The organism is Geovibrio sp. ADMFC3, assembly GCF_054687035.1.
The window spans coordinates 1,437,517-1,550,398 of record NZ_BAAFZG010000002.1; the positions used below are offsets into that span (position 1 = coordinate 1,437,517).

The following is a 112,882-nucleotide window of genomic DNA, read 5'->3' on the forward strand; positions in this document are numbered from 1 at the left end:
TTCACCATCGGGGATAATTATGTCGTCCTCACGGATTATCCCTGCTATTATGAACTCCTCTTTGAGAGTTCCCTTTATCTCCTTCAGTTTTTTGCCGAGGAGGAAATGTTCATCATCTATATATATGTCACGAAGCTGTATTTCACTGTCATCAAAGCTGAAAATATCGCTTGTGGCTCCGTGTTGGATATTATTTACAATAGCTTTCGCTGCTTCGATTTCCGGATTAACTATGTAGTCAACACCGTAGCCGCCGTTGAAAATACGTGTTCCCACATATTTAAGGCTTTTCACACGGGCAATTTTGAGCGGTACATCAAATTCGCTGGCAACAACAAAACAGCTTATCATGTTTACTTCATCGGAATCGGTGGCGGATATAAAGGCGGTTGCTTTCGCTATCCCTGCCTCTTTCAGCACTTCGATATTGGTTGCATCGTCATTGATAACCATGCAGTCAAGGTGATTCGAGGCATGCTTCGCACGCTCATTATCACGCTCGATAACCACTACATCCTTGTTTTCAAGAATAAGCTGTTCGGCGATGTGGAATCCCACCTCGCCCGCTCCGGCTATAAATATTTTCATGAACCAAGCCTACTGAACAAGCATAGCCTCTGCTATTTTCATATACTGGGTACGCTCAAACCCCATGTGTTCTCCGGCGTTTTTCTTTGAAGCAAGTCCACGTATATCGCTTAAGGAAGCTTTTTTACGGAGGTCAAGCCACTGGTCAACCTCTTCAAGAATAGTTGAGATACGTCCGAATCCGTTTTTATATACCTCTGAAACCATCTGAACCGCTGACGTTCCGGCAAGTATATGCTGAAGCACGGAAGAGGAGGAATGGACACCTGTTGAGGAGCTTACGTTTATCCCAAGCTGCGAAGTGATCACAGACACCCAGCGCAGAACATTATATGTCTCGTTTTCTGTGCTGTAGTAATGAACAGGTTTGAGTTTGAGAGTGTTGGTATCTATCGCCATCTGGTAGTATCTGTTAAAAAGCGTCAGGCTGTCCGCCCCTGCTTCCTTTAATTTTGCCGCCATGTATGGAATTGATGTGAAGTTTGGTCCGATCTTGACCGCAACAGGGATTTTTACTTCTGCCTTCACAGCCTTAACAGTGTCTATATATCTCTGCTCAACCTCTCTGGGGTCGTCTGTCACGCTGAAGGGAACATAAGCTATATTCAGCTCAACCGCATCCGCTCCGGCATGCTCAATATCTTTTGCAAAGCCTGCCCACCATTTGCCGCCCATGCAGTTTATACTGGCTATCACGGGGATATTAAGGGCGTTTTTGGTTTTTTCGATATTTTCCACATAGCCCTTTGTTCCGTAGACCATAAGCGCATCTTTCATTATATATTCATAGGCTTCGGGGTGGAAGTTATCAGAATAACCGCCGTCAGTCTGCCTTAGTTCTTCTTCAAAAAGTGATTTGAGAATAACAGCCCCCGCCCCTTCGCTTTCAGCTGCTTTCATATTCTCAATAGTTTTGGACATGGTGGAGCTTCCGAGAATTATCGGGCTTTTCAGCTTGAGCCCCATGTAGTTCACGCTTAAATCAGCCATAGTTCCTTCCTTAATGAGTTTTTACGATTATTTTCATTATAAGGTTTATTCTTCTGTAAATCCAGAATTATAGGGTTTAGCCGGAAAAACTGCCTCAGCAGGGCACACCGGCTTTTACATTAATCTTTTTTAATGACTTCTCTGGGTTTGGATGTTCCATCAGACGGAGCGACTATGCCCTTCTGCTCCATTATCTCAACAATGCGGGCGGCACGGTTGTACCCGATGCGCAGATAACGCTGAACCATTGATATTGAGGCGAAGCCCTTCTGCCTGACAAGCTCAAGAGCTTCAAAATATTTATCATCAATCTCCGACTCATCAATCTCAGTAATATCCGATTCCTCATCCTTAACCAGCTCCATATTGTATTCCGGCTCGCCGAGGGTTTTAAGGTGTTCGGTTATTCTGCCCACCTCATCGTCACTGACAAAACATCCGTGTACACGGACAGTCTCGCTGGTTCCGGGCGGAATGAACAGGCTGTCCCCCCTGCCGAGGAGAAGTTCTGCGCCGTTTGAATCTATAATGGTTCGGGAGTCTATCTTAGAGGAAACCTTAAACGAAAGCCTCGCAGGCATATTTGCCTTGATTATGCCCGTTATTACGTTTACAGAGGGTCTCTGGGTAGCCAGAATAAGGTGTATTCCCACCGCACGGGCCATCTGTGCGATACGGATTATAGACTGCTCTACATCTTTTCCCGCAACCATCATCAAGTCGGCAAACTCATCTACAACAACAATGAGATAAGGCATTTTTGCATGCCCGTCAGTATCCGATTTCTGGTTATACGAATCGATATTTCTGACCTTTGATTCGGCAAGTAGGCTGTATCTGGATTCCATTTCCTGAACAACATTCTTCAACACTGTTGCCGCCTTGCGCACATCCACAACCACAGGAGCAGCAAGGTGGGGTATGCCTTCATATATGCTCAGTTCCACCATTTTAGGGTCAATCATCACAAACTTCACCATATCAGGCGAAGACTTATAAAGGACAGAACAGATCATTGCATTCACAGAAACAGATTTTCCGCTTCCTGTTGTTCCCGCTATGAGCAGGTGAGGCATCTTTGTCAGGTCTGATATGTACGGCTTGCCTGAGGCATCCTTTCCCATTGCAAAGGTAAGGGGAGACTGACTTTCTGCAAATCTTACAGAAGTGAGAAGCTCACTCAGCACAACAGATTCCCTGTTTTCATTGGGCAGTTCGATCCCCACCACAGACTTACCGGGGATGGGAGCGATGATCCTGACACTCAGGGCACTCATGGCAAGAGCCAAATCATCGGACAGGTTCGCAATTTTATTGATCTTTATACCCGGAGCCGGTTCAAACTCAAAAAGAGTAACCACAGGACCGGGACGTATTTCACGCACCTTACCGAGAACACCGAAGTCTTTCAGCTTCTGTTCAAGGATTGAAGCTTTCTGCTTCAGCTCCTCGTCAGACTCGCCCCTGACCTTACCGGAGGGTTTATCCAGCAGATTCAGCGGAACATCATACTTAACACTTGTCTGCTCCACTGTTTCCTTCGGTTTTATATCTATTCCGTTTTCTTTAGGTTTTTCAAATGTTTCCGCAGGTACTTCTTCAATCTCCTCCGGTGCTTCCTCCATGAAGAGTTCATCACCAAGGGGCTTTGTCACGGGAACATAATCATCATCCGGTTCTTCGTAGGTTATGCTTTCTGCTGCGGGTGCGGGTTCTTCGATTTCGGTTTCTGTTTCCACATTGCGTCCGGCATTGAGGAACATACCCTTAAACCCTCGGCCTTTTATGTCCGCTCCGCCTCTGATATTCAGAAGCGCATGCTTAATATCGCTCAGTGTCACGGCAAAAAACACCATGAACACTATAACAAGCAGGAATGATACGATTATTACCCCGCCCGCCTTGCCCAGCAGAGACGCAAGTATATCCGAAGATGCTTTACCGGAGATTCCCCCTGTGTACTGGGACTCAAAAAAGAAGTCCTGCCCGCCAAAGAAACCTGACATCACAGAGAGAAGGAAAACAAAAACCATCATTGCCATGAATGAATAAACTGCGCTGAATCTTCCTGTTTCCCTGCCGCTTCTCAGCAGATACAGCCTGTAAACCACGCCGGAGAAAAATACAGGGATGCACAACGCCGCCCAGCCGAAAAAGGTTCCGGCAAGATCGGCAACATATGCCCCTGTCTTGCCGAAAAGGTTATTTACCCTTAACTCATAGTCACTGAAAATTATATGAGAGAATGAGGGATCTGCCGAAGAATAGGAGTATATTGACAGTGTCAGAAAAATAAGCGTTATAACGCTTAGCAAAAAGATTATATCAAGGGGCAGGCTCTTCCTGTTTTCTACATCCATATTATAGCTGTTATCCCCAGCACAAGGCAGTAAAGAGCAAACACCTTAAGGTTGGCTCTCTTTATAAAATATACCATAAAGCTTATGGCGAAAAGACCGCTGAGAAAAGCAGCAAACATCCCAATTCCATATGCGGGAAGCTGCGCAACAGGCAGAGTTTCCAGATGGCGCACCTGTAAAAGTGCCGCACCGAAAATAGCGGGAACAGACATGAGGAAGGTGAACTCCGCCATTTCCTCTCTTTTTATTCCGAGAAAAAGCCCCACGGCAACAGTGGAACCGGAGCGGGAAATACCGGGAATAACAGCAATTCCCTGCATTATGCCAATGAAGAATGATCTCGGCAGTGTCACTTCGCCTGTTGACTTCATTTTATCCGACAGCACAAGCAGCACAGATGTGAAAATAAGAAAATATCCTACAAATGAAGGAGTTGCGAAAAGATGTTCCACAGAGTTCTCAAGAGAGAGACCGATAACCGCAGTGGGTATGCTGGCTATTACTATTCCCCAGAGAAAGTTTTTGTTCTGATAGTAAACTATCCTGTACTGCTGGAAAAATATTCCGAAAAAAGCAAGCATCAGGTTTTTCACCCTCTCCCTGAAGAAAAGGAGAACAGCGAAAAGAGTTGCAAGATGCAGTAATGTATCAAAAAGAAGCCCCGGCTGGGAAAACCCAGACATAAGAGACTGGGCAAGCACAAGATGCCCCGAACTGCTTACCGGCAGAAACTCAGTGAGCCCCTGAATCAGCCCAAGCAGAACAGCCATACCCGTTGTCATTTATACCTCCACGACAGCAGCCGCCACAGCGGGTCTCCTGTCCATACTTTTCCTGAAAAAACGCCTGACGAGTTTTTCAATAAAATCTTCCAAAAGGGTGTAATCCCCGTTCGCCTCTTCTATAAGGCTTGCCATGCTGTCGTTCAGATATTTTCTGAGTTCAAAGGTTGTCCGGTCATCAATCCTGAAACCCTTGACCCTTATCACAGGGGGCATTTCCAAAGCTTCGTACAAAGGGCTGTAAAGAACAGTAACAGCCACAGCACCGTCACGGCAGAGGCTTTTACGGTCTTTAAGCAGTTCTTCGTCTATTACGGTTCTGCCCCGCTGGTCAATATATACAGTCCCGTGGGGTATATCGTCAACGGCAACAAGTTTGCCGCCTTCAAAAACCGCTCTCATACCGTCTTTGACGGGGAGAATATTATCCCGCTGAAAAATGCCTGTCTTCATTGCGGTTTTAGTCATGTGGGCAAGGTGCATCTCCTCGCCGTGTACAGGTATGAGGTATGAGGGCTTGGTAAGGTTCATCATTTTTGTCAGCTCCCCTCTGGAAGCATGACCGGATACATGTATTTTCCGTGCGGCAGTGTCTATCACTTCGCCGCCGTTTTCGTATATCAGGTTTATAAGCCTGTTTAAGTTCTTTTCATTACCGGGGATAACCCTTGAGGAGATGATGAATGTATCTCCGGGTTCGACCTTCAGATCCTTGCGTTCTCTGGATGCTATGCGGTAAAGGGTACTCTGGGTTTCGCCCTGACATCCGGTAATTATGTAAACTACCTTATTTTCAGGCATTTTTTTGCCGGTGGAAAGCTGAACTATGCTTCTTGCAGGTATGTCCAGATAGCCGATTTTCTTTGCTATATCAACATTGCGCTCGATGGACGCCCCTTCTATCACCACCTTTCTCCCAAGCTCATCCGCCGCTTCGATAACCTGCCGAAGCCTGTCGAGGTTTGAGGAGAATGTGGTGAAAAACACACGTCCGGCAGAGCTTCTCATGATGTCTTTGAGTTCAGCCTTTATTGATGATTCAGAGTTGGTGAACCCCTCATTCTGGGAATTAGTGGAATCAAGCATCAGGCATGTCAGCCCGCCTTCTGCAAGCTTGGCGAAATCATCCTCATTAAAAGGTTCGCCGGAGACGGGGGTGTAGTCTATTTTAAAGTCGGAGCAGTGCAGAGCGGAGAATGGACCATGCTTGAGGTATATGCCGAAAGTATCGCCTATGGAATGGGTTACGGGAAGGAATGTGGCTGAAAAATCACCTATTTTGACAGTTTCCCTCGCCTCAACAGGGATAAGATTAACCCGTTCCTTCTTTGAGCCGAGCTTAGCGGCGAGTATCCCCAGCGAAAGCTTGCCACCGTATACGGGGACATTAAACTCGCTAAAAAAATAAGGAAGAGCGCCTATGTGATCCTCATGTCCGTGGGACACCAGAACAGCTTTCAGCTTATGCTCTATCTCCCTGATGTATGTAAAATCGGGAATTATGTAGTCCACTCCCGGGTAGGTGTAGTCCGCAAACATTACGCCGCAGTCTATTATTACCGCAGTGTCTTCGGTTTCGTAGACATACATATTCATGCCGATTTCGCCGACTCCGCCGAGTACAGCAACTGATGCCCTCATCTTTCTCCTTATTTCTCAATATATCGGATATTTTAAGGTAAACGTAAATAAATGAAAAGGCAAGGATTAGGAAATGATTCAAATTGATCTGCTTCGTTTGAGTTCTTTGCTTTGCAGAATATTTTAATACAGATGTTATTAGCCTCAAGATGGCAGTGGCAGCGCTTTCTTCTCTGGTAAATTACCACGTCAAGGTATTCTAAGATCTTGATAATCTTCACTTAAACACCTCATAATAATGAAATTATAATATTTTCTAACGAGCAAATACAGATTTATTGTTCATTATTACAGGATGCAGGTACTGGATTTTTGGCAGTTTTGAACGAGATTCAATTCAGAGCGAAAATGGTCTGAATTATTTCTGGTAATTTAAATCCTAAAGATAATTCAATGCAAATTAGTAACATTATGTTATCATTTAATAAGTTAATATAGTTACTGCTTTGTGGGGATTTTTATGAAAAAGTTAATGTTGTGTATATTATTTGCGACCCTAATTTTAGGATGTTCTACAAAATATCAACCACATGGATTGAGCGGTGGTTATTCTGATACAAGACTAGCCAGCAACATTTTCAATGTATCATTTGCTGGCAATGGCTATACGTCAAGAGAACGATCGTCAGATTTTGCCCTCCTTAGAGCAGCAGAGTTAACGATGGAGAATGGTTTTGCCTATTTCTTGATTCTTGACACTGAGAACTATACGAACACATACACAACTGGCAAAACATACCAAACGGCAGGTACATATAACAGTTATTCTTTTAATGCAACGACTAGGCAAACAGGAGGGGTAACTTTTAACAAACCTAGAAGTAAATTTCAAATCATATGCTTTAAGGAAAAACCAAATGCAAATGGGATTGCATATGAAGCACAATATGTGGCTAGTTCTATAAGATCTAAATATAACATAAACTAACTACTTGGGCTTGAGAAACACTATAATAAAACAATTTAGCCGAATTATGTTAAAACTATGGAGCTTGTATAGCTTTAATCATATCTGCAAGTGCTATATTACTATATGTCATAATGCTTGCTAACTATATTGATGTTACAATAATTTTGAGGTCGCTATGGGAAAGATCAAGGATCCAATCAATTTTTCAACAGCATTTAATTTAAATAAAAAGGCAATTACTAAAATAGGAGTTGTCGATGTGATTCTAAATGCTGACACAAACTTGTTTATTGATCCTCTCTTATTAGAAAAATCTAAACACACAGAAATGTCGGATGTTGCATACAATAGCTACAGAAAACGCTTTGAAATAATAATTAAACTTCTTTCAAAATCTAAGAAGATAGGTGATACGGCTTGGCGTAATGCATTAAATCAATTTCAATTCCATGAGGTGTCGTGGACATGTTTGGGATATGGTGGTTCTGTTCGGGGCTCAGGATTCGGAACAGAATTAATTACAAGTACTTTATCAACAGCTAAAGATATTGTTGAACTTGGTGTTGAAGATGTTGACCTTTTTATGGCACTAGCTTTATTTGAGGAAGGTATTGGCCCAGATCGTATTAGCGATATGACTACTAATATAATCTTAAACGATTTATGTACTTTTAATATGCGTATAATTAAACAGCTAAATCTTCCTACTGAAGAGTTTGAGATTGATGGAAAAGTCATAGAACTTTTAAGCAATCCATGCTCTAAGAATAAAGAACCGCTACTGCTAGTTCCTAGTGATATTGTCAGAGACCTGCCTATCGCAACGGATTGGAGCGATGTTATTGATGCTGCTAGCAGAAACAAAGCCTTACGGGACAGAGTTAATAGTAATATCAGTGGTATATGGGCTTCACTGACCAAAAAAGACAAAAAAAGACTTAAGGTTGAAGCTCTTGCTAGTAAGGAAGCATTTGAGTCAGTTTTATCTATTCTTAAAACAGCAGAAAAAGTCTCTTATGATGTAAACACAGATTACAATGGTGAAGTTTTCTGGGGTAGCTTGGCTGAAAGAGTAGCAAAAGAATTCCCCAAAGATTTTTCTAAATACCAAAACCGAAAACTTGATATTAATGAGGTTAATGCCTTAGTTGGCGAAATTATTAATGAATTTAAATTTCTAGTTGAAAATCGAGATCTGTGGCGGGAACTATGGGATGAGGCATTACAAAAACATAAAAAAGAAAAGGCTGCACAAAGACTATTTTTTGCAGTAGCACACAGTTATTGTAAGAGTAATAATCTTGATATAACACCTGAGGCAGATACAGGTAATGGTCCTGTTGATTTTAAAGTTTCTAATGGTTATTCAGAAAAGGTATTAGTTGAAATCAAGTTATCAACAAATAACCTAGATCATGGATACGAAAGGCAACTTAAAATTTATCGTGATGCTGAACAAACTATTTTTGCGTATTACTTAGTAGTTGAGGTCAGTAGTTATTCGGCAAGAAAAAAAAGGCTATTATCAACTAGATCAAAACAAATTGAAATTGGGCAAAATGCATCAGAGATTGTTTTTGTTAATGCAAAGCCAAGGAAATCAGCTTCTAAGAGAGAAACAACAAGCATGAAAATAAACCTCTAATAATACACTGCTTTTAACCGTTTCTAACCACAAAATCTCAATCAAAAATGTACCACGAGTGTACCACAAAAAAAAGACCAGTGCTGAAACACTAGTCTTCGTGTAAGTTATTGGTACCATTATAAAAATGGTGCCCAGGGACGGAATCGAACCATCGACACGGGGATTTTCAGTCCCTGCAATGTATATCCGACCAAAAATGATTCTTCATCAATACACCACGAGTCAAAAAAAGACCTGTGCCGAATTCCACAATACACCTAAAGATGCTCCCAGCCTTTGTGGGAAATATCCTCGCTGTCCAGACAAACACCTGCACCCTTTTTTACCTCGCCTATGCGGTAAACAGGGCGTTTGAGATCACGGTGGATAAGCTCTTCCATCTCTTTTGAGCGGCTTTCGGGAACAGTGAAAAGCAGGGCGTATTCCTCACCGGAGCTGACAGCGTCAGAAAGTCCGTATTCAGGAATAAGCCTTGAGTCAAGCTCCATGCGGACTCTGCTGGCTTCGGCTATGTGCGAAGCATCCCGCCCCAGTCCGTCGCTTATATCAATGCAGGAGTTTACCCCGAAGGAACCGAGATATGCCCCCAGCTCCGTTTCTGCCTTGTAAAGATAATGGTCGAACACCTTTTCTCCGGCAAGTTCTCTGGCAAGCATAGCCGCCGCACCGCCCACAGGGCGGGAGAGGTATATATCATCCCCCTCCTGCGCTCCGCTGCGCACAAGCACATGGTCGGAGGGAGAGCCGATTATGGTGAGGGATGCGAAGAAGTGTGAGGCGGAGGATGTGGTGTCCCCGCCTATCAGCTTTATATCATAATAAGAACATGCGTAGCGCACGGCTTCGGTAAGCCTCGCTTTATCCACATAAGACGGCAGCGCAACGCCCAGAAGTGCCTTTTCCGCCCTGCCTCCCATAGCGGCAATATCGCTCACATTTGCGGTAAAAAGCCTGAATATTATATTCTGCAAAGGGGCATCCTTTGTAAAATGAACCCCTTCTGCGATTATATCCTTGGCGATAAGAAGCCCGTCCGCAAGCACAGCGTCATCACCTATTCCGTGCAGGCCGTCATTCGGGCTAAGCTCTTTAAGGCTTTCGATAAAGGCAAATTCCTTCAAAGCTCCTCCGCAAGCTCACGCATGAGTTTGGCATCGCAGTAAGGATCACCGGAAGCGCACAGAGCAGATGAAACAGCCACTCCGGAGAGCCCCAGACCTTTCAGGTTCTTCATATTGGAAGCTTTGATTCCGCCTATGGCGATGGCGGGAAGCGGGCTTCTCTCGGTAATAAGCCTTATCCCCTCCGTGCCGATTACCGGACGAAGATCCTTTTTAGTATCAGTATGAAACGCCGGACCCACGCCGATGTATGACGCTCCGCCGTTCACAGCGGTTTCCAGATCCTCAAGGCTGTTGCAGGAATATCCGTAGACCATTTCAGCCCAAGTATCCACAGCAGAGGCAAGGGGTATATCCTTTATCCCAAGATGCACAGCCTCTGCACCGAGGGTGAGCGCCGCATCTATACGGTCATTCACCACAAAGAGTATATCCTTTCCTTCGATCAGCTCCATTATCCGATGCCCTGTGATGATGGAACGACGGATGTCCAGACCCTTGTTGCGGAGCTGGATTGCCGTCACCCCGCCTTCAACAGCTGCCAGAATAAATTCATCAAGCGGCATCTGAAGCATATCTTCCTCAAAAACGAGGTAAAGTCTTAAATAGTCGGAAGTTTTTTGTCTATCTTCACTGCGCATAATTTCCCGCACATGGAGCAGGAATCAACATCCCTGTTCCTTTCAAATTTTTCTCTCGCCTTAGCCGGGTCTATAGCAAGGGCAAACATCCCTTCCCAGTTAAGTTCTTTTCTGTACTTACTCATAAGTATATTACGTTCCATCGCTCCGGGGTAGCCTTTTGCGATGTCTGCTATGTGTCCGGCTATGCGGGAGGCTATAACTCCTTCCCGCACATCGTTTTCATCGGGCAGACAAAGGTGTTCCGCAGGGGTTACATAACAAAGGAAATCAGCACCTGCCGCACCGGCGATTGCTCCGCCTATGGCTGCTGTTATATGGTCGTAACCGGGTGCAATATCAGTGGGGAGCGGTCCGAGAATGTAGAAAGGCGCACCGTCGCAAAGAGTTTTCTGCAATGTCATGTTAGCCTCGATCTGGTTCAGCGGCACATGACCGGGACCCTCGATTATAACCTGAACATCACGCTCTTTGGCTCTTTTGGCGAGTTCGCCGAGGATAATCAGCTCGTCTATCTGCGCACGGTCGGAAGCGTCAACTATAGCCCCCGGACGGAAGCCGTCACCGAGGCTGAGAGTTACGTCATATTTATAAGCTATGCTTAAAAGGTCTTCATAATATTCGTAAAGAGGGTTTTCTTTACCGTTTCTGCGTATCCAGTTAGCAGTGATAGAACCGCCCCTGCTCACTATGCCGCATACTCTTTCGGTTTTGTCCATTCTGGCTACGGATTCCTTCGTAACGCCGCAATGAACTGTTATATAGTCTATTCCCTGTTCGCACTGTTTTTCTATACTGCGGAGGAGAACTTCGGGATCCATCATCTCCGTTGTTTTATCCGCCATGGCAAGCTCTGCCGCCACAGCATAAAGCGGAACAGCACCCACCATAACTGGTGAAGCGGCAAGAATCGCTTTGCGTACCGCCTCAAGGTCGCCTCCGGTGGAGAGATCCATAACGCTGTCCGTGCCGGCGTCAAGGGCGGCTTTGAGCTTATCCAGCTCGCAGTCTATGAACGGACGGTCGCCGGATGTGCCGATATTGGCGTTGACTTTTGTGCGAAGTCCACGCCCGATTCCCATAACCTTTTCATAGTCACGGTTTTTATTTTTAGGAATAACTGCTTTGCCGTCCGCTATGAGACCCATGAGCTTTTCTGCGTCCATGAATTCGTCAGCGGCTACTTTTTTCATTTCCGGTGTGATAATCCCTTTACGGGCTGCTTCGAGCTGTGTCATGAATTTATACCTGCCTTTAAGTGAACTATTGATTATATTCCGCAGGAACAGGCTGGGTGAAAAAGGCTTGGAATAGACTAAAGAAGAAAAACCGTTTCCCTACGCCGGCATTATCCGGATCAGGTTACGGGGACTCTCTCAGCCTGCCCTTTCATCGGCAAGCACCCCCACGGATGTGGTTATAATTTACACTGTGATTAACATGAATGCAAGGATAAGTGAATGGTTTATTACAACCGGAGGAAATCAGTAGTTCATAATGAGAAGCTCGCTGATTGAGCCTCGTTTGTCGGCACTGCTGTTTATATTGCGTGAAGCTCTGACTTTGCGTATGCGGAAGCCGTCATAGAGTTCTTCAAAAAAACTGTCAGAAGGATCGGCATTTTTTGGGTCTGAGTTACTGAGCATTTGTGCCGTACCCTTTGCGGATAACTTACGAAAGCAGGAGGCAAGGCGTGCCTGTTCACTGTCATCAAATCCGCCTGCTGCGTATGTTGTGAAGCAGGCTGTTCTGTTAAGGGGTCTGTATGGCGGGTCATAGTACACGAAATCACCATTTGATGCGTTTTCCAGAACATCACTGAAATCAGCACAGGTAATTTCCGCTTCCGTTTCGTTCAAGGCACGGCAGACAGCGTATATGTTCTCAGGTTCAATTATTGTGGGTGACTTATATTTGCCGGCAGGTACATTAAACTCGCCCTTGCTGTTAACCCTGAAGAGTCCGTTAAAGCAGGTTTTGTTCAAAAAAACCGTTGCCGCAGCACGGGTTACAGGGTTCGTCCATGCACCTTTGTTATACTGCCTGCGTTTGTTGTAATAATATTCCGCACGCTCAACATCGCTCAAGGCAAGATATTCATCCGACAACGCAAGACACTGCTCTATAAAAACATCCGGTGTGTTTTTGATTACTGAATAAAGACCGGCAAGATCCGAATTAAGGTCATTGAGGAACGCTTTTTTTATGAGCCCCTTTGCGGCAAGATGAAGGAACACAGCTCCGCCGCCGATAAATGGCTCGAAATAAACCATTCTTCTTTTTGGGAAAAATGGTTCAAATTGAGGGATAAGCCTGCTTTTGCCGCCTGCCCATTTTAAAAACGGACGGGGGCGAAACGCATCCTCCCTGATTTGTATCGCCTGTCTGACACTCAATGAAATCTCCGTAAAAAGCGTTGTCAACCAAGTATATCGGTCAGCTCCGAAATATCATTAAGCACGAATTTAACATTTTTGTTCATACACTCTGTTTCATTCCCGAAACCGTATGAAGCCCATGCCGCATCCATGCCGCAATTAAGGGCAAAACCTGTATCCTGCACAGCGTCGCCTATCATTAAACAATCAGACGCATCCACACCGAAACCGGGTACAATTATATCTGTAAAAGCCTGCGGGTGGGGTTTCTGAAACTGACCGCCCTTTTCTCCGGCAACAAGGTCAAAAAAAGGCATTAAGCCTGTAACTTCAACAGACTTATGAACCACTTCATGATTTTTATTGCTGATAACGGCTGTCTTATAGCCTCTGCCACGGAGCGCCTCAACAGTTGAGAGAGCTGAAGGAAAAAGTTTCGTCATCTCCATCCCTTCACGCTTGTAGTATTTTCTGTAAATATCGGTTACTGTCTGCGCCGTTTCATCATCCAGCCCGCCCAGACCGGCTATCATCCTGTTCAGAGGGATGCCGATAGCCTCCCGTACGGATTTTTCAGGCGGTGGCGTAAGCCCGTACTCCTCGAAAGCTGCTTTCATACAGAACTGTATGGCAGGCTCAGTCGCCGCCAGAGTGCCGTCAAAGTCGAATATCAGCAGTTTATATTTATATCTATTCATAAGTTTCTTATCTCAAATATTTCAAACTCGCCTGTGGGTTTTTCCTCAACCACAGTCATGTCCGTAACCTCGGAAAACGGGGAACCGGCACGGGCTTTTTTCAGCACTTCGTTTAGCTGCGCCTCCGTACCTTCTGCTATGATCTCCACGCTTCCGTCAGAAAGGTTGCGCACATAGCCGCCCACACCAAGAGGAACAACCCCGCTGTGGAGAAACGCCCTGTAGCCGACCCCCTGCACACGCCCTTTAACATGTATTGCAAGCCTTTTCATTACTCAATCTCTATCCACATCTCACCGATTTCATTACGGCTGTTTCCGGCAATAACAGGATACGCCCTGCCCATACCGTCACGGGAGTATTTCAGCATAAAATAGTCTGTCATGCGGATTTTATATCCTCTGTCATCACCGTTGTTAATTGCTCCGGGCGGCACATAGCCTTTAACATTCACAGGGACATCAGGTGAGCCGAAATCACCGCCGAGAGCTTCTATAAACTCGATAGTATCGGTTTTTTTCAATTTAACTATTCCGCCCGACCGGACACGCACCTCATCGCCGTTTATCTTCATAACAAAAACAACATTGGTCTTTGACGGAACAAGGTCTTCCTTTACAACAGGCTTAACCGGCTGTTTTACAGCGACTGCGGGTTTAACAGGCTTCGGAGCGTTCTTATACGCAAGCTTGATCTCCCCCATCTTCTGATTGTCCTTACGGAAAACAATTCTTGATTCGCCTTTGACCTCAATCTGCTTTCCGCAGTCATTGAGATCACCCATTCCGAGGATATCGCATGATATTCCCCTGTCATAGTTGGCGTCCACATTTGTTATTTCGATCAAGTCTCCCTTATCGGCATACAGAGTCTGCCCGTTTTCCACAGTCACCACTTCATCATTTACCCTGATAACAGCATAGTTAAGACGGGGCTCTTTCAGAAAAATACGGGGATGTTCGGGAACTATATCATAATATTTCATAAATTCGTTCACGACGTAATTATGATGAAGAACTTTCAGCTCAACAGAAGGCAGGTTTTTTGATGATTCCACACCGAATGACGGGAGACAGAAATGCTTAAGTGCGTAGAATGTTGCTGTTTTACGCATGTCGGTGAACTTCGTCAGAGGATCTTCCGTTTGGGTGTTGAAGTAGTGCATAAAATACTTTTCATCGTTTATCATTTTATTAACTGCTTCAAGAACCTGTTTCGCCGGAGTTTTAAGATCAAGCATACGTCCGTCTTCGCAGGAGAATATATCCGCATCGGTAATGATCGACTGACCAAACCTGCGCGGGTTGCGCCACTGGTCTATATATTTCGGGTTATGATAGCCCCATCCGTCATGAAGATTGAGAAAAACATCGGACTCTTCCATTAGCCTGATAATAACTTCCACAACCTTATCCATCTCCATTACACCTAAATCTTTGGTGAAACGGCGGTTCATATCGGCTTCAGTTTCCCTGTCAAAAAGTATTACTGATTTGAAATTAGCTCTGGGTACAACAATAAGATTTCCTTTTTCAAGGCGCATTTCCGCATAGAGATCAGCAGAGAGAAAACCTCCCGGTTCGTCCCCCTGAATTCCGCCTATGATCAGCATTGTCTTGCCGTCCTGCCTGCCGTATATCCTGTACACGTCAAGCTCATACTCAGTGCCTTTGAAATACACATCATTACGAGTATATGGGCGTGTCTGGGCAAAAGATACAGCAGCGGTAATCAGCAGAATAAAAATTATAAGAGTTTTTTTCATCTGGCGCTCCAGAGTTCGCTTCTGATCCTGTAATCCCCGGGACATCCCTCAAGCTCAAGGGTTTTGACACCCTTATCACTGTAGGAATCTCCGCTGAAGTGCTGAATGAAGCTCACTCTGACCCTTTTAGGGGAAATCTGCGAAATCTTAATATTATCTATACCGATTTTTATGGTTGAGTATTTGTCGAATTTTTCTTCCTTATCCGTCTTCCAGCTTTCATAATTGAATCCTGCTGATGAAAAGGATGAGGAATAAGCCGCCATATATTTTTCAGTGTCCATGCTTTCCCACGCTTTCTTCCAGTTTTCAAGAAACACCGCCACACGCTCACGCACAAGAGGCTCCGGAGACTCGGAGAAAAACTCTTCTGCTATGATTTTCAGTTCATCAATCTCTCTTTTGAGGTAAAGTCTCTTGTTTCCGTAGGCGAGTATATTGTCGGCGCAGTAGAGTTGGTCAAAGTCATAAACAAATTCGTCGTTGTTTTCCTTAAATGAACGAACTGACGATATCTCAATTTTCCTTTCGGGATAAAGCTTCATCAGTGTTTTCTTCTTGCCCAGATACTGTGCATAATTTTCACCGGAACCGCTTCTGAACTGAATGTGGTAGTGCGATGCAAAATTTTCAAAATCAAGCCCGCTCCATGAAGCCACAAGGCTGTCCAGCTTCTCTTTCAGAAAAGCTTTCTCCACTTCGTAGTTCTGGCGCTGCTCAAAGCTCACTCCGTTTGTGATTACAACGGGAATACCTTTTTTAAGGTATTTTTTGTAGTCATCAAGAACATCGTTTTCAAGAGCAACGCACCCTCTCGTGGACTGTTCTTTTCTGTCCACCCTTTTGCCGTGCAGCCATATTCCGCTGCCGGTTTTGCCGCTCATCCGGTCAAAAAAGTTGGGATAATTCAGAGGGAATGCCCCCGTTCCGTAGTCATCCGCCACACTGCCGTATGCTCTCCGCAGTTGTTCAGGAGACAGGTAGCCCGTTATATAGTAAACGCCTTCAGGGGTTTTCATATCGCCGGAGACTTTTTTATCGCCCCCGCCGCCGCCGACAAGAACGCTTGTTTTCGCAATTATTTCAGGAGTGTCGTTCTTCATCTCCACTATGTAGAGTGTGCTTGTGTTTTTATCCACAACAACTGCTGTAAAAGACTCGCTTTTATAAGAGAATACATTGCCTGAAAGCTGTTGTGCCTTAACGCCCGATGCGGTAAAAAAAACCGCCAATAAGATAAAAAGTGCTGAAAGTTTAAAACTCAATGTTTTTGCCATACAAAAAATACCTGTCCAGCTTGTTTTTAAATCTGCCCTCAACGGTTTTCACCGTTCCCACGGGGATTTCGCCATAGTAAAGAACCGGAGTATGATAGTCGGACGTCTTATCCGTGTCAAACCCTTTTAAATAGCGCAATGCCCCGTCAAGTCCTGTCTGTGCCCTGTAGTCCGGTTTAAGTTCCGCACCGAGTTCCCATGCACTCTGGGCACTCAGTTCCCCCGCACGCTTCCAGAGAAGAATGCCGCTTTTGCCAAGCCTTGGTCTTGCTTCAAGAACGCAGCCTGTTTCTATATATGCAATATTTGACCCGTGTGAAACCGAAAGATTCGGCGGTAATTCATAAAACAGCGAGTCAAGCTGTTTGTCTCTTTTAATCTTTAAACTACAACCCTCCGCATCGTCCCCTTTCTTTCTTAAAGCGGCTATAAAAAAACCGTCATAAGGCAGTTTATGGGGCATCACACGGAGGACTTTCTCATCAAAAGCTGTATCCCCGCTCATGCCGAAGGTGTTTTCACCTTCAGAAATATCCAGAAGCTCTGCTTCCGGATGTTCATCCAGAAAGGCGTGTATCACACCTTCGTTCTCCTCAACGGAGAATGTGCATGTGGAATAAACAAGAGCGCCCCCCTTCTTCAGACACTTAAAGGCTGATTCAAGTATCTCTCTCTGGAGTTTTGCCATACGCTCCACAAGTGCCGGCTCCCACGATGCGTTCACGGTTTCATTGCGGAATATTTTATTCTCATTGCTGCATGGTGCATCCAGAAGTATACCGTCAAAGGTTTCCTCCAGATGTCTGTCAAGCACACGTCCGTCAAATGATACGGTCTTAGCGCTCCAGCAGCCGTATTTCTCTAAATTAAACTCAAGGGATTTAAGCCGTTTTGATGACGGTTCATTGGCAACAACCACACCGCTGTTTTTAAGCATATCACACAATGCTACGGTTTTACCCCCCGGAGCAGCAGAAACATCCATAACAGCGGGATTTTCAGGAAGAAATCTGCATAGTACATCCGGCGGAAAAACTGATGAGGGGTTCTGGATATAAAAACCGCCCGTCTGGAAAGAAACAGTGGAAGTAAGCTTTTCCGCTCCGCTGAGAACCTTATAAACAGCGGGAAAACGTGCATCATTCTCAAGAACTATGCCGTGTTCGGCGATTTCCGGCAGGTAGTTTATATTACGTTTGGTATTTATGCGTATATGTTTAGACGGCAGACGTTCAAGGGATGCAAAAAATGCATCCGAATCCGCACCTAAGACATTGCTGAAACGCTCAATAAATACCCGGTTTTTTTCCATCCGGAAAGTAAAGCCTGAAAAAGATCAGCAGTCAATAAAAATCGAAAAAATAGATTATGAAGAGAAAAAGAAGGGGAACTTCAACGAAATTCCCCTCAAACCATTGACTATTTGTAGTATTCGGCTATTGCCTCAGCAACTGTGTTTATGTCTTCCTGCGTTTTATAAGCGCACATGGGAAGGCTCATTATATGAGCAGCAACTTTCTCTGAAACAGGGAGAGCACCTTTCTTCACGCCGAGACCGCTGAAAACTTCCTGCATGTGAAGGGGTATCGGGTAGTGAACCGCAGTGGGTATGCCTTTCGCGTTAAGATGAGTGGCAAGGGCATCCCTGTCCTCAACCATTATGGAATACTGAGCCCATACGGAGCGGTTGAAATCTGTAACTGCCGGAGTTTTAACACCTTTTATTTTGGAAAGCTTTTCGGTGTACATAGATGCAACCTTGTCACGGCCATCGATCTCTTTGTTTACAAAAAGATCAAACTTGCCGAGGAGAACAGCCGCCTGAACACTGTCCAGCCTGCCGTTGATACCCACTATTTTGTGGCAGTATCTCTCATTCTGACCATGGTTTCTGATCCATCCCATTTTTTCTGCGAGCTTATCGCAGTTGGTGAAAACCATACCGCCGTCGCCGTAGCAGCCGAGAGGCTTTGAAGGAAAGAATGATGTGGCGCCAATATCTCCGAATGCGCAGGCTCTTTTGCCTCTCTGCATTGCACCGAAGCTCTGTGCTGCATCTTCCATGAGGAAAAGGTCAAGACCGCTGTCTTTGATAACCTTTTCTATGGCTTCGTAGTCAGGCATCTGTCCGTAGAGATCAACAGCGATAACGCCCCTGATTTTTGATTTATCAACGGGAGGGTTTGTAAGCATTTCCCCAAGCTTTGCAGGGTCAATGTTGTAGGTTGTTTCTTCTATATCAACAAAAAGAGGTGTTGCGCCGAGGAGAGCTATCATCTCTGCTGTTGCTATAAAGGTAAAAGGCGTGGTGATAACATAGTCACCGGGCTTAACATCATAAGCCATAAGCCCCATGAGAAGAGCATCTGTGCCTGAAGAAACAGCCAGAGCGTGTTTAACTCCGCAAAATTCTGCGCATTTTTTTTCAAGCTCCGTTATTTCGGGTCCGAAAATGTATCTTCCATGCTCAAATACCGCAAGAACACGGCGGTCGATATCTTCTTTTACTAATGAATACTGGCTTTTAAGATTGCAAAAATCCATCTGGAAATCCTCGCAGGTTTATTATTCGTCCTTGTATCTGACAAAATTGACGCAACTAAGTTTACGCCTATTTTTATTTTTCGCAAGGGTATTCAGGAACAGCCCTGCCTGAGCGCATCAGGGACAATATTTATCTATCAATATATTGTTGACATTTAATCAGTGGTAATTACTATTGAAATACATTCAGATTTCAGGCGGTAAAAGAGCATGTTCTCAAAAAATCTTATCATAGACGGAAGAACCTTCAGAAGCAGACTTATGGTCGGCACAGGCAAATTCGCCGGCAGTGACGTTATGGCTGCGGCGGCTGAAGCAAGCGGAGCGGAGATTGTTACTGTTGCTCTGCGCAGAGTGGACGTAAACAATCCGCAGGACGATATTCTCAACCACATAGATACATCAAAGTACCTTCTCCTCCCCAATACATCCGGCGCCAGAGACGCAGAAGAAGCGGTGAGACTGGCAAGAATAGCCCGTGCGGCAGGGTGTGAGCCTTGGATCAAGCTTGAGGTTACACCCGATCCGTACTACCTTCTCCCCGACCCTATTGAAACATTCAAGGCGGCGGAAATACTCGTGAAGGAAGGGTTCAAGGTTCTGCCTTACATTAATGCGGATCCTGTTCTCTGCAAACGCCTTGAGGAGATAGGTACCGTAACCGTAATGCCCCTCGGCGCACCCATCGGCAGCAACAAGGGAATAAAAACCGTGGATAATTTACGCATAATAATAGAGCAGGCACATGTGCCCGTTGTTGTGGACGCTGGAATAGGCGCACCAAGCCACGCCGCACTTGCAATTGAAATGGGTGCGGATGCTGTTCTTGTGAACACGGCAATAGCCACAGCGGGCGACCCAGTGAAGATGGCTCTGGCATTTAAACTCGCTGTTGATGCGGCAGTTACGGCAAGGGACGCCGGTATGCCCTCACAAAAAGAAAAAGCGGAAGCATCAAGCCCGCTCACAGGTTTTTTAAGAGATTAAGATGACATTCACACAAATACTTAAAGAATACGACTGGAACGAGGTAAAAAGCTTCATCCACTCAAGAACGGCGGAAGATGTTGCTGCCGTACTTAGCAAAGACACCGTAACCGAAACTGATTTCGCCGTCCTCCTCTCCCCTGCGGCAGAAAAATTCCTTGAGCCCATGGCGAAAGAGGCAAGCCGCATAACATTGCAGAGATTCGGCAAAACCATAAAAATCTACGGTCCGATATACACTTCCAACGAATGCACGAACTCCTGTGTTTACTGCGGGTTCAACAGGCATAACGAAATTCCCAGAGTGACCCTGACTGATGAGGAAGTGGTTGCGGAAGCAAAAACCATTGCAGACATGGGTATTCAGCACCTTCTTCTGGTTACAGGTGAATCACCAAAGGTTGTAAGCGTTTCCGACCTCGCCAGAACATGCGATCTCCTGCGGGATATGTTCAGCTCACTTTCCATAGAAGTTTTCCCCATGAGTACGGAAGAATATTCCATACTCCGCAATTCCGGCGCAGACGGACTTACGATATATCAGGAAACATACAACAGAGAAACCTATGCAAAAGTACACCCGGCAGGCAGAAAGCGTGATTTTGAATGGCGTCTTGAAACGCCGGACAGAGGAGCAGAAGCCGGATACCGCACAGTGGGCATAGGGGCTCTCATGGGGCTGGAAGACTTCCGCACCGAAGAATTCTTTGTCGGACTCCACGCCCGTTACCTCATGAAACATTACTGGAAAACCCATGTGACAGTATCTTTCCCCCGCATACGCTTTGCAGCGGGAAATTTTACCCCTTACGAGCTTATAAAAGACAAAAACCTTGTTCAGTCCATGCTTGCTCTGCGCCTTTTTCTCCATGATGCGGGGCTGGTTATCTCCACCCGTGAACCGGCGGAGATGAGAGAGCATCTTCTGCCCCTTGGCGTAACCCAGATGAGCGCAGGTTCCAAAACCGAACCCGGCGGATACAATAAAGAACATGACGGCAAACAATTTAAAGTTGAGGACGACAGAAGTGTGGCAGAATTCTGTGCCATGCTCCGCTCCAAAGGCTACGACCCTGTTATGAAAGACTGGGATAAAAACTTCCTCGTGAGGTCATAATATGTATATGGTTCACCTTCAAAACAAGCACATCGGCGATGTTTTCCCGGTATTTGACGATAAAGGTACGCTTGTGGAAGTGTGCCTCATACGTCCGGAGGAATATGATGTTCAGCCTATGAAGAAAGAGCATGAGAAAATATGTGCTTATCTGGAATCATACCCTGCGGGTGAATGCCCCCTTAAATTCGATGAGCTTGTTTTTGAAGGCAGAAGCGAATTTCATAAATCTGTTTACAGAAACCTGTTCAATATCCCGAAGGGTGAGGTTCTTACGTACGGAAAACTTGCGGAAATAAGCGGGAGCAAAAATGCCGCAAGAGCCGTGGGAACAGCTATGGCGACAAATCCATATCCGCTTATTGTTCCATGTCACAGAGTTGTGAGAGCAAACGGGCTGGGAAATTATTCAAGCGGAGTTCATAAAAAAGAAAAACTTCTCGCCGAAGAGGGAGCTAACTGGAAATAACTATATTTTTTTGGTAAAATTACCAAAAAACGGCGGTGTTCCTATGAATAAAGCTGTGGACATCATCGGCAGCGCACGAAGCTGCCTCTTCCTGACCAGCGCCGGAATGAGCGCTGAATCCGGCATCCCCACTTTCAGAGATAAGGAAGGCTACTGGCGGAATTTTCCGGCATACAAAAACCTAAAGCTCGAGGCAGTGGATCTTGCAAATCCCCGAAGCTTCAAAACACGACCATCCCACGCATGGGCATTCTATGAATGGCGCAGACGAAACGCCAAAGAAAATAAACCCCACGAAGGCTACACCGCCATCAACTCACTCATAGATAATCATTTTGAAAACTCATTCATTCACACAACCAACACAGACGGCTACCACATGACCTCCGGCACATCCGCCGACCATGTTTATGAGATCCACGGGAGCATATGGCGCCTTCAGTGCATGGCGGGGCTTGGATGCAGCTACACATACGAAGAGAATGAAGACGTGCCTCTGTGCGGGCTGGACTATGATATGATGACAGCGTCAAACCTGCCTATGTGTCCGAAATGCGGCGGGCTTCTGCGCCCTCATGTGCTTATGTTCGGCGACTTTGACTATGTTGAGCATGCTTACCAGTATAATAATTTCCGTGATTTTCTTGAACGTGCAGGGATTCCCGATGTCGCCATATTGATCGGCTCAAGCGGCAGTGTTCCTACCAATGACTACCTTGCCGTCCGCCTTCAGGCATCCGGCTGTAAAATTATTACTATCAACCCTGATGAATCGTCATTAAGAGTCTGTAAGCCGGATGTTTACATACAGTCCGGCGCGAGAGCAGCCATGACGGAAATTGTCCGGGAACTGAGAATCAAAATATGATCAAAGGTGTATAAAATTGAAAACAAGTGCGGATATTTTAAAGAAAAATCCCAGATTTGCTGATTTTTCCGCAGCAGAGATGGAAGAGTTTTTAAACTATTTCACAAAAGAAGACTATCAGCCCTGTGAACTCATACTCAAAGAGGGAGATGCGGGCAACAGCTTCTGCATAATTGCTGAGGGCGAAGTCGGTATATCAAAAGATGTAAATGAGCAGACGTCCATCTTCCTGAACAACCTCAAAGCAGGAGACTTTTTTGGTGAAATGGCAATCCTCACGGGCTATCCACGCTCGGCAAACGCCAAAGCATACACGGCAGTGACATTATTCTCCATAACAGGAGAAAAGCTTTCTGAAATGAAGAATGCTCATCCGGCTCTTTTTGGTAAGTTCGTGTGGATAATGGCAAAAACCGTCTCAGAGAGAATGTATAAGCTCGAAGAGCGTCTTTCCGGAATACTCAATGCCTCTCTTTCGGAAAATTTCCTTTAAAAAATTACCGATAAAGATAAAATTACGTTGACTAGGACGTGAAAATAGTTTAATAAATCAGTCCCGATGTAAGGCGGTGTAGCTCAGGTGGTTAGAGCATGCGGCTCATATCCGCAGTGTCCGGGGTTCAAGTCCCTGCACCGCCATTAACGATAAGGCTTCTTTGAGAGATCAGGGAAGCCTTTTTTATTTTCTATTTATACTCTCAAATAATCTTTATTTCCTCATAGAATAATTCTGGCAAGATTATCCTTAAAGTGCCATAATTATCTTATACAATTTTTGTCCGGGGATTTATAATGTACACAAAAAAAAACGAACGCCGCAAGCATAAACGCTACAGCGGAGTACCCCTTAAACTTTATTTAAAAAAAGACGGAGAATACAAACAGGTGGAGCTTGTTGATATAAGTATCGGCGGGTTTCTTTCAAATACAGCAATATCTTTTGAAATCTACGATGACTACGAAGCAAAGGTTCAGTTCCCCAACCACGGGGTTAAAGACGTTGTACATGCACATGCTGTTGTGTGGCGCACTGAGGCAAATAAGGAAGAAATCAGCGCTAAAAAACGCTTTGTTGCCTTTCAGTTTACCAAAATTTCCGATGTGGACAAACACCTTATAAATGAATTCCTCAATGAATATGAGGAGAATGTTCCCTACAAATAATAACTAAGGGCGGATCTCTCCGCCCCTGTTCTTTTAAAACTCAGGTCTGTTTATTCTGAAATCATCCCTCTGAACGCCTCTGGGATATTTGTATTTTGCCTTGCCGAAAAGCAGCGCATACGGCGCTTCATGGTCAGCAGGAATTCCAAGCACATCCTTTATCTCCGGCATGAATTCAAACATAAACGCCAGAAAGCCCAGCCAGACAGTTCCTACTTTAAGACTGTACGCATAAAGGTCAAAATAACTAAGCGCAATAAAACAGTCCGCTTCCGGAGTTCCCTCGCCTTTTGGCGCAGAGGCAACAATGAGATGCGGCGCACCCCTGAAGATAATATCCCTGCCTGACTTATATCTTCTGAGAAGGGCGGCATAAAACCTGAACCTTTCCGGCAGAGTCCCTTCCTCTATTCTTTTTTCAAGAAGCCCGTAAGCCTTCGCCACAAATTTCTCCATGTCTTCACGGTTATCAATTATGGTAAAAGTCAAAGCACGCATGTTCTCTCCTGTCGGGCAGTTTGCCGTAACACAGAGGAGAGAGCGGATCGTTTCAAACTCCACATCGTTCTTTTTAAAATGCCTTATGGATCTTCTGTTGCGGATAAGCACTTCGACCTGCTTTGCTGTGGGCATATCAGAAGCAGGCATACTTTCGTCAGGGTTTTTACCCAGAATTGAGAGTGCCGCATCAGGACAGATAGCTAAACAATGCTGACATTTAAGACAGAGCTTTTCTTTTTCTTCCGTGATGAAAGGAAAGCCTTCTGAATCTTTTTCTATAATACTAACCGGACAGTCCTCCATGCAGAGTGAACATCGGCGGCATTTTTTACGGTCTATTGAAAATTCAAGCATAAATCACCTCATCGTCATAATATTGGCACGTTTCTTGTTTGTATCTCCATGACGGAGGACAGGATGAAGAAAATATTTCCCCTGCTGATCGCAATCGCTTTATTTACGGGATGCTCATCTAAAGTTGCAAACCCGGGCAAAGTTGCCTCAAGCATTGACGATACACTCACAGAGGTTGTGGAACTCACAGCGCGCCTTAATTCGGGTGTTCTTTTTGTTCTGATCAGCCTTGAAGCAAACTCGAACATCTCTTCCCTCGTGTTCGACAAAACAAAAGAAAAAGTCGTCACATTTTACGCTAAAACGCATGAGACACTCCCGATCGGAAAGACATATTACATTCTCCCCGCAAGAATCACAAGGGAAGGAAAAACATACTACGATGAAGAAACCGGCAGGATGATGCGGAACTATTTTCAGCTCTCAAGGCTGGGTAAGGTAACTGATAAAATTCAGCAGGCTGACTATATAATAGTTTCCCGCATGAAGGAAAGCATAGAAAGAAGCTACGATAGAAACTCAAGCACTGTTGTTTTAAGCATAATGACCAAGAGTGATATACCTGTTTTCTCAAGCGTAATAGCCCTTGAGAGCAAGGCTGACCCTAACTTCTGGTATTATCCCACAAAAAACGCCATCCCCTCCAGCACCCTTTCCATGAAAGCTATGGGGCAGATTTTTGCTGTGGCTCTCCCTAAGGCGTACGGCATACCTGTCACCCGCATGGAAAAATTTGAGAAACGTATGGAAGAACGGGCAAAAGCAAAAAAAGAAGCTAAGGCAACTGATATCGAACAACAGGAAATACGTGAGCTTGAGGAAAAAAGAGACGCCATAAAAAAAGAGGAACAATGGCAGAGGGAATTTGATGAATACCTCAAAAGCCTTGATAATGAAACAACATCCTCAGAGGAGGAATAACATATGCTGAACGGACTTTATGTCGCCACCAGCGGACTGATGATGCAGAACAGGCGGGTGGAGAACATAGCCAACAACTTAGCCAACGTCAACACCACAGGGTTCAAGAAGGATGTACCGGTTTTCACCGAGTATTTCCCCACTGAAAAAGAGTTCCCGCAGAATTTTATCCGCACCACGGATTATAACAAGGCGATGAATTCCACAGTGAAATTATCTGAAGTAAAGACAGATTTTTCCATCGGCTACCTGCATGAAACAGGCAATAAGCTGGACTTTGCCCTCACAGATCCTGATACTTTTTTTGTGGTGGATACCCCTTTCGGTATCCGTTACACCCGTGACGGAAGCTTCACAGTGAACGAAAACAATGAGCTTGTGACCGCAGAGGGTTACCCTGTGCTTTCAAATATTGACGATGACAATCCGCAGCCTATCATCCTCCCTGACAACTACACAGTAACAGAAACCGGTGTGATTCTGGTAGACGGTGAAGCACAGGATCAGCTTGGCATAGCTTACGTTGAAGATACTGATAACCTTCAGAAAGTGGGTCATAATCTTTATGCGGCAGTGGACACAATACCCCAGCAGGCAGAAAACCCCGGTGTTACCGCAGGCTATGTTGAAGGGAGTAACGTAAACTCCGTCCTTGAAATGGTGCGAATGATAGATGCAATGCGCGGATTTGAAACTTATCAGAAAGTAATACAAAGCATAGACTCTATAAACGGAACAGTGATCAACACCGTGGGCAAATCGGTGTAAGGAGCATATAACATGATGCGGACTCTCTGGACAGCCGCCACAGGCATGACGGCGCAGCAGACAAATGTGGATACCATTGCAAACAACCTTTCCAACGTCAACAACGTGGGTTTCAGAAAATCCAGAGTTCTGTTTGACGACCTGATGTATCAGGAGGTCAGACGTGCCGGCGCAATAACTGCCGCAGGGCTGGAACATCCCACTGGTATTGAAATAGGTTTAGGCACAAAAGTCACTGCTATACAAAAAATACACTCCTCGGGCTCATTCCAATACACCGGAAATAATTATGACGTTGCGATAGAAGGCGACGGTTATTTTCAGATTGCCCTTCCCGATGGAAACATAGCATATACCCGTGCGGGAGCCTTTCAGGTTGACGGCAACGGAAACCTCACGACCCCGAACGGATACCTTATTGAACCGGCCATAGTTATTCCGGAAGATGCAACAGAAATCTCCTTCGCAGAAGACGGCACAGTCAGTGTTGTTCTGCCGGGGGATGAAGAACCAACAGAAATAGGCGCCATAGAACTTGCTCGTTTCATCAACCCGTCAGGGCTTCATGCAATGGGCAAAAACCTCTACACAGTAACAGGTGCCAGCGGTGATCCGCAGGTGGGTGTTCCCGGAGAGGAAGGCTTCGGTGTTCTTGCACAGAACATTCTTGAGATGAGCAACGTGAACCTTGTTGAGGAAATGGTTGCGATGATCACAGGGCAAAGAGCATATGAAATCAACTCAAAAGCGGTGCAGACCGGAGATGATATGCTCCAGATAGTAAACAACCTTAAACGCTAATAAACGGAGTATGATATGAAAGCCATGAAAACTGCTCTTTTTTCACTGTTCTTCCTGATAATAACTGCGGCATCTTTTTCCGCTTATGCGGCAAATGTCATTACTATCGAAAATGAATGTGTGACAGTTGAGGATGTCTTCCCCGGAATAGGCATAAAGGATCAGGTTTTCTGCGGGCTTGACTATGGTGAAACAAGAAAGCTCAGTGTACAGCTTGCCACTCATATCATCAATAAATACAACATCAAAGCCGCCCCCGGAGAAGCATACTTCAACCGCAGGGGCAAAAAGATACAGATGAGCGAGATCGAAGCGAAAATATATGACAGACTCTCGCAGATATACCCCAACGCCGAGATTCAGATAGAAAAAATACGTATCCAGAGTGATATCTACACCGATGACAGCGGCAGATTCTCAATCGATATATCAAACCCCAGAATAGGCGGTATGTACGGCAGACTTAACAACGGCTTCAAAGAGGTGGGCTTTACTGTTTATGTGAAAGGGTTTATTGAAGTTTTTGTCACCACAGACAGAATCCGGAAAGGAGACCTGATCGCAAATAATATCAAGGTTGAAAAAGTTGACCTTTCAAGGCTCAGAGGCGAACCCATCACAAATCCTGAAGGGCTCATTGCGGTCAGAGGTCTTGGCGCAGGGGTTCCCCTCACAAGTGAATATGTTTCCGAACAGCCGGATCTTCCCGAAGGAGCAGCAGTAAGGCTTGTGTACAACGGCAGCGGACTGCACCTTGAAGCACGGGGAATACTGCAGGAAAATGCCTTCTCCGGCAGCATAATAAAGGTTAAAAATGCGGACTCCGGCAAAATTGTCACTGCAAAGTATCAGGGTGGCAGAACGGCTGTGGTCAACTTCTGACACGCAGCCGTCTTCTGACAAAGATCCTTCTGCTCATGCGGTTCAGCTAGGAAATATATTCCTCCGTAAGCATATCAATTAAACCAAACATCTGTCAGTAAAGAAAATCACACATTTGGCACGTTTCTTTCTAATACATTATTGAATCCTGATTCGAGGTGTTTCATGAAGAAGTTTGCGAGAAAATTTTTCACGGCAGGAATTGTTTTAACTGCCCTTGTCATATTCAGCGGCTGTGCCAAGCAGTACGACTTTGAACCGGAAGCGTACGCACCAAGCTATAAAGACGATCTGGAACGCTACGGAATGCAGCAAAGGGAAAAAGTACCCACTGCATCTCTCTGGGCAGATTCCGGTGTAAGAGGAACACTGTTTCTGGATTATAAAGCACGCCAGATCGGCGATCTCATTGTTGTCAACATAGTTGAATCATCCTCCGCAAGCAACTCAAACTCCACCCAGACAAGCAAAGCAGGCAGTAACAACTCATCAGTCACAGCAGCTCTGGGTCTTCCGCTCAATTTCGGTATGAACAATTTCCTCGGAACAGGAAATGAATTCAACCCCGCAATCGGAACAACAACATCTGAATCATTTGCAGGCAACGGCAGCAAAAGTAAATCAGACACAGTCAGTGCAACCATCGCCGCAAGAGTTATAGAAGTTCTCCCCAGCGGAAACCTTGTTATCGAAGGCAACCGTGAAATCATAGTGGATCAGGAAAAACAGATAATTAAACTCACCGGAATAATAAGACAGAAAGATATAAGTGCAGAAAACACTGTTCCCTCCACTGCCATAGCAGATGCCAGAATTTCTTACAGCGGCAAGGGAATTCTTTCCGACTCAAATAAAAAAGGCTGGCTGGGCAATGTCCTTAGCTGGGTATGGCCGTTCTAGGAGCTGATATAATGAAAAAAACTGCAGTATTCCTGCTCCTGTTTCTTATAAGCATTCAGGCTTCCGCTAATGTCAAAATACGTGACCTTGTTAATGTTAAAGGAATCAGAGATAACCAGCTTATAGGTTACGGCCTTGTTGTCGGACTCAACGGAACGGGTGACAAAACCGGAACGGAGTTCACCATACAGTCTCTTGTAAACATGCTTGAAAGAATGGGCATCACAGTCAATAAAGACGATGTTAAAGTGAAAAACGTTGCCGCCGTAATGGTTACGGCAAAGCTTCCCGCATTTGCCAAGAACGGCAGTAAAACAGATGTTGTAGTCTCCTCCATCGGCGATGCAAAAAGCCTTGAAGGTGGCACACTGCTTATGACTCCGCTCTCTGCGGCAAACGGGCAGACCTACGCCGTTGCGCAGGGTCCTATTTCTGTCGGCGGAATGAATGTGTCCTCCGGCGGTGCGGGCGCAGTCAAAAACCACCCGACAGTGGGGATGATACCCAACGGCGGGCTTGTTGAGCGAGAAATTGACTTTCAGATGAACACTAACTATTTTGAAATAGCCTTCAACACATACAATATGACAAATGTAGTCAGATCAAAAGACGCCATTAACGCCTATATAGGCTCTGACGTTGCATCCATCACTTCACCCACAAGCATCAAGGTTGATATACCGGATGTTTTCCGCACCAATTTTTATGACTTCATGGATTCAGTTCTGAGTGTACCTGTTGAGCCTGCGGGCAAAGCAAAAGTTGTGGTTGATGAACGCACCGGAACAATTGTGATGGGTGCTGATGTCCGGCTGAGTACCGTGGCTGTATCGCACGGAAACCTTACCATAACCATAAGCAGCACGGTGGATACGGAGCGCAACCTCTTCAACCCCTTTGAGGAAACAAGGACAGAGACAACAAATATTCAGGTTCAGGAAGAACCCAACAAGCTGATGGTTGTGCCCGAAGGCATAAGCATAAGCGACCTTGTAAAGGCCCTGAACTCCATAGGCGTTACCCCCAGAGATCTCATATCTGTTCTTCAGGCAATAAACTCTGCCGGTGCGCTGCACGGCGAACTTGAGGTGATGTAATGTCTGCACCCAGTGTAAGAGAAGCTCAGAGCTTTGACGGCTTCACCACAAAAAATCAGGAAAAAAGACTGAAAGAAGCATGTCAGGACTTTGAAGCGATGTTCTATGACATGATCTACAAATGTATGAGAAAAGCCACAACAGACGGCGGACTGATAAAGAAAAATGCCGGAGAGAAATTCTTCACAGAGATGCTCGATACGGAGATGTCAAAAAAAGCTGCAGCCGAAGCTGAAAACGGCATAGGAGACATGCTTTTTAACCAGATGAAGAAATATCTTCCCGGATCAGATCAGGGAAACAATTACCACGGGGAAAAGAAAACAGATCTCAAAAATCCCTATAACGCAGTAAACACGCTGATCGACAACAAAAAAAGTAATGGCATAAACGTTGCTATTTAATATTTGCGAACGAGAACGCGCGAAAGGCAAGTTTCAGTGGAAACAAAAGGCAAATACTGCTAAAGTTGGGATGTAATCTGCCGATATATAAGTCATCGGAGGAGCATTAAGATGAGGATTGAAGACAAGATCAGCCTTACGCTGAAAAAAACTGAACAGTCAGAACAGGCAAAAGCTAAGAAGAGTGAATCTTCCACAGCGAAAAAGTCTGCAGGAACCGACAGTGTCTCCTTATCCTCCGGTGCTAAAGAAGCGGTTTCCATATCCAAAAAGCTTAAAGCAGCTTCAGACATACGCATTGACCTTGTAAACGAAATCCGCAGCAAAATCGAAAACGGAACCTATGAGGTTTCCGGAAAGCAGGTTGCGGAAAAAGTTGTCAATGCTGCTATAGACGACATTTTCTAAAAAGCCCTTTCACACGCGTCTCGAACCTTCGCATATGGAGGCAAGAGATGGACAGATTCAGAAACCTTCTTGATATAATGAAATCTCAGTGCGAGCTTTACTCTGAGCTTGCGTCCGTTATGGCACTGGAAAAAGAAGCAGTGGCAAGATGGAACGTTGACGATACGCTGGAGCTTACCAAGCGCAAGGATACCCTTGTGTACAAAGAAAAGCTCCTTGAGGAAGCAAGACGCACAATTATCAAAAAAATCAGCATGGATGAAGGCAGAGATGAAATATCTCTGTTAGAAATAATAGACCTCATGGACGAGGATAATCTTAGGCAGGAATTCAATCAGGTCAAAGCAGACCTGAAACTGGTGATGCACAGGCTTAATGACGAGAACCTCGCCCTCAAAATTCTTTACAGAACAAACATAAGCCTCGTAAACGATTTCTTCGACAAACTGGGCATCACAGCCGGCAGCACATACGGAGCGCAGGCAAAGACCAGAGGCGTGAACTCCCTGCTTGACAAAAGAGGATAGGAGGGCGTCATGTCCAATATTTTCGGCATATTCAACAGCGGTATTTCAGGGCTTATGGCATCACAGGCCGGTATTGACGTCACCGGTCACAACATCGCAAATGTCAATACCAACGGCTACTCAAGACAGGTTGTGAGCCTTACGACCCAGACACCTAATATCTCCGGAGCGCAGGTCTACGGACGTGGTGTTCAAGTCACTTCCATCTCAAGGGTCTACGATGAGATATTAGCTGAAAGTATACGCAATAATCAGTCTCAGTTAAGCTACTATTCGTCTGTTCAGACTACTCTCTCAAAAGTAACGGTCTATTTTAACGAGCTTGAAAAGGGTTCCGGTCTGGGCGAATCACTCCGTGACTATTTCGCAGCATGGGAAGACCTTGCCAAAACATCAACAGATCAGGCTGCAGAAGCCATGGCGCACAGAGTCTCTCTGGTGGAAGTGACTAATACTCTGACCCAGAAGATACAGAGCAACTATAATCAGCTTGAAAAATTCAGGGAAGAAGCTGACTACAACCTAGGCACCTATGTAACTGAAATAAACCAGCTCACAGAATCTCTGGCAAAAATTAACGGTGAAATAGCAAAGGTTGAGGCACTCGGCAACACTGCAAACGATTACAGAGACCAGAGAGATCAGATACTATCAAGGCTTTCCGAACTTGCTAATGTGACTGTAAACGAAAAGTCCAACGGTCAGGTAACTGTCTACCTCGGCGGAAGCGCACTTGTAGATGACAAAGTGAATTACAAGCTCTTTGCCGAAAACAGCGAGAATGAAGATGGGTATTATAATATAACATGGGGCACAGCCAACGACACTAAAGGTCAGACCGACCTTACCCAGTACATCACCGGCGGTGCAATGGGAGCGGAACTTGCTGCCAGAGACGAAATACTCACAGGTTATATGTCCCAGCTTGATGAACTCGCCGTCACCCTCATAAACGAGACAAACCGGATACACTCCCTCGGTCAGGGTACAAGCAGGTTTACCCAAATAACATCAAATAACGGAGTGCCGAATACATCTTTTGTGTTCGCTGAGACTGCAGGAGCATTCCCGACTGCTGAAATTACGAAAGGAACACTTAGAGTAACAGTTTATGATTCCGAAGACAATGTCGCCGGAACCTATGACATAGATATTGACCCCAGTAAGGACAACCTTAACAGTATCATACAGAAAATATCCGCCGCTGACGGCGATATGGCAGGCGGCAAGCTTCAGGCAAACGTATCCCTGGACAACACAATAAAGATATCCACAGAAGCCGGCTATACCTTTGCCTTTACGGAAGATACCTCAAACTTCCTCGTTGCCGCCGGGCTTAACTCATTTTTCTCAGGAACCGGAGCAGGCGATATACAGCTTTCAACTCAGATACAGGAAAACAACCTTTATATTGCAACAGGCAAAAGCGATGCTGACGGTGACAACACCGTGGCAAGAGACATAGCAGGTTTGAAATATGAAAAAGTTTTTGAGAATCAAGGCATAACCATAGACGGCTTTTACAGCTATTTCGTAACAGGCATAGCTGCCGAAAAGCAGCAGGTGGATACATTTGTAACCACGGTAAAATATTCCTTAAGCGAACTTGAACTGAAAATGGAAGAAATACAGGGTGTTTCAATGGATGAGGAACTCACCAACCTCATGAGATTTCAACGTTCATACGAAGCCAGCGCAAGATTCATAACCACTGTTGACAGCATGATCGATAAGCTGATTAACGGTACAGGGCTTGTGGGCAGATAAGGTGAAGATATGAGAGTTACACAAAATTATATGACAATGAGATATCTTACGGGTATCCAGAACAACCTTAACTCGGTATCAAACAGCCTCTCCGCAGTGACAAAAGGACGTAACCTTCTCACTCCGGAGCAGGACCCGGTGAGCTATATCTCCGCTCTCACCATTCAGACTATGCTTGACGAATCAGCGCAGTTCAAAAGAAATGCGGAAAGTGCGCAAACATGGCTTAAAAATGCGGATAACGAGCTTCAGTCCGCTTCAGATCTTATAAGCAAGGCGCTGAATGAATACGCCATATACGGCATGAACGACAGCCAGAGTGCTGAAAGCCGTAAGGCTCTCGCCGGAGATGTTAAAGGAATTATCGAAGGTCTTCTTAACTCCGGCAACGCATACTACAACGGACGTTACCTTTTCGCCGGTTTTGAAACACAGACAAAGCCATTTCAGACTCAGGAAAGGCAGGTCAGCTCTGTAACATCCAGCATATCTGGCGCTGATGCCATGGTTCAGAAACAGTATAACGACATGCCTGAACTCACCGAAGGCTCTTACACTGCGAAAGTTACTGTAACCAATGGAATAGCAACAGTTCAGCTTTTTGACAAAAACAACAACAAAATCCTCATAGACACCAACGGTACTGATGAAACAGCGGCAAAAGGCAACAATACTTCATATACCCTTACAACTGCCTACACCAAGGGTATGGTAATTAATACAGGTACAGGAGCAGGGATCAAGCTTCCCGATACAGACATGGAAGGGCGAAGCCTCACCACCAGTTTCTACTACAAACCCGGAGATAACGTAAGTTACTACGGAGATGACGGTATAATCACAACAAAAATAGGCTACAGTCAGGATGTGGATATAAACCTTTCGGGGCAGGAAATATTCATGGCTACCTATAAAACACTCCGTGGAACTGTAACCAATAAGACAAACGGTCTCTACGCAACATCCACCACTTATTTTTCCGCCCTTGACGCAGCCAACGCCGCTCTGGCTGACGGTATAACCGTAAACGGTACAGACCACAACGGCTACAAAATAGGTATAGCTAAACTTACGGCACCTTCAGCAGTCACCCTTGACATGTCAACGGCTACCGAATCGGAAAGAACAGTAACCCTGAAATACGCCGACGAAGAATTTAAAATCACTCTGGATCAGAAAGGATACAGCGATATAGACGATGTGATCTTTGAGCTTAACAGAAAGCTTGAAAATGAAGGTCTTGCTGATGAAATTCAGGCTGTAAACGACGGCGACAGAGTTATGTTCATCACCAACAGAAGCGGAGATCATGTTCAGCTTGACCTCAAAGGGACAGTGAACAATAAGCTTGGTTTCCCTGATCCCACTCCTTCGTCAACAACAGACTTTACATATTCAGCAACAGGTAAGGATACTGTATTTGAGATAGGCTACAGCGGCTTTGACCAGCCGGTTGTAATAGAATATAAAAATGAAAGCCTTTCAGGCGGAAACGACAACAGAGCAAATTTCCCTGTGGGCACAAATACATTTTATGTAAACGGCACAGCCATGAGTTTTACGGTTAACGCCGGAGACACAGCGGAAGACATACAGAACACAATAAACCAAACCCTCAAGGACAGCGGCTTTGCCTTTACCGTAACAGCAGAGGTGGAATCAACTCCCACTGCGGACATGTATGATCTCACTCTCAAACTGCATAATGTAAATTACGGCGATGACACTTTCCTTTCATCCAAAGTTACAACGGCAGACGGAGTGAACAACTACCTGACATCTACACCCAGAAACTCCGACTACCCCACCGCAACAGAAAAAAGACTCGGTGATTTCCTTACATTTGTTGAAGACCTTTATGATAACGCAGTTGACGCTTCACTGGTTGACGGCAAACTGGTTGTTCAGGATATCAGAAGCGGAAACAGCAAACTTACTTTCAATATAAATGAAGAGAATACAGGCATAGGCTACTCCATGATTGAGCAGTCAGTTAAAGTCAGCGGCAAATACACAGGAACAAAGGACGATAAATGGTCATTCAATGTGGTAATGCAGGCAGCAGACCCCAGCGATCCGTCAGATTATGACAAAATTGTAGTCAGCGTCCGTGACTCCGCAGGGAACAGAATATCCACGCAGACTTTAAGGCAGGACGCCTACTACGGACAGGAGATTGAGATAACCAAAGGGGTAAAAATTTCCCTCGGTCAGGTTACAAACTCCACCAGCTTCACTCTTGATCTTAACGCCTCTTCAAATGTCAGTTTCGGCGACATTAACGTAATAGAGGAAGGCAAGAATGTGGATACTTTCCGCTCTCTTACCAACCTTTACAACGCCCTCAATCTCAATATACCCGAACAGGGCATAGGAGCGCCCAGCGCATGGAGCGACACGTCTCTGAACTCAACCGCCACGCCTTATTTTGACGGTACATTCAGAGGTAATTACAACGATCTCTTCAATTTTGAAATACTTACCACCAATAACTTAAGTGAAATGTACATTCAGTCTGAGCTTAAGAGTGTCACCTCTGAGGTAAAATACACCGCAAACAGCGATATCGACTTCGATATAGTTGTCAGAGACGGCAATAACATTTTCACCAGAAACTTTTTTATAGATCGTGACAATATCTTTTCTTCCGTAGAGAACCCCACTACAGGAGCAGAACCTGCAAGGTTAAACTTTACCGAAGGTTCAAACCTCACATTCTATTATCAGGACGGCGGAGTATGGACTGAAAGCTCCATAAGTGTTCCTGCGGGAACTTACGCCAGTGTGGGGGATATTGTCACTGCAATCAACTCTGATCCCACACTCCCTGCCGGTATCACAGCAAACGCCAATCCTGACGGAACAATAGGATTCAGCGCAGGCGGTACTGTGAGCAGCCTTTATGTCTCAGGGGATAAGAACGGAGCTTTAGGGTTTGAATCTTTCGATCCAGATAGCCTTATAATTGACTCAATCAATGATATGATCTCCACCGACCCTGAACTTGCAGGACTTGGGGTTCGTGCGTACAACAATAATGGAAAGCTTGAAATATTCTCCGGTTCCGGAACTCAGGAAATAAGCATGAATGCTAACAATGAAGGTACAAGAATGACCTTCTTTCAGGCAAACAGCCCCACAAAAGGTCAGAGTGCTGCTCCGCTTTCCTTCTCCTCAAACAAGGTGCTTGATCTCACATACTATGACACCGCAACAGATACATGGACCACAACACAGGTTACCTTCCCTCCGGATCCCACAGGCACATATGCTGATCCCGCTGCCCTTACGGCAGCAGCAGTCGGTTTGCCGGCAGGCGTAACAGTCACGGCTGACAGCAGCGGAAGCCTTGTATTTAACGCATCAGGTACACTCACACATCTCTCAGTTTCAGGTAATACGGCTCTCAGTGCAGATCCGAATGAGACAACTTCCGTGCTTGGCTTTTATCAGACTGCTTCCGAGAACAGTGTAACTGCGGCCAATCAGCCTGCACTCCTTCTCAAGGATAAATCCACCGGAGAAAGAACAATAAGCTTCATGTACAATGACGGAACAGCCAAAAGAGCCTCAATAACAATTGAAGCTAAAGATTATGAATCCGTGGACGAATTAATGAATGAGGTAAACTCTAAACTCACGGATGCCGGGCTGGGAGGAATAATAAATGCGGAAATAGTTGACGGAGGAAATCTTTCTTTCGTTTATGATGACACCGCATTAAGCAGTTTCCATGTTTCCGGCGATTACACAGGCACACTCGGTTTCCAGAAAGCAGGTACCGAGGCTCAGATAAAAGTTACAGGAACTGACGGAGAACTGATAGCCATGTACACCGTAGACACCGCCAATGAAACATACCATGTGGCTGACGGCGTTTACGGAGGTTTTGATGCAGGCTACCTTTACTCCACAGATTCATTCACCACTGCCGTTGGTTCAGGTATAGAGTACGAGCTGCCCGTTCTCGAACAGGCTGAAACACAGATAGTCAACTCTCTTACAACCGTAGGCACCAGAGAGAACAGAGTGGAAACCTCCATCAACTATTACACAGTGATGAGTACCACTAATGAAAGTATCAAGGCGGAATACCTTGGGGCATCTGCAACAGATCAGAGTGCGGCTATCACTTCGTACCAGCTTGCTTTGCAGGCTTACCAGAGTGCGCTTCAGGCGACAGCGAAGATTATGAATCTCTCGCTTCTTAACTTTCTTTCGTAGGTAAGGAGTAAAAAGCAATGAAATCAAACCTTGCAGAAAACACAGAGGTTTCAATGGAAAAAATAAAAATGTCCTCAACCAAACTGGGTCCGATTGAATATACGGAGAATGATATAATCACTCTGTCTGCTCCGCTGCTCGGGTTTCCCGAACTCAGCGACTTTCTCCTGATCTCAGGTGATAAATCATTCCCGTTTATTTGGTTTCAGGCAACACAAGACCCTGATGTATGCTTCATACTCATTGAGCCGAAGATCTTTCATCCGAATTATGACCCGAAAATCAATAAACGTGAGCTTAAGATTCTTGGCATAGAAAAAGAAGAGGATCTTAAGCTTGCCGCAATTGTGGTTGTTCCCGAAGATCCGAAAAATGCGACAGTAAATCTGCGTGCGCCTATTCTTTTAAATCCGGAGAAAAAACTGGCGAAACAGGTTATACTTGAAGATGACAGGTGGATGATAAAAGCTCCGCTTTTTGCCGCCAAGGATAAGTGATGCTTGTACTCTCCAGAAAGACAAATGAAAGTATAATTATTGGTGAGAATATCGAGATCCGCATAGTGGAGGTGGCGGGCAAGAGCGTTAAGCTCGGAATTGATGCCCCCAGAGATGTAAGTGTCCACCGCAAGGAGATTTTTGAGGCTATAAAGGATGAAAATATTCAGGCAGCCACAAAGGAAAACCTTGTATCTCTTGTGGATTTCTTTAAGAACCAGGGAACCTGATTTATATTGTAAAAAGCTGCATAACGCAGTTTTTTACATGTGTTCCCGCACCAGACGCAACCCCATATGCGGGGTTGCTGCACGCAGGGTGCCTTTTCTATCTTTCCTTATCAGCCTCTACAGCGTCAATTCTTCTGTTAAGCTCGGAAATTTTTGAACCAAGCCCCAGCATGTATCCGCCGAGAAGTAACCATATGATAGAGTATGCTCCAACTATATACCAGAAATCCTGCATATTAATCTCCTTTTAAATCTTTGTCTGTCAGCCTCTTCCGGCGATGTAATCGCCTATGCTGATCCGTTTGCGTATGCGTTTTTTAACAGTCTCTCTCTTGCTCATGGAAAGTCTGTCTATGAAAAGAACTCCGTTAAGGTGGTCTATCTCGTGCTGAAGAGCCCTTGCGAGAAATCCTTCAGCCTGAATTATTTCCTCACTTCCGTCCTCTTTCAGATACTTTATCACAGCCTTTGAGGGTCTTGCCACCACTTCATATTCGCCGGGAACACTTAAGCATCCTTCTTCATTGACGTCCGGCTCGCCGGAAAGTTCCAGAATTTCCGGATTGATTATCCTAAGCAGAGAATCAGGATTTTCACCCGCACTTATATCAACAATTATAACCCGTTTGTTAACGCCCACCTGAGGTGCGGCAAGACCGACCCCCTTGGCACTGCGCATGGTGTCAACCATATCGTCAAGAAGCTTTCTCACCGAATCGTCAACCACCTTTACAGGCTCGTTTTTCTTTCTCAACACTTCATCGGGAAAGGTTTTTATATCAAGAATCACTGTTTTCGTCTCCTATGTAAAGGATAAAATAATAGATTTACTCCGAATTTTCAACGCCCTATGAAATCATCATATGAATATTTTCCGAAATAAGCACGCATAGCCTTCTCAGCACTGCTTCTGAGGGTCTCGTCCTTGATCACGCGGCACATGTTTCTCACTGTGCGCTCTTCTTTTTCTGTGATTGTTCTGGGCTGGAAGGGCGGTCTGATTTTCTTTTTTGCCGCCTGCCTGTAAACAAAGCGGACATCATCTACCTTAAGCCCTTTATCAGCAAGGTTTTCCATTATCTCATCCTTCATATGGACAAGTTCACTCAGCCACATGTTATCGCCCACACCGACAATAAGACATGTGCCGTCAATCTTTATCGGCATAGCAACACCCGCCACAGTGTCACCCACTGCGTGATGCCACGTACGGGCAAGGGAAGAAAACTCTCTCGCCTCGCCTGTGATTTTACTGTTCAGAATCTCCGAGATCTTCTTCATTCGCTTTTTCCGTTTCGGCGAGAACTTTCTCCGCTGCGTTCAGGAGGTCTTTTACGCCGTCCTTGGTGAGTGAGCATATCTTAAAAAAAGGTTTCCCTTCTTTCTGTATAAATTCCTCAAACTCTGCAAGATTTTCAGGCACAGCCGCATCGGTTTTTGTTGCGGCAACAAGCTCAGCCTTTTCCGAAACGTCTGTTCCGTATTTCTCAAGCTCGTTTCTGATCATTTTATAGCGTTCTATCATGCTGCTGTCGTAATCCGAAGAGTCCACAAAGTGAACCAGAACCCTTGTTCTTTCTATATGGCGGAGAAAGCGTGTTCCAAGTCCTATCCCTTCGTGAGCCCCTTCCACAAGCCCCGGCATATCAGCCAGAACAAAAGCATCCCCAAGCTCGCCCCTGACAACCCCAAGGTGAGGGACAAGGGTGGTAAACGGATAATCCGCAACCTTTGGTTTTGCAGCAGAAACTGCGGATATAAATGTAGATTTGCCGGCGTTGGGCATACCTATAATGCCCACATCTGCTATGAGCTTAAGCTCAAGGCGAAGACGCTTTTTCTCTCCGGGAACTCCGTTTGTAAACTCTCTGGGCGCACGGTGAGTGGAGGAAACAAATGAGGCATTGCCCCTTCCGCCCCTGCCGCCGGCCGCAACCACAACCTGCTCGCCATTTTTTGTAATATCTGCAACAAGCTCTTCGGTTTCTACATCATAGACCATTGTCCCCACAGGAACTTTAAGAAGGATATCTTCCCCCCGTCTTCCCTGAAGGTCGCTTCCTTTGCCGTGAATACCACGCTTGCCTTTATAAATCGCATTGTAGGTGAGATCCAGCAGAGTCGTCTTGGAGTCATCCCCTTCAAGGATAACACTCCCGCCGTTTCCGCCGTTTCCGCCGTTGGGACCGCCTCTGGGCACATATGCCTCACGGCGGAAGCTGCAGCATCCGTTGCCGCCCGTTCCGCCTTCAACATCTATAATAAGTGAATCGACAAATTTCATTTAAAATACCACATCCATGTCTTTATCAGCGACCAGTTCAAAGGTCACTTCATACTTTACCGTTCCGCCTGCGGCGATTTCGGTTATTATTTCAAGCTTTCCGTCCTTTGAGGGGGAAAGTTTCTTTCCGTTCACTGCCGCATTTTCTATGCTTATTCTGTCATCCGCAGCCACGGGCACACGGTCGGTTATGCTGAGTTTTTTTGAAACTCCGGAAAGGTTTGACACCTCAATGGTGTAACCTCTTTTCATTCTCTTCTTGGTGCCGAAAAAGCCGTCTGACTCCCTTGTGAGGGGCAGATCACTTCTTTTAACAGATATATCCTTGTCTGTACCTGCTGCAAGGCGTATTTTGCCGTTTTCAACAGTTGAGTAAACATTGTCAAAGTTTTCCCTGTCTTTGATTACACGCCATTTATTGCCGTAAACCTCAGACTTGGGGGTAAAAACTGTCTCCCTGTAAACAACCGGACTTCTGAAAGGGTACACGGCAAGCCTGCTTTCAGTATCCACATCTGCGGAGTCAAGGACAAATCGTGTCTCCTGCCCGCTTGAGGCGAGCTTGAAGTTTGTTACCCTGAACTGCGAAGGCGCTTCTCTCGTAACTTCCGAAGCGTCAAAATCCGCAGCCTCGGTCATGAGCGGAGCGGCGTTGGTCTTCATAGTTCTGGAAAGAACTACAGGCTCAAACGGACGAACATACCATGAATCAAACTGTGGAATATTTATCGGTGCATTCAGATATGACGGCAGAAGATAGGCGTTTGACGCATCAATATCCACCCCGCTTCTGTTCACAGCCTTCAGTACCAGTTCGGTTTTAGCTGAATTGCCGTTAATGCGAAGAACATTTTCATAGTCTGCGGTTATTTTATCAAGCACCAGCCTTAAGTCAGCGCAGGATGAATCCGCACGCACTGCATATCTTCCGTCAGTTCCTTTCGCAAAGAGAGCCTTGAGAATCTCAATACCTTCATTTGCTTTTTTCATATCGGCTTCGGCTTTGGAAATCTCTTCAAAAAGTCCTGTTACATATTTGCGGATCTTGCCGTCAGCAAGCTTATCGTAAGAAACCTCACCCAGACTGCCGAGCATGAACTCAGCAACCTGCTTTCTCTTTTCGGCCGATTCGTAAGCTGATTCGTTCTTTGTGATCTCACCATCTATTGCGCCCAGCCACGTTCCCTTAACGGGTGCATTTGAGGGAGCGGTCAGTATCTCACTTTCGCCGCAGTAAGCCTTCAACGTTTCGGAATAACCAAGTACGCCGCCAGTGCTGCCAGTGCGGTATTCTGCTTTATCTCTATAAAGATAAAAATCCGATGCGAATGCTCCGGCACACATCAGGAAAACAAGAGTTGCTATTACAGGTTTCATATCAGCTTTCTCCTTAGAACGTATTATACAAATACTAATATTGCTGACAGAGTTTCTCAAGGAAAGTGCAAAACAAAAAAGCCCGCAGCGCATTATGTGCGGCGGGCTTTTGCGAAATTAGCCTGATTTTTTTTTAAAGCTTTGTGTTAAGCAGAAGCTTCAGCGGCGACTACGGACACATGTTTGCCCATGCTGCCTCTGTCTTTAAATTCAACATATCCGTCAACAAGAGCGAAAAGAGTGTAGTCTCTGCCCATGCCCATGTTAGTGCCGGGTTTGAACTGAGTGCCTCTCTGACGAACGATGATGCTTCCTGCGGTCACGAACTGACCAGCGTATCTTTTAACACCGAGACGCTTACTGTTACTGTCTCTGCCGTTACGGGTAGAACCGCCTGCCTTTTTATGAGCCATTATGCGCCTCCTTAACCGACTTTGATGTCGTTGATTTTAAGAGTTGTGTAATGAGTACGGTGACCAATGCGTTTTTTGTAGTCTTTTCTGCGTTTACGTTTGAAAACGAGAATTTTGTCGCCTTTCTCATGTCTAACTACTGTAGCCTGAACTTTTGCGCCGTCCACAACGGGTGCGCCTACAAGGAGCTTATCGCCGGATACTACGAGAACATCCGTAAGCTCTACTGCGCTGTCAACATCGGCTTCAAGCCTGTCAACCTTAATAACGTCACCGGGCTTAACAGTGTACTGTCTCCCGCCCTGCTTGATTACCGCGAACATATCTATACCTCACGAAAACATAATTACAAATTGATCCAAAAGGAACGAAATCATATACGCAATATAAAGAGCAGTCAACAGAAAAGATCAAAAAATATTACGCAGCGGAAAAAGAGGAGAGCCGCCGTCTTCATGATGAAATGTTAATAATATATATAAGGACGGTTTTGTCTTGACTAAATAATGATAATAAAATACCTCTTAACCTTCAAGGTGAACTTTTGATCATCCGCACAGATCATTTAAAGGTGCGGACAGTGAAAAAACGCCCGCAGAATAGTAGTTGACAAAGGGCATATGCCCCACTATAATTTCGGGCTCTACCGATATAAGCAATTGGAGGACAACCATGGCACAGATGCTGACAATGAAAAAGCCCAGCAATCTGAAAAGAAAGCGCAAGCACGGCTTCAGGGCTCGTATGAAAACAAAGGGCGGACGTCTCGTTATCAACAGAAGACGCGCTAAAGGACGTAAACGTCTGGCAGTTTAATCTTCGGCCCCCAGGTTTATGAACCAACGGCTGAAAACTTCCGAACGGCTCAAGAAAAAGTCTGACTACTTGAAAGTTCTTAGAGGGAAAAGATGTGCCGGAAGACTCATAACAGTCTACTGGCGCATATGTGATTGTGAAGAAAGCAGATTCGGCTTTATTACGGGAAAAAAGGTCAGCAAAAGAGCTGTTGACCGAAACAGGCTGAGGCGGTACTTCAAAGAGTTCTGCCGGAGAAACAAAGCCCTTTTTCCCGCAGGAACAGATTTCGTTTTCAGAGCTATGCCCGGAGCGGGCAAAGCCTCATATGATGAGATATATAATGAAGCACACAGGCTTATGGAAAAAATTGCATCCGAAATACCTGCTGATAGGACCGATTAGGTTTTATCAGCTGTTTATTTCCCCCATGCTGGGACCCAGATGCAGGTTTTACCCCACCTGCTCCGAATATGCAATTGAAGCAATACAAAAGAAAGGTATTTTCAAAGGCTTTTTTCTTGCCGTCTGGAGAATTCTAAGATGCAACCCCCTATCAGCCGGAGGTTATGATCCTGTAAAATAGGACACACTCGGAGGACATTCTCACAATGGACAAGAAAACCCTGCTTGCAGTCGCGCTCAGCGCGCTTGTACTCATAGGCTTTCAGGCATTTTTTGCACCGAAGGCTCCCGTGGCGGACAATGCCACAACAGCAACAGAAACAGCGGCAGCAACTCCGTCCGCAGACGAGACGGCTGACACACAGACATCCGCCCCTCTTGTTCTCGGTGAAACGGCTCCCGTTTCAGCAGACAAGCTTAAAACCATCTCCACAGCGGATCTCACGCTTACTTTCAATGAAATCAGCGGCAATATCCTGAAAGCAGAAATCCAGCAGTACAACGAAAAACCGATTCACATCGGCTTCGGTGACGGCAAACAGGACTATATGACAGCCGGAACAGGCACTTCCGCAGCTTTTTCATCCAAGGAAATCAAAAAAGGCGATACGACATCCCTCGTATTCACCTCAACGCAGAATGACCTTGTAATAACAAAAAAGTATGAAATCAAAGAAGGCTCATACCTTATCGACGCTTCTGTAGAAGTGGCAAACACCGGCAACAGGTCGGTTGAACTGCCTATTTCAGTTCAGATAGGACCCGGTCTCGGTGACGGCGTTGCCGACAGCAGACTCGTTTTTCAGGGTCCCATTATGTACGACGGCAAAAAGGTAAGAAGAGAAAAAGAAGACAAGATCAAAGCACCTGAGGTTTACTCAACACCTGAATGGATAGGCTATACCTCTACCTATTTTCTCTTTGCCGCAGCCGGCGGCGGATTTACCGAAGGAATCATCCAGAAATCAGGTGATTCCGCAGTTATTAAGGGAACAGACAAAGCGGTTGTAAACCCCGCGTCAAAATACACCAAGGAATTTAAACTCTATATCGGACCCAAGAAGTACACTCTCCTTAAAGAAACCGGATTCGGGCTCACCAAAAGTATAGACTTCGGCTATTTTTCGTTCCTCGCTATCCCTCTTCTCAACCTTATGAACTTCTTTTACGGATATGTTCATAACTACGGTGCGGCAATCATTCTTCTCACTGTGGTAGTGAAGCTTGTTACCTTCCCTCTCACGCAGAAAAGCATGGTTTCCATGAAGAGAATGCAGCTTCTCCAGCCAAAAATGACTGAGCTGAGAGAAAAATACGCTAAAGATAAGCAGAAACTTAATCAGGCTGTTATGGAGCTTTATAAGAAAGAGGGCGTCAACCCGTTCGGCGGCTGTCTTCCCATCGTTATACAGATTCCGGTATTTTTCGCACTTTACAAGGCACTGCTTGTTTCCATAGAGCTTAAAGGTTCACCCTTTATACTGCACATTGCGGATCTTTCACTCAAAGATCCCTACTACATCACCCCTGTGCTTATGGGCATTACTATGTTCATACAGCAGAGGCTCAGCCCCCAGTCGGGCGACCCTATGCAGCAGAAAGTTTTTATGTTCATGCCTATTATTTTCACATTCCTGTTCCTTCAGTTTCAGTCGGGACTGGTTCTGTACTGGCTTACAAACAACATACTTTCTATTGCCCAGCAGTATTTCATCAACAAAAAAACAGCAGCTTGAGGTAATTAATGAGATATTTTGAAATAGAAGGGAGAACTGCGGACGAGGCTCTGGAAAAATTCCTTGCCGAAAAGGGAATCTCCAAAGACTTCGTGGAACACGAAGTTATAGAGCAGGGCTCCAAAGGCTTCCTCGGAATAGGCAGCAAACCTGCCCTCATAAAAGTCAAATTTGATGACGGCGAGTTCCTGAAAAGAAAGGCAAAGCTTATTCTTTCCGAACTCCTTGAAAAAGCAGGTTTCAGCGACTTCAGCATTGAAGTAAAAGAACAGGGCGGAGATATAATTCTCAACGTTAAGTCAGAGGACTCCAGCCTTCTCATAGGGAAAACAGCGCAGACACTTGACTCTTTCCAGTATATACTGGATAAAATGCTTAAATCTGATGACAGAAGCGACACCAGCGTTGTCATCGATGTGGAAGATTACCGCCTCAGAACCGTTAAGCAGTTCAAGGAAAAAGCGGTAAGGCTCGCCAAAAATGCTGTGAAGACTGGTAAAACCGTTAAACTTCCTCCTATGGTGACCATGATAAGAAAAGAAATTCATCTGAGCCTGAAAGAAGTTGCGGGCATTACCACAAAAAGCAAAGGCGAAGGAAACGTAAAAGAAATTCTCATAATACCTGAGAACAGGGTACGCAGGAGACCCCCAAGGCAGAATGATAATTAAATACTTAGTGCTTGCACTCATTTTATTCGCAACTTACAAGCTCTTCACAGGAAGGGCTAAAAAAGAGGTTAAAGGCAAGACCGAAGAACAGGCAGTGGAACTTGTGCAGGATCCGGTGAGCGGACTCTACATAGATAAGGACACTCAGTTCAAGGTGAAATACTACGATAAGATGTACTACTTCGCCACTAAGACGAATATGGACAAATTTATCGCTGACAAGAAGGGTGAAGAATGAAAATTTTCCTTGATACGGCAAATATAAAAGAGATTAAAGACGCAGTTGACATCGGCATAATTGACGGTGTTACCACAAACCCCTCGCTCATTGCAAAGGAGCAGGGCTGCGATTTTAAAGAAGTTATAAAAGAAATATGCGGAATCGTTAACGGTCCCGTAAGTGCGGAAGTTATCGCTCTTGACTGGGAAAACATGGTTAAGGAAGGCAGGGAACTTGCCAAGCTCAATAATCATGTTGTGGTTAAAATCCCCTTCACCAGAGACGGTGTAAAGGCTACAAGCATACTCGCAGCAGACGGTATAAACGTAAACGTCACGCTGGTTTTCTCCCCCAATCAGGCTCTCCTTGCCGCAAAAGCAGGCGCAGCCTACATAAGCCCCTTCGCCGGCAGGCTTGACGATATAGGGCATGACGGGCTTGAAGTTGTTCAGCAGTGTCAGGATATTGTTTCCGCATATGATTATGACACGGAAATAATCGCAGCAAGCATAAGAACAACTACTCACGTTCTTGACTGCGCCCTCATGGGAATCGACATAGCCACAATTCCCTACGGCGTGCTTATGCAGATGTTTAAACATCCGCTGACTGACATCGGCATCGAAAAGTTCCTTTCCGACTGGAAAAAAACACAGCAGTAGCAATCAACCCAAGCCGCCTTTCAAGGGCGGCTTTTTTTATCGCAGTTTTCAGTAATATCTAAAGTTTCCCGTAACCTGACGATTAGTAGGGCACAAGGATGTGCATTATGAAAGTTACAGGTACGGGCTTTGAGTTTTATCTCACCGAAGCCCTCAAAATGACTGCCAAAACGGATTTTGGCTCATTTGGCGAGTACATAGCGGAACGTAACAGAATGTCCGATGAGCTCGCCGAGGAGATCGATCAGGAAACACAGGTGCAGACAGCAACTAATGAGATGTTTCTCTCTGCCGGTGATTTTCTGGAAATGTCAGTGAGCATGAAGAAAAACTGACAGACGACTAATGAGCCCTGAAGATGCTTCCGGCTGCCTTGAGAATATTAGGCAGCCTTGCCTCTTCAATAATGAAAGAAGTGATTAACCGGACCATGCCCGCCGCCGATCTGCATAGAGTCGGCATGGAGTATGGCTTCGGTGATGTATCGTTTCGCCTCGAAGGATGCCTCGGTTATCTCATAGCCTTTGGCGAGCCACGCTGCTACCGCTGAGGCGAATGTGCAGCCTGTGCCGTGGGTATTCCGAGTGATTACTCTCGGTGCGTCCAGATAAATAAACTCCTTTCCGTCGTACAGGAGATCTCTGCTTTGTTCACCTGTTCCGTGCCCGCCTTTCAGTATAACATTCGAGCTGCCCAGAGCAAAAAGCTCCTTAGCCGCCTCTTCAAAGCAGTCTATCTTATGCCCCAGAAGCACTTCAGCCTCCGGGATGTTGGGAGTAATAACAAAGGCAAGCGGAATCAGGTGTTTTTTAACAGTCTGAACAGCCTCTTCCCTTAACAGCGGGCTTCCGCCCTTTGCCACCATAACGGGATCGACCACAAGCTTTTTCACACGGTATTTCTTCATGGCATCAGCAACGGTCATAACTATTTCAGGAGATGAAAGCATCCCTGTTTTAACCGCATCCGCTCCCATATCGGCAAAAATCGCATCTATCTGGGCATTTATTATGCTTATGGGCAGGTCAAAAACATCCGTAACACCGAAGGTATTCTGCGCCGTAATGGCGGTGATTGCGCTCATGCCGAAAACACCGTTGGCACTGAAGGATTTAATATCCGCCTGAATTCCTGCTCCGCCGCCTGAATCGCTTCCTGCTATGGTGAGCGCTTTTTTCATGCCGCTCCTCCAGCGTACTGTTTTTTGCGCCAGTTATTACGCCCGTTTCCGTTGTCCTGAAGCTCCTCGGTTTTAACTTTTACATCGAAGCGTTTTTCCCCGAAGATGTCCTCAATCTCCTTAAACAGAGTGAAGCTGGGTTTCACCTTATAATCAGCTCCCACTGTCATTTTTACTTTGAATCTGGACGGCATCTCCACTTCAAACATAACAGCGGCCTCACCCTGATGAGCGGCAAGAAGCTGACGGAGTTTCTGCATCCTCTCCTCAGAGAAGGCAACGGCGTTCAGCTTTATCACAACTGTTTCGGTGAGCTTTTCCACTGTCTCATCAGCATCGAATATCTCCTCCGCTTTGAAACTAACACGGTCGTCCTTGCGGCTGACCCTGCCTTTTATTACAATGATTCTATCCTCTTCCAGATAGCGGATATTCTCCTGATACATCTTTGGGAATACCAGAACATCCACTTCGCCTTGCATATCCTCAAGAGTAATAAACGCCATTTTTTCCTGTTTGGCTTTGGTAATATGGTGCTTAACGGTTTTAACCATACCGCCGGCTATTGCAAAGGTGTCATCATCTTTTTCCGCCAGCTCTTTTGATGAAACAGTGAAAGTGTCAAGCACGGAGCTGTAACGTGCAAGGGGATGGTTGGTAACATAGAAGCCCAGAACCTCTTTCTCAAAAACAAGAAGTTCGTTTTCCGGTATCTCTTCAACATCCGGATAATATTCGTCGTTTCCGCCGTCTTCATCATCGTCACCGTTAAGGAAGTCTTCTATGGACATTATGCCCTGTTCCTTCATTTTCTGTTTTCGCTGCCCCTGTTCTAGAGCCTGTTCCAGAACCTGAAGGTGCTGTCTGCGGTTTTTGCCGAAGCAGTCCATAGCACCTGCTTTTATGAGGGATTCCAGAACTTTTTTATTGGCAAGGCGGAGATCAATGCGCTCGCAGAGGTCGTAAATTGATGTATAAGGGCTCTCCAGCCTGTGCTGAACTATAGAATCTATAGCACCGAACCCCACGTTTTTTATGGCGCCCATTCCGAAACGGATGTTGCCGTTTTTTATGCTGAAGTCTTTCTCACTTTCGTTTATATCAGGCGGGAGAACAAGGATTCCCATCTTCTCCGTCTCTTCCTTGAAAGTTACTACCTTTTCACCCTTGTCAAGCTCGCAGGAGAGCAGAGCAGCCATATACTCCACAGGGTAATTTGCCTTGAGCCACGCAGTCTGGTAAGCGACAATTGCATAAGCTGCGGAGTGGCTCTTGTTAAATCCGTAATCGGCAAACTTTTCCATAAGGTTGAAAAGCTCTTCTGCCTTTTCTTTGCTGAAACCCTTATGTATAGCACCTTCAACGCCCATTTTCTCATCGCCGTTGATGAAGATGTTTTTATGTTCCTCCATCAGAGAGGCTTTCTTCTTACCCATTGCACGGCGGAGAATATCCGCATTACCAAGGGAGTAGCCGCCAACTATCTGAGCGATCTGCATTACCTGTTCCTGATAAACGATAATGCCGTATGTCTCACTCAATATGGGCACAAGTTCCTGAAGGGGATAGTCTATAACCTCCTCGCCGTGCTTCCTCTTAACAAACGAGTCAAGCATCCCGCTGCCTATGGGACCCGGACGGTAAAGAGCCACAAGGGCTATAACATCCTCAATACATTCAGGGCGGAGTTTTTTAAGAAGGTTCTTCATGCCCTCACTTTCAAGCTGGAAAACACCTGTGGTATCCCCTGCGGAGAGCATGTCATAGGTTTTCTGATCTTCCAGATCAAGCTTCTGCATATCAAGCTCAAAACCATGAACAGCCTTGATATTTTTCACCGCAGTGTCAATGATCGTAAGGTTTTTCAGCCCGAGGAAGTCGAACTTGACAAGCCCTACCTGCTCCAGCGTATCTTTCTCAAACTGGGTGACAACCTCATCGTTCTGCCCTTTGCAGAGGGGAACATATACATCAAGAGGTTTATCGCCTATAACAATTCCGGCGGCGTGCATGCCTGAGTTCCTTAAAAGTCCCTCAAGCTTCCGGGCGTGGCGTAGGATCTCCGTGCCTTTTTCCACTTCGGCGAATGCAGCTTCAAGGTCACTGTCTGTCTTAAGTGCCTTGTTTATAGTCATCCCCGGTGATTCCGGTATGGTCTTGGCAAGTTTATCAACATCTTTAAGGGGTACTTCAAGCACCCTACCCACATCACGCACTGAACCTCTGCCCAGAAGCTGACCGAAGGTTACAATCTGCGCAACTCTGTCGTCACCGTATCTGCGGCGGACGTACTTTATGACCTCTTCCCTTCCGTTTACGCAGAAGTCTATATCAAAGTCAGGCATGGACTCCCTTTCCGGGTTAAGGAAACGCTCAAAGAGCAGATTAAAGCGGATGGGGTCGATATCTGTAATACCGAGGCAGTAAGCCACAAGTGAACCCGCACCGGATCCCCTTCCAGGTCCCACGGGAATTTTCTGTGTATGAGCGTAGTTGATGAAGTCCCAGACTATGAGAAAGTAGCCGGCAAAGCCCTTCATAACGATAATTTTAAGCTCCATCAGAAGCCTGTCGTAATATTCCTTGTGCATATCCTCCGGAATATGGGCAAGTTTTCTTTTCAGCCCCTCACGGGAAAGATGTTCAAGGTATGAATCGATTGTGAAACCTTCCGGTACATCATACTCCGGCAGGTGAAGATTTCCGAACTCTATGGAGGTGTTGCATCTCTCTGCTATCTCAAGGGTATTGGTAAGAGCCTCCGGCACATCCCTGAATGAAGCCCACATTTCCTCCGGCGACTTGACCCAGAGCTGATCCGTGTGAATTTCCATCCTGTTCGGTGAGCTTAGTACGGACTGGGTCTGGATGCACATAAGCACCTCGTGGGAGAGGTGATCGCCTTTTTCAAGGTAATGGCAGTCATTCGTAGCAACAAGGGGAATGCCCATATCCTTGGACATCTTCATAAGCTGCCTGTTTACCTGCACCTGTTCCGCAAGTCCGTTATCCTGTATCTCAAGGAAAAAGTTTTCTTTTCCGAGAATCTCCCTGTAAAGATCAGCCGTGCGGACCGCATGGGGCAGATCGTTGCGCATTATTGCTCTGGGGATCTCGCCGGCGAGGCAGGCAGAAAGACCGATAAGCCCTTCGGAATACTGTGCCAGCAGTTCCTTATCTATCCTTGGTTTGTAGTGAAAGCCCTCAAGCTGTGCCTTAGAGGCGAGAATACGCAGGTTGGCAAGTCCTTTATCGTCCTTTGCCAGCAGGATAAAGTGGTGGTTTTTGTCCTCGCCTTTTTCATAGTTTTTGTTAAACCTGTCATCCGGGGCGACATAAACCTCGCACCCCAGAATCGGTTTGAGATCCGCAGCTTTAGCTTTCTTGTAGAAATCCACAATGCCGTACATTGTTCCGTGGTCGGTTATGGCGGCGGACTTACTGCCATGATCCTTGAGCTTATCCATAAGATCGGCGATTTTTATCGCTCCGTCCAGAAGTGAATACTGTGTATGTAAATGAAGGTGAACAAATTCGTTTGCCATTTTGATGATACCGTCCTGATGGTTTGAAAACTTTCTTGCTTTGCTTGCAATAATTCAGTGATAATCACCTATGCTACTACATATAGTCCGCAGGCACAAGATTGAAGCCTTCTTTTTTATGTCAGTTATTTCCGCTGTTCTGACAGCAGGTTATATTTACGCCCAAATTGCCGCCGCATTAGCGGTTTTAGCATTTTTTCTTTCACGGCGTATGCTTGCCGTTATGAGTCTGCTTATCATTTCCCTTACACTGTTCATTCATTTCACTGCCCTTGTAACAGCAGAGAAAAACCCCGGCAGCGAACGAACCACATATGAAACAACCAGAGGGACAGTTCTTGCCGATAACACATACGCCTTCAAAGCAGGAGAGGCTGTAATAGGCAGTTACACCAAAGTCCCCTACAGAGGGCGCACAGGCAGGCTTGCACCGGGCTATCTGGTTCTGGATAAAGTATATTTCCGCACAGAAATTCCTTTTGTTTCGTGGATTCTGGAAAAAAGACAAAACCTCTCCGACAGAATGTACCAGCACTCAGCAGGCAGGCTCAGAATAGTTCAGGCACTCCTCCTTGGCGATAAATCCTACCTTGACGGAAGAGTGCAGGATGTATATCTGCTGACAGGCTTAAGCCATCTTCTTGCGGTGTCGGGAACCCATGTGGGCGTTATCACACTTATATGCTTCAGTCTGCTGTTTTTTCTGCCGTGGAAAGTGCGTATGCTTGCAGCCTGCTTTGCTCTGGCTGCGTTTGTTCCTCTGGCGGGATTCAAAGTCACGGTGATGAGGGCTGCAGTCACAGCAATAACCGCTATGACAGCATGGATGCTGGACTGCCGGACGGATCTGCGCAAGCTTGTACTTTTTCTCTGGGGATTTTTCATTCTTATTGCTCCTTCACTTCTGGGCAACATATCATTTCTTCTCTCATTCACTGCGGTTTACGGCATAACATCATTGCAGTTCAGGGGTATAGGCTGGCTGGAGGGAACAATCAAAGTCGGCATAGTAGCAACGGCTTTCACCATGCCTCTTTCCATGTACATTTTCGGTACATTCAACCCTGCAAGCATTTTCAGCACAATAGTCATGGTACCGGTGGTGTATCTTCAGCTTATTGCAGGTTTTATGTATATTCTTTTCCCTTCGGTAAGCCTTGAACCGCTCGTGATGCTGGAAAAACTGAATATATACACATCAGACCTCATGGCATCGGCTACTGGCGTCTTTTTTGTTCTGAAGCATATAGGTCTGCACCTGTTTATTTTTCTCACACTGTTTCTGGCAGTTGTGTCCCGCACTAAACATGTTCTTCTCTCTGCGGCGGTATTTCTCGCTGTATTTATCCCTGTTAAAATGGAAGACGGTCTATATTTCCCTGAACTGGGAAGATACAGAGCCTTCATCTACAAAGAAGGGGACAGAATCGAAGCATTTTATTCCGGAATGAGATCAAACTACCTGTACTCATTCATCCCCTTCGCCGCCCGTTTCGGGGTAACTGATTTCGATTACGCTGAGATTGAGGTCTACGGCAATGAAAACATTATTTTCAGAAACTTAGAGCCGTCTGGCAGTTTCTCCCGCATATGTGTGAATAATCCGGAATGTTTAAAACCCTTGATTTATATGACAAGATCGAACACCATAACAAAATCAAACATCAACACAGATAAATTCTATTTTGTATATAAAAACAAATTCGAGGCGGAAAATATTACGGAGCTTTATGACTCTGCACCGCTGTACTATAAACCGGAGTGGATAAGGGAAAAATGAATATATTTGTCAATGAAAAGGAAAGAACAGTGGAAAAAGGCGCAACAGCCTTTGAAGTGAGGAGCTTTTTCAAGGCGGATGCAGATGTTGTTATCCTGAACGGGCATCTCATCGGAACTGACATACACCTTAAAAACGGTGACAAAATATCCCTCATCAAAAAAGGTGAAATCCCCCCCGCTGACGAACTGGAAAGCCTTCTTGTGTCACGCCACACCCCCGGTGTTCATGACAAAATGAAAAAAGCGAGAATCGCCGTGGCAGGTCTGGGCGGTCTCGGGTCAAACATTGCTGTGAGCCTCGCCAGAATGGGTGCGGGAGATATGCTCCTTGTGGACTACGATGTTGTGGAGCCTTCAAACATCAATCGTCAGCAGTATTTTGTGGACCAGATAGGCATGAAGAAAACAGACGCCCTAAGAGTAAGCCTTGAGCGCATCAATCCATATGCTTCATACACCTATAAAGACATTTTTCTTACAGAAGAAAACACCGCAGATATTTTTAAAGATTACGATGTGATAATAGAAGCAATAGACAAAGCCGAAACAAAAGCTATGATAATACGCGAATGTGCAGCAAAGTGCAGGGAAAGCTTCATAATAGGCGCAAGCGGACTCGCCGGATATGCTGACACATCAGTTATAAGTGTCCGCTTTGCAGGCAGAATGGCCATAGTAGGTGATTTTGTCAATGAAGCAAAACCGGGTCAAGGGCTTATGGCTCCCCGTGTTGCTGTGGCTGCAAATATGCAGGCGAATCTCGCTGTCAGATATATTCTGGGGGATTTGCAGGAGGTAAAGAAATGATAAAAGCTGTGATAAACGGAAAAGAGGCGGAAGTAAAAAAAGACTCAACCCTTGCGGAGATTATCTCCCTTTACAAGCTTAATCCGGAAAGAGTGGTTGCTGAAGTAAACGGAAATGTTCTCACAAGGGATAAATACGCTGATACGCTGGTAAACAACGGAGACAAGGTTGAACTGATAAACTTTGTAGGCGGCGGTTAGGAAAAAATAGTCTTTATTGCACTCATCAGAGCTTCTTTCATCACAGGCTTGCTTATGTAGGCTTTCACACCGAGGCACTCCGCTTTTGAGATCAGCTCACGGTCATTGAAGGCAGTGGTTACAATGACCTTGGCATCCGGTTTTTCCTTCATTATGCACTCGCACATTTCGAGCCCGTCCATGACGGGCATCTGTATGTCAGTAATGACAAAATCCGGATTGTGCAGTCTGTGCATCTCAAGACCTTCCCTACCGTCGCACGCTTCAATCACCTTTGAAAAACGCCTGCGGAGAAGACGCAGAAGAGATTCCCGTACATAAAAATCATCTTCTACATAAAGCACTGTCAGAGAGTCAGCTTCCAATTTCACTCACCTTAAGGTAACCGCCACCGCAAAATTAGCAGGCTGCTAACTTTTTTATAAAAGATTTAAGTAACTTACGCTGTTCAAGTAATATTAAATGCTGTTTTATATAAAAAATGTCAAGTTTTTTTCAAAGATACACTAATTATTTATATGTATATTACTGCCTAGGTTAATTGTAACATATAATTTTACAGGAATTACAAGACGCATTTTTTTAATCAGTCCAAAAAGCCCGCCCAAAGAGGCAAAACGCATAGTTTTGCACAAATGCTCACACAAATCAAGCTCATAGAGCGTCTGCGGTTAAAATTTGTTCTGGCATTATAAATCTTTTCTCTATATATTCGCAGTCATATTCAACATTGCGGAGGTATATAAGATGGGCGGTTGCTCACAGGACGATTCGAGCTGCAGCAGCTGCAGTTCCGCCGGCGCATGCAGTACCGACGAAAAGCAGAAGCACACGGACGAGTTAATTCAGAAGAGACTCTCAGGCATCAAATACAAAATCATGGTCATGAGCGGCAAAGGCGGAGTGGGTAAATCCACCGTCAGCGTCAGCCTTGCATCCATGCTGAACGCCATGGGCTACACCGTAGGCATACTTGATGCGGACATACACGGACCCAACATCCCCAAGATGCTGGGTATCACAAAAAAAGGCGCCATGAGCAGTGAAGACGGCATAGTTCCCTTTGAACCCATTGACGGGCTTAAGGTTATGTCTGTGGGATTTCTCATTGAAAATGACGACGATGCAATAATCTGGCGTGCTGCCATAAAACACAGCATGATACAGCAGTTCATCAGCGATGTTTCATGGGGCGAGATCGATTTCCTCATAATTGACCTTCCCCCCGGAACAGGTGATGAGCCTCTTTCAGTGGCGCATGTAATCGGTAATGTTGACGGCAGCGTGATTGTTACCACTCCTCAGGATGTGGCACTTCTTGACTCACGTAAATCCGTAACATTCAGCAGAAAGCTTAATGTGCCGATTTTTGGTATAATTGAAAATATGAGCGGCTTGTGCTGTCCCCACTGCGGAGAGACAATTGATCTCTTCAAAACAGGCGGCGGCGAAAAAGCAGCAGAGGAGCTTGGCGTAACTTTCCTCGGGAAAATACCCCTTGAGCCTCAGGTTGTTCAGGACGGAGACTCCGGCACGCCTCATGTTATAGGACATCCCGGCTCTGCCGTGGCAAAAGCCATGAAAGAAGCTACAATAAAGATTCTTGAGCAGACCATAAAAAAAGAGGGGTAATCCCATGAATATGCCGAAGGTGCTTTTTGTATCGAGCGAAATTGCTCCCTACGCAAAAACAGGCGGACTGGCGGATGTCGGCTCCTCCCTTCCCAAGGCATTAAAATCCGCAGGGGCGGACGTGATAAGCGTCATGCCCCTGTACTCCTCTGTAAACCGTGAAAAATTCAACCTCACGCAGGTATTTCAGTCCGCCTGCGTGCATATGGGCAACTGCGAGGAATGGTACAGCGTTTATAAGGCCTCCCTCAGCGGTGTTGACACCTATTTCATAGAATTCTCAAAATACTTTGACCGTTCCGGAATATATCACACCAAGGCAGGAGAATACGCAGACAACGCATACCGCTTCGCCTTTTTCTGCCGTGCAGCCATGCAGACAGCCAAGGATCTTAAGTTCAAGCCGGATATCATCCACTGCAACGACTGGCAGACAGGGCTGATCCCTTACTACATACGCAAAGAGGAAGATTTTTTCTTCAACGGAAGCAAAACTGTAATCACAATACACAACATAGGATATCAGGGAATATTCGGAGCTGATGTACTGGAATACGCCAGAATTGACATTGCTGATTTTCATGCGGAAAGTTTTGAATCATTCGGCGGAGTCAATTTCCTCAAAGGCGGAATAGCCTATGCAGACAAAATAACCACTGTCAGCCCGTCTTATGCGCAGGAGATTCAGGGGGAAACAGGCGGCGGAGGACTGCATAAGCTTCTCTCATACCGAAAGTACGATCTTGAAGGCATCCTCAACGGCATAGATACAGAAGAATGGAACCCTGCTGTTGACAGATACATTCCCCGGAACTTCACCGCAGAGACAATTCACCTGAAGAAAGACAATAAACTTGCCCTTCAGAAACGTTTCATGCTCACACCCGATGAAAATGTCGCTCTTTTTGGTTTTGTGGGCAGGTTTGCGGAGCAAAAAGGGCTGAATCTCATGCGTTATGCAGTCGAGAAAGCTCTGGATACTATGGTTTGCCAATTTATAATAATAGGCAGCGGGGAAACAGAATACGAGCGATATTTCGGGGAACTTCCGGCTAAATACCCTTCAAGAGCGGGTTCATATATAGGCTACAGCGAAGAAGCGGCTCATCTTCTTGAAGCAGGCGCTGATTTTTTCGTTATGCCTTCGCTTTATGAGCCCTGCGGACTGAACCAGATGTACAGCCTCGCTTACGGTACCCTTCCTGTTGTACGTGCCACAGGCGGACTTGACGACACTGTTAAGAACTACAACGAACAAACAGGCGGCGGAACAGGCTTCAAGTTTAATTTAATTGACGGAGAAGCCCTTTACAATACTATCGGCTGGGCTGTCAGCACTTATTATGACAGACCCGCACATATTAAACAAATGCGCCTTTCAGCCATGAAGGAAAACTTCGGCTGGGAAAAATCAGCAGCAAGATACATTGAGCTTTACAAAAGTATCACAGCTGTATAATATCAGCTAGCTTACAACTATCTTTGCGGAAGATAGTTTATTATTTTTTTATCTGTATTTTGAATAGTTAATTTTGTTAATAGTTTCCGAAAATTGTTGACTTTTCATGCGGCAGGAATGATTATTACCGTTAACAATATTCTATTATTCATATACACAGCTTTTATATTCTGCGGAGGCTTATCGTGAGAAACGAGATTGAGGTCTTCAAAGCACTCGGAGACGAAAACAGAGTGCGTATTGCAATGATGCTCAGAGAAAGGCCTATGTGTGTGTGCGAAATTGATTCGGTTCTGGACATCGCTCTCTCAACTGTGTCGTCGCATCTGAAAATCCTTAAAACGTCCGGAATCATAAAGGACAAAAAGGATGGACGCTGGGTCATTTACAGTATCAATGAAGACAATGAATTTGTAACGGAAGTAATGGACATTTTTGAAAGGAAACTGGCTGACGACGTTATTCTGAGCGGAGACAGAATCAAGCTTTCCACCCTTCCCGAATCTGTCTGCACCAAGTACCAGAGTGTTTAGCGGGCTTTAAAAAACCTTTCGGGGTTTATGCTGCGGAGGGTATCTGCCGCTTTTTCAGGTTCGATGCCCTTATACTCTAAAACAACTGTCAGTGGCGATCCGCCCGCAGTCAGGGTTATATAACCTTTATTATAACCGCTGCCTGTAAACATGGCGGTATAGTTATCATATTTTTCTGTTCTGGTAACATTTCCTGCTTTAATCCCATGTTCTTCAAGCACATGCACGTCTGCACCGGAATAGATTGAAAGCCTGAGAGAAGCATGCTCCGAAGAGTATTCTCTTGATGCAGTATCAACATCACCCCGTGGAAGAGGCAGAGAACTGCCCTCAGCAGGAGAAGAAGAGTAGCCGCTTATTTCCGGCAGCAAATCCATAAGAACCCTGAAATCCGCCGAAACGGATAATGAACAAAGAAAAACAAGCAGGAAAAACGCCGGCTTTTTCATTCTCAATCGTGACGGGGATTAGAACTTACAAGTTTAGCCGCATTTGTCATCTGGCGGTAGATTTCCTCTTCACTCACTTTTTCACGGGCTCTGTCCACTCCATCTTCATAAACCTGATAGCATGGCTGAATATTATTCAGTGTAACAGCCACTATGTCCAGCGCACAGCTTCCGCAGGCACAGATACCGGGATTTCTTTCAAGGAAAAAAGGGAGCATGTCCCATACACGTTTTTCATTCACGTTGCGCAGGGCGTCAACGTCATAATAGTTGATTTTAGCCATAAATCGCCTTACTATTCCCTACCCCGTTTCAGGGCGGATTTTATACGTTGTATAATTCTGCACTGATACTGTTAAAAGATAACATCCGGAGTCTGCCCATGCAAGATAAAATAGCCGTAATAGGCGCAGGAAGCTGGGGAACAGCCCTCGCAAGTCTCCTCGGTTCATCAGGTTACAAAGTAACCCTCTACGCATTCGAAGACGAAGTAATAAAAGGCGTAAATGAAAAAAACGAGAACCCGCTATTTCTCCAGGGAATCAAGCTCTCTGCAAATGTGAGCGCAAAAAGCTTCTCTGATATCAGCACAATGACAGAGAAACACATAGTCTGGGCTGTGCCTACGCAGTTTTCCAGAAGGGTTGCCGAAGCAAACAGGGAAGCACTGAAAAATAAAGATATAATAATCGCCACTAAAGGGATCGAAATAGCCACAGGCAAGCTTGTCATAGAGATGCTTTCGGAATCCGCCGAGGCGGAATATTCCATAATATCCGGTCCCTCATTCGCTAAGGAGGTCGCACTCGGCAAGCCGACAGCGGTCAGTGTTGCCTCCAAGAACCCTGAACGTGCAAAATGGTGGCAGAATGCACTTTCCGCCCCTTCCTTCCGCTGTTACTGCACGGATGATGTGGCAGGAGTAGAGATTGGCGGAGCAATCAAAAACGTAATCGCAGTCGCCGCAGGAATATCAGACGGACTTGGCTTCGGCTACAACGCCAGAGCGGGACTTATCACCAGAGGTCTGGCGGAGATAGCACGCCTCGGCGCAGCAATGGGAGCAAAACCAGAAACCTTCATGGGACTCTCCGGCATGGGAGACCTTGTTCTGACCTGTACCGGAGATTTGAGCAGAAACAGGCAGGTGGGACTTAAACTCGCCGAAGGTTTCAGCATAGAAGATATCACAGGAAAAATGAACATGGTTGCAGAAGGTGTTTATACAGCCAAAGCAGCTTACGCCTACGCCGAAAAAGCAGGCATCGAAATGCCCATAACCGAACAGGTATACAAAGTTATTTACGAAAATAAGAACCCGAAAGATTCTGTAATGGCACTCATGGAGCGTCCTTTAAGAAAAGAATAATTTTTGTTAAAGCCTGCGGTTTTCTGCCGCAGGCGCATTGTCGTGTCTTTATATCTTACTGCCATGATAGATATTAACAAAAGCTATCATATCCAATTTTTATCCATCACTCTTAATCACTCATATTGTATTCAATATCATTATCTTTTATTGGTTATTGAGATAAACAACTATTAAACTTTGTTCACTCAACATTTCTTGTACACTCATTTAAGCAGGGATAAGCTTCCTTATACGAGTGATTAATTAAATATCTGAAAAGGTGGTGCGACAATGATTCAACTTAAGATCGGAACAAAAATTCTCCTCTCTGCGCTGATTCCGTCTGTTTTTCTTTCCTTTGTTCTGACAGTAATAGCTGTCCGTAACATCAGCAGCATGGGCAGCTCTCATGTTGAAATGGTTGAGAACAACATGATGACTATGAAAAAAACCGAACTGGAAAACTACATTGACATTGCTGTAAACTCTATAAAATTCATGGTGGACAACCCTGAGTTCACTGAAGAGAATGCAAAAGAGCAAGCAAAAGAGATCCTCCTTAGGCAAACATACGGACAGGATGGATACTTCTTTGTTTATGATAAAAAAGGAACATGTATCGTTCAGCCCTCAAACAGAGATCTTGAAGGCACAAGCCAGTGGGATGTAAAAAATGCCGCCGGATTCTACGTGACAAGGGAAGTGATTAATGCCGCCGTATCAGGGGACGGTTTCATAGTTTATTCATGGTTTAAGGCATCCAAAAACGCCGAAGCCGACAAGCTCTCATACTCTGTACAAATACCGAAATGGGGATGGGTCATAGGTACAGGTTTCTACATAGATGATATAGAAGAAGAAACAGCAAGAATAGACGCAAGCATAAAACATGAAATCAACAGCATTGTAATATTCTTCATGTCACTTTCCGTTGTCTGTCTTCTTGCGGTTGCCATTGTGGCGTATTTCATATCGAAAAAAATCTCATCAAGCGTGGCTTCCGTATCTCTCTCCCTGAAAGAAATAGCGGAAGGAGAGGGAGACCTCACCGTACAGCTCCCCATAAACTCCACAGATGAAGCCGGTCAGCTTGCCGGATATTTTAATACTTTCCTCGCCAAACTCCGTGACATAATCAACATTGTCAAAATGAATGCTGATACCGTGGCATCCAGCAGCACAGAGCTTGCCGCATCGGTTGAAGAGCTTTCAACAACAATGAACGACCAGTCCTCGCAGGTTTCCGGTGTCGCCACAGCAACAGAGGAAATGAGCGTCTCCGCCGGAGAGGTAACAAACTCGGTTGGCGAAGGACGAAACAACATTGATGAAACCCACAGTCTCACAATTGAAGGAAACAATAAACTTCAGCAGGCAGTGAAAGAGATGATGCTCATCAGAGGCAATGTGGAAACCCTGGGCAAAACAGTAGAGAACCTCATGGAATCTTCATCTACCATAGGAGAAATAATAAACGTTATCACTGACATAGCGGATCAAACAAACCTGCTGGCGCTCAACGCAGCAATTGAAGCTGCAAGGGCAGGTGAACACGGACGGGGTTTTGCTGTCGTAGCTGACGAAGTGAGGAAACTCGCTGAGAGAACCCAGACATCAACCGGAGAAATCTCAAGAATCATCGGAACTCTTCAGAATGAGGCAAAAGCTGCTTCGCATGAGATGGTCAACGCCAGAGGAAGAGTGGAAAACGGTGTGCAGATAATTGATGACACCAAAAACACATTTGAGCGTATTGTCGGTTCAGTGGACACTCTAAGCACAGTAAACGGCGTTATTCAGTCCGCTGTGGAGGAGCAGTCAAAAGCAATTCTGAACATAAACGGAAACGCCCAGATGATAGCATCCGGAGTCGAACAAAGCTCCGCTGCTCTTCAGGAAGTTTCAGCAACCATATCAAACCTGCAGGTTCAGGCAGACGAGCTTAAAACTCTTGTAAATAAATTCAAAGTTTAACAATACAGCTTAAGGGGGCACCTGCCCCCTTATTCCCTTTATTCACTCTTCATCATTTTTTTCTGCTGTTTTTTCTTCTTCTGTGGAATAATCATAAAAATAATATTAAAATTAATTACTTATTATTAGGTAACACTACAGTTCATTCACAATCATTTTTTTTCAGGCGGTGTGGAAATGTTTAATTTGAAGATCGGTTCAAAGATCCTGCTTTCAGCGGTAATTCCCGTACTGATCCTATCTTTCGTGCTTGCATTTATAAGCATAAGCAACATACGGAAAATGGGGAACGAGGAAATTACTCTTGTTGAAACAACCATGATGAATCTCAAAAAAGCCGAACTGAGCAACTATATTGATTTGGCGAAAACATCCGTAAAAACCATAATGTCAGATACAACCCTCACAAAAGAGGAGGCACAGTACAAAGTTAAGGAAGCAATACGCCATCTCTTTTACGGAGCAGACGGCTACTACTTTATATACACTTATGAAGGCGTTAACGTTCTTCTGCCGCCTACTCCCCAGAGAGAAGGAACGCTTATGTGGGATGTGCAGGACAAGGAAGGGCTGTACCTCATCCGTGAACTTGTCAAAAATGCGCAGAATGGCGGCGGCTATCTTGTTTACCTGTGGGATAAGCCTTCGGAAAAAACCATTGCAAAAAAGCTTTCCTACTCTGTTCCTGTCAGTGACTGGGACTGGGTGCTTGGCACAGGCTTCTACATTGACGACATAGACAAGGAAGTCGCAAAGATCAGGGAAAGAACCGCCGGTGAAATAGGTGCGGTGGTTATTAAGTTTATTTTAATAGCGGTAATATCCATCGGACTGATTATCGCCGCAGCCATATATATTTCACGGCGCATTTCAGGCAGCATCAAAAATGTTTCATCCTCACTGAAAGAGATAGCAGAAGGGGAAGGTGACCTCACCAAGGCAATTGTTGTGGACACTAATGACGAAGTCGGTGAACTGAGCAGATATTTCAACGAATTTATCAGCAAGCTCCGTGACATAATTCAGGCAGTGATGATGAATGCCGATACAGTGGCATCCAGCAGCACACAGCTTGCCGCATCCACAGAAGAGCTTTCCACCACCATGAACAATCAGGCAGCGCAGATTTCAGGAGTGGCAAGCGCCACAGAACAGATGACGGCATCTGCTGCGGAAGTTTCAGGCTCCATTGATGAAGGAAGAAAAAATATAGACGAGACAAACGCTCTCACAATAGAAGGAAACAATAAGCTTCAGGATGCAGTCAATGAAATGACTGTGATTAAAGGAAATGTGGAAACTCTCGGCACAACAATTCAGGGACTGCTGGAATCATCCTCACGCATTGGTGACATACTTAATGTTATCACGGATATAGCAGACCAGACAAACCTGCTTGCCCTAAATGCGGCGATAGAGGCGGCAAGAGCCGGAGAACACGGACGGGGCTTTGCAGTAGTTGCTGATGAGGTACGTAAACTTGCAGAACGTACCCAGACATCCACAGGAGAAATATCCAACATAATCCAAAGCCTTCAGAAAGAGGCTAAACTCGCCTCAACAGAGATGACAAATGCCAAGACCAAGGTTGAAGGCGGAGTGGAAATAATCAACGACACTAAAGCAACCTTTGAACATATTGTTCAGGCAGTGGATACGATGAGCAGGGTAAACGGCATAATCCAGTCGGCTGTGGAGGAACAGGTGGGGGCTATTCAGAACATAAACGAAAGCACTCAGGTAATAGCTTCCGGCGTAGAGGAAAGCTCATCAGCTCTTCAGGAGGTTGCCTCCACAATATCCAGCCTGCAGATTCAGGCGGATGAACTCAAACTTCTGGTAAATAAGTTTAAAATCTAAAACAAAAGGCGGGGTTTCAAGCCCCGCCCTGTTTAATCTTTATCAGTACCTTTCAACCTTTTTCAGCCATCCTGCAGGAGCCTTCACTCTGCCGTTCTGGATGCCTGTGTAGTATTCGTAGATGGATTTGCTGACGCTGCCTATCTTACCGTCACCGACTTTAAGCTCACGTCCGTCCTCAAAAATGTAAGAACCCACGGGAGATACAACAGCAGCAGTTCCGAAACCGCCTGCCTCAACTATATCACCGTTTTCTATTCCTTTGATAAAGTCATCTATGCGTATTTTCTCCTGAATAACCTTGCGTCCAAGTTCCTTCTGAAGCTCAATAACAGATTCGGAAGTGATGGCACGGAGTACAGATTCAACAAATTCAGGAATAACCACAGTGCCGTCCTTCATAACGTGATAGTGGTTCATGGCGCCGCATTCTTCAATGTATGTGTTGGTACAGTCCAGATACAGAACCTGACTTGCGCCCTTGGAGTATGCGTATTCGCCGGCACGGAGTGAGGAAGCGTAGTTCCCGCCGGTTTTGGATGAGCCTGTTCCGCCGGGGGCTGCCCTGTGGAAACGGTCAGTTATGAGCAGTTTCACAGGTTCGCTTATCCCTTTGGGGTAGTATGGACCGCTGGGTGAAAGAATAACTGCATAAGTATATGTTTTGCTGGGTTTAACGCCGAGCATGTCTTCCGTTCCGAACATAAACGGACGTATGTAAAGCGATGCTCCTTCCTGAATGGGAAACCATTTTCTGTCAACATCGATCAGCCTCTGGATTCCTTCTATCTGAAGCTCTTCGTCTATACGGGGCATACAGACTATATCTGCTGAGATATTAATCCTTTTTGCATTTTTATCTATACGGAATGAGTAAATTTCACCGTCCGGGTGCATGAAAGCCTTTGCACCTTCAAAAATTTCCTGAGAATAATGAAGGGCTGTTGCTCCGGGGGCTATGCTGAAATTGGCGTAAGGGACAATCCTTGCGTCTTTCCAGACTCCGTCCGCATAATCCACGACAAACATGTGATCAGTGCGGAGCTGTCCGAAAGGCAGAGGATTTTCGGGCTTAAAGAGGTCCTGACGTCTTTCTGATTGGGGTTTGAGTTTTAATTCGATTTTCATCCTAACACCTTCTATAAATTGCCGTACAAAAACGGCGGGGTTGATCTGCACAGAAGTCCGCCGCAGACCGGTACAGTTTACATATAAAAAATGCGATACAGTTTAGTCAACCTAGACTTATTTAAGATTAACGGAACAAAACCGCCCTGTCAAGGGGATAAAACCATATACAAGAACCCCAATTTATCATAAAATAGATAAATGCGTATCTAAAATCGTGCCATTAATGGCATTTTTCATAAATACAGACACACATTTCGATGTGTATCTGGAATTTCGGCAGAGAGCTGATTTTCTGAATTATCAGGAAGGTAGAAGTTAATGAAATTAGTAGTCGACGGCAATTACATAGCATACAGGGCATTCTATGCCACACGCCCGCTGACCAACAGCAAAGGCTTTCCCACTGCGGTAATACACGGTTTTCTCCAGTTTATTTTATCAATGAAGGAAAAACTCAGCCCCGACGGGATATACGTTGTTTTCGATTCAAAGGAAAAAACAAAACGCCATGAAATGCACGAAGCATACAAAGCCACCCGTGAGTCGATGCCGGAGGATATGATACCCCAGCTTGAAGCATTAAAAGAGATGATTCCTCTTATGGGGATACCTGTTCTCTGTATTGACGGGTTTGAGGCTGATGACACCATAAATACCCTCGCTCTCACCCTTGAAGGCGAAGTTTACATAGCCACAAAAGATAAGGATCTCCACCAGCTTGTGAACGGCAAGGTAAAAATCCTTGATCTCTCCACAAATACACCTATGGGTTCGGCGGAAGTCACAGAGAAGTTCGGTCTTCCGCCGGAAAAGATACTGGATATGCTCGCCCTCAGTGGAGACACATCTGACAACATCCCCGGAGTTGCCGGAGTCGGTGAAAAAACGGCGCAGAAGCTTTTAAACGAATTCGGCACTTTGGAAGGAGTGTATGAAAATATAGACAAAGTCAAAGGCAAACTTAAGGAAAAGCTTGAGAATGATAAGGAAAAAGCGTTTTTCAGCCGTGAGCTTGCCACATTGCAGTTCATAGATGACCTTGATGTGGTGTGCCCTGATAAAAACGATGCGGTGCTTGAAGAAAAGCTCCGTGACCTTGAGATGAACTCAATTCTCCGCAGACTCTTCGGCGAGGGTTCTGCAAAGCCGAATGCCCCTGCGGCAGATAAACCGCCGGTAGACACTGATTTCGCAGTGATCGCAAGCATAAACGGCGAAATATGGACACAGCATAAGGATCAGGAGGCGGAAGTAAAAACGCCGGATTCCATCCCGCAGGATGCTGTACTTTATGATCTTAAGCATATCTATAAGGAAACAGGGCTTAAGCCGGAAAATCCCAGAGACATAATGCTGATAAGCTGGATGAACGAGCCTGATCAGGGCGGGCTGCGTCCCATGAAGGATGAGCAGGCGGAGGATTTTATCTCACGCATCAGACAGTCTGCGGCGGATGAAATAGATAATCTTGAAAAAAATGACCTGAAAAAGCTCTATGAAGAGATGGAGATAGAAACATCATACGTTCTGGCGGAGATGGAAAAAAAGGGTGTGAAGCTTGATCCGGAAAGAATACGGGAAGTGGCAAAAACCCTTGAAACAGAGCTTATCCAGCTTCAGAACACTCTGATAAACGCTGTGGGACATGAAATCAACCTCAATTCCCCCAAACAGCTCTCCACATTTCTTTATGACGAACTTGGCATAAAGGCTGTTAAAAAGACCAAAACCGGCTTCTCCACATCGGAAGAGGCTCTGCGTGATCTTATAGTCTACAACCCTGACCACGCAGAAGTTATATTGAATATCCTGCGCCACCGGGAATTGAGCAAACTGCTCTCAACCTACACATACACGCTGATAAACTTCATAGATTCCCGCACAAAGCGCATCCATACTGAATTCAAGCAGACGGGAACAGCAACAGGCAGGCTTTCATCCACTGCGCCGAACATGCAGAATATTCCCCAGAAGGGAGAGTTTGCAAAAGCAATCCGCTCCGCCTTTGTGCCGGAGGACGGCTATGTTTTTGTATCATTCGACTATTCGCAGATCGAGCTGCGTATCCTCGCCCACCTCACAGGGGATGCAGCTCTAGTTGACGCTTATTCAAAGGGACTGGATATTCATACGCAGACCGCCTCAAAGGTTTTCGGAGTGCCGGAAGAGGATGTTGATTCAAAAATGCGCCGCATGGCAAAAGCCGTCAACTTCGGTATAATATACGGGCTTTCCGCTTACGGGCTCTCAAGAGATACCGGAGTAAACCCCAAGGAAGCGCAGATCTTCATAGACAAATACTTCGCCACATACGGCGGAGTAAAAACATTTATAGCTGAAACTGTTGAAGAAGCGAAAAGAAACGGCTTTGCAAAAACGATTTTCGGACGAAAAAGATTTATATCTGACATAAAAAGCAGAAACAGAACGGTTGCGATGAAAGGCGAGCGTGTCGCAGTGAACACCCAGATGCAGGGTTCTGCGGCGGACATAATCAAGGTGGCAATGCTGAACTGCGATAAATATATTAAAGAAAATAAGCTGGATGCCCACCTTATTCTTCAGCTTCATGATGAACTTGTTTTCGAGGTGAGGCAAGATCTTGCGGACAGCTTCTTTCCGGCAGTGAAGGATATAATGGAAAGCGCCGCCAGTCTGCGGGTTCCGCTTTCGGTCAACGGTTCTACAGGTAAAAATCTCGGGGAGCTTAAATAACAATGGGAAGACTCGACACGGTAATCAAAGAAAACAGAGAGCTTAAGGACGAGCTTGAGAAGCTTATCACTCTCGTAAGGGAGAATGAGGCAAAGCACGGCGGTTTCAGAATAGTGGAATATGCCTTCCTCCTTTCAGGTTCTTTGGCGGAAGTAACAGAAAAACCGCTTACCTATCTTGCCGAAATCTTTGATATAGATAAGGCTGTCCTGTTCCTCAATTCAGATATTCTGGACTTTGAACGCAGAACAGACAACATGGCTGATAAAATATTCTTCCATCCTGAAAAGGTGTTTAAATACTTCTTTCTTGAAAAACGCCCCTACTCCGGCAAAGATACCATGAACATTATAAGCGAGTTCAGGGTTGAGGAGCAGATAGGTTCATATCTTATTGCGCCCATCACCGAAAATGGGAAAATAATCGCCGCCCTTGCCCTCTTCAGTAAAGATACAGAAAGATTTGAGGACTCAGGTTCAATGGATTTTGTGAAGGAGCTTTCCTTCGTGGTGATGGTTGCCCTTAAAAAACTTCATAACACAGAGATAATATACAGGCAGGCAAGAACAGACTTCCTCACGGGGGTTTATAACAAAATGGCAATGGGAGAGCTGATAAGCGCCCAGATAAGCAGGCATCAGCGTTACGGCAAAGGCTTTTACTTCATAATGGCTGACATTGACAACTTTAAGGCTATTAACGACAGAGAAGGTCATCTGGTAGGCGACAACATCCTTGTTGATATATGCAGCGGTTTCAGAAAAAACCTCAGAGCAAGCGACATACTGGGGCGTTTCGGCGGGGATGAATTTTTTATTATAATCCCTGAGAACGAAAAAGTTAATATAGCCTCCATCTGCTCCAAGCTTGGAGAAGTTGCGGGTGAGGTGTTTGAAAAAACAGGCTATAAAGGAATCGCCGGAATAAGCGGCGGAGTGGTGGCGATTCCCAAAGATCTGCCCGCCGGAACGGAAAGTGTGGAGATAGTAAAACTTGCCGACTCAAGGCTTTATGAAAGCAAGAACGACGGCAAAAACAAATTTACAGGTATTTGAAAATGATAATAAAAAGAACCGACGAAAAACTTAAAACAATACTCGGCAGAAACGAATCCTTTGATGAGCAGTATCTTGAGACTGTTCTCTCGATAATAAGCAGAATCAGGAAAGAGGGTGATGCCGCGCTTGTGGAACTCACTCAGAAGTTTGACCGTTTCGACTGTAAAAAGATGGAAATCACCCGCAATGAAATGGAAAAAGCATACAAAGCCCTTGACCCTGCCTTAAAAAAATCTCTAGAAAAGGCAAGGGACAACATAGTCTCCTTCCATGAAAAACAGCTTGAAAAAACATGGATGTATGAAAAAAGCGAAGGCACATTCCTTGGGCAGAAGGTCACACCTCTGGAAAGAGCGGGTGTTTACGTTCCCGGCGGCAAAGCGGTTTATCCTTCAAGCGTACTAATGAACACCCTTCCGGCAAAGGTTGCAGGGGTTAAGGAGATAATCATGACCACGCCCGCCACAGGCGGAGAAGTTAACCCTGTGGTACTTGCTGCGGCATACCTCGCAGGAGTTGACAGGGGCTTTAAAATCGGCGGGGCACAGGCAATAGCGGCTCTCGCATACGGAACGGCAACAGTCCCCAGAGTGGACAAAATTGTGGGACCCGGCAACATCTACGTAGCACTTGCCAAGAAAATGGTTTTCGGTCAGGTGGATATAGACATGATCGCAGGTCCCAGCGAAATACTCATAATTGCGGATAAATCCGCAAAAGCCAAATACATAGCCGCAGATATGCTCTCGCAGGCAGAACACGATGAGTTGGCAAGCTCCGTTGTGGTTACGGATAATAAAAAACTCGCCGAAAAGGTTGAGGAAGAGCTTAAAAAACAGCTTGAAACACTCCCCAAGAAGGAGATAGCAGGAAAATCACTGGCAAACTACGGAGCAATCATCGTCGTGAAAGACATGGAAGAGGCATGCGAGGTGGCGAATGAAATAGCCCCGGAACACCTTGAACTCTGTGTGGAAAACCCCATGGAGATGATGCTTAAAATTAAAAATGCCGGAGCTATATTCCTCGGTGAATACACGCCGGAACCAGTGGGAGACTACATAGCAGGTCCCAACCACGTTCTCCCCACCGGAGGGACGGCACGCTTTTTCTCACCCCTCGGAGTGTACGACTTCGTGAAGCGTTCAAGCATACTCTACTACTCCAAGAAGCAGCTTGCTGAAGACATGGAGGATATAATCACACTCGCAGAACACGAAGAGCTGATAGCCCACCGCAACTCTGCCGCAATAAGACAGAAGAAGAAATAATCAAAAGCTTACCGGGGAAGCCTTCAAAAAGCTTCCCCGCCGTCTACTTCAGCTTATAGCTTGTGCGGCTGCTGTTTTTGAGGAAAATGCGCAGAAGGGGAAAATACACCGCAGGAGCGGCAAGAGTCACAGCCGCGGTCATAAGCTCGGAAAAGCCCGCAGAATCAGCAGAAACAGCAGCAATGAGCATCAGCACCACAGGTACGATATATACCATCCCTACAGAGCGGTAAAACTCACGGCGGGATATTTCCACAGTCACCTCATCCCCTTTTTTAAGGGAACGGGTACTTTTCAGACGCAGAAACATTGAACCGCTTTCGGTCATTCCGCATGAGCCTTTTTCTTTGCAGTCTCCGCATGCCCCGCTTCTGACAACCTCAACAAGCACGCCTTTGCCGCTGTCCGCCTCCACCACTAAGCCTTTGTGGGAAAGGTTAGTTCCCGCCTTCATTCATCATCCTCGCCGGGCAGTGACGTGAAACGGTCACACATGTACTTTTTCCATTTATCATACGTTGGTCTGTTAAGGATTATGTGCAGAAGGCAGATGTTAAAAAACAGGAAGAAATACCTTATATCTCCAGACATAACATAGATGATTATGCCGAAAAATGCTGAAATCTCGCCTATACCGAGATTAATAAGCGTTGCATAATACAGTCTTTTAAGGAGACCATCACCGGTTTCGGCATTCTTTGCCGCATGTTTTTCAATCTCTCTGGAAACAGGGAAAGAGATAACAGACAAAGCAACGAACACAAAGCCCGTCTGCTTTACATAATCCGGTGAAAGATACAGAAAAATATTCCACTCAAGAACCTCGGCGAATCCGGCAAATACAAGGTAAATAAAGACTCCGGGGAACATCGCTTTGGTTATCATCATTGCTTTGTGAAAAAATTCACTCTCGTCAATTCTCGCCATTTATACTCCGTATATATAACATTCGAGTTTAATCCCCGAGGCATAAGCTGTCAAGGGAGTTGAATTATTGGGCTTTTATGTGTTAAATTCAGCATGTAGAAGGAGGGGTTACCGGATATGGCAATAGGTATCTCTGGACTGCGGGGCAGACTGGTTCTTCTGGTGCTGTTCGCGGTGATTCCTGCTCTGGGAGTTCTGCTGTTCACTGCGTTTTCTGAAATACGCTATGAAATGGACAGAGCCCTGAAGGATGCGCACCGCTTTGCCCGCTACGCAGCGGAACACAACAACAGCGCAATGAACGGGACAAAGCATCTGCTTCTGGGACTCTCCAAAATACCCCAGATAAGGGATATGGACGCCCCTGCATGTGAGAAGATTTTTACTGACCTAATAGATGTTTACCCATCATACGAAAACATACTTCTGGTGGATGCCTCAGGCTCTATAGTCTGTTCCGGCAGACCTCTCACCATAACCCGCATCCCCACCAACACAGAATGGTTTACAAAAGCTGTTTCCGAAGGCTCGTTTTACTTCGGTTCATACAGACTCGGGCTTGTGACCGGAGCAACGGAGTTCAGTCTCTCCTTCCCTGTTGAAGACAACGGAGCGGTGAAAAGCGTTCTCTCCACAACCTTCAATCTTTCATGGTTTCGTGCCATAGCCGCTGGCTCACAGCTTCCCGAAGGAACAACTCTTACAGTTCTGGACAGCTCAGGCAAAATACTCGCTATGTATCCCGATGCCGGCGACTGGATAGGCAAAAGCATAGGCAGATCAAAAGCTGTGGAAATGATGCAGAATAATAATGACGGTATGTTCCGTGCCATTGGTCTAGACGGTGAAAAGCGTCTGTTTGGTTTCACCACAATGACCGGACAGGGCACAAACCTCCGCCTTATGGTTGGCATCCCCGAAAAACTCGCCATGGAGCCTGTGAAAAAAGTCTTCTTCTATATTGGCGTATGGATAGTTTTCAGCACCATAGTATTAATAACGGCATGGGTTGCAGGCAGTCTGTTTGCTCTGAATAAAATAAACAGGCTGGTAAACGTCACCAAGGAACTAAGCGCAGGCAATCTCTCCATCCGCACAGGAATCAGATCCGGACGGGGAGATCTGGGGCAGCTCGCAAGGGCATTTGACTCGATGGCGGAGGCATTGCAGGAGCGTGACCGTGAGCTTGAAGCACAGACAGAAGAGCTTGAACGCTCTAACGAGGAACTGGAGCAGTTTGCCTACATCGCAAGCCATGATCTTCAGGAGCCTCTGCGCATGATCTCAAGCTACACTCAGCTTCTGGCAAAACGCTATAAAGACCAGCTGGACGGCGATGCAAATGAATTCATAAACTACGCTGTCGACGGTGCAAACCGTATGCAGGTGCTGATAAACGACCTTCTCAGCTATTCCCGTGTGGGAACAAAGGGCGAGGACTTCAGCCATGTGGATCTAAACAGCGTGCTTGAGGCTGTTAAGGCAAACCTTAAGGGAGTCATAGAAGAAACAGGCGCTGTGATAAAGTACAGCAAGCTGCCCACCGTTATGGCTGATAATTCACAGATGATACAGCTTTTTCAGAACCTCATAGGCAATGCGGTTAAGTTCCGCAGAGAAGGAGTAACACCTGAAATTGAAATAACTTCCAAAAAAGAAGGCAATCTGTTCAGGTTTGTGGTAAAAGATAACGGTATAGGCATAGATAAAAAATATCTGGACAGAATTTTTGTAATATTCCAGAGGCTCCACACCAAGGAAGAGTTCCCCGGAACAGGCATAGGGCTTGCCATATGCAAGAAAATAGTCGAGCGCCACGGCGGTGAGATTTCTGTGGAATCCGCAGAAGGAAAAGGCTCCGACTTCACTTTCACCTTGCAGGGAAAGGGACTTGAATAATGGGAACTAACAGAATCACTCCGTTTGAAATCCTTCTTGTGGAAGACAATGCAGGAGACGCACGCCTTCTTAAGGAAGCTTTCCGGGATATTGATACACCCTGCAACATAAATGTAGTAAAAGACGGAGTGGATGCCCTGCGCTTTCTCTACAGGCAGGACGAATTTTTCAGCGCCCCCAGACCGGATCTTATACTTCTTGATCTAAACCTTCCCCGCAAGGATGGAAGGGAAGTTCTGGCGGACGTTAAACAGAACGAAAGTGTGAAAAGCATTCCGGTTATCGTGCTGACAACATCCTCATCTGAAAAGGATATACAAACCGCATACGGGCTGTATGCGAATTCATATATAAAGAAACCGGTGGATCTGGACGAATTCGAGCATGTGGTGAAAACGATTGAGCAGTTCTGGCTTAAGCTTGCTTTCCTGCCGGAAGGGTGATGTATGGACAAAGAGACGCATTTGAATGTTCTTATAGTGGAAGATAATCCGGGCGATGCAAGGCTTATTGAAATAATGCTCCACGACTGTCCCCAGTTTGATTTCAGGTGTAAAAAAGCGGACAGGCTTTCTTTTGCCCTTGATGCAATCTCTGAGTCAGCCTTTGATGTGGTTCTGCTTGATCTTGCCCTGCCGGACAGCTTCGGGCTGGAAACATTCACCAAGGCGAAGGAAGCAACGCCTCAGACGCCCATTGTGGTATTAACCGGAAATGATGACGAGACAATAGCACTTTCAGCCGTACGTGAAGGAGCGCAGGACTACATAGTTAAGGGACAGTTTGATGAAAAACAGCTTGTAAGAGCCATAAACTATGCCATTGAACGCCAGAAAACCGTTCTCCAGCTTCATACCATGTCATTCAAGGATGAGCTGACAGGGCTGAACAACAGGCGTGGATTCATGATCAAAGCGGACGAGCTGCTGAAGATAAGCCGGAGAAGTACAGGTATTTTCACCATCTATTTCATTGATCTGGACGGCATGAAACGAATTAACGATACCCTCGGACACTCTGAAGGAGATAAGGCGCTCATTGATATGGCTGACATTATGCGGAAGTCATTCAGAGAGTCGGATGTTCTCGCCCGCCTCGGCGGGGATGAGTTCGCAGCGGCAGTCGTTCTGGAATCTTCTGCGGATGCAGGCACTGTCAAAGAAAGACTTCAGGATAAAATAAGCAAGCTCAACGGTTCAGATATACGCTCATACACTCTCGCAGCAAGTATAGGCTGTGCTTTTTGCAACGACAGTTGTTCGGGACTGGACGCCCTTCTGGAAACGGCCGATGAAGTGATGTACGAGGAGAAAAAGAAACGCAGAAATGCGCCCTTATAAAAAAAGCCCCGCCGTTTAAACAGCAGGGCTGCGGATTATCTTGATATTGCGGCTGCCATCACCACATACTCCGGGATGTCCACCTCTTTTTCCTCTCTGTCTTCGATAGCGTCAATATCGAAAAGATCATCAAGGTTCAAAAATTCATCTTTTTCACGGCTAAGGCTTATGCCGTAGCCTTCATGCACATTTTCTCTGAACCAGTCAAAGGAAAGCGTGTCATCAAAAAGGAAGTCCAGTTTCTCGGCTATGAGTTTGAGCCCGCCGTTTTCAACTATGTAAGGATCTTCCGTAGTTCCGACAATACGCATAGCTTCACTGCGTTCTTCTATATGCACGGCGAGCTTGCCGATTACAGCTTCAACCCTAAGTTTTTCCTGCTCCTGCAGGGCAATTTCCAAGCGTTTCATCATCGCACCCTCCAGTTTATAATATTATACCATACCTATCGGCTTAGTCAGCATGCAACTAAGAAATATTTACTTGTGTTTTTCTTAAAATTCAGCCGAGCCTTGTTTAATCAGGGTTTAACAAATATTTTGAATTGTGCCCCGCACATCAAAAATTTAAAATCCTAATTATTGTGTTTTCAGGTTCTGATAAGTGCTGTTTAAAAGATGTGCCGTAAAAAATAAAATTCAAGTGTAATCAGACAAAATTTTATTATTAGCAAACTAAACGGCGCTCAAATCCTCTTAATAATTCAGTGTTTAGAAAGACAAAACCGCCGTACCAGCATTACTGACGATACGGCGGTTATTAAGAAAAGCTTTTTCTGATTTACTTTAAAAATGAATACTCGTACTCAGTGTGGTCCTTATAAGTTCCATTAAGAATAGCCACAACATCCTCAACAAACACAAGCTCTTCATTAGTTGGGATAACGTAAACTTTAACCTTTGATTCCGGAGTAGAAATTTCGGTTTCGCCGTGTTTGGAGAAGGTCGAAAGATTTTTCTGCTCATCAACCACTATCCCCATGCCTTCGAGCCCTTCCAGCGCCTTCTGGCGGATTATTCCCGCATTTTCACCCACACCTGCGGTGAAAACTATGGCATCCAGCCTGCCGAGAACAGCATAGTACGTGCCTATATATTTCTTGAGCCTGTAAGCTTCCATATCTATGGCAAGCCGGCATCTGTCCTTACTGTCAGGGAAATTACACTGAAGAATATCCCTTCTGTCGGTATATTTACCGCTGATGCCCAGCATACCGGACTTTTTGTTAAGGATCGTGTCCATCTTGCGGTAGTCAATATCCAGCTGTCCCTGCATGAACAGAGGAATAGCCGGGTCAATATCACCGCATCTTGTTCCCATTATTGCGCCCTCAAGAGGTGTAAGCCCCATTGATGTATCAACGGAGATTCCGTTCTTGATTGCGGTGTGGGAAACACCGTTGCCGATGTGCATTGTGATGATATTGCAGTCCTTGGAATTTTTACCGAGGAGAGCCGCCGCCCTTTTGGATACGTAAAGGTGGCTTGTTCCGTGGAAACCATAGCGCCTTACGCCGTAATGCTCATACCATTCATAGGGAACAGCATACATATAGGCGTAGTCGGGCATTGTCTGGTGAAATGCAGTGTCAAATATCGCAACCTGCGGAACATCCGGCAGAACTTCATAAGCTGCCCTGATACCTGCAAGGTTGGGCGGGTTATGCAGCGGTGCAAGGTGCTGAACATCCTCAATGGTTTTTATAACGTCAGCATCAAGCCTCACGCTTCTTTTAAACTTATCTCCTCCGTGGACAACTCTGTGCCCCACGGCGGATATTTCGGTCATGCTTTTGATAACTCCCGTTTCCGAAGCGGTGAGGGTTTTTACAATAAGCTCCACAGCAGTGCCGTGGTCGTGACACTCATACTCGTCCCTGTAGGTTGGTCTGCCCTCGACTTCGTGAACAATGAACGAGTCACCGATACCGACACGCTCCACCACTCCCTTGGCGATAACAAGTTTGTTATCCCAGTCGTAAAGCTGGTATTTTGCGGATGAGCTTCCGCAGTTAAGCGCAAGTATAAACATAAGCGTTCCCCCCTTAGTCAGCCTGAACAGCCGTGATGGCGGCAACGTTTACTATATCCATATATTTACAGCCTCTGGAAAGGTCATTAACAGGCTTGGCGAGACCCTGAATCACAGGACCAATAGCTTCCGCTCCGGCTATCCTCTCCACTAGTTTGTAGCCGATGTTTCCTGAATCAAGATCAGGGAAAACAAGCACATTTGCCATACCTGCGACATTGCTTCCCGGTGCTTTCTTAGCACCTACAGATGAGAGAAGTGCCGCATCCGCCTGAAGCTCACCGTCAATGGCAAGTTCCGGTGCAAGCTCCTTAGCTATTTTGAGAGCTTCGGTCACTTTGTCCACATCCTCGTGCTGTGCGCTCCCCTTTGTGGAGAACGAGAGAAGAGCAACCTTGGGTTCAACCTCAAGAAAAGCCTTGCAGCTGTCCGCAGTGGCGAGGGCTATTTCAGCCAGAGTTCTTGCATCAGGGTTGGGAATAACCGCACAGTCGGCAAAAAGGACTGCGCCGTCTTTTCCGAACTCGGGCTTAGGAGTAACCATGATGAAACAACTTGAGACCGTTCTCATCCCTTTTTTTGTTCCGATAACACGGATAGCCGCACGGAGAACGTCACCCGTGGTGTGGCAGGCGCCGGTCACAGCACCATCAGCTATGCCTTTCTCCACAAGCATGGAACCGAAGTAAAGCACGTCTTTCATACTTTCGGCGGCTTCCTCCATAGTCATGCCTTTGGATTTTCTTTTTTCGTAGTAGGCATTGGTAAAGTCTTCAAGATATTTACTGGTTTTGGGGTCGATAATTTCGCATTTTACTGCGTAGCCTTTTTTCTCAAAAAGTCCCCTGACCTCATTTTCGTCCCCCAGAACTATAACTTTGGCGAGTCCGTTTTCAACTATGGCGTTTGCGGCGTCTATTGTCCTTTCATCAGTTCCTTCCGGCAAAACAATTGTCTTGTTTCTGGACTTGGCGATGTCCCAGAACTTATTCATTAGCGACATATCAGAACCTCCGAAAATAGAAAAGTATTTTGTTTTAGAGGATTACATTAAAAAACTCAATAGAAAATTTTATGAATCCCGCACATCCTTATAAATGTACCGCAGCCCTTTGCTCAGCAGGGTTTTATCAAGTATGTATTTTTGACTCTTAAAGCAAAGCGGGCGTCCCGAAGGACGCCCTGTTTAATTATTAGTTTATTTTTTTAATCTCACTGAACCCTTTGGACAAAGCCTGCTCGTTCAGAGGTATCAGATCATGATGTTTTTTCGAGAGAGCATTGGGAAGCTCAATCACCGCCTCATCAAGGGTAAAAAGACCGGAAACAGCCAGAAGACCGCCTATCATAACCATGTTGGCGACTTTCACATTTCCGAGATCCCTTGCTATATCCCCTGCACTGAGCCCGTAGAACTCCACATCAGTCCTTGTAACCGCAGAAGGATCAACAAGGGTTGTGTCAAGCACCGCTTTAGCCCCTTTGCGGAAACGGGGCTGAAATTTATTGAACGAAGGCATGTTCATTATCAGTCCGTAAGCAGGAGCTGTCACGATGGGCGAACCTATTTCAAGGTCAGAAATAACCACCGTGCAGTTTGCCGTTCCGCCTCGCTGCTCCGCCCCGTATGAGGGAAACCACGTAACATTGAGCCCCTTGTGTGAGGCAATATGTGCAAGCATCATTCCGGCACTGAGGATACCCTGCCCGCCGAAACCTGCCATTACGCTTTCAAAAATCATTTATCACCCCCGTCCGTATCCTTGAACACTCCAAGGGGATAGTATGCCTCCATGTCCTTTTCAACAAACTGAACAGCATCAAGAGGAGTCATGCCCCAGTTGGTCGGGCATGTGGAAAGAACCTCAACAAATGAGAAGCCTTTCTTGTCCTTCTGGTTCTGGAAGGCTTTTTTGATAGCTCTTTTAGCCTTCATAATTTTAGCCGGTGTAGCTGCGCTTACCCTTGCGCTGTAAACCACAGGCTCAAGAGCGCCCATTATCTCCGCCATTCTGAACGGTGAGCCGTGAGCGGCACAATCCCTGCCTGTGGGGGTTGTGGTTGTTCTCTGTCCGGGGAGAGTGGTGGGAGCCATCTGTCCGCCGGTCATGCCGTAGTTGGCGTTGTTCACAAAGATAACGGTGATCATCTCGCCTCTGTTTGCGGCGTGCATAATCTCGCCCATGCCTATGGAGGCAAGGTCGCCGTCACCCTGATAGCTGAATACGGTGAGATCCGGTCTCACCCTTTTTATACCCGTAGCAAGAGCAGGAGCTCTGCCGTGGGGAGCTTCCACTATATCTGTCCTGAAATATTCATAAAGAAGAACAGCGCATCCCACCGGAGCAACACCCACAGCAGTTTCACGCAGTTCAAGCTCATCCAGAGCCTCGCCCACAAGCCTGTGGATAATTCCGTGGCTGCATCCGGGGCAGAAGATCGTTGTTTTTTCCGTTAAGCTTTCCGGTTTCTGAAAAACAATGCTCATTTCACTACCCCTGCATCTCTTTTATCTTGGCGGTTATCTCTTCCGGTGAGAAGGATTCGCCGCCCGGGCATCCCATGAACTCAACAGGTACAGCACCTTCAACCGCCACCTTGACATCAAAAAGCATCTGCCCGGTGTTCATCTCCGCAACAAGAACCTTTTTCGCCTTCTTTGCAGCTTCGGCGAGTGCGGCATAGGGGAATGGGCATATAGTTATAGGGCGAAAAAGCGCTGCCTTGATCCCCTGCTCCTTAAGCTGGCGTATGGCTGTTTTGGCAACCCTTGCGGAAGTTCCGAAGGCTGCTATCAGCACATCATAATCTGTATCTGTGAGTTCGTATTTTGTTTCCGCTTCTGTTATCTTTTCAAACTTGCTGACCAGATCCCAGTTGTGCTTACGAAGTTCGCCTTCAGCCAGACGGAGAGACATAACCGCTCTGGGGTCTCTGCCTTTTGCTCCGCTTAAGCCCCATCCCTGATCGCCTTTCATTTCAGGCTTTTCTTCAGGGAGAAGAACAGGTTCAGCCATCTGTCCCAACGCGCCGTCACCGAGGATGAAGACCGGAATTTTATATTTATCAGCTACATCAAAAGCATTGTAAGTGAGGTCAACAGCTTCCTGAACAGTGGAGGGAGCATAAACGATCATCTTGTAATCACCGTTTCCGCCGCCTCTTGTAGCCTGATTATAGTCGCCCTGACTGGGACCTATGTTGCCCAGACCGGGACCGCCCCTCATAATGTTCACTATAACAGCGGGAACTTCCGCTCCGCACATGTATGATATGGCTTCCTGCATAAGTGCGATGCCGGGGCTTGAGGATGATGTCATAACCCTGCATCCGGTAGCTGCTGCCCCGTAAACCATGTTTATGGCAGCAACTTCGCTTTCGGCCTGCACAAATGCACGCCCCTTTGCCGGCATGTGGTATGACATATATGACGTAAATTCGTTCTGGGGAGTAATGGGATAACCGAAATAGCCCGCAAGTCCCGCTCTTATCGAGGCTTCGGCTATGGCTTCGTTCCCCTTCATCAGTACCTTTTTGCTCATTATCTACCGCCTGAATCCTGTTTCTGAAGGGTAAAGACCACATCCGGACAGACAAGCGCGCAGCTTTTACAGAGAATACACGCATCCTGATCCGTACACATAATGATGTTGTAGCCCATGGAGTTTATATTTTCGGAAAACGAGAGAATTTTTTTCGGACAGACCTGAATGCACAGACCGCATCCCTTGCATTTCTCGCCGTTAATAAGAACTTTGTTCATAACTTTCCTCCGAGATGAAGGAAAATTTTAATGGAAAAAAAACATAATGCAACTTAAAAAAAGGTACGCAGTACATAATAGGATGCTTAAAACAGTGCATTTCATGAAAAATTAAGGCGAATCTGCTTTACAACATGGGCATAAAACAGATAAATTAAGCCTTTGAAACACGCTTAAAGGACAATAAAGATGAAAATAATTTTTATGGGAACGCCGGAAACAGCCGTGCCTACCCTTAAAGCCATAGTTGAAAAAGGTCACGAAGTACCGCTTGTAGTAACTCAGCCGGACAAGCCCAAAGGCAGAAGCTCTGCCCTTGTACCCACACCCGTTAAAGCATATGCCCTTCAGGCAGGATTAAAAGTTGTTCAGCCGGAAAAGCTGAAGAACAATGAAGAGTTCATGAGCCTTCTTGAAAGCCTTGAGGCTGATTTCCTCGTGGTTGTGGCATACGGGAAAATACTTTCCGAGCGAGTGCTGAAATCACCGAAAAAAGCCCCCATAAATGTTCACTTCTCACTACTGCCTAAGTACAGAGGCGCAGCACCCGTAAACTGGGCAATAGTAAACGGTGAGGAAGATGCAGGCGTTACAACAATGTTAATGGATGTGGGACTCGATACTGGCGACATGCTTATGAAAGCTGCAACTCCCATCGAACGCAAAACAACCGAAGATCTGCTGGCCGAGCTTGCTGTGACAGGGGCAGAACTGCTCATTGAAACAATAGACAAGTTTGACAGCATAACACCCGAAAAACAGAACGATGCGGAACATACATATGCTCCGATGATGAAAAAGGAAGACGGACTCATAGACTGGAACAAAAGCGCTGATGATATAGAAAGAATGATCAGGGGATTTCAGCCGTGGCCTGTGGCTTACTCCGTTCTTGATGGGCAGATGTTCAAGTTTTTCGCCGCTGACGTGGCTGAAAACTGCTCAAAGCCCGCTGGTACAATATTTGATGTAACCAAGAAAAGCTTCTCTGTTGCGTGCGGAACAGGCGCTCTCATTGTAAAAGAGCTTCAGGCGGAAGGCAAAAAACGCATGCCCGCAGCAAGCTTTTTAAGCGGTTTCAAGCTGGAAGAAGGGAAAAAGTTTGACTGATTCCCCCCGAATGCAGAGATTAATCAGATTTATCACCATTAAAGCAGTTTTCCCGCTGGTTCTGGCGGCGGGAAAGCTCATAAAAGCAGACAGGGACAGACTTTCGGCAAGGCTGATCAGGCTGAACAACCGCCTCGTAACAAACCTTGCCAGACAAGCCGGAACCGGACAGATTACGGTTATTCTGCCCCACTGCCTTCAGAACGAAAACTGTGAACTCAAAATAACTTCAGACATCTATAAGTGTAAACGGTGCGGAAGATGCGATCTGGAAAAGCTTGCATTCGCCGGAGAAAGATATAATTTATCAATAAATATAGCTACAGGCGGTTCCTCTGCTCTCAGGATTGTGAAAGAGGCAAAACCGCAAGTGATTGCAGCCGTTGCCTGCGAACGGGACTTAATCAGCGGCATCAGAGACATATACCCCATACCCGTAATAGGAATATGCAACCGCCGCCCTGACGGTCCCTGCCGCAATACCCGTGTGGATATCAGCGATATTGAGGAAGCACTCAGGGCAGCAGGCGGAATAAGAACAACAGATTAAGGATATAATAAAAATTGAGGTATAAAGAAATGAGCAACTCTATGAAAACAGCATTCTTCATGGCGCTTCTCACCGTGCTTTTCATGTTTGTGGGAAGTCTCATAGGCGGAAGAGGAGGAATGATGTTCGCTTTTATCCTTGCGATAGGAATGAACTTCTTCTCCTACTGGTTCAGTGACAAACTTGTTCTGAAGATGTACAAAGCGGTTGAGGTTGACGAGGCCGAAGCACCGGGTATTCACAGAATAGTCCGTAACCTCACGGCGAAGGGCGGAATACCCATGCCTAAGGTATATGTTATGCACAGCGAGACCCCCAACGCATTCGCTACGGGCAGAAACCCCGAAAACGCAGCAGTTGCAGTAACCACAGGGATAGTTGACCTTCTCAGCGATGACGAGCTTGAGGGAGTTCTCGCTCACGAGCTGGCGCACATCTACGGACGTGACATTCTGATAGGCACAATAGCGGCAACCTTCGCCGGCGCAATAATGATGATAGCAAATACTGCAAAGTGGGCTATGATTTTCGGCGGCGGCAGAAGCGAGAACGGCGAAAACAGCAACCCTGTGGCGGCTATTGCGGCAATGATAATAGCTCCGATTGCAGCGATGATGATACAGATGGCGATCTCAAGATCCAGAGAATATATAGCCGATGCCAGAGGTGCAAAACTCTGCGGCAAACCTAAAGCCCTTGCAAACGCTCTCCGCAAAATTTCCGGCGGCGTGGCGGCAGCGCCAATGGACGAGGCACAGCCTGCAACAGCCCACATGTTTATAATGAACCCCTTCTCCGGCAGGCAGGCTATGAACCTTTTCTCCACTCACCCCCCTGTGGAGGAGAGAATCGCCAGACTTGAAGCGATGTAGGTTTTGCATCTAATTTAGGCTTTTCAAAAATCCGGTTTTTTGGGAAGAGTATGAGAAACCCTTTTTTCCCGTTAAAAAAGGGTTTCTCAAGTTATAATAATTTATTAACCTGTCTGAAATAAGAAAATCCAAAACCAAAGGATAAAGAAACATATGTCCGACAAGATGCGAGGCAGGCTTTACAGTCTGCTGACAGACTATTACTCGAAGAAATACAGGGAAGATTATTTTCAGGATGCGGTGATGCGGCGTTTTTACCGCAAGCTGTATTTTGAGATATTCCGCAACCTCGGCACCATAGAAAAGGCGATAGGGCGGTTCACGGAGTTTCGTCCGGCGCCGGAGCAGATGGCGGCTCTCGTTATGGGTTCTGCCCAGCTTCTTTATATGAACGATGTGCCGGACTATGCTGCAGTTAATGAATCTGTGAGCCTTGTGGGCAAAAACAAGCGTGGGTTTATCAACGCTGTTCTCCGCAAAATAATAGCAAAGCGAGAGGAGATACTTGCCGCATCTGTTGAGCGTGACAATTTCCCCGTGTGGCTTGCTGACCGTTGGCGCAAGCGCTACGGCAACATATCCGCAGAGAAGATAATGGCGGCTTACAATCAGGCACCCCCTTTATATGCTCTGAATGTTGAGAATCTCGCCGTGGAAGAGGTTGAGGAATATGACGAGGAAGCCGAAAACCTTTACTACATGGATAAGGCATCGGCTATGATACCGACCCTTGCGGGGAAAACGGAACCTGCATCCGTTCTGGACTGCTGCGCCGCACCCGGCGGCAAAACTCTTATTCTGGGAAAAATGTATCCGGAATCGATGATATTCGCCGTTGAGATAAATCCGAAAAGATTTGAGGTTCTGGAAGAAACTGTTGAAAGGTTCGGACTTGATAATGTTCAGCCTGTTAACAATGACATAATGAAGATGGAAGGGGACGAAGCTTTTGACATCATCCTTCTTGATGCTCCGTGTACGGCTATCGGAACCATGTGCAAACACCCTGAAATACGCTGGATACGCAACGAGATGCAAATAAGAGAAAAGTCCTCGATCCAGAGAAAGATGCTGATAAAAACAAGCAGGCTTCTGGCGAAGCAGGGCAGGCTGATATACAGCGTATGCACCACGGAGCCTGAGGAAACAACCGATATAGTCAACGCTTTCCTCACGGAGAACCCTAATTTCAGGGCGGTTAAGCCTGCCTGCCCCGATGAGTTCATAAGGGGGGACTACTTCGTGTCTGATCCTTCAAAATCAAACTGTGACGGTTTCTTCGCTGCAGTGCTGGAAAAGATAAAGTAGAAACAAAGAGACAGGGGAAAGCTGACGGTTAGTTTCCCCTTCTCATCAGCTTTTTATTACCCTTCCGAAAAATTCGGACAGGAAAAACGCCGCAGAAGCCACCATTATTATCGCCGCACCTGACGTAAGGTTAAAGGTGTATGACAGCCAAAGCCCAATAATAGTAAACAGCAGATTCAACACAACAGATGAAACCATCATCAGCCGCAGATCCTTGACATAACGTTCCGCAATATAAGGCGGAATACTTATCATAGCTATAACCAGAATCAGCCCCACCACACGAATTATCAGAACAACAGTGAGCGCAACCATGATGATCAGCAGATAATAAAGCGGCTTAACCGGAACACCTATGGAAACGGCAAAGTCCTCATCAAAGCTCATTGCCTGAAGATCTCTGAAAAAGAAGACAATAAAGAGAACAACAGCCAGATCAAGAACGGCCATAAGCCAAAGGTCAGACTGCGGAACAGCCAGAATGCTCCCGAAGAGATAGCTCATCAGATCAACATTGTAACCCGGCGTAAGATCTGTAAGGATGATGCCCACAGCCATGCCCAGAGACCAGACAACACCTATGACAGTATCCGCACGTTTTTTATTGCTCATGGATATAAAAGCCACAAGCACGCCCACCGCAACAGAGAAGCCCAAAGCTCCGAAAAGGGGAGATATACCCAGAAAAAAAGCAAGACCTATACCGCCGTAAGCCGCATGGGCTATGCCGCCGGATATGAATACTATGCGGTTTACAACAACCAGAGTGCCTATAATGCCGCAGGCTATACAGGCAAACAGCCCCGCAAGAAGTGCGTTCTGCATAAATCCGAAGGAGAGTGCCTCAAGCATGGGTGTGACCTCCGTGAAGGTTTTGCGGAATCCCCAAAGAATCGCATTCGTCGCAGCCTGTGCCGCCGTAAGCCATGCGGAGCATCTCCGGTGTTACCTCCGGTGAGGAGTGAAAATGAAGCTTATTATTTATACATGCAACGCTTGTGGCGTATCTGGGTATTATGCTTAAATCGTGGCTAACCACCACTATTGTCATTGTTTTGTTCAGCTCACGGAGCCTGTCAAAAAGATCCTTCTGCCCCTTAGTGTCCACACTTGAGGTGGGCTCATCCAGAAAGAGCATTTTCGGCTCCATGGCAAGGGCACGGGATATAAAAACCCTCTGTTTCTGACCTCCGGAAAGGTTATCCACAGGAGAACCAGCCAGATGTTCCACTTCCAGATACTCCATCACAGAGCGTACCTTCTCTATATCTGCCCTGTCCGCACGGGCAAAGCGCCCTTTGAGCTTCATCCTGCCCATCATGGCGACCTGAAAAGCATTTATGGGAAAACCCCTTGCGGATGTGACATCCTGCGGGACATAGCCTATGAGCCCTGCTGCGTCCGAAACTGTTTTACCGAACACTCGAACCTCGCCCCTGTTCTGACGCAGAATGCCCAAAATAATCTTAAGCAGGGTGGATTTTCCCCCGCCGTTCGGACCTATGACAGCGAGAAACTCCCCCTCCGGCAGAGCAAGGCTGACATCGGTAAGTATGGGGTTCTCCCCGTAGGAGAACTCTAAATCATTGATTTCTATTGCATTCATTTATTTTTTCAGCACCTTTCCGAGAACTTCCGAAACATGTATAAGGTTGCTGCTCCACTCGTATGCAAGGGGGTCAAGCTCTGCAACTTCACCGCCTATGGAGGATGCTATAGCCTGTGCGCTTTTTTTGGAGAACTGCGGCTGCACAAATACAACCTTTATTCCCCTTTCTTTGGCATAGCCTATAAGCTCCTGAAGCTGTGCGGGCTTGGGCTCTTTACCTTCCACCTCAACAGCCACCTGACGAAGGTTATACTTCCTTGCAAAGTAGCCCCATGAAGGATGAAAAACCATGAAAGGAGAATCTTTCGGCACGCCTTTAAGGTTTTCACGTATTCTGGCGTCTGCTGTGTCTATTTCTTTGAGAAGAGCTGAGAGGTTGGCATCATAAACACTTTTACCTGCCGGGTCTATCTCTGAAAAAGTATTCGCCATAAGTTTAGCCATTATTTTCATATTCATAGGCGAAAGCCATATGTGCGGATCAAGCCCGCTGTGGTCATGGTCGTGGTGATGTTCGTCTTCACCATGTTCATGGTCGTGGTCATGTCCGTGTTCATCGGGTTCGATAATCTCACCGGGAATGGGGTATCTGGGCACAGCATCAGCGCAGTCTACATGTATTATATTTTTATTTGTCGAAAGAAGCTTTTCAAGCCATACATCCTCAAAGGAAAGGTCAATTGAAAAATAAACCTGAGCCTTGGAAATAAAAACCATCTGCTGAGGCTTTGGTTCATAGTTGTGAGGGTTTGAGCCTTTGCCCACAACCGCCATTGTTTCAAAGCGTCCTCCGGTTATCTTGTCCGCAAGATATTTCTGGGGGATAATGCTGACCGCCGCTTTAAAATCTGCGGCATAAACCTGTGATGAAAGAAAAATTAGCAGACCTGTAATCACTGCAAGGAAGCGCATTTTTCACATACTCCTTTGATGTCCAGCGAAACGGAGGAGATGTGGAAGCCTTTGCCCACACGTCCCAGAATAAGACCTTCCTCAAAAGTAAGCGGCTCCAGACAATACACTTTTCCACATTTGCAGCAGTGAAAATGAGGATGCACAGGATTATGCTCGCACGCTTTTTCATAGAAGGATGTGCCCGAATCGCCGGTAATTTCCCTGATAAGCCCCTTCTCCAGAAGAAGGGATACCACACGATAAACCGTGACGAGATCTATATTCCCCTTCTCCGTTGCCGCCTCGTGCAAGTCTTTTGCACTCATAGGACGCTCCGCAGAGAGAATCAGAGAGAGGACAATCTCCCGTCTTTCAGTAATTTTGAGCTTTTTGGATCTGAGAAGATCCGCTGCAACACATACTGCCATGAAAAAAACATATTCCTTTTGCAAATGATTTGCAAGTGAGATCTAAGAACTTTCCTCTGCCTGACAAGTCTGCACAACGAAGCGGATTATCCGTGCAGGAGAGACAGGCATCTGAAATATAAGCTGATTTCGGGTCAAATCTATATCATACCCTTTATAATCCCTATTCCGGCATAGCCGAAATAACCTTTTTCATTCAAATCTGAAAGCGCACCCACAGTAACGCCTCCCAGAGCATAAACTTTTTTCTCCGTATCGGTGACATCAACAGCACCCAAAGGCTTAACCTCGTAAGGTTTGTCTGTCATAAATATGGGACTTAACGTAAAAAAATCCGCCTGAACCTTCTCTATCTCTTCCAGAGAATGGGCGGAGTAACCTGTGACCAGTTCAGGAAAAACCTCTTCAACCGTTTCCGGCGGCAGTGTCCGCTCATTAAGCTGAACACCGTCAAAACCCGCCGCAATAGCTATGTCCGGTCTTTCGGACAGAATAAGAAACGCATCCGGCAGAAGCTCACGCATTTTAGCCGCCTTTCGGTAAATATCTCCGGCGTCCAGATTCTTCGCCCTGAACCATATCATCTCCGATCGGTCTGCGACTCTTTCTGCAACCTGAAGATAGCTGTCACCAAAGGTTTCATAGTCTATAACTGCCAAAAACCTCAGCACTTTACATGTACCTCTCAAAAACTCTGTTGTATGCGGCACGAACACTTTTGCGCACCCACGCATACTTTTCACTTAAACATTCCGCAGGGTTTTTCTCAAAACAAAAGAACATCCCCGCCTTTGCCAAAATCTCTTCATTTGACGGAAGCCTTGATGTTGAGGTATTTTCATAAACACGCAGAACATTTTCCAGCGTCCGGTAAAAATGATAGCTGTCATGCAGGGCGTAATAGTCCCTGTCTTTTATGAAGCCTTTATTCTTAAGATGAACCATCACATCATGCGTATTGGGATTGCGGACGTTTTCATCCTCATATCCGGTGAGAAGCTGAAGCATCTGAACTGTAAATTCAATATCCAGCATCCCGCCGTAACCTGCTTTTATATCGTTCTTTTCAGGAGGGGAACCTTTTTCCGTCTCTATCCTTGCACGCATTTCTTTTATATCTTTTAGCCCTTCTTTTGACAAAGGGGAACTGAAAAGACACTCCATCTTGATTTCGTCAAACACAGTATTAAGCGAGGAATCAGTGTTTACAACACTCGAACGTGCCAGAGCCTGTTTTTCCCATACCATAGCCTCCTTGAGCTGATACTCACGGAAAGCGGGAAGGCTAGTAACCAGAGTTCCGCTGGAACCGCTTGGGCGCAGCCTTGTGTCGATTTTGTAAAGAATGCCGTTTGTGGTGTAAGAGCTTAAAAAGGATATGGCACGCTGAAGAACCTTCGTAAAGAATTCCATATTTGTTATCTGATTTTTACCGTCTGTCCTGCCGTTTTGCTCATACAGAAAAATTATGTCCAGATCAGACCCGAAGCTCATCTCATAGCTGCCCAGCTTGCCCATGCCGACCACAAGGAAGTCACATATCCGGCCGTCATCAGTCAGGGGTCTGCCGTACCTCTCTGTAACCTGCTCATAAGCATTGTCCACAGCAAACTGTATGGTTCCTTTGGCAAGCTCAGTGAGAGCCTTCATTGTATGTATAACATTCAGAGTTCCGTTGAGAAACGCATAGCCGACATTAAAAATATAAGCCTTATGCCTTTGCCGGACTATTTCCATTATATATTCGGTATCGCCCTTATATTTTCTTGTACGTTCATGGTAATCAAGCCTGATTGATCCGCTTTTAAAATCCGGATTCTTAGGGTCGTATACATAATCAAGCAGCGTGCGGTCACTTATTATCTGGTCTGACATATAACGGCTGAAGGAGAATATATTCTCCAGCTTATCCAGAATCGCAGGAGCGCCGGTGATTATGTCCTGAAGAAGATAAACTGTTGTGGGGTGAGAGAGAAGCTTCTCAAAATTAAGCAGAGTGCCCGCAGGGTCTGTTCTTTCCGGCAAATGCTCCAGCACACGGGTAAGCACCATCTCTATTATCCGTATCTCCTCCGGTGTGCGGATGAAGTTTTTCCGCCCCTGAAGTATCTCTTTTATTATGGACGAACACTTTACGGAGTCCTTTATCCCCTTATCCTGAATAATCCTCGCCACTTCCTCCTGCTCTAACTCTTTGTCAAAAATCAGCGAGGAAGCGTCTGTGTTTTCATGATCACGAAAAATGCCTGAAAAGACCTGATGCACAAAGTTTGTGGTTTTTTCATACTTTCTGTTAAACTCATCTTCTGACTCAAACCCGCAGCGCTCCAGGTAAAGAGGATATGAAGAACTGTCCTCCGGTATCACATGAGTCTGCTTTTCATCCTCGATCTGCGCCATATGCTCAAGCCGGCGGAGAAAACGGTATTCTTTTTTCAGCCTCTCCGCCGTCTCTGCTTCAAGCTGACCGAAGCGGACCAGAAGATCTATTCCTTCAAGAGTTGACGGATGATAAATCTCCGGATGCTTGGGGTAGTAAAGAATCTGAAAAGCCTGAACAACAAACTCTATCTCTCTGATACCGCCGTAACCCAGTTTAACATTTCTGTTGCCCCGTTTTTCCTCTCTGCGGTCTATCTTCTGCTTTATGTTTTTTAGCTCATCCAGAAGTTTATAATCCAGACTGCGCCTGAAAACAAACGGGCGGACGGCACGGAGAAAATCCGCTCCGGTACGTTTATCACCCGCAACAGGGCGTGCCTTAAGGAGCATCATACGCTCCCAGCCCTGACCGTAGGACTCGTAGTAGATCTCACAGCTCCGCACAGGAAGAACTATAGCCCCCCTGTCGCCATCGGGACGGAGGCGGAGATCCACACGGAACACTATTCCGTCCTCTGTTCTTGTTCCTATGTAGCCGGTTATTTTTTCCGCCAGACGTGTAAAGAATACGTGGTTTTCAACAGAGGGCTTTTCGCCGCTGTCGTCTGTTCTGCCCATCTCCGTGTCGTAAACATACATTATATCTATGTCAGAGCTGAAATTAAGCTCCCAGCCGCCCAGTTTGCCAAGCCCTATGACCGTCATGCCGATTCGGGCTCCGCTCTCGTCCTGTGGTCTTCCAAGCTCACGGCTCAGATTGAAATAAGCATATTTATATGCCGCTTCAAGTGAAGCTGATGCAAATGAAGAAATATGCGCCGTGATATCCTTCACATCTGCACCATAAACCAGATCCTTGAGAGCTATGGCGGTGTACTCCGTCATTTTGATCATACGAAGATGTTTTAAGAGAGCATTTTCATCAAGTTCATGAAAATCCGGAGTAAGGATGTCATCCAGAATGCTGTCAACATTACGCTCAAGCTTTGCCAAATCCAGAGCCTTTGCAGCATACTCAGGGTGTTTCTCAAGCCAGCCGGCAATAAACAGCGAATGTCTGAACACCTTTTCGAGATCTTTTTTATCAGGATGGCCTGTTACACTCATTACTTTATTAAATTTATCCGTCATTTAGCCACCGGAACGACAATATACACGCTGGTTTTATCAATACCCCGCTCCGCCTCGGCGAAGCCTCCCATGTCAGCGGCAAGCCTCCGTACAGTCGCAAGTCCGAAATATCCCCTGAATTTATCCGGCGATATGTTAAACGGCTGAAAGAGATCTTCCGTTTCCTTATCAAAGAGCATATCACCGCCCTGAACTGAAATCTCAAGGAATTCAGTAAATCCAAGAGTTCTTTCTGCAACATTTACAGTGACTGTGCTGTTTTTGTCTGTGATTGCTGAAAAAGTATTCATCAGCGCAAAAAATACGCAGGGATGAAGCCTCTCATAATCGGTCTTCGCATCCTTTTTATTAGTATTATACAGCACCTTTATACGGTTTTTGCCGTGAAAAACCTCGGCATCGGAGACTGCTTTCTGTATAGCCTTCGAGGATTTCTTCATGGACTGTCCGTCTTTACGGAAATAAAACTCCGCCTTATCAGTTTTTTCAGACTCTTCACGAAGTATTTTTCTTATCACTCCGCAGTTCACCCGCACACCTTCCATGTTTTCCGCCCGTTCCATCATTTCCGCCTGAATGCTTATGCTCTGGATAACTCCACGCCATTCGTGGATGAGAAATCTGCCCACGGTTTGTTTCTCCTCACGTAGAATCATACCGCTGAGTTCCTCTTCACGTTTTTTATCTCTTACTGAGCGCCAGTACCCATAGCCAGTTACCGCCGCTGTGGCAAACACAAGCAGGGTGAGCAGAAAAGATGCATTGGCTCCCGCCGGAAGTTGCGGAGAGATATAGGCGGTCACACCTGTAACAAGAAAAAGAACTGCGGATATATAAAAAAGATTCATAGTTTTCACCTTCATTTTAAAATCCCACAGACTGCGCCTGCGGCTAATATCAATCCTATGATAGTCTTCGTTATTTTTCAACTGCCATAGATTTAAAAAAAATTTTATATTTATTCTTGACAACAAATAATCCGGCGTGTATGTTAGCAATCCTTGGCGCGGGATAGAGCAGCTTGGTAGCTCGTCGGGCTCATAACCCGAAGGTCGTTGGTTCAAATCCGGCTCCCGCTATTTCAACAAGTTTAAAGGCTTGCTCATTAAATGAGCAAGCCTTTTTTCTTTATATAATAGTGTTAATCTGTACATCCTGTCAGATTAACACACACGCTCACGCCGAACTTCGTTCGTCTCCGCTACGCACGGCGCAACTATCCACATCCCTGACAACCGTTTTCAAACTGACTTACATTCCCATATTCCTCGTAACATAAACGTTATCGGTCACAACAATAACACGTATTGACATTTCCATGTCATCATGATAACACATCATCTATAATACGTAACACGGAGTTTATCATGAAAAAAGTCATTACACTGCTGTTTATACTTTGTGCATCTGTTTCTTTTGCTCATTTCCAGACATTGATCCCTTCGACAGATGTTGTCACTCCCACTTCCAGAACCGCATCCTTCCACATGGAATTCACTCACCCCTTTGAACAGGGACCTGTTATGGAAATGGTTAAACCTAAAGATGTTTCTGTTTTCTTCGGCGGCAAAAAAACAGACCTGATGAAATCCATATCGAAGACTGCTGTTGAAGGCAAAACAGCATGGGACTTCAAATATTCTTTTACAAAACCCGGTGACTATATTTTCGCTGTAACACCCGACTACTATTTTGAACCTGCCGAAGGTGTTTTCATTCAGCACATAACAAAAACTGTAGTAAACGCATTCGGAATGGAAGAAGGGGGGGATACACCGGCGGGTCTTAAAGCTGAAATTGTTCCGCTTACACGCCCTTACGGTCTCTGGACTGGCAACACTTTTACAGGCCAGGTACTCTACAAAGGCAAACCTGTTGCGGATGCTGAAATTGAGGTTGAATTTTATAACAAAGGCAGTAAGATTAAAAGCCCCACCGATGCCCATATAACTCAGGTCATTAAGGCAGACTCAAACGGTATTTTCAGTTACTCTATGCCCTTTACCGGCTGGTGGGCGTTTGCAGCGCTTATCGAAGATGACGTAACGGTCAAACACGAAGGCAAAGACTATCCTGTTGAACTTGGCGCTGTCTTTTGGGTGAAAACTTACGGAGCAAAATAGTATGCATATATCCGAAGGCATTCTTTCAGCTCCTGTGCTTGGCGCAGGGGCGGCCGCCTCGCTGGGCTTTCTTGTTTACGGCTTCAGTAAAATGAAAGATGAAATGCTGACAAAAACAGCGCTGATGTCCAGCCTGTTTTTTGTCGGTTCTTTTATACATGTCCCGCTGGGTCCCTCCAGTGTCCATCTTTTGCTTAATGGTCTTGTGGGTTCAGTGTTGGGCTTTGCCGCATTTCCTGCAATATTTATGGCACTCCTGCTTCAGGGACTGCTGTTCCAATTCGGAGGCATAACCACTCTCGGTGTAAACACATTTGATGCTGCCTTCCCTGCGTTATGTGCTTACTTCATCTTCAGACAGGCTCTCGCTGTGCAGGGAATCAAAAGGACTGTCCTCTTTTTTCTCACAGGCTTTATTCCTGTTACTCTTTCAAGTATTTTAGTTGCCTTTATGCTTTTTCTCAGTGGCGATAAATTGTTTCAGGCTGCTCAGGCAATACTTCTAGCTCACATCCCGGTGATGTTCATTGAAGGCATTGCAACAGTATTCATTTTAAATTTTATAATGAAGGTTTACCCTTCTCTTATTGATCACCGGAGTGCAAAATGAAAAAATTACTCACAGTCTTTTTGTTATTAACCGCTCTTTCACCCGCATATGCACACAAACTTAATGTTCTTGCCATTTACGAGAGCGGAACACTGAATATATCTTCATATTTTGCTGACGGAACATTCTGCAAACGCTGCGCATATACAGTAACAGGCACCGACGGACATGTGATTTTTAAAGGAACCCTAAGCAACAGCGGCGAAGCTGTCTTAAGCGGAGAGCTTCCTTCTTCCTTCACAGTTAATGTTGATGCGGGCATGGGACACTTCGCCAAAATGGAAGTAGTACCTGAGCCGTCTGCAGATTCACAAACATCAGTGTCCTCCGATACTCAGACTTCTGTTAATTCAGAGGCTCTCCGAACCATAATACGCCAGGAACTTGCAAAACAAACCGTTGAAATTCAGACAGCCATAGACGCAGGACACACTCAGACAGATAAAATTATAGCCGGAATAGGCTATCTTTTAGGCATTTTCGGACTGTTCATGCTTTTCAGGAAAAAATGAAATTTTCTCCGCCCGCTGCCCTTTTCGCTGCTGTAATCTATTCACTGCTGATAGCCTTCAGAACAGATATTACAGTTTATGATGCTTTTTTTGCGCTCTTTCTAATATTAGTTTCTATAAAAGAGGGTTTGCGCCCGCTCCTCAGGCTTTTACGCCTTAATCTTATAATCCTCTTTATATGCGCAACTATTCTATTTTTTCACAATGACGCATCATATGCTCTGCTTATTTTTCTTCGTGCAAACCTTATTCTGAGTGCAAACCTTCTCCTAATAACCCCACACGGTAAAATGGGCATCTATTACGGATTCTGCGGATTGAGGTTTCCCGATAAATTCACTGTTCTGCTGTTTTTTGTTATCAAATACATAGAGATTCTTGGCGCTGAATATAAAAAAATGCGTGACTCGCTTAAAATACGGTGCTTTAATCCGAAAACCAATCTGTTCACATATAAAACCTTAGGGTATCTAGTGGGAATGCTGTTTATAAAAAGTATGGAAAAAGCAAAATCACTTCATCATGCAATGATTCTGAGAGGCTTTAAGGGAAAACTTTATCCTTTCAACACACACCTCCTCGCTGGTTCGGACACGCTTCTCGCTGTTGTTCTCGTTGCCCAGACCATCTTAACATTCTGGCAGGTTATATGAGCTGCACTCTGTCATTAAATAATATTTCATGCTGTTTAGGCGACAGAACATTGTTCAGAAACGTTACTATTAATCTCACCCATAAAGATAAAATTGCCGTTCTGGGCCCTAACGGCGCAGGTAAGACAACTCTGCTTAAAGCTATTGTCGGTTTGCAGACTATCAGCACCGGTCATTTTGAAATACATCACAAAAGACTTGAAACAGAGAAGGATTTCGCACTGGCAAGGCGTGAAGTAGGGTTTCTTTTTCAGGATCCTGACGATCAGATTATCGCCCCTACAGTGATCGAAGAGGTCGCTTTTGGTCTCCTCAATGAAGGAATGAAACAATCGGAAGCAGTTGCAAAAGCGGAAGCAATGCTTGATGAGCTGCACATATCCCACCTTCGTGACCGTATAACGCTGAACCTCTCCGGCGGTGAGAAGAAAATGGTTGCTCTGGCGTCTGTACTTGTAATGAAGCCTGCAATACTTCTCCTTGATGAGCCTTCAGCCGCCCTTGACGCAAAGAGTGAGAACAAGCTTGCCGAAATCCTCAAAGGAATAGATAAGACTATGCTTATCGTATCCCACGATCTGGGTTTTATCGAAAAAATCGGCGCCCGCAAAATGTTCCTGACCGAAAACGGACTCATCGAAGGATAAACTTTCCCCCACATTCAGCCAACTCTTCCTAACTTCTTCTAAAGTAAACTGCTTAACCCAGAACAGTTCCATGGATGGAACTACGCCGTGCGTAGCGAAAGGCAGTTAAACTGCCTGCGAGCGTGTATGAAAAAAACACAGGATGTAGTTTTTTTCATGATAATGACAGACTCTGCGCCGTGCGAAGCGGAGACGAACGAAGTTCGGCGCGAGCGTGTGTGTTAATCTGACAGGATGTGCAGACGGGCTTGTCATTGTCGAATACAACTCCAAGGATGGAGTTGCGCCGTGCGAAGCGGAGACGAACGAAGTTCGGCGTGAGCGTGTGTGTTAATCTGACAGGATGTACAGATGGGCATGTTATTGTCAAATACAACTCCAAGGATGGAGTTGCGCCGTGCGTAGCGGAGACGAACGAAGTTCGGCGCGAGCGTGTGTGTTAATCTGACAGGATGTGCAGATTAACACTATTAATAACGAAAAAGGCGGGAGCATAAGCCCCCGCCGGATATAAAGACAACAATACTGCCGCCTTATTTAATTCTCAAGATTTACTATGTCATCGTACATGCGCTGAACATCATTTCTATGGCATGCCTCATCGCTTGCAAGCTTAAAGAAAACATCCCCTGCGGGCGTTCCTTTGAACTTTTCAGCCAGATCTTCATAGTATTTCACAGAGTTGTCTTCGTATCTGATAGCTATCAGAAGCACATCCTGCACTGTAAGTTCGCCTGTAACGACTTCGGGTTTTACACCTTGTCCTATCCCAAGCCCCTTCCAGCGGCAGCTCACATCAAGCCCAAGGTTCTCAAGAGAACCGGTGGCAAGAGCCTGCTCAATGATCTCGGTGTGCTTTTTCTTCTGCTCCATAAGGTCTTTTATAAGTTCCTTTGTGCTTAAGTCGCTCACCACATTAAGCAGCTTCTCATAAAACTCATAGGAGAGCGCCTTTTTTTCCTTAGCTTCTTCAAGAGCCTGTCTTACAGATACATCCATTTTTTACCCCGTTATACTGTAAGCGAACTTACAAGGTTTACGAAGAAAGAGGGAAAGAAACCAACAAGAACCACAAGCACTGCCGCTATAAAAGTAGCAACGAAGCTGGGAGCTTTGAGCGTAAGTTCTGTTTCGTATTCCGGCTCTTTAAAGTACATGAATATTGTAACTCTCATGTAGTAGTAGCACGCAAGGGCACTGTTAAGCACGCCTACGATAGCAAGCCAGTATATTTCAGCCTTGATAGCAGCTATAAAAATATAGAACTTGCCTACAAATCCCGCAAGCGGGGGAATGCCCGCAAGAGAGAACATGAAAAGAAGCATGGCAAGTGAAGCCAGAGGATTCTTTTTGGAAAGTCCAGCAAAGCTCTCTATTCTTTCATCATCGATCATGCCCTTGTTTTTAAGGAGACCGATTATTGTGAAAGCGCCAATATTCATGAAGCTGTATATAAGCATGTAAATTGTGATTGCTCTGAACCCTTCGGGTGTCATGGTCACAAGACCTATCAGCATGTAGCCCGCATGAGCTATGGCTGAGTAGGCAAGCATCCTCTTAACATTATCCTGAGCAAGCGCCACAAGGTTGCCGTATGTCATAGTGAGAACGGCAAGAATTGTGAAGAAAAGCGTCCACTGTTCGGAAGCAGGAGCTATTGCAACCCATGTAAAGCGGATAAGAGCGCCGAAGGCAGCCGCTTTGGGAGCAACAGTCATAAACCCTGCTATGGGAGTGGGTGAGCCTGTGTAAACATCCGGAGCCCACATATGGAAAGGAACTGCGGATATTTTGAACGCAAATCCAACAAGCATAAGCAGAAGACCGAACTTAATACCAAGTGAGCCGGTGTTGCCCTGAATGGCAGCGGCTATGTCGGTATATGTAAGGCTTCCTGTAAGTCCGTAGATGAACGTAAGCCCGTACAGGAAAAGACCTGAAGAGAATGCGCCCATGAGAAAGTATTTAACGCCCGCTTCGTTGGATTTGAGGCAATGCTTGTTAAAGCCGGCGAGAACATACATTGAAATCGCCATTGTCTCAAGACCCACATAGAAGATGGTGAGGTCGTTTGCACTTACCATAAACATCATACCGATGAGGCTGAAGAACATAACTATGTAGATCTCGCCTTTCAGCATGTTTTTATCTCTGAGATAATCTATTGAACCGAGGGTTGTCAGCGTGTAAGCCATAGCGAATATGAGAAAAAATACATAGCTGAAGTTGTCCCATATAAGCATGTTGTTGAAACCTATAAAAGGTCCCGCCGGGCTGAGCAGCGCTACAAGGGCAACGAAAGCTATGCCGAAGTAACCCACGCTCGCCTTCATCTTATCACCCGCTACAACATCTATAACGATAAGCACAAGAGCGAATATCGTCATCAGAATTTCGGGGTAAACAGTGATGATGTCGTTAAATAACTGTGGTGTCATCATCAGCCTCCTTATTTCATCGCCACGCCGGCAGTGAAAACCTGTTCAACAAGGTTTTTCACGCTCTCGTGCATATAGGATGTGAAAGTTTCGGGATATACACCCACCCAGAACACTATTATCAGGAGAGGCGTAATGTATATTATCTCTCTGAGGTTCATGTCCTTAAGTTTTTCCCAGCGGTTGTTGAGACCTTCATAAAGCACTCTCTGGTACATCCAGAGCATGTAAACAGCAGCGAAGATAACACCGCTGGCGGCGATTATCGCATAATCGCTGAATGCCTCAAATGCACCCACAAGAACAAGGAACTCGCCTATGAATGCTCCCATTCCGGGAAGACCGATAGAACCCATTGTGAATATAAGGAATATAGTCGCAAACAGTGGCACGCTTGCAGCGATACCGCCGTATTCGGATATTTCCCTGGTGTGGGTTCTTTCATATATTGCGCCGATAAGAAGGAACAGCGCTCCTGTGATTATACCGTGGTTAAACATCTGGAGAATGCCGCCTTCAATACCTGCCTGATTAACAGCGTAGATACCGAGAGTAACAAAACCCATGTGACTTACTGACGAGTAGGCAACAAGTTTCTTAATATCACTCTGCACCATAGCAACCAATGCTCCGTAAACTATCGCTATTACTGAAAGGATAGCCACGAAAGGCATGAAGCTTATGGAAGCTGCCGGAGTGATGGGAAGGCAGAATCTCAGAAAGCCGTAAGTACCCATCTTAAGCAGTACACCCGCAAGTATAACAGACCCTGCAGTGGGGGCTTCAACGTGTGCATCAGGAAGCCATGTATGAAGAGGGAACATGGGAACCTTGATTGCAAACCCGAGGAAGAACGCAAGGAATATAATGGTCTGGAAGCCGGTTGTGTATTTTACAGCCTGAGCAGTGATAGCCATTATATCGAATGTGTAAATCCCGGTGACTTCGCCGTGTTTGAAGAACAGGGCAATAATCGCAAGCATCATCAGAACTGAACCTGCAAGGGTGTAAAGGAAAAACTTAACCGCAGCGTATATTCTTCTTTTACCGCCCCATACACCGATTATCAGGTACATAGGTATCAGCATTGCTTCCCAGAAGATGTAGAAGAGGAAAAAGTCAAGGGCGAGAAATACGCCGACCATTCCAGTTTCCAGTACAAGCAGAGCGAGGTAGAACTCTCTCTGACGCTTCTGGATGTAAGTGAACGAACCAAGAACCGCAATCGCCGTAAGGAGGGTAGTAAGGAAAATCATGAGTATAGATATTCCGTCAACCCCTACATAATACTGAATACCCAGTGCAGGGATCCAGTCAGCCTTTTCAACAAACTGCATTGCAGCTGTTGTCTTATCAAATGAGGTCATCAGCGGTATAGTGAGGATGAACTCAATAATAGTAGCGATGAAGGCCGCCCACATTGTTGTTTTTCCGCCCCTGAAGAACAGGAAAATAACAAAAGCAGCAACCAGCGGGAAGAAAATCAGTATTGAAAGGATGTTTTCCATCATCTCTTAACTCCCCCTTATACCGTGTAGAATATTGTGAACAGTACAATCACGCCGACAACCATCGTGAAGATGTATGTCTGCATGCGTCCTGTCTGAAGGTGTCTTGCCACTCCGCCGATGAACATGGGCACTTTGCCGAATGCGTTTACGGTGAAGTCTATTACGTTTACATCAAAGCCTCTCCAGAGGAATCTGGAAATAGTCACTATGGGGAAAACGATAAGAGCGTCATAAAGCTCATCAAAGAACCACTTGTTGTAGAAAAACGTGTGGACAGGTTTGAAAGCCTTGACTGTTTTGCCCGGAAGCGAAGGTACTTTGATGTAGTAAAGCCAGCTTATGAATATACCCGCAGCTGCAACCACTATGGAGAGTATCATCAGCATAAGAGCGGTTGAATGCTCAAGATGGTGAGGATGCGCTCCTTCAGGAGTAAGAACCGGCCCGAGGAAATGGTGTATAAAGCCGTTTTCAAGGGGATAACCGAACACTGCACCCGCCAGAACTGAAAGAATGGCAAGGAATACAAGGGGACCGGTCATCGTAGCGGGAGATTCGTGCGCATGGTCGTGCATATGCTGGTTTCTGGGTGTTCCTTCAAACACAAGGAAGAAGGAGCGGAACATATAGAAAGCTGTCATGCCCGCAACAACTGTCGCCACGAACCAGGGGAACATGTGACCGTTTGCGAAGGTCATGGCAAGGATTTCATCCTTAGACCAGAAGCCCGCAAGGGGAGGAATACCTGCAATGGCAATACAGCCCACAAGGTATGTCCAGTATGTAATAGGCATCTTCTTTTTAAGCCCGCCCATCTTTCTTACGTCAAGGTCGTTGTGCATAGCGTGCATAACTGAACCGGAGCAAAGGAAGAGAAGACCTTTGAAGAATGCGTGTGTGAACAGGTGGAAAATACCCGCAACATAAGCACCCACACCTGTAGCCATAATCATGTAGCCAAGCTGTGAAACTGTTGAGTAAGCAAGTATTCTTTTAAGGTCATACTGTGTAAGACCTATAGTGGCTCCGAGGAACGCAGTGAACATACCTACATACACAACAACCATGCTGGTGATGTGTGCTTCGGAGAACAGAGCATTGCAGCGTGCAACCATGTAGACCCCTGCTGTAACCATCGTAGCGGCGTGGATAAGAGCCGAAACGGGTGTGGGACCTTCCATAGCGTCGGGAAGCCATGTGTGAAGCGGGAACTGGGCTGATTTACCCATAGCACCGCAGAAGAGACCAAGCGTCATAAGGTCAATCAGGCTGAACTGCATGCCGAACACTGTATATGTGTTGGCTTTGATTGCCTGAATAGCCTCATACTGGAAAGCATCGCTATAGTTAAGACCCTGAAAGGTTACGATAACAAGCAGCAGACCTATATAGAAACCGAAGTCTCCGATCCTGTTCATTACGAATGCTTTCTTACATGCGTCAGCGGCACTCTTCTTATAGAACCAGAAGCCGATAAGCAGGTATGATGAAAGACCCACAAGCTCCCAGCCCACGAAAAGCATGAGGAAGTTGTTCCCCATAACAAGTATGAGCATTGAGAAGGTGAATATTGAAAGATAAGTGAAGAATCTCCAATAACCTTCGTCATCGTGCATATATCCCATTGAGTAGATGTGAACCATCGTACTGACAGTTGTAACTACTATAAGCATTATTGCGGTAAGCGGGTCCACAAGTATTCCGAAGGGAATATTGAACTTGCCCGCGGCAACCCAGTTATATAGGGTGGCATCCACACTGTGTCCGCCCATCACCCTGAAAAAAGTGATGATAGACACAATCCATGAAAGACCGACACCCGCAATCGCAACAAAATGTGCGTTATTTTTGATGTAGAGCCTTCCGAACAGACCGTTGATAAGAAAAGCAACCAACGGCCCGAGAAGTATCAAGACCTCCAAATGCATATCCTACCCCTATCCTCTCATAATATTAAGTTCTTCGGCATTAATAGTCTGTTTATTTCTGAACAGACTGATAATGAGCGCGAGTCCCACTGCGGCCTCCGCAGCGGCAACCGCCATGACGAAGACTATGAAAATCTGTCCGGTCATATCCTGCAGATAGTTGGAAAATGCCGCAAGGTTGATGTTCACCGCATTAAGCATAAGCTCCAGCGACATAAACATAACGATGAGGTTTTTCCTTATCAGCACCCCGGTCATCCCAAGGGCGAATATAACCGCGCTGAGTATAAGGTAATGAGCCAGCGTCAATTCCATAATCCCCTCCTAGTCCTTTCTTGCTATTACGATGGCACCGATCATCGCAACAAGAAGAAGAAGGGAAGCGATTTCAAAGGGTACCAGATATTTAGTGAACAATACGTTTCCGTATGCTCTTACGTTGTTCATGCCTTCGGCGTAGGGGAGCGGTCCGATTGTACCGTTTTTGAAGATACCTGAACTCCATACGGTTATTGCTATCTGGAAGAAGACCACAATCGAAACAGCCGATCCGATTATGTATTTGGCAGGCATTCTTATAAAACCGCCCGCACGGGGGTTAAGAAGCATAACCACGAAAAGGTACAGAACCAGAATAGCCCCTGCGTATACGAGAACCTGAATCGCCGCAACAAATTCAGCACCAAGCTGAACAAAGATTCCGGCGACGCTGAAAAAAGTAAGAAGCATCCAGAGCGCCGAGTGAACCGGATTCTCACGGGTAATGACACCGAGAGCCGAAACCACCGCCAAAACCGCAAGAATGTAAAATGCAACCTGCGCCATCATAACTGCTCTCCTTTAGCCTGTGCGTTTGCCAGTTCCTTTTTGTAGTTTTCTGAAAGAGTTTTCATGTTTATCACATAATTATCTCTTGTGGAGTCTGTTGTGTGATAATCACGTCCCATGTGAACAGCATCAACCGGACATGCCTCTTCGCAGTAACCGCAGTAAATGCAGCGGGAAAGGTCTATTTCGTATTTACGGATAAGCCTTTCACCGTTAGGTCCGCAGTCTGTCACTATGTGTATGCACTCGGAAGGGCATACTTTCTGACAGAGGTAGCAGCCAACACATTTTGTAGCGCCGTTTTCATGGGTTTTAATGTACTGTACCCCCCTGAATCTGGGGAAAATAGGAGTATCCTCGTAGGGGTACTTGTACGTAATTTTCTTTTTGAACAAATGTTTCAGAGTAATTCCCAGACCCTGAAAAATTTCAGTCAAGAGCAGAGTATCGAATATATTTTTCATGCCTCACCCCTACCTGACAATGTGTACTACGATTGCGGTTATCATAAGATTCGCAAGCGCAATAGGTATAAGTACCTTCCAGCCGAGGCTCATAAGCTGGTCAAAGCGGAGTCTGGGGAGAGTCGCCCTAAGCCAGAGGAAGATAAACATTATGAACAGAACCTTGATTACGAACCATACCAGCGGAGGCAGGAAAGGTCCGTTCCATCCGCCAAGGAACATAACCGTGGCGATTGTGGAAACAAGGTACATATTTGCGTATTCCCCAAGGAAGAACAGAGCAAATTTCATTGAAGAGTATTCCACATGGAAACCCGCAACGATTTCTGTTTCTGCTTCCGCAAGGTCAAAGGGAGCCCTGTTTGTTTCGGCGACAGCTGCTATAACGTAAACCACGAAAGCGACTATCTGCGGAACAACGAACCACATACCCGTCTGAGCGAGTGTGATTTCCCTGAGAGAAAGCGAACCAGCCAGAAGAACAGGAGCGACAAGGGCAAGTCCCATAGCCGTTTCGTAGCTCAATACCTGTGCTGATGAACGCAAACTTCCAAGAAGGGCGTACTTTGAATTTGAAGCCCAGCCTGACATAATAACACCGTAAGTACCGACGGAGGATATAGCCAGAACATAAAGAAGACCGATGTTAAGGTCCGTTATATAGGGCTTTATCTCCATGCCGAACATTGTGAAATTATCGGCGAAGGGTATTACGGCAAATCCCGCCAGAGCCGGAACCATCGTAAGCAAGGGAGCTATGATGAACACCGGTCTGTCGACCATATCGGGTGTAAGATCTTCCTTTGCAATCAGCTTCACCGCATCTGCGATGGGCTGGAGAAGACCGTAAGGTCCGGTATGAGTCGGTCCCAGACGTACCTGCATTGCACCTATAACCTTACGCTCGGCATATGTCATGTATGCCACCGCGAGGAGGATTACAGTTACAATGATCAGTATCTTGATTATTGTGAAAACTATAGGGAGCAACATTCCTCTACCTCATATATCTTTAATGTCTTTCAACCTTTTTTACCCAGAGACACTTTATGGTATCTGCCTTTTCCGAAGATTTCCGCCGTGCCGGCATAGTCTTCAGGCAGTGCCACGCAGCCTTTCGTCATGTGTTTTTCCACATGAGTTTTGAAAGTCTTAGTGATCCCCGCCGCACTCACACTTACAGATGAGCCGTCCTCAAGTCCGAGTTCTTCGGCATCTGCCGGAGAAATCTCAAGCTTAGCCTCGCCGTAAACCTTGGCAAGGTCAGGAGACCATCTTGTATACGAGCCGGAATGGAGTCTGAGTGATGAGGGGTAGAGGAAGTATTTACCCTCTCCCGCAGCCGCTTTCGCAGGTTTTGCAAATTCGCCTGTTACCGCATCCGCATAGCTTACAAGACCGCCGTCAAAATCGACATCCTTGTAAAGAGAAACCTCTTTGCGGATAAGCTCTCTGATTTCACATGAGCATGAGGGAAGCGCCTTGCCGAGTTTTTCAGCCAGAGCAGCGATAACTTCCGCATCGGTTTTAAGACCTTTGCAGAGTGCCTTATTGACTGACTGAACTCTTCCTTCAAGGTTAGTAAAGCTGCCGTCTTTCTCTGCATATGTTGCTACAGGGATATAAACGGTGGCTTTCTTTGCGGTTTCACTCATGAACGGGTCTGTAACTGCGAGAAGCTCAAGTGAATCCAGTGAAAGATCCGCCCAGCCAGTCCTCACGGAAGGGTTTTCACCCAGACATATGAGAGCTTTTATTGTTTTGTTCTGTATTCCTTCTTTAAGCTTTGCCGCATCCAGAGCGCCCATATCGAGGACACCCTGTGAGTTCGCCTTGGCTCTTGCTGCGGTTACTTTAAGTGCGGGAATCTGTTTTTTCAGTTCTGATACGAACCAGAGATCCGCCTGATTGTATGGATTGTAAACTACAACAGGTTTTTCGGCTTTTTTAAGAACCTCAAGAACCGAAGCCTCTTCGCCCTGAGCTTCAACCAGCCTTGTCATGCTTGCGTAAACTTCATCGGGATTTCCGGTGAATTGTTTTGTCACAAGTCTCTTAAGAGCTGTTTCAGAAGGATAGAAGACATAAAGAGCAGCTTCATTTTTTCTTGCCGCAGCTCTTACTGCAAGACCGAGTATCGGGTTTGCTTCTGTTACATCAAGGTTGAGAACGGCAACAGCGTCACTGGTTTCGATGTCAGCATATGTGGCATCGGGGAATGAGCTGTGGGGTTCAACCGCATACATTCCGGCAGTGCCTAGCACATCTTTGGCAAGCTTGTTCGCAAGGAACGCTTCCTCGTTTGTGAGCCTCGGTGAGACAAGAACCGCAACGGAATCAGCACCGTGCTGTGCTTTTATGCTTTTCACTTTCTCTGCAACTGTAACAACAGCCTGTTCAAAGTCAGCCTCAGCAGCTTCGCCGGCAGCTTTAATCTTGGCGGATGTCTCCCTCTTTACGCTGTTTACAAATTCAAAGCCGAATCTGCCCTTAGCGCAGAGGTTGCCGTGGTTGGCGCCTTTGTCGGGCACTTCACCCATTCTGTAAAGTTCGTTGCCTTCTGTTTCAAGCTCTATGTAGCAGCCGCAGCCGCAAAGACCGCATATTGAATCTGTTTTTTCAAGATTCCACGGTCTGTTTTTGAAGAGATATACTCTGTTGTTGAGAGAACCCACGGGGCATACGCTGATACACTGTCCGCAGAATTCGCAGTTCCATGGCTGATCAAAAGCGGTTCCGATCATCGTTTCCATGCCGCGGTTGATGAAGCTTATCGCCTGTATGTTCACCACCTCATCACAGATCCTTACGCAGCGTCCGCAGAGTACGCATCTGTCAATATCCCTTTCAATAAAGGGGTTTGTGTGGTCAACCGGTGTATCGGCGGGAGTTGCTTCAAAGCGGACTTTGGTCAGCCCTACTTCGTAAGTGAGATCCTGAAGAGTACATTCACCGCCCTTATCGCACACAGGGCACTCAAGGGGGTGGTTCACAAGCAGAAGCTCAATTACTGTTTTTCTGATCCTCTGGAGCTTTTCAGTATTGGTGAGGATATCCATATCGGGAGCAACGGGAGTAGTACACGCTGTCATAAGCCTGGGGTTGCCCACAGCCTCAATAAGGCATACTCTGCACGCTCCGAAAGGATTCAGACGGGCATCATGGCAGAGAACGGGTATGTGAACCCCTGCCTTTTCCGCCGCCTGAAGGATTGTGTAATCCTTCGGGACCTCAACCTGTATTCCGTCTATTTTCAAGGTTACCATCTGCATATCCTTATCCCTTAATCTATTGAGTTGAACGGACAGTTCACTATGCACTCACGGCACTTAACGCACTTTGCTTTATCAATGTACGCATACTGTCCCTTCTCCCATGTGATTGCGTCAACAGGGCAGACCTTCTTGCAGATACCGCATTTTTTGCATCTTTCATCCACAACAACGAACTCAATGAGTTCGGGACATTCCCTTGCCGGACATTTCTGCTTATAGATGTGCGCCTCGTACTCATCCCTGAAGTACCTGATGGTGGTAAGGATCGGGTTCGGAGCTGTCTGCCCCAGACCACAGAGAGAAGAGATCTTGATATCGTTCGCAAGAGCCTCAAGCCTCTCTATATCTCCTTCCTTTCCTTTACCTGCTGTTATCCTGTCGAGGATATCAAGCATGGTTTTTGTTCCCACACGGCAGGGTATGCATTTTCCGCATGACTCCCTCTGTGTGAAAGTAAGGAAGAACTGAGCCACGTTCACCATACAGTTTGTTTCATCAAGAACAACTACGCCTCCGGAACCCATCATGGCTCCTGCCGCAATGAGTGAGTCGTAGTCAATTTTTGTATCAAGGTGCGCTTCAGTAAGACAGCCGCCGGAGGGACCGCCGAGCTGAACGGCTTTGAATTTTCTTTTCTTGGGTATACCGCCGCCGACTTCAAAAATAAGCTCACTAACAGTAATACCCATGGGAACTTCAATAAGACCTGTGGACTTAACCTTGCCTGAAAGGGCGAAGATTTTGGTTCCCTTGGACTTTTCAGTTCCGATGTTAGCATACCAGTCAGCCCCGTTAAGGATAATAACCGGAAGGTTGGCAAATGTTTCAACGTTGTTAACGTTTGAAGGCTTCTGCCAGAGACCTTTTACAGCGGGGAATGGGGGTCTGGATCTGGGCATCCCTCTTTCGCCTTCAATTGAGGCTATGAGAGCTGTTTCCTCACCGCAGACGAAAGCGCCCGCTCCCTCTTTCAGCTTGAGATGGAACTCAAAGCCGCTTCCGAGAACGTTATCGCCGAGGTAGCCTGCTTTTTCGGCGTCTACAAGGGCTTTTTTAACCCTTTTTATTGCAAGGGGATATTCCGCACGGCAATAGATATAGCCTTCTTTGCAGCCTATTGCGTAAGCTGCGATAAGCATGCCTTCTATAACAGCGTGGGGGTTACCCTCGATGATTGACCTGTCCATGAATGCGCCGGGGTCACCCTCATCTGCATTACAGATAAGATATTTGAGATCTCCCGGAGAATTACGGCAGAAAGTCCATTTAAGACCAGTGGGGAAACCGCCGCCCCCTCTGCCTCTGAGACCTGATTTTTTGACCTCATCAATAACCTCTTCGGAGGTCATTTTAAGGGTCTTCTTCAGAGCATCATAGCCGCCGTGGGCTATGTAATCCTCAAGGCTGTCCGGATCAACTTTTCCGCAGTCATTGAGAACATAACGCTTCTGTTTATCATAAAATTCAAAATAGTCTTTTTTTGCTGCCCATTTAGTGACAACCTCACCGCCAACAATGTGTTCCTCAATAATTGTGGGAACCATTTCCGCAGTAACATGTTCATAAGTGATAGGTCCCTTGCCGGGTACATACACGTCAATAAGAACATCTCTGGCGCAGAGCCCCCTGCATCCGGTCTGTTTAGCCTTGCAGTTGCGCTCTTTGACATCGGTGTTTGTCAGGCCGCGTTTTTCAAACTCGCTGTTAAGGGCAGCCATAACGGCTTCACCGCCGGAGGCTACTCCCGCGGTTCCCATACATACGTGTACTTCTATCTGTTCGACTTTATACTCGCTCATAGCCTGTCCCTACTCATCCATCTTACCGGAGGCATAATCCCTGAATATATTTCTGGATTCCTCGGGTGTAAGGTTACCGTGAGTTTTATCGTTCACCATAATAACGGGCGCCATTCCGCAGGCTCCGATACAGGAAACTTCCTCAAGAGTGAAGATTTTGTCCGGATCCGTCTCACCGTTTCTGATTCCGAATTCCTCAAAAACAACCTCTGAGATCCTTCCGGAACCTTTAACGTGGCATGCCGTACCCCTGCAAACCCTGATAACGTATTTGCCTCTGGGTTTGGTATAAAACTGTGCGTAAAATGTAATTACGCCGTAGAGGGTGTGTGATGAGATATTGAGGTTTTCACCCACTCTCTCCACAAGTTCTTTATAAAGGTAGCCGTAGGCATCCTGAACCTTCTGGAGAACAGGGATAGTGGCGCCTTTTGCCCCAGCGTACTGAGCGCAGATAGCGTCGCACTTAGTCCAGTCAAGTTCCTCAGGGGTTCTTTCCTGTACCTCTTCGACAACCGCTTTAACTTCCGCCATAATAAGCCCCCTTACCTGTCTATCTCGCCGAGAACAACGTCGTTCGTACCGATGATGGCAACAAGGTCAGCAAGCATGTGTCCCTGAGCCATGTGGTTAAGAACGCCGAGGTTAACGTAGGAAGGAGCGCGTATTTTAAGTCTGTAGGGTCTTTCTTCGCCTTCACTGACGATGTAGAACCCAAGCTCGCCTTTGGGCGCTTCAATACCCTGATATGTTTCGCCTTTGGGAGGGCGAAATCCTTTTGAGATCAGATAGAATCTTCTGATCAATGATTCCATTCTCTCATAAACGTCCTCATGAGCTGGCATAGCCACTCTGGGGTCGTCAGTCATAATGGGTCCTTCAGGGAGATTTTCAAGGGCCTGAGCAACGATTTTATTCGCTTCACGAAGCTCTTTCATTCTTACTTTATAACGTGCGTATGTATCCCCTTCGGACTGTGTGGGTATTTCAAACTGGAATTTGTCATAACAGCAGTACGGTTCGTCACGTCTGAGGTCGAAGTCGATACCTGCACCTCTCATGAGGGGACCGCTTGTACCGTAATCCTGAGCATCGTCAGCATTGAGCATACCGATGCCTATGGTTCTCATTTTCCAGATTCTGTTATTGGTCAGGAGGTTTTCGTAAAGATCAACGAATCCGTCAAACTCATCAACAAAGTCTTTGGCAAGCTTGAAGAACTCTTCGGGAGCATCAGCACGTACGCCGCCGATCCTGATCCATGAGCTGGTCATCCTCTGACCTGTGGCGCACTCGAACATATCAAGAACGCGCTCCCTTTCACGGAAGGCGTAGAGGAAAACTGTCATTGCGCCTATGTCAAGAGCGTGGGTAGCGATCCACACAAGGTGGCTTGCAACACGGGCAAGTTCAGCATAGATAACTCTCATGTAGTCCGCTCTTTCGGGTATTTTAACACCGAAGAACTTTTCTACAGCAAGGCAGTAGGCAAGATTGTTGGACAAAGGCGAAAGGTAGTCAAGCCTGTCCGTAAGAGGTATAAACTGATGATAAGTCCTGTTTTCCGCAAGCTTTTCAGTTCCTCTGTGAAGGTAACCCACATCAGGAGTTACGTTTACTATTGTTTCGCCGTCAAGATCGACAACAAGTCTCAAAACCCCGTGTGTACTGGGGTGCTGAGGTCCCATGTTGACCGTAACTATTTCGGCTACGTTATTGTTCATGTTCTGCATAACCGTCTCCAACCCCTTATTTGGTGAACTTGATACCGAGATTCTGCTCGTCAGTTTTGTTGAACCACTTCCTCTCTTTAAGGGGGAAGTCTTTCCTGAGCGGGTGTCCTTCAAAGAAGTCGGGGAGAAGAACTCTTCTGAGGTCCGGGTGACCTTCAAAAACTATTCCCATAAGGTCATACTCTTCTCTTTCCATGAAGTTAGCTCCCTTCCATATATCAGTTATAGTGGGGAAGACATGATCGGGTCTTGAAAGCTTTACAAACACCCTGAGTTTGTTTTCAATTGAAAAAAGGTTGTTTGTGACTTCAAATTTGTCTGTTTTTTTAGGCCAGTGGGTAGCCACGACATCCACCATGTATTTGAAGGAGAATTTCTCTTTCAATGTGCGGTGGAGTTCTTTATATACAGCTTCATCCTTAATCCTGATAAAGTTACAGCCGAACTGAGTGTAACAGTTCAGCTTGCCGGGAAAAAGCTGTTCAAGCTGTGTGGTTAATTCGCTGAAATTCATCGCCGCCCCCTATTTCCTTGTCACTTTTTCAGTCATGATTTTCTTCTGAAGTGCAACTATGGCATCCAGAAGAGCTTCAGGACGGGGAGGACAGCCGGGAACGTAAAAATCCACCGGAAGGATTTCATCAACCCCCTGAACGGTGGAGTAGGTATCGTATATACCGCCGCTTGTAGCGCAGCTTCCCATTGCTATACACCATTTTGGTTCGGGCATCTGATCCCAGACCTTGCGTACGATGGGAGCCATTTTTCTTGTAACTGTTCCTGCTACGATCATAAGATCCGCCTGACGAGGTGTGGCACGGAAAATTATTCCGAGCCTGTCAAGGTCGTGTTTTGCGGCCCCTGTCGCCATCATTTCAATAGCGCAACAGGCAAGACCGAATGTAACAGGCCAGATAGAAGATTTTCTGCCCCAGTTGATAACACTGTCAACCGTGGTGGTGATAACGTTATCAGGCAGTTTGTTTGTGATTACACCCATTCCAATGCTCCTTTCTTCCACTCATACAGGAAGCCGATGACAAGGATTATCAGGAAGAGGAACATAGCCACGAGTCCGTACAGCCCGATATCTCCGAAAGCCACTGCCCACGGATAAAGAAACACTATTTCCACATCGAAGAGAACAAAAAGCAGGGCGACTATATAGAACCTGACATTGTACCTTTTTCTGGCGTCCGAAAACTCCGGCATACCGCACTCGTACACGGAGCTTTTGACCTTGTCGTACTTTTTCGGACGTATAAGACCGCCCACAAACATCATGATGGCGCCTATTGCGCCTGCAATCAGCATAAGGATTGCGACTGGCAAATACTCATTCATACCACACCTCTGTATTTTGTATACAGTATGCAATGTCTATCATACCGTATCACCACTGTCAACAAGAAACATCGTTTTACAGATCAAAGGAATTGGCGTTTTCGGGGTAGCGTAAACCAATAGAGAGTATAGGTTTTCCCTATACTATTTCAGTATCAGGAGCCTCTCTCTCAGAAGCTCCATTTCATGAGGTATAGGAGCGCAAAAATCACATTCTTTTTGAACAAAAGGGCTTTTAAAAGTCAGTTTCCACGAGTGTAAAGCCTGCCTTTCAATTTTGTAACCCCTGTTATGTTTTCCGCCATAGAGGGAATCGTCAAGTATCGGATGTCCAATATGAGCTGCATGAACACGTATCTGATGGGTGCGTCCTGTGTATATATGGACCTCTGCAAGAAAGGCATTTTTATAACGTTCTTTTACGATAAATTTGCTTTTTGCAGAACGCCCGTCCTCTCTGACAGCCATCTTTTTGCGGTCTGCGGGGTGTCTGCCGATGGGTTCGTCAACAACCATTGTATCAAACTGCGGAGTCCCCCAACAGAAAGCGAGATAGCGTTTGTCCACGGTGCGGTTCAGAAAAAGAGATGAAAGCTTCTCTCTGGCATCTCTGTTTCTCGCAACGAGAATCAGCCCTGAGGTGTCCCTGTCAAGCCTGTGGACTATGCCCGGGCGGAAGTCGTTATAGTCCTCTATCTTATAGCGGTAGAGAAGTCCGTTCACCAGAGTTCCGTCCGGCGACCCGGGAGCAGGGTGAACCGTTACCCCGGCGGGTTTGTTCACCACTATCATGTTCTCATCCTCATATATAACATCAAAATCAACCGGCTGAGGTTCAAGGCTGGGGACTTCCTCAACTGGGATCTCCATACGTATGAGATCCCCCTTCTTGACTTTAAGGGATTTAGCAGGGATACGCCCGTTGACCTCAACCAGCCCCTCCTCAATAACCTCTGCGGCAAAGCTTCTGCTTCTGCCGGAGACAGAGGCGAGGAGGACATCAAGCCGTGTCCCCGCCTCCTCAGCCGTAAACTCTACTACTTCTGCAATGTCATCTGTAAAGCGCATTAAACCTTAAAAAACCTCTTTCAGATATTCTGTGAATCTTGCCCATGATTTTTCATCGGCATCCTTTCTATAACTGGGAGAACCGAAAACAGTAAAAGCATGGGGTGCGCCGCTGTAAGTGTGCATTTCATGTTTAACGCCTGCACTTTCAAGCTCAACGGCAAGCTTTGCAAAATCATTCATACTGACTGCTGCATCGGCTGTTCCGTGGAAGATAACCACCTCTCCTGCGGTTCCGGAATAATTCTGCCCCTTCGGGGTATCGAGTCCGCCGTGGAAAGAGATGAACGATTTGAGAGGAGCGCCGCTTCGTGCATATTCAAGGGTGACAGTACCCCCGAAGCAATAACCTATCATCACGGCATTAGCCGTGTTCGCACCCAGAGCTTTTGCTTTGTCAAACGCTGCCTGTGTAATCATCCTCATCTTTGCTCTGTCTGCATAGAGTTCGCCGGTGAGCCTTTTTTTATCTTCAAGCTCCACAGGGCGGACACCCTTGCCGAACATGTCCGCAGCAAAAGCAGAATAGCCTAATTTGTTAAGCATTTCGACCCTTTTGATTTCATAATCCGTCAGCCCATCCCAGTCATGAATTATCAGAACCAGAGGCGCTTTTCCGGAAACAGAGGAGTAGTATCCTTCATATATTTTGCCGTCAGCGCTGTAATCAACACTTTCACCGGCATAGACATAAACTGTCATCAGAATCATTATCATAATCAGTGCGCACTTTCTCATAGAGACCTCCTCCAAGGCTTTATTAACATCATGATACCCTGCGACATCAGGTGGTACAATTAAATATCGGACGGACTGTGTGAACATGCCATGAAAAAACTATACATATTTAAACGGATCTTTTCGGTTGACTTATGCCATATGTATTGATAAAAAGATCAACTGCCTTGCTGCAGAGCTGATGAATCTGCGGCTTTAACCAAAAGGAGGACAAATTGGTTACTTACGAAACTATTTTCATCGTCCGTCCCGACCTCACGCAGGAAGAGATTGACACAAACCTTGAGTTTTTCAAGGGAAACATTGAGCAGAACGGCGGCGAAATTGTCAAAGTTGAGCCCTGGGGCAAACTTACATTCGCCTACGAAGTGGAAGACTACCGTGAAGGTTACTACTTCCTCATTCAGTACAAAGCTGACGGCAACTACAACGAAGAGCTTGAAAAACGCTACCGCTACAGCGAAGACGTTCTCAGATTCTGCATCGTTAAAATTGACGAAAAGAAATTCAAACTGAAACCCAGAAAAGACCCCGCACCCAGACCTGACAGAAAGGGCAAGAAAGTCAACCCCAGAAAACCCAGAGAGGACAAAGCTCCTTTTGAAGACGGTGATGACTCCGCAGGCGAACCCGAAGCGGAAGCAACTGAGGAATAACAATATAAATATCCACCGGATAAGGAATTTACCATGGGCTTTTTTAACAAGGTAGTTTTGCTGGGTAACTGTACCCGCAACCCCGAAGTAAGATATGTTCCCGGAAGGGATCTCGCAGTGGCAAAGTTCGGTCTTGCCGTTAACCGCAGACAGAAAGACAAGGAAGAAACAATGTTCATCGACATTGTAGCTTTTGGAAAACTCGGCGAAATCTGTGGGGAGTACCTCACTAAAGGAAGCCCTGTGCTGGTGGAAGGACGCCTCTCTCAGAATGTATGGGAGCAGGAAGGACAGAAACGCAGCAAGCATGAAGTGATCGCCGAAAATATCCAGCTCGTCTCATCAAGAAGAGACAAGGGCGGGGACTATTCATCAGGCAGTGACGGCGGATTCTCTTCAGGCGGCAGCAGCGACGATTTCAGCGAAGACGACATTCCGTTTTAACCGCTGACTCAAACGGAGGACTATATAAATGGCTGTTATAAGAAGAAAATTTCAGAAAAAGAAAGTGTGCAGATTCTGCGCGGAAAAAATCGATATAGACTACAAAGACGCTAAACTCCTCAGAGGTT

At 45.9% G+C, this 112,882-nt stretch carries 118 protein-coding genes, 3 tRNA genes and 1 riboswitch (2 of these 122 running past the window's edge); of the genes, 58 read left to right on the forward strand and 63 right to left on the reverse strand.

Features of this window, described 5'->3' with window-relative positions; genetic code table 11:
* The 5 genes from trkA to ACYRYY_RS07205 form a co-directional block, all read right to left on the reverse strand.
* Positions 1–588, reverse strand: the 5' portion of a protein-coding gene (trkA, locus tag ACYRYY_RS07185) for a Trk system potassium transporter TrkA (RefSeq protein WP_460214929.1). It extends 753 nt beyond the left edge of the window; only the first 588 of its 1,341 coding nucleotides appear in the window; its start codon is at positions 586–588; the stop codon falls past the left edge of the window.
* 9 nt (positions 589–597) lie between these two features.
* Entirely contained in the window at positions 598–1,578 is a 981-nt protein-coding gene (locus tag ACYRYY_RS07190; RefSeq protein WP_460214930.1) for a dihydroorotate dehydrogenase-like protein, read from the reverse strand.
* Between the two features lie 119 nt (positions 1,579–1,697).
* Positions 1,698–3,938: a DNA translocase FtsK gene (locus ACYRYY_RS07195; RefSeq protein WP_460214931.1), complete on the reverse strand. Its 2,241-nt coding sequence runs from the start codon at positions 3,936–3,938 to the stop codon at positions 1,698–1,700.
* Complete coding sequence (locus tag ACYRYY_RS07200; protein WP_460214932.1) at positions 3,929–4,720, reverse strand: undecaprenyl-diphosphate phosphatase; 792 nt, start codon at positions 4,718–4,720, stop codon at positions 3,929–3,931. The genes ACYRYY_RS07195 and ACYRYY_RS07200 overlap by 10 nt, the downstream gene beginning before the upstream one ends.
* A complete protein-coding gene (locus ACYRYY_RS07205) occupies positions 4,721–6,361 on the reverse strand; it encodes a ribonuclease J (protein ID WP_460214933.1) in 1,641 nt (546 codons plus the stop codon).
* Positions 6,362–6,821: 460 nt separating this feature from the next.
* Here ACYRYY_RS07205 and ACYRYY_RS07210 point away from each other — a divergent pair, with 460 nt between their 5' ends.
* Both ACYRYY_RS07210 and ACYRYY_RS07215 read left to right on the forward strand, forming a co-directional pair.
* Complete coding sequence (locus ACYRYY_RS07210) at positions 6,822–7,289, forward strand: CC0125/CC1285 family lipoprotein (RefSeq protein ID WP_460214934.1); 468 nt, start codon at positions 6,822–6,824, stop codon at positions 7,287–7,289.
* A 157-nt stretch (positions 7,290–7,446) separates the two neighbouring features.
* Entirely contained in the window at positions 7,447–8,916 is a 1,470-nt protein-coding gene (locus tag ACYRYY_RS07215; RefSeq protein WP_460214935.1) for a hypothetical protein, read from the forward strand.
* A 128-nt stretch (positions 8,917–9,044) separates the two neighbouring features.
* Here ACYRYY_RS07215 and ACYRYY_RS07220 read toward each other — a convergent pair.
* The 11 genes from ACYRYY_RS07220 to ACYRYY_RS07270 all read right to left on the reverse strand — a co-directional run bounded on the left by ACYRYY_RS07220 (position 9,045) and on the right by ACYRYY_RS07270 (position 19,343).
* Positions 9,045–9,159 (reverse strand) — tRNA-Ser (locus ACYRYY_RS07220).
* Between the two features lie 17 nt (positions 9,160–9,176).
* Positions 9,177–10,040 (reverse strand): thiamine-phosphate kinase, encoded by an 864-nt coding sequence (gene thiL / locus ACYRYY_RS07225; protein ID WP_460214936.1) that lies wholly within the window; start codon positions 10,038–10,040, stop codon positions 9,177–9,179.
* Complete coding sequence (gene thiE, locus ACYRYY_RS07230; protein ID WP_460214937.1) at positions 10,037–10,681, reverse strand: thiamine phosphate synthase; 645 nt, start codon at positions 10,679–10,681, stop codon at positions 10,037–10,039. Before thiE ends, thiL begins: the two co-directional genes overlap by 4 nt.
* Positions 10,642–11,919, reverse strand: a complete 1,278-nt coding sequence (gene thiC, locus ACYRYY_RS07235) for a phosphomethylpyrimidine synthase ThiC (RefSeq protein WP_460214938.1) — start codon at positions 11,917–11,919, stop codon at positions 10,642–10,644. Before thiC ends, thiE begins: the two co-directional genes overlap by 40 nt.
* Positions 11,920–11,997: 78 nt before the next feature.
* Positions 11,998–12,098, reverse strand: a riboswitch (TPP riboswitch).
* A 67-nt stretch (positions 12,099–12,165) separates the two neighbouring features.
* A complete protein-coding gene (locus ACYRYY_RS07240; RefSeq protein WP_460214939.1) occupies positions 12,166–13,077 on the reverse strand; it encodes a DNA adenine methylase in 912 nt (303 codons plus the stop codon).
* Positions 13,078–13,100: 23 nt separating this feature from the next.
* Positions 13,101–13,757, reverse strand: coding sequence for an HAD family hydrolase (locus tag ACYRYY_RS07245; protein ID WP_460214940.1), 657 nt, complete (start codon positions 13,755–13,757; stop codon positions 13,101–13,103).
* Positions 13,754–14,029, reverse strand: a complete 276-nt coding sequence (locus ACYRYY_RS07250; RefSeq protein ID WP_460214941.1) for an acylphosphatase — start codon at positions 14,027–14,029, stop codon at positions 13,754–13,756. Before ACYRYY_RS07250 ends, ACYRYY_RS07245 begins: the two co-directional genes overlap by 4 nt.
* On the reverse strand, positions 14,029–15,522 hold the full coding sequence (locus tag ACYRYY_RS07255; RefSeq protein WP_460214942.1) for a M99 family carboxypeptidase catalytic domain-containing protein: 1,494 nt from the start codon (positions 15,520–15,522) through the stop codon (positions 14,029–14,031). Before ACYRYY_RS07255 ends, ACYRYY_RS07250 begins: the two co-directional genes overlap by 1 nt.
* A complete protein-coding gene (locus ACYRYY_RS07260; RefSeq protein ID WP_460214943.1) occupies positions 15,519–16,799 on the reverse strand; it encodes a L,D-transpeptidase family protein in 1,281 nt (426 codons plus the stop codon). Before ACYRYY_RS07260 ends, ACYRYY_RS07255 begins: the two co-directional genes overlap by 4 nt.
* A complete protein-coding gene (locus ACYRYY_RS07265; protein ID WP_460214944.1) occupies positions 16,777–18,111 on the reverse strand; it encodes an RsmB/NOP family class I SAM-dependent RNA methyltransferase in 1,335 nt (444 codons plus the stop codon). Before ACYRYY_RS07265 ends, ACYRYY_RS07260 begins: the two co-directional genes overlap by 23 nt.
* A 107-nt stretch (positions 18,112–18,218) precedes the next feature.
* The gene (locus ACYRYY_RS07270) at positions 18,219–19,343 is read right to left on the reverse strand and encodes a DegT/DnrJ/EryC1/StrS family aminotransferase (RefSeq protein WP_460214945.1); all 1,125 of its coding nucleotides are present in this window, start codon (positions 19,341–19,343) and stop codon (positions 18,219–18,221) included.
* Between the two features lie 210 nt (positions 19,344–19,553).
* Here ACYRYY_RS07270 and ACYRYY_RS07275 point away from each other — a divergent pair, with 210 nt between their 5' ends.
* The 7 genes from ACYRYY_RS07275 (at position 19,554) to ACYRYY_RS07305 (ending at position 23,948) form a co-directional block, all read left to right on the forward strand.
* Positions 19,554–20,330: a thiazole synthase gene (locus tag ACYRYY_RS07275; RefSeq protein WP_460214946.1), complete on the forward strand. Its 777-nt coding sequence runs from the start codon at positions 19,554–19,556 to the stop codon at positions 20,328–20,330.
* 1 nt (position 20,331) lies between these two features.
* Positions 20,332–21,447: a 2-iminoacetate synthase ThiH gene (gene thiH / locus ACYRYY_RS07280; protein WP_460214947.1), complete on the forward strand. Its 1,116-nt coding sequence runs from the start codon at positions 20,332–20,334 to the stop codon at positions 21,445–21,447.
* 1 nt (position 21,448) lies between these two features.
* Positions 21,449–21,916, forward strand: a complete 468-nt coding sequence (locus ACYRYY_RS07285; protein WP_460214948.1) for a methylated-DNA--[protein]-cysteine S-methyltransferase — start codon at positions 21,449–21,451, stop codon at positions 21,914–21,916.
* Between the two features lie 43 nt (positions 21,917–21,959).
* Positions 21,960–22,784 carry an SIR2 family NAD-dependent protein deacylase gene (locus ACYRYY_RS07290; RefSeq protein WP_460214949.1) on the forward strand — a complete coding sequence of 275 codons (825 nt, stop codon included), beginning with the start codon at positions 21,960–21,962 and terminating at the stop codon, positions 22,782–22,784.
* Between the two features lie 16 nt (positions 22,785–22,800).
* Positions 22,801–23,277 carry a Crp/Fnr family transcriptional regulator gene (locus tag ACYRYY_RS07295; RefSeq protein WP_460214950.1) on the forward strand — a complete coding sequence of 159 codons (477 nt, stop codon included), beginning with the start codon at positions 22,801–22,803 and terminating at the stop codon, positions 23,275–23,277.
* A gap of 72 nt (positions 23,278–23,349) precedes the next feature.
* A tRNA-Met gene (locus tag ACYRYY_RS07300) sits at positions 23,350–23,423 on the forward strand.
* 153 nt (positions 23,424–23,576) lie between these two features.
* Positions 23,577–23,948 (forward strand): PilZ domain-containing protein, encoded by a 372-nt coding sequence (locus ACYRYY_RS07305; protein WP_460214951.1) that lies wholly within the window; start codon positions 23,577–23,579, stop codon positions 23,946–23,948.
* A 33-nt stretch (positions 23,949–23,981) separates the two neighbouring features.
* On the opposite strand, the gene ACYRYY_RS07310 is transcribed toward ACYRYY_RS07305, so the two are convergent.
* Positions 23,982–24,803, reverse strand: coding sequence for a nitroreductase family protein (locus ACYRYY_RS07310; RefSeq protein WP_460214952.1), 822 nt, complete (start codon positions 24,801–24,803; stop codon positions 23,982–23,984).
* Positions 24,804–24,866: 63 nt separating this feature from the next.
* On the opposite strand from ACYRYY_RS07310, the gene ACYRYY_RS07315 reads away from it, so the two are divergent.
* The 13 genes from ACYRYY_RS07315 to csrA all read left to right on the forward strand — a co-directional run bounded on the left by ACYRYY_RS07315 (position 24,867) and on the right by csrA (position 38,229).
* Positions 24,867–25,724, forward strand: a complete 858-nt coding sequence (locus ACYRYY_RS07315) for a putative periplasmic lipoprotein (RefSeq protein ID WP_460214953.1) — start codon at positions 24,867–24,869, stop codon at positions 25,722–25,724.
* 3 nt (positions 25,725–25,727) lie between these two features.
* Positions 25,728–26,492, forward strand: coding sequence for a flagellar basal-body rod protein FlgF (gene flgF, locus ACYRYY_RS07320; protein WP_460214954.1), 765 nt, complete (start codon positions 25,728–25,730; stop codon positions 26,490–26,492).
* Between the two features lie 12 nt (positions 26,493–26,504).
* Positions 26,505–27,293: a flagellar basal-body rod protein FlgG gene (gene flgG, locus ACYRYY_RS07325; protein WP_460214955.1), complete on the forward strand. Its 789-nt coding sequence runs from the start codon at positions 26,505–26,507 to the stop codon at positions 27,291–27,293.
* 15 nt (positions 27,294–27,308) lie between these two features.
* Complete coding sequence (flgA, locus tag ACYRYY_RS07330; RefSeq protein WP_460214956.1) at positions 27,309–28,175, forward strand: flagellar basal body P-ring formation chaperone FlgA; 867 nt, start codon at positions 27,309–27,311, stop codon at positions 28,173–28,175.
* Positions 28,176–28,340: 165 nt separating this feature from the next.
* Positions 28,341–29,075 (forward strand): flagellar basal body L-ring protein FlgH, encoded by a 735-nt coding sequence (locus ACYRYY_RS07335; protein WP_460214957.1) that lies wholly within the window; start codon positions 28,341–28,343, stop codon positions 29,073–29,075.
* An 11-nt stretch (positions 29,076–29,086) separates the two neighbouring features.
* Positions 29,087–30,172, forward strand: a complete 1,086-nt coding sequence (locus ACYRYY_RS07340) for a flagellar basal body P-ring protein FlgI (RefSeq protein ID WP_460214958.1) — start codon at positions 29,087–29,089, stop codon at positions 30,170–30,172.
* Entirely contained in the window at positions 30,172–30,576 is a 405-nt protein-coding gene (locus ACYRYY_RS07345) for a rod-binding protein (RefSeq protein WP_460214959.1), read from the forward strand. The genes ACYRYY_RS07340 and ACYRYY_RS07345 overlap by 1 nt, the downstream gene beginning before the upstream one ends.
* 111 nt (positions 30,577–30,687) lie before the next feature.
* Complete coding sequence (gene flgM, locus ACYRYY_RS07350) at positions 30,688–30,984, forward strand: flagellar biosynthesis anti-sigma factor FlgM (RefSeq protein WP_460214960.1); 297 nt, start codon at positions 30,688–30,690, stop codon at positions 30,982–30,984.
* Between the two features lie 47 nt (positions 30,985–31,031).
* Positions 31,032–31,511, forward strand: coding sequence for a flagella synthesis protein FlgN (locus ACYRYY_RS07355; protein WP_460214961.1), 480 nt, complete (start codon positions 31,032–31,034; stop codon positions 31,509–31,511).
* 9 nt (positions 31,512–31,520) lie between these two features.
* The gene (gene flgK, locus ACYRYY_RS07360) at positions 31,521–33,278 is read left to right on the forward strand and encodes a flagellar hook-associated protein FlgK (protein ID WP_460214962.1); all 1,758 of its coding nucleotides are present in this window, start codon (positions 31,521–31,523) and stop codon (positions 33,276–33,278) included.
* Between the two features lie 9 nt (positions 33,279–33,287).
* Complete coding sequence (locus tag ACYRYY_RS07365) at positions 33,288–37,502, forward strand: flagellin (protein ID WP_460214963.1); 4,215 nt, start codon at positions 33,288–33,290, stop codon at positions 37,500–37,502.
* Between the two features lie 17 nt (positions 37,503–37,519).
* Positions 37,520–37,999 carry a flagellar assembly protein FliW gene (gene fliW, locus ACYRYY_RS07370; RefSeq protein WP_460214964.1) on the forward strand — a complete coding sequence of 160 codons (480 nt, stop codon included), beginning with the start codon at positions 37,520–37,522 and terminating at the stop codon, positions 37,997–37,999.
* Positions 37,999–38,229, forward strand: coding sequence for a carbon storage regulator CsrA (gene csrA / locus ACYRYY_RS07375; RefSeq protein ID WP_460214965.1), 231 nt, complete (start codon positions 37,999–38,001; stop codon positions 38,227–38,229). The genes fliW and csrA overlap by 1 nt, the downstream gene beginning before the upstream one ends.
* Before the next feature lie 97 nt (positions 38,230–38,326).
* On the opposite strand, the gene ACYRYY_RS07380 is transcribed toward csrA, so the two are convergent.
* The 7 genes from ACYRYY_RS07380 to rplU all read right to left on the reverse strand — a co-directional run bounded on the left by ACYRYY_RS07380 (position 38,327) and on the right by rplU (position 42,626).
* Positions 38,327–38,464: a CcmD family protein gene (locus ACYRYY_RS07380; protein ID WP_460214966.1), complete on the reverse strand. Its 138-nt coding sequence runs from the start codon at positions 38,462–38,464 to the stop codon at positions 38,327–38,329.
* A 27-nt stretch (positions 38,465–38,491) separates the two neighbouring features.
* Complete coding sequence (def, locus tag ACYRYY_RS07385) at positions 38,492–39,019, reverse strand: peptide deformylase (protein WP_460214967.1); 528 nt, start codon at positions 39,017–39,019, stop codon at positions 38,492–38,494.
* Between the two features lie 50 nt (positions 39,020–39,069).
* Entirely contained in the window at positions 39,070–39,510 is a 441-nt protein-coding gene (locus tag ACYRYY_RS07390; protein WP_460214968.1) for a DciA family protein, read from the reverse strand.
* Positions 39,479–40,513 carry a GTPase ObgE gene (gene obgE, locus ACYRYY_RS07395; RefSeq protein WP_460214969.1) on the reverse strand — a complete coding sequence of 345 codons (1,035 nt, stop codon included), beginning with the start codon at positions 40,511–40,513 and terminating at the stop codon, positions 39,479–39,481. Before obgE ends, ACYRYY_RS07390 begins: the two co-directional genes overlap by 32 nt.
* Positions 40,514–41,890 (reverse strand): DUF4139 domain-containing protein, encoded by a 1,377-nt coding sequence (locus ACYRYY_RS07400; protein ID WP_460214970.1) that lies wholly within the window; start codon positions 41,888–41,890, stop codon positions 40,514–40,516. It lies immediately after the preceding gene.
* 146 nt (positions 41,891–42,036) lie between these two features.
* On the reverse strand, positions 42,037–42,303 hold the full coding sequence (gene rpmA, locus ACYRYY_RS07405; protein WP_460214971.1) for a 50S ribosomal protein L27: 267 nt from the start codon (positions 42,301–42,303) through the stop codon (positions 42,037–42,039).
* Between the two features lie 11 nt (positions 42,304–42,314).
* Positions 42,315–42,626, reverse strand: coding sequence for a 50S ribosomal protein L21 (gene rplU, locus ACYRYY_RS07410; RefSeq protein ID WP_460214972.1), 312 nt, complete (start codon positions 42,624–42,626; stop codon positions 42,315–42,317).
* Between the two features lie 358 nt (positions 42,627–42,984).
* On the opposite strand from rplU, the gene rpmH reads away from it, so the two are divergent.
* From rpmH to ACYRYY_RS07450, 8 genes are all read left to right on the forward strand, one after another.
* Positions 42,985–43,119 carry a 50S ribosomal protein L34 gene (rpmH, locus tag ACYRYY_RS07415; protein WP_460216467.1) on the forward strand — a complete coding sequence of 45 codons (135 nt, stop codon included), beginning with the start codon at positions 42,985–42,987 and terminating at the stop codon, positions 43,117–43,119.
* Positions 43,120–43,137: 18 nt separating this feature from the next.
* Positions 43,138–43,503: a ribonuclease P protein component gene (gene rnpA, locus ACYRYY_RS07420; RefSeq protein ID WP_460214973.1), complete on the forward strand. Its 366-nt coding sequence runs from the start codon at positions 43,138–43,140 to the stop codon at positions 43,501–43,503.
* Complete coding sequence (yidD, locus tag ACYRYY_RS07425) at positions 43,442–43,684, forward strand: membrane protein insertion efficiency factor YidD (RefSeq protein ID WP_460214974.1); 243 nt, start codon at positions 43,442–43,444, stop codon at positions 43,682–43,684. Before rnpA ends, yidD begins: the two co-directional genes overlap by 62 nt.
* 25 nt (positions 43,685–43,709) lie before the next feature.
* Positions 43,710–45,239: a membrane protein insertase YidC gene (gene yidC / locus ACYRYY_RS07430; RefSeq protein ID WP_460214975.1), complete on the forward strand. Its 1,530-nt coding sequence runs from the start codon at positions 43,710–43,712 to the stop codon at positions 45,237–45,239.
* An 8-nt stretch (positions 45,240–45,247) separates the two neighbouring features.
* Positions 45,248–45,910: an RNA-binding cell elongation regulator Jag/EloR gene (gene jag, locus ACYRYY_RS07435; RefSeq protein ID WP_460214976.1), complete on the forward strand. Its 663-nt coding sequence runs from the start codon at positions 45,248–45,250 to the stop codon at positions 45,908–45,910.
* Positions 45,900–46,148 (forward strand): YHS domain-containing protein, encoded by a 249-nt coding sequence (locus ACYRYY_RS07440; protein ID WP_460214977.1) that lies wholly within the window; start codon positions 45,900–45,902, stop codon positions 46,146–46,148. Before jag ends, ACYRYY_RS07440 begins: the two co-directional genes overlap by 11 nt.
* On the forward strand, positions 46,145–46,792 hold the full coding sequence (fsa, locus tag ACYRYY_RS07445) for a fructose-6-phosphate aldolase (RefSeq protein WP_460214978.1): 648 nt from the start codon (positions 46,145–46,147) through the stop codon (positions 46,790–46,792). Before ACYRYY_RS07440 ends, fsa begins: the two co-directional genes overlap by 4 nt.
* Before the next feature lie 107 nt (positions 46,793–46,899).
* Positions 46,900–47,127, forward strand: coding sequence for a hypothetical protein (locus tag ACYRYY_RS07450; RefSeq protein WP_460214979.1), 228 nt, complete (start codon positions 46,900–46,902; stop codon positions 47,125–47,127).
* 65 nt (positions 47,128–47,192) lie between these two features.
* Here ACYRYY_RS07450 and thiD read toward each other — a convergent pair whose 3' ends face one another.
* A complete protein-coding gene (gene thiD / locus ACYRYY_RS07455) occupies positions 47,193–47,972 on the reverse strand; it encodes a bifunctional hydroxymethylpyrimidine kinase/phosphomethylpyrimidine kinase (RefSeq protein ID WP_460214980.1) in 780 nt (259 codons plus the stop codon).
* Entirely contained in the window at positions 47,969–51,517 is a 3,549-nt protein-coding gene (locus ACYRYY_RS07460; RefSeq protein WP_460214981.1) for a DNA polymerase III subunit alpha, read from the reverse strand. Before ACYRYY_RS07460 ends, thiD begins: the two co-directional genes overlap by 4 nt.
* Positions 51,518–51,587: 70 nt before the next feature.
* Between ACYRYY_RS07460 and ACYRYY_RS07465 the strand changes: the two genes are divergently transcribed.
* Genes ACYRYY_RS07465 through thiS form a run of 3 tightly spaced genes read left to right on the forward strand, consistent with a single transcriptional unit; the run spans position 51,588 to position 54,306 of the window.
* Positions 51,588–53,297, forward strand: coding sequence for a ComEC/Rec2 family competence protein (locus tag ACYRYY_RS07465; protein ID WP_460214982.1), 1,710 nt, complete (start codon positions 51,588–51,590; stop codon positions 53,295–53,297).
* Complete coding sequence (thiF, locus tag ACYRYY_RS07470; protein WP_460214983.1) at positions 53,294–54,106, forward strand: sulfur carrier protein ThiS adenylyltransferase ThiF; 813 nt, start codon at positions 53,294–53,296, stop codon at positions 54,104–54,106. The genes ACYRYY_RS07465 and thiF overlap by 4 nt, the downstream gene beginning before the upstream one ends.
* Entirely contained in the window at positions 54,103–54,306 is a 204-nt protein-coding gene (gene thiS / locus ACYRYY_RS07475; protein ID WP_460214984.1) for a sulfur carrier protein ThiS, read from the forward strand. The genes thiF and thiS overlap by 4 nt, the downstream gene beginning before the upstream one ends.
* On the opposite strand, the gene ACYRYY_RS07480 is transcribed toward thiS, so the two are convergent.
* Positions 54,303–54,671, reverse strand: a complete 369-nt coding sequence (locus tag ACYRYY_RS07480) for a response regulator transcription factor (protein ID WP_460214985.1) — start codon at positions 54,669–54,671, stop codon at positions 54,303–54,305. The genes thiS and ACYRYY_RS07480 overlap by 4 nt on opposite strands.
* A 382-nt stretch (positions 54,672–55,053) precedes the next feature.
* Here ACYRYY_RS07480 and ACYRYY_RS07485 point away from each other — a divergent pair, with 382 nt between their 5' ends.
* The 3 genes from ACYRYY_RS07485 to ACYRYY_RS07495 all read left to right on the forward strand — a co-directional run bounded on the left by ACYRYY_RS07485 (position 55,054) and on the right by ACYRYY_RS07495 (position 57,930).
* Positions 55,054–55,938 (forward strand): P-loop NTPase, encoded by an 885-nt coding sequence (locus tag ACYRYY_RS07485; protein WP_460214986.1) that lies wholly within the window; start codon positions 55,054–55,056, stop codon positions 55,936–55,938.
* A gap of 4 nt (positions 55,939–55,942) precedes the next feature.
* Positions 55,943–57,397 (forward strand): glycogen synthase GlgA, encoded by a 1,455-nt coding sequence (glgA, locus tag ACYRYY_RS07490; protein WP_460214987.1) that lies wholly within the window; start codon positions 55,943–55,945, stop codon positions 57,395–57,397.
* 185 nt (positions 57,398–57,582) lie between these two features.
* Positions 57,583–57,930, forward strand: a complete 348-nt coding sequence (locus ACYRYY_RS07495; RefSeq protein ID WP_460214988.1) for an ArsR/SmtB family transcription factor — start codon at positions 57,583–57,585, stop codon at positions 57,928–57,930.
* On the opposite strand, the gene ACYRYY_RS07500 is transcribed toward ACYRYY_RS07495, so the two are convergent.
* Together ACYRYY_RS07500 and ACYRYY_RS07505 are read right to left on the reverse strand one after the other, a co-directional pair.
* Positions 57,927–58,379: a hypothetical protein gene (locus tag ACYRYY_RS07500; RefSeq protein ID WP_460214989.1), complete on the reverse strand. Its 453-nt coding sequence runs from the start codon at positions 58,377–58,379 to the stop codon at positions 57,927–57,929. The two genes, ACYRYY_RS07495 and ACYRYY_RS07500, sit on opposite strands and share 4 nt — an antisense overlap.
* Before the next feature lie 2 nt (positions 58,380–58,381).
* Positions 58,382–58,663 (reverse strand): late competence development ComFB family protein, encoded by a 282-nt coding sequence (locus ACYRYY_RS07505; RefSeq protein ID WP_460214990.1) that lies wholly within the window; start codon positions 58,661–58,663, stop codon positions 58,382–58,384.
* A 98-nt stretch (positions 58,664–58,761) separates the two neighbouring features.
* On the opposite strand from ACYRYY_RS07505, the gene ACYRYY_RS07510 reads away from it, so the two are divergent.
* The 3 genes from ACYRYY_RS07510 (at position 58,762) to ACYRYY_RS07520 (ending at position 63,564) form a co-directional block, all read left to right on the forward strand.
* Positions 58,762–59,748 carry an NAD(P)H-dependent glycerol-3-phosphate dehydrogenase gene (locus ACYRYY_RS07510; protein WP_460214991.1) on the forward strand — a complete coding sequence of 329 codons (987 nt, stop codon included), beginning with the start codon at positions 58,762–58,764 and terminating at the stop codon, positions 59,746–59,748.
* A gap of 273 nt (positions 59,749–60,021) precedes the next feature.
* Positions 60,022–61,704, forward strand: a complete 1,683-nt coding sequence (locus ACYRYY_RS07515) for a methyl-accepting chemotaxis protein (protein WP_460214992.1) — start codon at positions 60,022–60,024, stop codon at positions 61,702–61,704.
* A 177-nt stretch (positions 61,705–61,881) separates the two neighbouring features.
* Positions 61,882–63,564 carry a methyl-accepting chemotaxis protein gene (locus ACYRYY_RS07520; protein WP_460214993.1) on the forward strand — a complete coding sequence of 561 codons (1,683 nt, stop codon included), beginning with the start codon at positions 61,882–61,884 and terminating at the stop codon, positions 63,562–63,564.
* Between the two features lie 42 nt (positions 63,565–63,606).
* Here ACYRYY_RS07520 and ACYRYY_RS07525 read toward each other — a convergent pair whose 3' ends face one another.
* Positions 63,607–64,692 carry a branched-chain amino acid aminotransferase gene (locus ACYRYY_RS07525; RefSeq protein ID WP_460214994.1) on the reverse strand — a complete coding sequence of 362 codons (1,086 nt, stop codon included), beginning with the start codon at positions 64,690–64,692 and terminating at the stop codon, positions 63,607–63,609.
* 321 nt (positions 64,693–65,013) lie between these two features.
* On the opposite strand from ACYRYY_RS07525, the gene ACYRYY_RS07530 reads away from it, so the two are divergent.
* Genes ACYRYY_RS07530 through hisD form a run of 3 tightly spaced genes read left to right on the forward strand, consistent with a single transcriptional unit; the run spans position 65,014 to position 69,739 of the window.
* Positions 65,014–67,410 (forward strand): DNA polymerase I, encoded by a 2,397-nt coding sequence (locus ACYRYY_RS07530; RefSeq protein ID WP_460214995.1) that lies wholly within the window; start codon positions 65,014–65,016, stop codon positions 67,408–67,410.
* A gap of 2 nt (positions 67,411–67,412) precedes the next feature.
* Positions 67,413–68,465, forward strand: coding sequence for a diguanylate cyclase (locus ACYRYY_RS07535; protein WP_460214996.1), 1,053 nt, complete (start codon positions 67,413–67,415; stop codon positions 68,463–68,465).
* Between the two features lie 2 nt (positions 68,466–68,467).
* Positions 68,468–69,739 (forward strand): histidinol dehydrogenase, encoded by a 1,272-nt coding sequence (gene hisD / locus ACYRYY_RS07540; protein WP_460214997.1) that lies wholly within the window; start codon positions 68,468–68,470, stop codon positions 69,737–69,739.
* Positions 69,740–69,782: 43 nt separating this feature from the next.
* Here hisD and ACYRYY_RS07545 read toward each other — a convergent pair whose 3' ends face one another.
* Together ACYRYY_RS07545 and ACYRYY_RS07550 are read right to left on the reverse strand one after the other, a co-directional pair.
* On the reverse strand, positions 69,783–70,193 hold the full coding sequence (locus tag ACYRYY_RS07545; RefSeq protein ID WP_460214998.1) for a SoxR reducing system RseC family protein: 411 nt from the start codon (positions 70,191–70,193) through the stop codon (positions 69,783–69,785).
* Positions 70,190–70,666 carry a hypothetical protein gene (locus ACYRYY_RS07550; protein WP_460214999.1) on the reverse strand — a complete coding sequence of 159 codons (477 nt, stop codon included), beginning with the start codon at positions 70,664–70,666 and terminating at the stop codon, positions 70,190–70,192. Before ACYRYY_RS07550 ends, ACYRYY_RS07545 begins: the two co-directional genes overlap by 4 nt.
* A 117-nt stretch (positions 70,667–70,783) precedes the next feature.
* Between ACYRYY_RS07550 and ACYRYY_RS07555 the strand changes: the two genes are divergently transcribed.
* From ACYRYY_RS07555 to ACYRYY_RS07565, 3 genes are read left to right on the forward strand one after another with little or no spacing between them, the layout of a single operon-like run.
* Entirely contained in the window at positions 70,784–72,565 is a 1,782-nt protein-coding gene (locus ACYRYY_RS07555) for an ATP-binding protein (RefSeq protein ID WP_460215000.1), read from the forward strand.
* On the forward strand, positions 72,565–73,008 hold the full coding sequence (locus tag ACYRYY_RS07560; protein ID WP_460215001.1) for a response regulator: 444 nt from the start codon (positions 72,565–72,567) through the stop codon (positions 73,006–73,008). Before ACYRYY_RS07555 ends, ACYRYY_RS07560 begins: the two co-directional genes overlap by 1 nt.
* A 3-nt stretch (positions 73,009–73,011) precedes the next feature.
* Positions 73,012–73,905 (forward strand): GGDEF domain-containing protein, encoded by an 894-nt coding sequence (locus ACYRYY_RS07565; RefSeq protein ID WP_460215002.1) that lies wholly within the window; start codon positions 73,012–73,014, stop codon positions 73,903–73,905.
* Positions 73,906–73,940: 35 nt separating this feature from the next.
* Here the strand turns inward: ACYRYY_RS07565 and ACYRYY_RS07570 are convergent, their stop codons facing one another.
* From ACYRYY_RS07570 to ACYRYY_RS07600, 7 genes are all read right to left on the reverse strand, one after another.
* Positions 73,941–74,318, reverse strand: a complete 378-nt coding sequence (locus ACYRYY_RS07570; protein ID WP_460215003.1) for a hypothetical protein — start codon at positions 74,316–74,318, stop codon at positions 73,941–73,943.
* A gap of 367 nt (positions 74,319–74,685) precedes the next feature.
* Positions 74,686–75,936, reverse strand: a complete 1,251-nt coding sequence (locus ACYRYY_RS07575) for an acetate kinase (RefSeq protein WP_460215004.1) — start codon at positions 75,934–75,936, stop codon at positions 74,686–74,688.
* A 13-nt stretch (positions 75,937–75,949) separates the two neighbouring features.
* Complete coding sequence (gene pta / locus ACYRYY_RS07580; protein WP_460215005.1) at positions 75,950–76,939, reverse strand: phosphate acetyltransferase; 990 nt, start codon at positions 76,937–76,939, stop codon at positions 75,950–75,952.
* 190 nt (positions 76,940–77,129) lie between these two features.
* On the reverse strand, positions 77,130–77,678 hold the full coding sequence (locus ACYRYY_RS07585; RefSeq protein ID WP_460215006.1) for a 2-oxoacid:acceptor oxidoreductase family protein: 549 nt from the start codon (positions 77,676–77,678) through the stop codon (positions 77,130–77,132).
* The gene (locus ACYRYY_RS07590; RefSeq protein ID WP_460215007.1) at positions 77,675–78,424 is read right to left on the reverse strand and encodes a thiamine pyrophosphate-dependent enzyme; all 750 of its coding nucleotides are present in this window, start codon (positions 78,422–78,424) and stop codon (positions 77,675–77,677) included. Before ACYRYY_RS07590 ends, ACYRYY_RS07585 begins: the two co-directional genes overlap by 4 nt.
* 4 nt (positions 78,425–78,428) lie before the next feature.
* Entirely contained in the window at positions 78,429–79,478 is a 1,050-nt protein-coding gene (gene vorB, locus ACYRYY_RS07595) for a 3-methyl-2-oxobutanoate dehydrogenase subunit VorB (protein WP_460215008.1), read from the reverse strand.
* Complete coding sequence (locus ACYRYY_RS07600) at positions 79,478–79,699, reverse strand: 4Fe-4S dicluster domain-containing protein (protein ID WP_460215009.1); 222 nt, start codon at positions 79,697–79,699, stop codon at positions 79,478–79,480. Before ACYRYY_RS07600 ends, vorB begins: the two co-directional genes overlap by 1 nt.
* Positions 79,700–79,888: 189 nt before the next feature.
* Between ACYRYY_RS07600 and fmt the strand changes: the two genes are divergently transcribed.
* From fmt to ACYRYY_RS07620, 4 genes are all read left to right on the forward strand, one after another.
* Positions 79,889–80,809, forward strand: coding sequence for a methionyl-tRNA formyltransferase (gene fmt, locus ACYRYY_RS07605; protein WP_460215010.1), 921 nt, complete (start codon positions 79,889–79,891; stop codon positions 80,807–80,809).
* Between the two features lie 10 nt (positions 80,810–80,819).
* Positions 80,820–81,359: a DUF116 domain-containing protein gene (locus ACYRYY_RS07610; RefSeq protein ID WP_460215011.1), complete on the forward strand. Its 540-nt coding sequence runs from the start codon at positions 80,820–80,822 to the stop codon at positions 81,357–81,359.
* Between the two features lie 41 nt (positions 81,360–81,400).
* Complete coding sequence (htpX, locus tag ACYRYY_RS07615) at positions 81,401–82,231, forward strand: zinc metalloprotease HtpX (RefSeq protein WP_460215012.1); 831 nt, start codon at positions 81,401–81,403, stop codon at positions 82,229–82,231.
* 153 nt (positions 82,232–82,384) lie between these two features.
* Positions 82,385–83,539, forward strand: coding sequence for an RsmB/NOP family class I SAM-dependent RNA methyltransferase (locus ACYRYY_RS07620; protein ID WP_460215013.1), 1,155 nt, complete (start codon positions 82,385–82,387; stop codon positions 83,537–83,539).
* Between the two features lie 45 nt (positions 83,540–83,584).
* Here the strand turns inward: ACYRYY_RS07620 and ACYRYY_RS07625 are convergent, their stop codons facing one another.
* From ACYRYY_RS07625 to ACYRYY_RS07655, 7 genes are all read right to left on the reverse strand, one after another.
* The gene (locus ACYRYY_RS07625) at positions 83,585–84,391 is read right to left on the reverse strand and encodes a metal ABC transporter permease (protein ID WP_460215014.1); all 807 of its coding nucleotides are present in this window, start codon (positions 84,389–84,391) and stop codon (positions 83,585–83,587) included.
* Positions 84,384–85,145 carry a metal ABC transporter ATP-binding protein gene (locus ACYRYY_RS07630; protein WP_460215015.1) on the reverse strand — a complete coding sequence of 254 codons (762 nt, stop codon included), beginning with the start codon at positions 85,143–85,145 and terminating at the stop codon, positions 84,384–84,386. Before ACYRYY_RS07630 ends, ACYRYY_RS07625 begins: the two co-directional genes overlap by 8 nt.
* On the reverse strand, positions 85,146–86,060 hold the full coding sequence (locus ACYRYY_RS07635; RefSeq protein WP_460215016.1) for a metal ABC transporter solute-binding protein, Zn/Mn family: 915 nt from the start codon (positions 86,058–86,060) through the stop codon (positions 85,146–85,148).
* Entirely contained in the window at positions 86,042–86,470 is a 429-nt protein-coding gene (locus tag ACYRYY_RS07640; RefSeq protein ID WP_460215017.1) for a Fur family transcriptional regulator, read from the reverse strand. Before ACYRYY_RS07640 ends, ACYRYY_RS07635 begins: the two co-directional genes overlap by 19 nt.
* Before the next feature lie 140 nt (positions 86,471–86,610).
* Positions 86,611–87,129 (reverse strand): thiamine phosphate synthase, encoded by a 519-nt coding sequence (locus ACYRYY_RS07645; protein WP_460215018.1) that lies wholly within the window; start codon positions 87,127–87,129, stop codon positions 86,611–86,613.
* 13 nt (positions 87,130–87,142) lie between these two features.
* Positions 87,143–89,983, reverse strand: a complete 2,841-nt coding sequence (gene glnE / locus ACYRYY_RS07650; protein WP_460215019.1) for a bifunctional [glutamate--ammonia ligase]-adenylyl-L-tyrosine phosphorylase/[glutamate--ammonia-ligase] adenylyltransferase — start codon at positions 89,981–89,983, stop codon at positions 87,143–87,145.
* A complete protein-coding gene (locus ACYRYY_RS07655; RefSeq protein ID WP_460215020.1) occupies positions 89,980–90,831 on the reverse strand; it encodes an ATP-binding protein in 852 nt (283 codons plus the stop codon). The genes glnE and ACYRYY_RS07655 overlap by 4 nt, the downstream gene beginning before the upstream one ends.
* 157 nt (positions 90,832–90,988) lie before the next feature.
* On the opposite strand from ACYRYY_RS07655, the gene ACYRYY_RS07660 reads away from it, so the two are divergent.
* The 6 genes from ACYRYY_RS07660 (at position 90,989) to ACYRYY_RS07685 (ending at position 94,528) form a co-directional block, all read left to right on the forward strand.
* A tRNA-Met gene (locus ACYRYY_RS07660) sits at positions 90,989–91,062 on the forward strand.
* Between the two features lie 288 nt (positions 91,063–91,350).
* On the forward strand, positions 91,351–92,106 hold the full coding sequence (locus ACYRYY_RS07665; RefSeq protein WP_460215021.1) for a DUF4198 domain-containing protein: 756 nt from the start codon (positions 91,351–91,353) through the stop codon (positions 92,104–92,106).
* A 1-nt stretch (position 92,107) separates the two neighbouring features.
* Entirely contained in the window at positions 92,108–92,716 is a 609-nt protein-coding gene (cbiM, locus tag ACYRYY_RS07670; RefSeq protein ID WP_460215022.1) for a cobalt transporter CbiM, read from the forward strand.
* Positions 92,713–93,228, forward strand: coding sequence for a hypothetical protein (locus ACYRYY_RS07675; RefSeq protein WP_460215023.1), 516 nt, complete (start codon positions 92,713–92,715; stop codon positions 93,226–93,228). The genes cbiM and ACYRYY_RS07675 overlap by 4 nt, the downstream gene beginning before the upstream one ends.
* A complete protein-coding gene (locus tag ACYRYY_RS07680; protein ID WP_460215024.1) occupies positions 93,225–93,881 on the forward strand; it encodes an energy-coupling factor transporter transmembrane component T family protein in 657 nt (218 codons plus the stop codon). The genes ACYRYY_RS07675 and ACYRYY_RS07680 overlap by 4 nt, the downstream gene beginning before the upstream one ends.
* Positions 93,878–94,528 carry an energy-coupling factor ABC transporter ATP-binding protein gene (locus ACYRYY_RS07685; protein ID WP_460215025.1) on the forward strand — a complete coding sequence of 217 codons (651 nt, stop codon included), beginning with the start codon at positions 93,878–93,880 and terminating at the stop codon, positions 94,526–94,528. Before ACYRYY_RS07680 ends, ACYRYY_RS07685 begins: the two co-directional genes overlap by 4 nt.
* 537 nt (positions 94,529–95,065) lie before the next feature.
* Here the strand turns inward: ACYRYY_RS07685 and ACYRYY_RS07690 are convergent.
* From ACYRYY_RS07690 to ACYRYY_RS07770, 17 genes are all read right to left on the reverse strand, one after another.
* Positions 95,066–95,527, reverse strand: a complete 462-nt coding sequence (locus ACYRYY_RS07690) for a rubrerythrin (protein WP_460215026.1) — start codon at positions 95,525–95,527, stop codon at positions 95,066–95,068.
* A gap of 11 nt (positions 95,528–95,538) precedes the next feature.
* Positions 95,539–96,969: an NADH-quinone oxidoreductase subunit N gene (locus ACYRYY_RS07695; RefSeq protein WP_460215027.1), complete on the reverse strand. Its 1,431-nt coding sequence runs from the start codon at positions 96,967–96,969 to the stop codon at positions 95,539–95,541.
* Positions 96,970–96,977: 8 nt separating this feature from the next.
* On the reverse strand, positions 96,978–98,477 hold the full coding sequence (locus ACYRYY_RS07700; protein WP_460215028.1) for an NADH-quinone oxidoreductase subunit M: 1,500 nt from the start codon (positions 98,475–98,477) through the stop codon (positions 96,978–96,980).
* A 14-nt stretch (positions 98,478–98,491) separates the two neighbouring features.
* Positions 98,492–100,405: an NADH-quinone oxidoreductase subunit L gene (gene nuoL / locus ACYRYY_RS07705; protein WP_460215029.1), complete on the reverse strand. Its 1,914-nt coding sequence runs from the start codon at positions 100,403–100,405 to the stop codon at positions 98,492–98,494.
* 9 nt (positions 100,406–100,414) lie between these two features.
* Positions 100,415–100,720, reverse strand: coding sequence for an NADH-quinone oxidoreductase subunit NuoK (gene nuoK / locus ACYRYY_RS07710; RefSeq protein WP_206617486.1), 306 nt, complete (start codon positions 100,718–100,720; stop codon positions 100,415–100,417).
* A gap of 9 nt (positions 100,721–100,729) precedes the next feature.
* Entirely contained in the window at positions 100,730–101,230 is a 501-nt protein-coding gene (locus ACYRYY_RS07715; RefSeq protein WP_460216468.1) for an NADH-quinone oxidoreductase subunit J, read from the reverse strand.
* Positions 101,230–101,697 carry an NADH-quinone oxidoreductase subunit NuoI gene (nuoI, locus tag ACYRYY_RS07720; protein WP_460215030.1) on the reverse strand — a complete coding sequence of 156 codons (468 nt, stop codon included), beginning with the start codon at positions 101,695–101,697 and terminating at the stop codon, positions 101,230–101,232. Before nuoI ends, ACYRYY_RS07715 begins: the two co-directional genes overlap by 1 nt.
* Positions 101,698–101,706: 9 nt before the next feature.
* Positions 101,707–102,690, reverse strand: coding sequence for an NADH-quinone oxidoreductase subunit NuoH (gene nuoH, locus ACYRYY_RS07725; protein WP_460215031.1), 984 nt, complete (start codon positions 102,688–102,690; stop codon positions 101,707–101,709).
* 29 nt (positions 102,691–102,719) lie between these two features.
* The gene (locus ACYRYY_RS07730; RefSeq protein ID WP_460215032.1) at positions 102,720–104,963 is read right to left on the reverse strand and encodes a molybdopterin-dependent oxidoreductase; all 2,244 of its coding nucleotides are present in this window, start codon (positions 104,961–104,963) and stop codon (positions 102,720–102,722) included.
* Between the two features lie 17 nt (positions 104,964–104,980).
* Complete coding sequence (gene nuoF / locus ACYRYY_RS07735; RefSeq protein WP_460215033.1) at positions 104,981–106,771, reverse strand: NADH-quinone oxidoreductase subunit NuoF; 1,791 nt, start codon at positions 106,769–106,771, stop codon at positions 104,981–104,983.
* 9 nt (positions 106,772–106,780) lie between these two features.
* On the reverse strand, positions 106,781–107,305 hold the full coding sequence (nuoE, locus tag ACYRYY_RS07740) for an NADH-quinone oxidoreductase subunit NuoE (protein WP_460215034.1): 525 nt from the start codon (positions 107,303–107,305) through the stop codon (positions 106,781–106,783).
* A gap of 11 nt (positions 107,306–107,316) precedes the next feature.
* Complete coding sequence (nuoD, locus tag ACYRYY_RS07745) at positions 107,317–108,495, reverse strand: NADH dehydrogenase (quinone) subunit D (protein WP_460216469.1); 1,179 nt, start codon at positions 108,493–108,495, stop codon at positions 107,317–107,319.
* Between the two features lie 25 nt (positions 108,496–108,520).
* Complete coding sequence (locus ACYRYY_RS07750; RefSeq protein ID WP_460215035.1) at positions 108,521–109,018, reverse strand: NADH-quinone oxidoreductase subunit C; 498 nt, start codon at positions 109,016–109,018, stop codon at positions 108,521–108,523.
* Positions 109,019–109,027: 9 nt separating this feature from the next.
* A complete protein-coding gene (locus tag ACYRYY_RS07755; protein ID WP_460215036.1) occupies positions 109,028–109,504 on the reverse strand; it encodes a NuoB/complex I 20 kDa subunit family protein in 477 nt (158 codons plus the stop codon).
* On the reverse strand, positions 109,495–109,788 hold the full coding sequence (locus tag ACYRYY_RS07760; protein ID WP_460216471.1) for an NADH-quinone oxidoreductase subunit A: 294 nt from the start codon (positions 109,786–109,788) through the stop codon (positions 109,495–109,497). The genes ACYRYY_RS07755 and ACYRYY_RS07760 overlap by 10 nt, the downstream gene beginning before the upstream one ends.
* 204 nt (positions 109,789–109,992) lie before the next feature.
* Positions 109,993–110,916, reverse strand: a complete 924-nt coding sequence (locus tag ACYRYY_RS07765; protein ID WP_460215037.1) for an RluA family pseudouridine synthase — start codon at positions 110,914–110,916, stop codon at positions 109,993–109,995.
* A 6-nt stretch (positions 110,917–110,922) separates the two neighbouring features.
* Entirely contained in the window at positions 110,923–111,654 is a 732-nt protein-coding gene (locus ACYRYY_RS07770; RefSeq protein ID WP_460215038.1) for a dienelactone hydrolase family protein, read from the reverse strand.
* A gap of 215 nt (positions 111,655–111,869) precedes the next feature.
* Here ACYRYY_RS07770 and rpsF point away from each other — a divergent pair, with 215 nt between their 5' ends.
* The 3 genes in view from rpsF to rpsR are tightly spaced (at most 33 nt apart) and all read left to right on the forward strand, a layout consistent with a single transcriptional unit that may run on beyond the window.
* On the forward strand, positions 111,870–112,310 hold the full coding sequence (gene rpsF, locus ACYRYY_RS07775; protein ID WP_460215039.1) for a 30S ribosomal protein S6: 441 nt from the start codon (positions 111,870–111,872) through the stop codon (positions 112,308–112,310).
* 33 nt (positions 112,311–112,343) lie between these two features.
* Positions 112,344–112,754, forward strand: a complete 411-nt coding sequence (locus ACYRYY_RS07780; RefSeq protein WP_460215040.1) for a single-stranded DNA-binding protein — start codon at positions 112,344–112,346, stop codon at positions 112,752–112,754.
* Positions 112,755–112,782: 28 nt separating this feature from the next.
* Positions 112,783–112,882 carry the start of a 30S ribosomal protein S18 gene (rpsR, locus tag ACYRYY_RS07785; protein WP_460215041.1) on the forward strand. It continues 131 nt past the right edge of the window, so only the first 100 of its 231 coding nucleotides appear in the window; its start codon is at positions 112,783–112,785; its stop codon lies beyond the right edge, outside the window.

What these genes read in the sequence shown, in the direction of transcription:
- nuoI (WP_460215030.1), bottom strand. Translation starts at nt 101,697, where the DNA reads ATGAAAAATATATTCGATACTCTGCTCTTGACTGAAATTTTTCAGGGT.
- nuoL (WP_460215029.1), bottom strand. Translation starts at nt 100,405, where the DNA reads ATGCATTTGGAGGTCTTGATACTTCTCGGGCCGTTGGTTGCTTTTCTT.
- ACYRYY_RS07575 (WP_460215004.1), bottom strand. Translation starts at nt 75,936, where the DNA reads ATGTTTATACTTGCGCTTAACTGCGGAAGCTCATCCGCAAAATACCAG.
- ACYRYY_RS07315 (WP_460214953.1), top strand. Translation starts at nt 24,867, where the DNA reads ATGAAGAAAATATTTCCCCTGCTGATCGCAATCGCTTTATTTACGGGA.
- flgM (WP_460214960.1), top strand. Translation starts at nt 30,688, where the DNA reads ATGAGGATTGAAGACAAGATCAGCCTTACGCTGAAAAAAACTGAACAG.
- ACYRYY_RS07460 (WP_460214981.1), bottom strand. Translation starts at nt 51,517, where the DNA reads ATGGCAAACGAATTTGTTCACCTTCATTTACATACACAGTATTCACTT.
- csrA (WP_460214965.1), top strand. Translation starts at nt 37,999, where the DNA reads ATGCTTGTACTCTCCAGAAAGACAAATGAAAGTATAATTATTGGTGAG.
- ACYRYY_RS07685 (WP_460215025.1), top strand. Translation starts at nt 93,878, where the DNA reads ATGAGCTGCACTCTGTCATTAAATAATATTTCATGCTGTTTAGGCGAC.
- ACYRYY_RS07560 (WP_460215001.1), top strand. Translation starts at nt 72,565, where the DNA reads ATGGGAACTAACAGAATCACTCCGTTTGAAATCCTTCTTGTGGAAGAC.
- flgA (WP_460214956.1), top strand. Translation starts at nt 27,309, where the DNA reads ATGAAAGCCATGAAAACTGCTCTTTTTTCACTGTTCTTCCTGATAATA.
- ACYRYY_RS07520 (WP_460214993.1), top strand. Translation starts at nt 61,882, where the DNA reads ATGTTTAATTTGAAGATCGGTTCAAAGATCCTGCTTTCAGCGGTAATT.
- fmt (WP_460215010.1), top strand. Translation starts at nt 79,889, where the DNA reads ATGAAAATAATTTTTATGGGAACGCCGGAAACAGCCGTGCCTACCCTT.
- ACYRYY_RS07200 (WP_460214932.1), bottom strand. Translation starts at nt 4,720, where the DNA reads ATGACAACGGGTATGGCTGTTCTGCTTGGGCTGATTCAGGGGCTCACT.
- ACYRYY_RS07340 (WP_460214958.1), top strand. Translation starts at nt 29,087, where the DNA reads ATGAAAAAAACTGCAGTATTCCTGCTCCTGTTTCTTATAAGCATTCAG.
- ACYRYY_RS07485 (WP_460214986.1), top strand. Translation starts at nt 55,054, where the DNA reads ATGGGCGGTTGCTCACAGGACGATTCGAGCTGCAGCAGCTGCAGTTCC.
- nuoH (WP_460215031.1), bottom strand. Translation starts at nt 102,690, where the DNA reads ATGTTGCTCCCTATAGTTTTCACAATAATCAAGATACTGATCATTGTA.
- ACYRYY_RS07585 (WP_460215006.1), bottom strand. Translation starts at nt 77,678, where the DNA reads ATGATTTTTGAAAGCGTAATGGCAGGTTTCGGCGGGCAGGGTATCCTC.
- ACYRYY_RS07590 (WP_460215007.1), bottom strand. Translation starts at nt 78,424, where the DNA reads ATGAGCATTGTTTTTCAGAAACCGGAAAGCTTAACGGAAAAAACAACG.
- ACYRYY_RS07630 (WP_460215015.1), bottom strand. Translation starts at nt 85,145, where the DNA reads ATGAATGCAATAGAAATCAATGATTTAGAGTTCTCCTACGGGGAGAAC.
- ACYRYY_RS07635 (WP_460215016.1), bottom strand. Translation starts at nt 86,060, where the DNA reads ATGCGCTTCCTTGCAGTGATTACAGGTCTGCTAATTTTTCTTTCATCA.
- ACYRYY_RS07570 (WP_460215003.1), bottom strand. Translation starts at nt 74,318, where the DNA reads ATGATGAAACGCTTGGAAATTGCCCTGCAGGAGCAGGAAAAACTTAGG.
- ACYRYY_RS07250 (WP_460214941.1), bottom strand. Translation starts at nt 14,029, where the DNA reads ATGAAAAGGCTTGCAATACATGTTAAAGGGCGTGTGCAGGGGGTCGGC.
- ACYRYY_RS07190 (WP_460214930.1), bottom strand. Translation starts at nt 1,578, where the DNA reads ATGGCTGATTTAAGCGTGAACTACATGGGGCTCAAGCTGAAAAGCCCG.
- fliW (WP_460214964.1), top strand. Translation starts at nt 37,520, where the DNA reads ATGAAATCAAACCTTGCAGAAAACACAGAGGTTTCAATGGAAAAAATA.
- ACYRYY_RS07765 (WP_460215037.1), bottom strand. Translation starts at nt 110,916, where the DNA reads ATGCGCTTTACAGATGACATTGCAGAAGTAGTAGAGTTTACGGCTGAG.
- htpX (WP_460215012.1), top strand. Translation starts at nt 81,401, where the DNA reads ATGAAAACAGCATTCTTCATGGCGCTTCTCACCGTGCTTTTCATGTTT.
- ACYRYY_RS07610 (WP_460215011.1), top strand. Translation starts at nt 80,820, where the DNA reads ATGCAGAGATTAATCAGATTTATCACCATTAAAGCAGTTTTCCCGCTG.
- obgE (WP_460214969.1), bottom strand. Translation starts at nt 40,513, where the DNA reads ATGAAATTTGTCGATTCACTTATTATAGATGTTGAAGGCGGAACGGGC.
- ACYRYY_RS07530 (WP_460214995.1), top strand. Translation starts at nt 65,014, where the DNA reads ATGAAATTAGTAGTCGACGGCAATTACATAGCATACAGGGCATTCTAT.
- nuoK (WP_206617486.1), bottom strand. Translation starts at nt 100,720, where the DNA reads ATGGAATTGACGCTGGCTCATTACCTTATACTCAGCGCGGTTATATTC.
- fsa (WP_460214978.1), top strand. Translation starts at nt 46,145, where the DNA reads ATGAAAATTTTCCTTGATACGGCAAATATAAAAGAGATTAAAGACGCA.
- pta (WP_460215005.1), bottom strand. Translation starts at nt 76,939, where the DNA reads ATGTCGCTAATGAATAAGTTCTGGGACATCGCCAAGTCCAGAAACAAG.
- cbiM (WP_460215022.1), top strand. Translation starts at nt 92,108, where the DNA reads ATGCATATATCCGAAGGCATTCTTTCAGCTCCTGTGCTTGGCGCAGGG.
- ACYRYY_RS07380 (WP_460214966.1), bottom strand. Translation starts at nt 38,464, where the DNA reads ATGCAGGATTTCTGGTATATAGTTGGAGCATACTCTATCATATGGTTA.
- flgF (WP_460214954.1), top strand. Translation starts at nt 25,728, where the DNA reads ATGCTGAACGGACTTTATGTCGCCACCAGCGGACTGATGATGCAGAAC.
- ACYRYY_RS07305 (WP_460214951.1), top strand. Translation starts at nt 23,577, where the DNA reads ATGTACACAAAAAAAAACGAACGCCGCAAGCATAAACGCTACAGCGGA.
- ACYRYY_RS07310 (WP_460214952.1), bottom strand. Translation starts at nt 24,803, where the DNA reads ATGCTTGAATTTTCAATAGACCGTAAAAAATGCCGCCGATGTTCACTC.
- thiH (WP_460214947.1), top strand. Translation starts at nt 20,332, where the DNA reads ATGACATTCACACAAATACTTAAAGAATACGACTGGAACGAGGTAAAA.
- flgG (WP_460214955.1), top strand. Translation starts at nt 26,505, where the DNA reads ATGATGCGGACTCTCTGGACAGCCGCCACAGGCATGACGGCGCAGCAG.
- ACYRYY_RS07285 (WP_460214948.1), top strand. Translation starts at nt 21,449, where the DNA reads ATGTATATGGTTCACCTTCAAAACAAGCACATCGGCGATGTTTTCCCG.
- ACYRYY_RS07545 (WP_460214998.1), bottom strand. Translation starts at nt 70,193, where the DNA reads ATGAAGGCGGGAACTAACCTTTCCCACAAAGGCTTAGTGGTGGAGGCG.
- ACYRYY_RS07665 (WP_460215021.1), top strand. Translation starts at nt 91,351, where the DNA reads ATGAAAAAAGTCATTACACTGCTGTTTATACTTTGTGCATCTGTTTCT.
- nuoE (WP_460215034.1), bottom strand. Translation starts at nt 107,305, where the DNA reads ATGGCGGAAGTTAAAGCGGTTGTCGAAGAGGTACAGGAAAGAACCCCT.
- ACYRYY_RS07255 (WP_460214942.1), bottom strand. Translation starts at nt 15,522, where the DNA reads ATGAAAAAAACTCTTATAATTTTTATTCTGCTGATTACCGCTGCTGTA.
- nuoD (WP_460216469.1), bottom strand. Translation starts at nt 108,495, where the DNA reads ATGAACAATAACGTAGCCGAAATAGTTACGGTCAACATGGGACCTCAG.
- ACYRYY_RS07620 (WP_460215013.1), top strand. Translation starts at nt 82,385, where the DNA reads ATGTCCGACAAGATGCGAGGCAGGCTTTACAGTCTGCTGACAGACTAT.
- ACYRYY_RS07640 (WP_460215017.1), bottom strand. Translation starts at nt 86,470, where the DNA reads ATGGCAGTATGTGTTGCAGCGGATCTTCTCAGATCCAAAAAGCTCAAA.
- ACYRYY_RS07695 (WP_460215027.1), bottom strand. Translation starts at nt 96,969, where the DNA reads ATGATGACACCACAGTTATTTAACGACATCATCACTGTTTACCCCGAA.
- ACYRYY_RS07500 (WP_460214989.1), bottom strand. Translation starts at nt 58,379, where the DNA reads ATGAAAAAGCCGGCGTTTTTCCTGCTTGTTTTTCTTTGTTCATTATCC.
- ACYRYY_RS07525 (WP_460214994.1), bottom strand. Translation starts at nt 64,692, where the DNA reads ATGAAAATCGAATTAAAACTCAAACCCCAATCAGAAAGACGTCAGGAC.
- ACYRYY_RS07535 (WP_460214996.1), top strand. Translation starts at nt 67,413, where the DNA reads ATGGGAAGACTCGACACGGTAATCAAAGAAAACAGAGAGCTTAAGGAC.
- thiF (WP_460214983.1), top strand. Translation starts at nt 53,294, where the DNA reads ATGAATATATTTGTCAATGAAAAGGAAAGAACAGTGGAAAAAGGCGCA.
- ACYRYY_RS07760 (WP_460216471.1), bottom strand. Translation starts at nt 109,788, where the DNA reads ATGATGTTTGTGGGCGGTCTTATACGTCCGAAAAAGTACGACAAGGTC.
- ACYRYY_RS07195 (WP_460214931.1), bottom strand. Translation starts at nt 3,938, where the DNA reads ATGGATGTAGAAAACAGGAAGAGCCTGCCCCTTGATATAATCTTTTTG.
- ACYRYY_RS07270 (WP_460214945.1), bottom strand. Translation starts at nt 19,343, where the DNA reads ATGGATTTTTGCAATCTTAAAAGCCAGTATTCATTAGTAAAAGAAGAT.
- yidC (WP_460214975.1), top strand. Translation starts at nt 43,710, where the DNA reads ATGGACAAGAAAACCCTGCTTGCAGTCGCGCTCAGCGCGCTTGTACTC.
- ACYRYY_RS07700 (WP_460215028.1), bottom strand. Translation starts at nt 98,477, where the DNA reads ATGATGGAAAACATCCTTTCAATACTGATTTTCTTCCCGCTGGTTGCT.
- ACYRYY_RS07510 (WP_460214991.1), top strand. Translation starts at nt 58,762, where the DNA reads ATGCAAGATAAAATAGCCGTAATAGGCGCAGGAAGCTGGGGAACAGCC.
- hisD (WP_460214997.1), top strand. Translation starts at nt 68,468, where the DNA reads ATGATAATAAAAAGAACCGACGAAAAACTTAAAACAATACTCGGCAGA.
- ACYRYY_RS07770 (WP_460215038.1), bottom strand. Translation starts at nt 111,654, where the DNA reads ATGAGAAAGTGCGCACTGATTATGATAATGATTCTGATGACAGTTTAT.
- thiD (WP_460214980.1), bottom strand. Translation starts at nt 47,972, where the DNA reads ATGAAAAAAGCGCTCACCATAGCAGGAAGCGATTCAGGCGGCGGAGCA.
- ACYRYY_RS07465 (WP_460214982.1), top strand. Translation starts at nt 51,588, where the DNA reads ATGCTACTACATATAGTCCGCAGGCACAAGATTGAAGCCTTCTTTTTT.
- ACYRYY_RS07335 (WP_460214957.1), top strand. Translation starts at nt 28,341, where the DNA reads ATGAAGAAGTTTGCGAGAAAATTTTTCACGGCAGGAATTGTTTTAACT.
- ACYRYY_RS07400 (WP_460214970.1), bottom strand. Translation starts at nt 41,890, where the DNA reads ATGAAACCTGTAATAGCAACTCTTGTTTTCCTGATGTGTGCCGGAGCA.
- ACYRYY_RS07780 (WP_460215040.1), top strand. Translation starts at nt 112,344, where the DNA reads ATGGGCTTTTTTAACAAGGTAGTTTTGCTGGGTAACTGTACCCGCAAC.
- ACYRYY_RS07355 (WP_460214961.1), top strand. Translation starts at nt 31,032, where the DNA reads ATGGACAGATTCAGAAACCTTCTTGATATAATGAAATCTCAGTGCGAG.
- ACYRYY_RS07345 (WP_460214959.1), top strand. Translation starts at nt 30,172, where the DNA reads ATGTCTGCACCCAGTGTAAGAGAAGCTCAGAGCTTTGACGGCTTCACC.
- ACYRYY_RS07565 (WP_460215002.1), top strand. Translation starts at nt 73,012, where the DNA reads ATGGACAAAGAGACGCATTTGAATGTTCTTATAGTGGAAGATAATCCG.
- ACYRYY_RS07440 (WP_460214977.1), top strand. Translation starts at nt 45,900, where the DNA reads ATGATAATTAAATACTTAGTGCTTGCACTCATTTTATTCGCAACTTAC.
- ACYRYY_RS07715 (WP_460216468.1), bottom strand. Translation starts at nt 101,230, where the DNA reads ATGGCGCAGGTTGCATTTTACATTCTTGCGGTTTTGGCGGTGGTTTCG.
- rpmH (WP_460216467.1), top strand. Translation starts at nt 42,985, where the DNA reads ATGCTGACAATGAAAAAGCCCAGCAATCTGAAAAGAAAGCGCAAGCAC.
- ACYRYY_RS07730 (WP_460215032.1), bottom strand. Translation starts at nt 104,963, where the DNA reads ATGGTAACCTTGAAAATAGACGGAATACAGGTTGAGGTCCCGAAGGAT.
- glnE (WP_460215019.1), bottom strand. Translation starts at nt 89,983, where the DNA reads ATGACGGATAAATTTAATAAAGTAATGAGTGTAACAGGCCATCCTGAT.
- ACYRYY_RS07505 (WP_460214990.1), bottom strand. Translation starts at nt 58,663, where the DNA reads ATGGCTAAAATCAACTATTATGACGTTGACGCCCTGCGCAACGTGAAT.
- ACYRYY_RS07555 (WP_460215000.1), top strand. Translation starts at nt 70,784, where the DNA reads ATGGCAATAGGTATCTCTGGACTGCGGGGCAGACTGGTTCTTCTGGTG.
- ACYRYY_RS07260 (WP_460214943.1), bottom strand. Translation starts at nt 16,799, where the DNA reads ATGGCAAAAACATTGAGTTTTAAACTTTCAGCACTTTTTATCTTATTG.
- ACYRYY_RS07450 (WP_460214979.1), top strand. Translation starts at nt 46,900, where the DNA reads ATGAAAGTTACAGGTACGGGCTTTGAGTTTTATCTCACCGAAGCCCTC.
- ACYRYY_RS07215 (WP_460214935.1), top strand. Translation starts at nt 7,447, where the DNA reads ATGGGAAAGATCAAGGATCCAATCAATTTTTCAACAGCATTTAATTTA.
- ACYRYY_RS07245 (WP_460214940.1), bottom strand. Translation starts at nt 13,757, where the DNA reads ATGAATAGATATAAATATAAACTGCTGATATTCGACTTTGACGGCACT.
- ACYRYY_RS07750 (WP_460215035.1), bottom strand. Translation starts at nt 109,018, where the DNA reads ATGAATTTCAGCGAATTAACCACACAGCTTGAACAGCTTTTTCCCGGC.
- rplU (WP_460214972.1), bottom strand. Translation starts at nt 42,626, where the DNA reads ATGTTCGCGGTAATCAAGCAGGGCGGGAGACAGTACACTGTTAAGCCC.
- ACYRYY_RS07755 (WP_460215036.1), bottom strand. Translation starts at nt 109,504, where the DNA reads ATGGGTGTAATCACAAACAAACTGCCTGATAACGTTATCACCACCACG.
- ACYRYY_RS07690 (WP_460215026.1), bottom strand. Translation starts at nt 95,527, where the DNA reads ATGGATGTATCTGTAAGACAGGCTCTTGAAGAAGCTAAGGAAAAAAAG.
- nuoF (WP_460215033.1), bottom strand. Translation starts at nt 106,771, where the DNA reads ATGAGCGAGTATAAAGTCGAACAGATAGAAGTACACGTATGTATGGGA.
- glgA (WP_460214987.1), top strand. Translation starts at nt 55,943, where the DNA reads ATGAATATGCCGAAGGTGCTTTTTGTATCGAGCGAAATTGCTCCCTAC.
- ACYRYY_RS07205 (WP_460214933.1), bottom strand. Translation starts at nt 6,361, where the DNA reads ATGAGGGCATCAGTTGCTGTACTCGGCGGAGTCGGCGAAATCGGCATG.
- thiC (WP_460214938.1), bottom strand. Translation starts at nt 11,919, where the DNA reads ATGACACAGCTCGAAGCAGCCCGTAAAGGGATTATCACACCGGAAATG.
- ACYRYY_RS07265 (WP_460214944.1), bottom strand. Translation starts at nt 18,111, where the DNA reads ATGGAAAAAAACCGGGTATTTATTGAGCGTTTCAGCAATGTCTTAGGT.
- thiS (WP_460214984.1), top strand. Translation starts at nt 54,103, where the DNA reads ATGATAAAAGCTGTGATAAACGGAAAAGAGGCGGAAGTAAAAAAAGAC.
- vorB (WP_460215008.1), bottom strand. Translation starts at nt 79,478, where the DNA reads ATGAGCAAAAAGGTACTGATGAAGGGGAACGAAGCCATAGCCGAAGCC.
- ACYRYY_RS07550 (WP_460214999.1), bottom strand. Translation starts at nt 70,666, where the DNA reads ATGGCGAGAATTGACGAGAGTGAATTTTTTCACAAAGCAATGATGATA.
- ACYRYY_RS07675 (WP_460215023.1), top strand. Translation starts at nt 92,713, where the DNA reads ATGAAAAAATTACTCACAGTCTTTTTGTTATTAACCGCTCTTTCACCC.
- rnpA (WP_460214973.1), top strand. Translation starts at nt 43,138, where the DNA reads ATGAACCAACGGCTGAAAACTTCCGAACGGCTCAAGAAAAAGTCTGAC.
- ACYRYY_RS07655 (WP_460215020.1), bottom strand. Translation starts at nt 90,831, where the DNA reads ATGAATCTTTTTTATATATCCGCAGTTCTTTTTCTTGTTACAGGTGTG.
- thiE (WP_460214937.1), bottom strand. Translation starts at nt 10,681, where the DNA reads ATGCGCAGTGAAGATAGACAAAAAACTTCCGACTATTTAAGACTTTAC.
- ACYRYY_RS07365 (WP_460214963.1), top strand. Translation starts at nt 33,288, where the DNA reads ATGAGAGTTACACAAAATTATATGACAATGAGATATCTTACGGGTATC.
- ACYRYY_RS07275 (WP_460214946.1), top strand. Translation starts at nt 19,554, where the DNA reads ATGTTCTCAAAAAATCTTATCATAGACGGAAGAACCTTCAGAAGCAGA.
- ACYRYY_RS07290 (WP_460214949.1), top strand. Translation starts at nt 21,960, where the DNA reads ATGAATAAAGCTGTGGACATCATCGGCAGCGCACGAAGCTGCCTCTTC.
- ACYRYY_RS07515 (WP_460214992.1), top strand. Translation starts at nt 60,022, where the DNA reads ATGATTCAACTTAAGATCGGAACAAAAATTCTCCTCTCTGCGCTGATT.
- ACYRYY_RS07680 (WP_460215024.1), top strand. Translation starts at nt 93,225, where the DNA reads ATGAAATTTTCTCCGCCCGCTGCCCTTTTCGCTGCTGTAATCTATTCA.
- ACYRYY_RS07625 (WP_460215014.1), bottom strand. Translation starts at nt 84,391, where the DNA reads ATGCTTGAGGCACTCTCCTTCGGATTTATGCAGAACGCACTTCTTGCG.
- jag (WP_460214976.1), top strand. Translation starts at nt 45,248, where the DNA reads ATGAGATATTTTGAAATAGAAGGGAGAACTGCGGACGAGGCTCTGGAA.
- ACYRYY_RS07210 (WP_460214934.1), top strand. Translation starts at nt 6,822, where the DNA reads ATGAAAAAGTTAATGTTGTGTATATTATTTGCGACCCTAATTTTAGGA.
- yidD (WP_460214974.1), top strand. Translation starts at nt 43,442, where the DNA reads ATGAAGCACACAGGCTTATGGAAAAAATTGCATCCGAAATACCTGCTG.
- rpmA (WP_460214971.1), bottom strand. Translation starts at nt 42,303, where the DNA reads ATGGCTCATAAAAAGGCAGGCGGTTCTACCCGTAACGGCAGAGACAGT.
- ACYRYY_RS07600 (WP_460215009.1), bottom strand. Translation starts at nt 79,699, where the DNA reads ATGAACAAAGTTCTTATTAACGGCGAGAAATGCAAGGGATGCGGTCTG.
- flgK (WP_460214962.1), top strand. Translation starts at nt 31,521, where the DNA reads ATGTCCAATATTTTCGGCATATTCAACAGCGGTATTTCAGGGCTTATG.
- ACYRYY_RS07390 (WP_460214968.1), bottom strand. Translation starts at nt 39,510, where the DNA reads ATGAAGAAGATCTCGGAGATTCTGAACAGTAAAATCACAGGCGAGGCG.